96 protein-coding genes, 1 tRNA gene and 4 pseudogenes (1 of these 101 running past the window's edge) are annotated in these 115,343 nt (G+C 56.3%); 50 read left to right on the top strand and 51 right to left on the bottom strand.

Annotated features, from left to right (window positions below; genetic code table 11):
* Window positions 1–291: the final stretch of a tryptophan--tRNA ligase gene (gene trpS / locus GRI39_RS11395; protein WP_160739851.1), read on the top strand. The gene continues 726 nt to the left of window position 1, outside the view; 291 of the gene's 1,017 nt are visible here — the last part of the coding sequence; its start codon lies off the left edge, out of view; it ends in the stop codon at window positions 289–291.
* A gap of 156 nt (window positions 292–447) precedes the next feature.
* A complete protein-coding gene (locus GRI39_RS11390; protein WP_425482339.1) occupies window positions 448–1,134 on the top strand; it encodes a DUF4136 domain-containing protein in 687 nt (228 codons plus the stop codon).
* 78 nt (window positions 1,135–1,212) lie between these two features.
* On the opposite strand, the gene dut is transcribed toward GRI39_RS11390, so the two are convergent.
* Both dut and coaBC read right to left on the bottom strand, forming a co-directional pair.
* Window positions 1,213–1,680 (bottom strand): dUTP diphosphatase, encoded by a 468-nt coding sequence (dut, locus tag GRI39_RS11385; RefSeq protein ID WP_160739850.1) that lies wholly within the window; start codon window positions 1,678–1,680, stop codon window positions 1,213–1,215.
* Complete coding sequence (gene coaBC, locus GRI39_RS11380; RefSeq protein ID WP_160740000.1) at window positions 1,664–2,905, bottom strand: bifunctional phosphopantothenoylcysteine decarboxylase/phosphopantothenate--cysteine ligase CoaBC; 1,242 nt, start codon at window positions 2,903–2,905, stop codon at window positions 1,664–1,666. Before coaBC ends, dut begins: the two co-directional genes overlap by 17 nt.
* A gap of 61 nt (window positions 2,906–2,966) precedes the next feature.
* On the opposite strand from coaBC, the gene GRI39_RS11375 reads away from it, so the two are divergent.
* On the top strand, window positions 2,967–3,446 hold the full coding sequence (locus GRI39_RS11375; protein ID WP_160739849.1) for a DUF4345 family protein: 480 nt from the start codon (window positions 2,967–2,969) through the stop codon (window positions 3,444–3,446).
* A 29-nt stretch (window positions 3,447–3,475) separates the two neighbouring features.
* Here GRI39_RS11375 and ubiB read toward each other — a convergent pair whose 3' ends face one another.
* From ubiB to GRI39_RS11360, 3 genes are read right to left on the bottom strand one after another with little or no spacing between them, the layout of a single operon-like run.
* Complete coding sequence (gene ubiB / locus GRI39_RS11370; protein WP_160739848.1) at window positions 3,476–5,032, bottom strand: 2-polyprenylphenol 6-hydroxylase; 1,557 nt, start codon at window positions 5,030–5,032, stop codon at window positions 3,476–3,478.
* Window positions 5,033–5,039: 7 nt separating this feature from the next.
* Window positions 5,040–5,771, bottom strand: coding sequence for a class I SAM-dependent methyltransferase (locus GRI39_RS11365; RefSeq protein WP_160739847.1), 732 nt, complete (start codon window positions 5,769–5,771; stop codon window positions 5,040–5,042).
* A gap of 9 nt (window positions 5,772–5,780) precedes the next feature.
* Window positions 5,781–6,722, bottom strand: a complete 942-nt coding sequence (locus GRI39_RS11360) for a DMT family transporter (RefSeq protein WP_160739846.1) — start codon at window positions 6,720–6,722, stop codon at window positions 5,781–5,783.
* A gap of 162 nt (window positions 6,723–6,884) precedes the next feature.
* Here GRI39_RS11360 and mutM point away from each other — a divergent pair, with 162 nt between their 5' ends.
* The 5 genes from mutM (at window position 6,885) to GRI39_RS11335 (ending at window position 11,604) form a co-directional block, all read left to right on the top strand.
* Window positions 6,885–7,694, top strand: coding sequence for a bifunctional DNA-formamidopyrimidine glycosylase/DNA-(apurinic or apyrimidinic site) lyase (gene mutM, locus GRI39_RS11355; RefSeq protein ID WP_160739845.1), 810 nt, complete (start codon window positions 6,885–6,887; stop codon window positions 7,692–7,694).
* A 214-nt stretch (window positions 7,695–7,908) separates the two neighbouring features.
* Window positions 7,909–8,169 carry a 30S ribosomal protein S20 gene (gene rpsT, locus GRI39_RS11350; RefSeq protein ID WP_160739844.1) on the top strand — a complete coding sequence of 87 codons (261 nt, stop codon included), beginning with the start codon at window positions 7,909–7,911 and terminating at the stop codon, window positions 8,167–8,169.
* A gap of 497 nt (window positions 8,170–8,666) precedes the next feature.
* Window positions 8,667–10,076 carry a chromosomal replication initiator protein DnaA gene (dnaA, locus tag GRI39_RS11345; RefSeq protein WP_160739999.1) on the top strand — a complete coding sequence of 470 codons (1,410 nt, stop codon included), beginning with the start codon at window positions 8,667–8,669 and terminating at the stop codon, window positions 10,074–10,076.
* Window positions 10,077–10,099: 23 nt separating this feature from the next.
* A complete protein-coding gene (locus tag GRI39_RS11340) occupies window positions 10,100–10,867 on the top strand; it encodes a HesA/MoeB/ThiF family protein (protein WP_160739843.1) in 768 nt (255 codons plus the stop codon).
* A gap of 155 nt (window positions 10,868–11,022) precedes the next feature.
* Window positions 11,023–11,604 carry an LbetaH domain-containing protein gene (locus GRI39_RS11335; RefSeq protein WP_160739842.1) on the top strand — a complete coding sequence of 194 codons (582 nt, stop codon included), beginning with the start codon at window positions 11,023–11,025 and terminating at the stop codon, window positions 11,602–11,604.
* On the opposite strand, the gene GRI39_RS11330 is transcribed toward GRI39_RS11335, so the two are convergent.
* Entirely contained in the window at window positions 11,595–12,821 is a 1,227-nt protein-coding gene (locus tag GRI39_RS11330) for a glycosyltransferase family 4 protein (RefSeq protein WP_160739841.1), read from the bottom strand. The genes GRI39_RS11335 and GRI39_RS11330 overlap by 10 nt on opposite strands.
* A complete protein-coding gene (locus tag GRI39_RS11325; RefSeq protein ID WP_160739840.1) occupies window positions 12,818–14,197 on the bottom strand; it encodes a lipopolysaccharide biosynthesis protein in 1,380 nt (459 codons plus the stop codon). The genes GRI39_RS11330 and GRI39_RS11325 overlap by 4 nt, the downstream gene beginning before the upstream one ends.
* Before the next feature lie 109 nt (window positions 14,198–14,306).
* Between GRI39_RS11325 and GRI39_RS11320 the strand changes: the two genes are divergently transcribed.
* From GRI39_RS11320 to GRI39_RS11310, 3 genes are all read left to right on the top strand, one after another.
* On the top strand, window positions 14,307–15,506 hold the full coding sequence (locus tag GRI39_RS11320; RefSeq protein ID WP_160739839.1) for a glycosyltransferase: 1,200 nt from the start codon (window positions 14,307–14,309) through the stop codon (window positions 15,504–15,506).
* Between the two features lie 94 nt (window positions 15,507–15,600).
* Window positions 15,601–16,029, top strand: a complete 429-nt coding sequence (locus GRI39_RS11315; protein ID WP_160739838.1) for a hypothetical protein — start codon at window positions 15,601–15,603, stop codon at window positions 16,027–16,029.
* Complete coding sequence (locus GRI39_RS11310) at window positions 16,026–17,276, top strand: SGNH/GDSL hydrolase family protein (protein ID WP_160739837.1); 1,251 nt, start codon at window positions 16,026–16,028, stop codon at window positions 17,274–17,276. Before GRI39_RS11315 ends, GRI39_RS11310 begins: the two co-directional genes overlap by 4 nt.
* Here the strand turns inward: GRI39_RS11310 and GRI39_RS11305 are convergent.
* Entirely contained in the window at window positions 17,222–18,664 is a 1,443-nt protein-coding gene (locus GRI39_RS11305) for a hypothetical protein (RefSeq protein ID WP_160739836.1), read from the bottom strand. The genes GRI39_RS11310 and GRI39_RS11305 overlap by 55 nt on opposite strands.
* Window positions 18,661–18,873 (bottom strand): hypothetical protein, encoded by a 213-nt coding sequence (locus GRI39_RS14775; protein WP_343033336.1) that lies wholly within the window; start codon window positions 18,871–18,873, stop codon window positions 18,661–18,663. Before GRI39_RS14775 ends, GRI39_RS11305 begins: the two co-directional genes overlap by 4 nt.
* Here GRI39_RS14775 and GRI39_RS11300 point away from each other — a divergent pair.
* Window positions 18,778–19,641, top strand: a complete 864-nt coding sequence (locus GRI39_RS11300; RefSeq protein WP_343033342.1) for a glycosyltransferase family 2 protein — start codon at window positions 18,778–18,780, stop codon at window positions 19,639–19,641. The genes GRI39_RS14775 and GRI39_RS11300 overlap by 96 nt on opposite strands.
* A gap of 5 nt (window positions 19,642–19,646) precedes the next feature.
* On the opposite strand, the gene GRI39_RS11295 is transcribed toward GRI39_RS11300, so the two are convergent.
* The 4 genes from GRI39_RS11295 to GRI39_RS11280 form a co-directional block, all read right to left on the bottom strand.
* A complete protein-coding gene (locus GRI39_RS11295) occupies window positions 19,647–21,884 on the bottom strand; it encodes a GumC family protein (RefSeq protein ID WP_160739835.1) in 2,238 nt (745 codons plus the stop codon).
* Complete coding sequence (locus GRI39_RS11290) at window positions 21,881–23,230, bottom strand: WcaI family glycosyltransferase (RefSeq protein ID WP_160739834.1); 1,350 nt, start codon at window positions 23,228–23,230, stop codon at window positions 21,881–21,883. Before GRI39_RS11290 ends, GRI39_RS11295 begins: the two co-directional genes overlap by 4 nt.
* Before the next feature lie 237 nt (window positions 23,231–23,467).
* Window positions 23,468–24,856: an exopolysaccharide biosynthesis polyprenyl glycosylphosphotransferase gene (locus GRI39_RS11285; RefSeq protein ID WP_160739833.1), complete on the bottom strand. Its 1,389-nt coding sequence runs from the start codon at window positions 24,854–24,856 to the stop codon at window positions 23,468–23,470.
* A 349-nt stretch (window positions 24,857–25,205) separates the two neighbouring features.
* On the bottom strand, window positions 25,206–27,245 hold the full coding sequence (locus GRI39_RS11280; protein ID WP_246205057.1) for a TonB-dependent receptor: 2,040 nt from the start codon (window positions 27,243–27,245) through the stop codon (window positions 25,206–25,208).
* Between the two features lie 105 nt (window positions 27,246–27,350).
* On the opposite strand from GRI39_RS11280, the gene GRI39_RS11275 reads away from it, so the two are divergent.
* Entirely contained in the window at window positions 27,351–27,893 is a 543-nt protein-coding gene (locus GRI39_RS11275; RefSeq protein WP_246205056.1) for a nuclear transport factor 2 family protein, read from the top strand.
* A 90-nt stretch (window positions 27,894–27,983) separates the two neighbouring features.
* Here GRI39_RS11275 and GRI39_RS11270 read toward each other — a convergent pair whose 3' ends face one another.
* Window positions 27,984–29,453 carry an aldehyde dehydrogenase gene (locus GRI39_RS11270; protein ID WP_160739832.1) on the bottom strand — a complete coding sequence of 490 codons (1,470 nt, stop codon included), beginning with the start codon at window positions 29,451–29,453 and terminating at the stop codon, window positions 27,984–27,986.
* A 137-nt stretch (window positions 29,454–29,590) separates the two neighbouring features.
* Window positions 29,591–30,505, bottom strand: coding sequence for an SDR family oxidoreductase (locus tag GRI39_RS11265; protein ID WP_160739831.1), 915 nt, complete (start codon window positions 30,503–30,505; stop codon window positions 29,591–29,593).
* 96 nt (window positions 30,506–30,601) lie between these two features.
* Here GRI39_RS11265 and GRI39_RS11260 point away from each other — a divergent pair, with 96 nt between their 5' ends.
* Window positions 30,602–31,096 carry a nuclear transport factor 2 family protein gene (locus GRI39_RS11260; RefSeq protein ID WP_160739830.1) on the top strand — a complete coding sequence of 165 codons (495 nt, stop codon included), beginning with the start codon at window positions 30,602–30,604 and terminating at the stop codon, window positions 31,094–31,096.
* Between the two features lie 57 nt (window positions 31,097–31,153).
* Here GRI39_RS11260 and GRI39_RS11255 read toward each other — a convergent pair whose 3' ends face one another.
* From GRI39_RS11255 to GRI39_RS11240, 4 genes are read right to left on the bottom strand one after another with little or no spacing between them, the layout of a single operon-like run.
* Window positions 31,154–31,702, bottom strand: coding sequence for a hypothetical protein (locus tag GRI39_RS11255; RefSeq protein WP_160739829.1), 549 nt, complete (start codon window positions 31,700–31,702; stop codon window positions 31,154–31,156).
* Window positions 31,699–32,121: a c-type cytochrome gene (locus tag GRI39_RS11250; RefSeq protein WP_160739828.1), complete on the bottom strand. Its 423-nt coding sequence runs from the start codon at window positions 32,119–32,121 to the stop codon at window positions 31,699–31,701. Before GRI39_RS11250 ends, GRI39_RS11255 begins: the two co-directional genes overlap by 4 nt.
* Entirely contained in the window at window positions 32,118–33,680 is a 1,563-nt protein-coding gene (locus GRI39_RS11245; RefSeq protein WP_160739827.1) for an FAD-binding oxidoreductase, read from the bottom strand. The genes GRI39_RS11250 and GRI39_RS11245 overlap by 4 nt, the downstream gene beginning before the upstream one ends.
* A 14-nt stretch (window positions 33,681–33,694) precedes the next feature.
* Window positions 33,695–34,459, bottom strand: coding sequence for an SDR family NAD(P)-dependent oxidoreductase (locus GRI39_RS11240; RefSeq protein ID WP_160739826.1), 765 nt, complete (start codon window positions 34,457–34,459; stop codon window positions 33,695–33,697).
* 146 nt (window positions 34,460–34,605) lie between these two features.
* Here GRI39_RS11240 and GRI39_RS11235 point away from each other — a divergent pair, with 146 nt between their 5' ends.
* Window positions 34,606–35,856 carry an MFS transporter gene (locus GRI39_RS11235; RefSeq protein WP_160739825.1) on the top strand — a complete coding sequence of 417 codons (1,251 nt, stop codon included), beginning with the start codon at window positions 34,606–34,608 and terminating at the stop codon, window positions 35,854–35,856.
* Window positions 35,857–35,905: 49 nt separating this feature from the next.
* Here the strand turns inward: GRI39_RS11235 and GRI39_RS11230 are convergent, their stop codons facing one another.
* Together GRI39_RS11230 and GRI39_RS11225 are read right to left on the bottom strand one after the other, a co-directional pair.
* The gene (locus GRI39_RS11230; protein WP_160739824.1) at window positions 35,906–36,337 is read right to left on the bottom strand and encodes a nuclear transport factor 2 family protein; all 432 of its coding nucleotides are present in this window, start codon (window positions 36,335–36,337) and stop codon (window positions 35,906–35,908) included.
* Window positions 36,338–36,364: 27 nt separating this feature from the next.
* The gene (locus GRI39_RS11225) at window positions 36,365–36,913 is read right to left on the bottom strand and encodes a MarR family winged helix-turn-helix transcriptional regulator (RefSeq protein WP_246205055.1); all 549 of its coding nucleotides are present in this window, start codon (window positions 36,911–36,913) and stop codon (window positions 36,365–36,367) included.
* 126 nt (window positions 36,914–37,039) lie between these two features.
* On the opposite strand from GRI39_RS11225, the gene nov2 reads away from it, so the two are divergent.
* Entirely contained in the window at window positions 37,040–38,515 is a 1,476-nt protein-coding gene (gene nov2, locus GRI39_RS11220) for a lignostilbene-alpha,beta-dioxygenase NOV2 (protein ID WP_160739823.1), read from the top strand.
* 133 nt (window positions 38,516–38,648) lie between these two features.
* Window positions 38,649–39,074 carry a hypothetical protein gene (locus tag GRI39_RS11215; RefSeq protein ID WP_211371571.1) on the top strand — a complete coding sequence of 142 codons (426 nt, stop codon included), beginning with the start codon at window positions 38,649–38,651 and terminating at the stop codon, window positions 39,072–39,074.
* A gap of 31 nt (window positions 39,075–39,105) precedes the next feature.
* Here GRI39_RS11215 and GRI39_RS11210 read toward each other — a convergent pair whose 3' ends face one another.
* On the bottom strand, window positions 39,106–39,888 hold the full coding sequence (locus tag GRI39_RS11210; RefSeq protein ID WP_160739822.1) for an enoyl-CoA hydratase-related protein: 783 nt from the start codon (window positions 39,886–39,888) through the stop codon (window positions 39,106–39,108).
* Window positions 39,889–40,033: 145 nt separating this feature from the next.
* On the opposite strand from GRI39_RS11210, the gene GRI39_RS11205 reads away from it, so the two are divergent.
* A complete protein-coding gene (locus tag GRI39_RS11205; RefSeq protein ID WP_160739821.1) occupies window positions 40,034–40,726 on the top strand; it encodes a Crp/Fnr family transcriptional regulator in 693 nt (230 codons plus the stop codon).
* Between the two features lie 6 nt (window positions 40,727–40,732).
* On the opposite strand, the gene GRI39_RS11200 is transcribed toward GRI39_RS11205, so the two are convergent.
* Window positions 40,733–41,422, bottom strand: coding sequence for an OmpW/AlkL family protein (locus GRI39_RS11200; protein ID WP_160739820.1), 690 nt, complete (start codon window positions 41,420–41,422; stop codon window positions 40,733–40,735).
* A gap of 212 nt (window positions 41,423–41,634) precedes the next feature.
* Here GRI39_RS11200 and hemN point away from each other — a divergent pair, with 212 nt between their 5' ends.
* Window positions 41,635–42,948: an oxygen-independent coproporphyrinogen III oxidase gene (gene hemN / locus GRI39_RS11195; RefSeq protein WP_160739994.1), complete on the top strand. Its 1,314-nt coding sequence runs from the start codon at window positions 41,635–41,637 to the stop codon at window positions 42,946–42,948.
* Between the two features lie 179 nt (window positions 42,949–43,127).
* On the opposite strand, the gene GRI39_RS11190 is transcribed toward hemN, so the two are convergent.
* The 5 genes from GRI39_RS11190 to GRI39_RS11170 all read right to left on the bottom strand — a co-directional run bounded on the left by GRI39_RS11190 (window position 43,128) and on the right by GRI39_RS11170 (window position 51,533).
* Window positions 43,128–44,585, bottom strand: coding sequence for a lignostilbene-alpha,beta-dioxygenase (locus GRI39_RS11190; protein ID WP_160739819.1), 1,458 nt, complete (start codon window positions 44,583–44,585; stop codon window positions 43,128–43,130).
* A 102-nt stretch (window positions 44,586–44,687) separates the two neighbouring features.
* Window positions 44,688–45,542 (bottom strand): class III extradiol dioxygenase family protein, encoded by an 855-nt coding sequence (locus GRI39_RS11185; RefSeq protein WP_160739818.1) that lies wholly within the window; start codon window positions 45,540–45,542, stop codon window positions 44,688–44,690.
* Entirely contained in the window at window positions 45,539–45,934 is a 396-nt protein-coding gene (locus GRI39_RS11180; protein WP_160739817.1) for a protocatechuate 4,5-dioxygenase subunit alpha, read from the bottom strand. Before GRI39_RS11180 ends, GRI39_RS11185 begins: the two co-directional genes overlap by 4 nt.
* 535 nt (window positions 45,935–46,469) lie before the next feature.
* Window positions 46,470–47,870 carry an aldehyde dehydrogenase gene (locus tag GRI39_RS11175; RefSeq protein WP_160739816.1) on the bottom strand — a complete coding sequence of 467 codons (1,401 nt, stop codon included), beginning with the start codon at window positions 47,868–47,870 and terminating at the stop codon, window positions 46,470–46,472.
* 135 nt (window positions 47,871–48,005) lie between these two features.
* Window positions 48,006–51,533, bottom strand: a complete 3,528-nt coding sequence (locus GRI39_RS11170; protein WP_160739815.1) for a PAS domain S-box protein — start codon at window positions 51,531–51,533, stop codon at window positions 48,006–48,008.
* 421 nt (window positions 51,534–51,954) lie between these two features.
* Here GRI39_RS11170 and gmd point away from each other — a divergent pair, with 421 nt between their 5' ends.
* From gmd to GRI39_RS11155, 3 genes are all read left to right on the top strand, one after another.
* Window positions 51,955–53,016: a GDP-mannose 4,6-dehydratase gene (gene gmd / locus GRI39_RS11165; RefSeq protein WP_160739814.1), complete on the top strand. Its 1,062-nt coding sequence runs from the start codon at window positions 51,955–51,957 to the stop codon at window positions 53,014–53,016.
* A 4-nt stretch (window positions 53,017–53,020) separates the two neighbouring features.
* Window positions 53,021–53,998 (top strand): GDP-L-fucose synthase family protein, encoded by a 978-nt coding sequence (locus GRI39_RS11160; protein WP_281351879.1) that lies wholly within the window; start codon window positions 53,021–53,023, stop codon window positions 53,996–53,998.
* A gap of 172 nt (window positions 53,999–54,170) precedes the next feature.
* Window positions 54,171–55,799 (top strand): BCCT family transporter, encoded by a 1,629-nt coding sequence (locus tag GRI39_RS11155; RefSeq protein ID WP_160739813.1) that lies wholly within the window; start codon window positions 54,171–54,173, stop codon window positions 55,797–55,799.
* 20 nt (window positions 55,800–55,819) lie between these two features.
* Here GRI39_RS11155 and GRI39_RS11150 read toward each other — a convergent pair whose 3' ends face one another.
* Window positions 55,820–57,382 (bottom strand): carboxylesterase/lipase family protein, encoded by a 1,563-nt coding sequence (locus tag GRI39_RS11150; protein ID WP_211371570.1) that lies wholly within the window; start codon window positions 57,380–57,382, stop codon window positions 55,820–55,822.
* 145 nt (window positions 57,383–57,527) lie between these two features.
* Here GRI39_RS11150 and GRI39_RS11145 point away from each other — a divergent pair, with 145 nt between their 5' ends.
* Together GRI39_RS11145 and GRI39_RS11140 are read left to right on the top strand one after the other, a co-directional pair.
* A complete protein-coding gene (locus GRI39_RS11145; RefSeq protein WP_160739812.1) occupies window positions 57,528–58,583 on the top strand; it encodes a LacI family DNA-binding transcriptional regulator in 1,056 nt (351 codons plus the stop codon).
* Window positions 58,584–58,686: 103 nt separating this feature from the next.
* Window positions 58,687–60,912 carry a beta-glucosidase gene (locus tag GRI39_RS11140; RefSeq protein ID WP_246205054.1) on the top strand — a complete coding sequence of 742 codons (2,226 nt, stop codon included), beginning with the start codon at window positions 58,687–58,689 and terminating at the stop codon, window positions 60,910–60,912.
* A 57-nt stretch (window positions 60,913–60,969) separates the two neighbouring features.
* Here the strand turns inward: GRI39_RS11140 and GRI39_RS11135 are convergent, their stop codons facing one another.
* On the bottom strand, window positions 60,970–61,875 hold the full coding sequence (locus GRI39_RS11135; RefSeq protein WP_425482338.1) for a YihY/virulence factor BrkB family protein: 906 nt from the start codon (window positions 61,873–61,875) through the stop codon (window positions 60,970–60,972).
* A gap of 209 nt (window positions 61,876–62,084) precedes the next feature.
* Between GRI39_RS11135 and GRI39_RS11130 the strand changes: the two genes are divergently transcribed.
* The 3 genes from GRI39_RS11130 to GRI39_RS11120 are packed head-to-tail and all read left to right on the top strand — an operon-like array spanning window position 62,085 to window position 68,940.
* Entirely contained in the window at window positions 62,085–64,445 is a 2,361-nt protein-coding gene (locus GRI39_RS11130; protein WP_160739811.1) for an autotransporter assembly complex protein TamA, read from the top strand.
* Window positions 64,445–68,713, top strand: a complete 4,269-nt coding sequence (locus GRI39_RS11125; protein ID WP_160739810.1) for a translocation/assembly module TamB domain-containing protein — start codon at window positions 64,445–64,447, stop codon at window positions 68,711–68,713. Before GRI39_RS11130 ends, GRI39_RS11125 begins: the two co-directional genes overlap by 1 nt.
* The gene (locus tag GRI39_RS11120) at window positions 68,710–68,940 is read left to right on the top strand and encodes a hypothetical protein (protein ID WP_160739809.1); all 231 of its coding nucleotides are present in this window, start codon (window positions 68,710–68,712) and stop codon (window positions 68,938–68,940) included. Before GRI39_RS11125 ends, GRI39_RS11120 begins: the two co-directional genes overlap by 4 nt.
* 39 nt (window positions 68,941–68,979) lie before the next feature.
* On the opposite strand, the gene GRI39_RS11115 is transcribed toward GRI39_RS11120, so the two are convergent.
* The 7 genes from GRI39_RS11115 to GRI39_RS11085 form a co-directional block, all read right to left on the bottom strand.
* Window positions 68,980–69,609, bottom strand: a complete 630-nt coding sequence (locus GRI39_RS11115) for a flavin reductase family protein (RefSeq protein ID WP_160739808.1) — start codon at window positions 69,607–69,609, stop codon at window positions 68,980–68,982.
* Between the two features lie 68 nt (window positions 69,610–69,677).
* Complete coding sequence (locus GRI39_RS11110; protein WP_160739807.1) at window positions 69,678–70,406, bottom strand: GntR family transcriptional regulator; 729 nt, start codon at window positions 70,404–70,406, stop codon at window positions 69,678–69,680.
* A 5-nt stretch (window positions 70,407–70,411) separates the two neighbouring features.
* Window positions 70,412–71,302 carry an N-acetylmuramic acid 6-phosphate etherase gene (locus tag GRI39_RS11105; protein WP_160739806.1) on the bottom strand — a complete coding sequence of 297 codons (891 nt, stop codon included), beginning with the start codon at window positions 71,300–71,302 and terminating at the stop codon, window positions 70,412–70,414.
* Window positions 71,303–71,323: 21 nt separating this feature from the next.
* Window positions 71,324–72,889 carry a sodium:solute symporter family transporter gene (locus GRI39_RS11100; protein WP_160739805.1) on the bottom strand — a complete coding sequence of 522 codons (1,566 nt, stop codon included), beginning with the start codon at window positions 72,887–72,889 and terminating at the stop codon, window positions 71,324–71,326.
* 109 nt (window positions 72,890–72,998) lie between these two features.
* On the bottom strand, window positions 72,999–75,743 hold the full coding sequence (locus GRI39_RS11095) for a TonB-dependent receptor plug domain-containing protein (protein WP_160739804.1): 2,745 nt from the start codon (window positions 75,741–75,743) through the stop codon (window positions 72,999–73,001).
* 166 nt (window positions 75,744–75,909) lie between these two features.
* Entirely contained in the window at window positions 75,910–77,019 is a 1,110-nt protein-coding gene (locus GRI39_RS11090; protein WP_160739803.1) for an anhydro-N-acetylmuramic acid kinase, read from the bottom strand.
* Window positions 77,019–77,876, bottom strand: coding sequence for a protein phosphatase 2C domain-containing protein (locus GRI39_RS11085; RefSeq protein WP_160739802.1), 858 nt, complete (start codon window positions 77,874–77,876; stop codon window positions 77,019–77,021). Before GRI39_RS11085 ends, GRI39_RS11090 begins: the two co-directional genes overlap by 1 nt.
* A gap of 117 nt (window positions 77,877–77,993) precedes the next feature.
* Here GRI39_RS11085 and GRI39_RS11080 point away from each other — a divergent pair, with 117 nt between their 5' ends.
* The 12 genes from GRI39_RS11080 to GRI39_RS11025 all read left to right on the top strand — a co-directional run bounded on the left by GRI39_RS11080 (window position 77,994) and on the right by GRI39_RS11025 (window position 92,433).
* Entirely contained in the window at window positions 77,994–79,049 is a 1,056-nt protein-coding gene (locus GRI39_RS11080; RefSeq protein ID WP_246205053.1) for an SIS domain-containing protein, read from the top strand.
* Window positions 79,046–80,209, top strand: coding sequence for an N-acetylglucosamine-6-phosphate deacetylase (gene nagA / locus GRI39_RS11075; RefSeq protein ID WP_160739801.1), 1,164 nt, complete (start codon window positions 79,046–79,048; stop codon window positions 80,207–80,209). Before GRI39_RS11080 ends, nagA begins: the two co-directional genes overlap by 4 nt.
* Window positions 80,206–81,270, top strand: a complete 1,065-nt coding sequence (locus tag GRI39_RS11070) for a beta-N-acetylglucosaminidase domain-containing protein (protein WP_160739800.1) — start codon at window positions 80,206–80,208, stop codon at window positions 81,268–81,270. The genes nagA and GRI39_RS11070 overlap by 4 nt, the downstream gene beginning before the upstream one ends.
* Before the next feature lie 31 nt (window positions 81,271–81,301).
* Window positions 81,302–83,020 (top strand): D-lactate dehydrogenase, encoded by a 1,719-nt coding sequence (gene dld, locus GRI39_RS11065; RefSeq protein WP_160739799.1) that lies wholly within the window; start codon window positions 81,302–81,304, stop codon window positions 83,018–83,020.
* Window positions 83,017–83,880, top strand: a complete 864-nt coding sequence (locus GRI39_RS11060) for a glucosamine kinase nucleotide-binding domain-containing protein (protein ID WP_160739798.1) — start codon at window positions 83,017–83,019, stop codon at window positions 83,878–83,880. The genes dld and GRI39_RS11060 overlap by 4 nt, the downstream gene beginning before the upstream one ends.
* Before the next feature lie 409 nt (window positions 83,881–84,289).
* Window positions 84,290–86,683, top strand: coding sequence for a TonB-dependent receptor (locus GRI39_RS11055; protein WP_211371568.1), 2,394 nt, complete (start codon window positions 84,290–84,292; stop codon window positions 86,681–86,683).
* Window positions 86,683–87,651, top strand: a complete 969-nt coding sequence (locus GRI39_RS11050) for an MBL fold metallo-hydrolase (RefSeq protein ID WP_246205052.1) — start codon at window positions 86,683–86,685, stop codon at window positions 87,649–87,651. The genes GRI39_RS11055 and GRI39_RS11050 overlap by 1 nt, the downstream gene beginning before the upstream one ends.
* 2 nt (window positions 87,652–87,653) lie before the next feature.
* A complete protein-coding gene (locus tag GRI39_RS11045; RefSeq protein WP_160739797.1) occupies window positions 87,654–88,769 on the top strand; it encodes an FAD-dependent oxidoreductase in 1,116 nt (371 codons plus the stop codon).
* A gap of 16 nt (window positions 88,770–88,785) precedes the next feature.
* Complete coding sequence (locus GRI39_RS11040) at window positions 88,786–89,688, top strand: VOC family protein (protein ID WP_160739796.1); 903 nt, start codon at window positions 88,786–88,788, stop codon at window positions 89,686–89,688.
* 5 nt (window positions 89,689–89,693) lie between these two features.
* Window positions 89,694–90,851, top strand: a complete 1,158-nt coding sequence (locus tag GRI39_RS11035; RefSeq protein WP_160739795.1) for an alpha/beta hydrolase family protein — start codon at window positions 89,694–89,696, stop codon at window positions 90,849–90,851.
* 53 nt (window positions 90,852–90,904) lie between these two features.
* Window positions 90,905–91,471, top strand: a complete 567-nt coding sequence (locus GRI39_RS11030; protein WP_160739794.1) for a cupin domain-containing protein — start codon at window positions 90,905–90,907, stop codon at window positions 91,469–91,471.
* A complete protein-coding gene (locus GRI39_RS11025; RefSeq protein WP_160739793.1) occupies window positions 91,468–92,433 on the top strand; it encodes a fumarylacetoacetate hydrolase family protein in 966 nt (321 codons plus the stop codon). The genes GRI39_RS11030 and GRI39_RS11025 overlap by 4 nt, the downstream gene beginning before the upstream one ends.
* A gap of 87 nt (window positions 92,434–92,520) precedes the next feature.
* On the opposite strand, the gene GRI39_RS11020 is transcribed toward GRI39_RS11025, so the two are convergent.
* Window positions 92,521–94,473 (bottom strand): glycoside hydrolase family 127 protein, encoded by a 1,953-nt coding sequence (locus GRI39_RS11020; protein WP_160739792.1) that lies wholly within the window; start codon window positions 94,471–94,473, stop codon window positions 92,521–92,523.
* Window positions 94,474–94,763: 290 nt separating this feature from the next.
* On the opposite strand from GRI39_RS11020, the gene GRI39_RS11015 reads away from it, so the two are divergent.
* Window positions 94,764–95,666 carry a LysR family transcriptional regulator gene (locus GRI39_RS11015; protein WP_160739791.1) on the top strand — a complete coding sequence of 301 codons (903 nt, stop codon included), beginning with the start codon at window positions 94,764–94,766 and terminating at the stop codon, window positions 95,664–95,666.
* A gap of 33 nt (window positions 95,667–95,699) precedes the next feature.
* On the opposite strand, the gene GRI39_RS11010 is transcribed toward GRI39_RS11015, so the two are convergent.
* The 4 genes and pseudogenes from GRI39_RS11010 to GRI39_RS11000 all read right to left on the bottom strand — a co-directional run.
* On the bottom strand, window positions 95,700–97,073 hold the full coding sequence (locus tag GRI39_RS11010; protein ID WP_160739790.1) for a mannitol dehydrogenase family protein: 1,374 nt from the start codon (window positions 97,071–97,073) through the stop codon (window positions 95,700–95,702).
* Window positions 97,070–97,303 (bottom strand): annotated as a pseudogene (locus tag GRI39_RS14605) (glucuronate isomerase); the annotation flags it as partial. The pseudogene GRI39_RS14605 and the gene GRI39_RS11010, both read right to left, overlap by 4 nt.
* 294 nt (window positions 97,304–97,597) lie before the next feature.
* Window positions 97,598–97,837: pseudogene (locus GRI39_RS14600) on the bottom strand (DUF4062 domain-containing protein); the annotation flags it as partial.
* 118 nt (window positions 97,838–97,955) lie between these two features.
* Window positions 97,956–98,510: pseudogene (locus GRI39_RS11000) on the bottom strand (DUF932 domain-containing protein); the annotation flags it as partial.
* A gap of 287 nt (window positions 98,511–98,797) precedes the next feature.
* On the opposite strand from GRI39_RS11000, the gene GRI39_RS10995 reads away from it, so the two are divergent.
* Window positions 98,798–99,010, top strand: a complete 213-nt coding sequence (locus GRI39_RS10995; RefSeq protein WP_160739788.1) for a helix-turn-helix transcriptional regulator — start codon at window positions 98,798–98,800, stop codon at window positions 99,008–99,010.
* Here GRI39_RS10995 and GRI39_RS10990 read toward each other — a convergent pair.
* The gene (locus tag GRI39_RS10990) at window positions 99,002–100,237 is read right to left on the bottom strand and encodes a tyrosine-type recombinase/integrase (protein ID WP_160739787.1); all 1,236 of its coding nucleotides are present in this window, start codon (window positions 100,235–100,237) and stop codon (window positions 99,002–99,004) included. The two genes, GRI39_RS10995 and GRI39_RS10990, sit on opposite strands and share 9 nt — an antisense overlap.
* Window positions 100,238–100,398: 161 nt before the next feature.
* Window positions 100,399–100,485: transfer RNA gene (locus GRI39_RS10985), tRNA-Leu, on the bottom strand.
* Window positions 100,486–100,735: 250 nt separating this feature from the next.
* On the opposite strand from GRI39_RS10985, the gene GRI39_RS10980 reads away from it, so the two are divergent.
* Window positions 100,736–101,683, top strand: a complete 948-nt coding sequence (locus GRI39_RS10980) for a complex I NDUFA9 subunit family protein (protein WP_160739786.1) — start codon at window positions 100,736–100,738, stop codon at window positions 101,681–101,683.
* Between the two features lie 11 nt (window positions 101,684–101,694).
* Here the strand turns inward: GRI39_RS10980 and GRI39_RS10975 are convergent, their stop codons facing one another.
* The 5 genes from GRI39_RS10975 to ligK form a co-directional block, all read right to left on the bottom strand.
* The gene (locus GRI39_RS10975; protein WP_160739785.1) at window positions 101,695–102,177 is read right to left on the bottom strand and encodes an NfeD family protein; all 483 of its coding nucleotides are present in this window, start codon (window positions 102,175–102,177) and stop codon (window positions 101,695–101,697) included.
* Window positions 102,177–103,181, bottom strand: a complete 1,005-nt coding sequence (locus tag GRI39_RS10970) for an SPFH domain-containing protein (RefSeq protein ID WP_160739784.1) — start codon at window positions 103,179–103,181, stop codon at window positions 102,177–102,179. The genes GRI39_RS10975 and GRI39_RS10970 overlap by 1 nt, the downstream gene beginning before the upstream one ends.
* A 167-nt stretch (window positions 103,182–103,348) precedes the next feature.
* The gene (locus tag GRI39_RS10965; RefSeq protein WP_160739783.1) at window positions 103,349–104,218 is read right to left on the bottom strand and encodes an amidohydrolase family protein; all 870 of its coding nucleotides are present in this window, start codon (window positions 104,216–104,218) and stop codon (window positions 103,349–103,351) included.
* Window positions 104,219–104,266: 48 nt separating this feature from the next.
* Window positions 104,267–105,325, bottom strand: coding sequence for a 4-oxalomesaconate tautomerase (locus tag GRI39_RS10960; protein WP_160739782.1), 1,059 nt, complete (start codon window positions 105,323–105,325; stop codon window positions 104,267–104,269).
* Window positions 105,326–105,397: 72 nt separating this feature from the next.
* Window positions 105,398–106,072, bottom strand: a complete 675-nt coding sequence (gene ligK / locus GRI39_RS10955) for a 4-carboxy-4-hydroxy-2-oxoadipate aldolase/oxaloacetate decarboxylase (protein WP_160739781.1) — start codon at window positions 106,070–106,072, stop codon at window positions 105,398–105,400.
* A gap of 116 nt (window positions 106,073–106,188) precedes the next feature.
* On the opposite strand from ligK, the gene GRI39_RS10950 reads away from it, so the two are divergent.
* The 7 genes from GRI39_RS10950 (at window position 106,189) to GRI39_RS10920 (ending at window position 112,659) form a co-directional block, all read left to right on the top strand.
* Entirely contained in the window at window positions 106,189–107,355 is a 1,167-nt protein-coding gene (locus GRI39_RS10950; protein ID WP_160739780.1) for a LysR family transcriptional regulator, read from the top strand.
* 82 nt (window positions 107,356–107,437) lie between these two features.
* The gene (locus tag GRI39_RS10945) at window positions 107,438–108,211 is read left to right on the top strand and encodes an NAD(P)-dependent oxidoreductase (protein WP_246205051.1); all 774 of its coding nucleotides are present in this window, start codon (window positions 107,438–107,440) and stop codon (window positions 108,209–108,211) included.
* A 16-nt stretch (window positions 108,212–108,227) separates the two neighbouring features.
* On the top strand, window positions 108,228–109,253 hold the full coding sequence (locus tag GRI39_RS10940; RefSeq protein ID WP_160739778.1) for an amidohydrolase family protein: 1,026 nt from the start codon (window positions 108,228–108,230) through the stop codon (window positions 109,251–109,253).
* A 12-nt stretch (window positions 109,254–109,265) separates the two neighbouring features.
* The gene (gene ligA, locus GRI39_RS10935; protein WP_160739777.1) at window positions 109,266–109,673 is read left to right on the top strand and encodes a protocatechuate 4,5-dioxygenase subunit alpha; all 408 of its coding nucleotides are present in this window, start codon (window positions 109,266–109,268) and stop codon (window positions 109,671–109,673) included.
* Entirely contained in the window at window positions 109,673–110,581 is a 909-nt protein-coding gene (locus GRI39_RS10930; RefSeq protein ID WP_160739776.1) for a class III extradiol dioxygenase subunit beta, read from the top strand. The genes ligA and GRI39_RS10930 overlap by 1 nt, the downstream gene beginning before the upstream one ends.
* A 126-nt stretch (window positions 110,582–110,707) precedes the next feature.
* Window positions 110,708–111,667: a Gfo/Idh/MocA family oxidoreductase gene (locus GRI39_RS10925; protein WP_160739775.1), complete on the top strand. Its 960-nt coding sequence runs from the start codon at window positions 110,708–110,710 to the stop codon at window positions 111,665–111,667.
* The gene (locus GRI39_RS10920) at window positions 111,667–112,659 is read left to right on the top strand and encodes an aldo/keto reductase (RefSeq protein WP_160739774.1); all 993 of its coding nucleotides are present in this window, start codon (window positions 111,667–111,669) and stop codon (window positions 112,657–112,659) included. Before GRI39_RS10925 ends, GRI39_RS10920 begins: the two co-directional genes overlap by 1 nt.
* Before the next feature lie 80 nt (window positions 112,660–112,739).
* Here the strand turns inward: GRI39_RS10920 and GRI39_RS10915 are convergent, their stop codons facing one another.
* Both GRI39_RS10915 and GRI39_RS10910 read right to left on the bottom strand, forming a co-directional pair.
* The gene (locus tag GRI39_RS10915; protein WP_160739773.1) at window positions 112,740–113,618 is read right to left on the bottom strand and encodes a dienelactone hydrolase family protein; all 879 of its coding nucleotides are present in this window, start codon (window positions 113,616–113,618) and stop codon (window positions 112,740–112,742) included.
* A gap of 86 nt (window positions 113,619–113,704) precedes the next feature.
* The gene (locus GRI39_RS10910; RefSeq protein ID WP_343033341.1) at window positions 113,705–114,580 is read right to left on the bottom strand and encodes an SDR family NAD(P)-dependent oxidoreductase; all 876 of its coding nucleotides are present in this window, start codon (window positions 114,578–114,580) and stop codon (window positions 113,705–113,707) included.
* 22 nt (window positions 114,581–114,602) lie between these two features.
* Here GRI39_RS10910 and GRI39_RS14590 point away from each other — a divergent pair.
* Window positions 114,603–115,343, top strand: a pseudogene (locus GRI39_RS14590) (IS5 family transposase); the annotation flags it as partial.

The raw sequence follows: 115,343 nt of genomic DNA, 5'->3' as shown, positions 1-115,343 counted from the left end.
GATCGCGCCGAAGCGCGCAATCTGGTGACCATCTTTGCCACACTGTCCGGCAAATCGGTGCCCGATGTTCTGGCAGAATATGGCGGTCAGGGCTTTGGTCAGTTCAAACCGGCTTTGGCTGATCTGATGGTCGAATCGCTCAGGCCCATCGTGACCAAATTCGTTGAATTGAAGCAGGATCGTGAGGCATTGGACGCCATTCTGGCGCGCGGCGCTTTGAAAGCGCGTGAAATTGGCGTGCCAACACTGGATGCAGCCTATAACGCACTGGGACTGGTTAGAGGGCGATAAATGCTTTATTAACAACGGCTTGAATGCAAAGTCTTTTGGCAGAAGCGTTCAAGGTCCGTTCAGACCGTCTCACTTATATATCACCTCATCCTTGAAGTGATATATGCGGTAGACGAGCTGCCATTGGGCGACTGCCTCCGCGGAAGGAAACGTAAGATGATGTTCAAAAAAGGAAATATCGGACGGAGCCTGAAAATGGCATCCATTCCGCTCCTGCTCGCCAGCCTTGCGGCTTGTGCATCGCCCTTCCAGGCCAATGTCTCCCGCTTTCAGAGCCAGCTTCCAGCCCCTGAAGGCCAGACCTTTGCGGTGGTGGCAGAAGATCCAAGCATGTCTGGCGGCCTCGAATTTTCGATGTATGCCAAATATGTCGATCAGCAGATGGAACGGCTTGGCTACACCCCGGCGCGCCCGGACAACGCCAATCTGATCGTGCGCTTCGATTATGGCGTGGACAATGGGCGTGAACGCATTCGTTCTACCGGCACCGGTGGCGATCCGTTCTGGAACCCATGGTATGGTTATGGCTATGGCCGCTTTGGCGGATATGGCTATTACCCGCGCCGTGCGTGGAGCTATGGCTGGTATGATCCATTCTTCGATAATGGCGGCGTCACCAGCTATACGGTTTACAATAGCGACGTTGAAATGAAGATTGATCGGGCTTCCGATGGCAAGCGTCTGTTTGAAGGCCGTGCGGAAGCCGTTTCAACCTCTGACAGGCTCCAATATCTGGTGCCCAATCTGGTTGAAGCCATGTTCACAGATTTCCCCGGCCATTCGGGTGAAACGGTACGGATCAGCATTGCGCCGGAAAAACAGCCGGTCAAGCGCCAGCGCTAAGCTACCGATCACGATCATAAAAGGCGGGCCTTCCATTGGAAGCGCCCGCCTTTTTCATGCCTTTAAGCAGCGATAGCTTCAGTCGAGGCTCTTGTGGCCGCCGGTAGAGCCGAAACCATCTGTGCCGCGCTCTGTGTCATCCAACTCAGAAACCTCTTCCCACACAGCCCGTGTCACCGGAGCCAGCAGCAATTGAGCAACCCGGTCCCCACGTTTGATTTCAAACGCTTCAGTGCCATGATTGATCATGATGATCTTCAATTCGCCACGATAATCGGAATCGATTGTGCCGGGCGAATTGGGAACGGTGACCGCATTCTTCAGCGCAAGGCCAGAACGCGGGCGGACCTGAATTTCGTACCCTTCAGGAATGGCCAGCGCAAAGCCTGTGGCCACTGCGTGGGTTTTGCCAGATGCGAGGGTCAGATCTTCAGCCGAATGCACATCCATGCCGGCCGCGCCATTGGTGGCATAGGCAGGCATGGCCAACCCCTCGCCATGTTCAAGCCGCTTGATACGTACAGCGACATTAATGGGAGAGGGCATTCGAAATCCTTTCAACGAGTCGGGTAGCCACCCGCTCCTTATCCATCCGCTCCCAATCCTCAACCCCGTCGGCGGTTACCACGTGGACAGTATTGTGATTGCCGCCCATCACATCACCTGAAACATCATTGGCAATGATCCAGTCGGCCCCTTTGCGCTGGCGTTTGCCTTGCGCATAATGAACCACATCATGGGTTTCAGCAGCAAAGCCGATGAGCAGGCGCGGCTTTTGCACACTCGCCCCAAGCCCTGCCAGAATATCGGGATTTTCTGCCAGTTCGAGCGGGGCAATCCCGCCCCCCTCTTTCTTGATCTTCTGACCCGCCTGACGGGTGACATGCCAGTCTGCAACAGCGGCCACCATCACTGCCACATCCACCGGCAGGGTCTGGTTGACTGCTTCTTCCATTTCCCGCGCGGTTTCGACATCGATCCGGTCCACGCCCGGCGGAGTTGGCAAATGCACCGGGCCTGCAACCAGGGTGACTCTGGCGCCGGCCACAGCCGCGGCTTCGGCAATGGCAAAACCCTGCTTGCCCGATGAGCGATTGGCAATGTAGCGCACCGGATCAATCGGTTCATGGGTTGGGCCTGCCGTTACCAGCACATGGCGGCCATAGAGGGGGCGATGAAGCGGGTGGGCATCAAATGCGCCCTGCCCCTGCAAAGGATCAGCTGGGGAGCTGATCGTCAGGAGCTGCTCCACTTCACGCCAGATATCCTCCGGTTCCGGCAGACGGCCAGGGCCAAATTCTCCGCAAGCCATCGGGCCATCATCGGGCTGCATCACATGGACACCGGACTGCTTGAGCATCTGCAAATTGCGCTGGGTCGCCGGGTGGTTCCACATGCGCACATTCATGGCCGGCACCGCCATCACCGGCTTGTCGGTTGCCAGCAGCATGGTGGTCGCCAGATCATCGGCAATACCCGCTGCCATTTTGGCGAGCATATTGGCCGTGGCCGGGCACACCACCACAAGATCTGCCTCCCGGCTCAGTTGAATATGGCCAATGTCCGCTTCATTCTTGAGATTCCACAACGACGTGTGGACCTCATTGCCTGACAGCGCGGCAAGGCTCATCGGAGTGACAAATTGCGCGCCGCTTTCTGTCAGAACGCAGGTCACGCTGCCACCGCCTTTGCGGATAAGACGCACCAACTCGCATGATTTATAGGCCGCAATCCCGCCGCCAATGACCAGCAATATTCGCGGGCCTGATATGTCTGACGTCATAGCCTTCCGACCTTTATCTTCTTGCGCAGTAGCCTAGAAAGACTAGCCCTTGATTGAAACAACCGAATTGGGGCCGAATGGGGCGGAAAGCAATCCCGCCTTCATTACCCCATCATCGGTGGACGAAAGAGAAACTGACATGATCCGCTTACTTCTGACCGCAATTATCCTGCTGGCCGGCATTTTCTTCACTATTGCCGGAATCGGTTTTCTGGTGGACCCGGCAGCCTCTGCGGCAAGCTTGGGCGTACAAAGCAACAATGTCGCTGGCCTTGCTACTTTGCGGGCAGAAACTGCCGCCTTCTTTCTGGTGGCCGGGCTTTGCATGATCTGGGGCGCATGGAAGCGCAATGGCGAGATTCTGCTGGCCCCTGCGGCCATGTGCGCCATCGCCTTTGTCGGCAGGCTGCTCGGCGCTATGATCGACGGCAGCTATGATGCGATGCCATTTTATCTGGCGGGCGATCTGACCCTGGCGATCATCATCTTTGCTGGCAGCAAATTGCTACCGCATGAAACTGTGGGCTAAATAAAACCGGCAGGTGCAAGGTGCAGGCGCTAGGACAACCAGCCTAGCGCCACACCTGCCCAGACCAGAGCGCCACCGCCAATCGCTGTGGCGATATAGCCCCATGGAGAGGAGCCTTTTTTGCGGCTGCGATCCCAGATCAGTTCGACATCGGGAAGCGGCGGCGGTTCGGGCGCAGCGCCCTTTTTCGGATAGCTTTCCTCCACCCGGCGCACCAGCGATGGGATGCCGAACAAGGTCTTCATATCTTCGCGCAAGCGATCGGCGAGAGCGGCTTCCGGGCCAAGCTCATCCCGAATCCAGTCCCGCACGAAGGGCGCTGCCACGTCCCACATATTGATGTCGGGATCGAGCTGTGTTGCGATCCCTTCAACCATCACCATGGTCTTCTGCAACAGCAGCAAATGCGGCTGTGTCTGCATGTCAAAATCGCGTGTGATAGCAAACAGGCCGTCAAGCATTTGGCCGACGGACAATTCACTCACCGGCTTGCCGCGCATCGGTTCACCGACAGCACGAAGAGCCGTCGCGAATTCATCCACCGAATGATAGCTTGGCACATATTGCGCTTCGAAATGGATTTCTGCCACCCGGCGATAATTTCCAGTGGTGAGGCCATAGAGGATCTCGGCCAGCCATTGCCGCGCGCGCGTATTGATCCGGCCCATGATCCCGAAATCAATCGCGACAATATCGCCATCATCACAGACGAACAGATTGCCCTGATGCATATCAGCATGGAAATAGCCCCCGCTGATCGCTTGTGTCAGAAAGGCCAGCACCAGCCGATGCGCCAATTCCGGCATATTATGGCCAGCCGCTTTGAGCGCTTCAATATTGCTGATCTTGATGCCATCGACCCATTCGATCGTCATCACCCGGCCATTGGTTCTATCCCAGTCAATCGCCGGAATCCGGTAGCCGTGAAAGCCCTTCATATTATCAGCCAGCTCACTGGCAGAAGCCGCTTCGCGCCGCAGGTCCAGTTCGCGATTGGTCCAGCGCTTGAAATTGGCAATCGTCAGCCGGGGGCGCAGACGTTTGGCTTCACCGCCCAGAGCTTCCAGATGGGCCGCAGCCCATTCATAAGTGGTGATATCATGCGCGAATTTCTCGCGGATACCGGGGCGCAGAACCTTGACCGCAACCTTGCGGCCATCGGTCGTCACCGCCTGATGCACCTGTGCGATGGACGCCGCGCCCACTGGTACCGGGTCAATCTCGGAATAAAGCGCTTCGATCGGCTGTTCAAAGCTGCGTTCTATCTGCGCCTTGATCAGCTCAAAAGGAACGGGCGGCAGGCTGTCCTGCAAGGAAAGCAGATTTTGCACCGCTTCTTCGCCCACTACATCGGGCCGGGTCGCCAGCGTCTGCCCCAGCTTGATCGCCGCCGGGCCGATTTCACGAAAGGCCTCCGCGTAATCTGGTTCCTTGGGCTGCACAGTGCCAAACCGGGCAATCCGCGTGAGACGGACAACCGCAGGCGGCGTGTTGGGGCTGCGTTCAATTTCACGCAGCACGCCATGACGTGCAAGGGTCCGCCCCCATTTCAGGAGGCGGAAGATATGCGTTGAGGCCCGTGTCACTGGTAAATCAGATCTTCCAGCCGGAATGGATCGCTACAAGGCCGCCCATGATAGGCTCCACCTTGGTGCGAACGAAGCCAGCATCGCGGATCATCTGTTCAAAATCGGGCATGGTTGGGAAGCGGCGGATCGATTCGATCAGATAGCGATAGCTGTCAGCATCGCCTGCGATGGTCTTGCCGATCTGCGGCACCAATTTATGCGAATAGAAATCGTAAGCTTCCTTGAAGCCCGGCCATTCGGTGGTCGAAAATTCAAGGCAGAAAAACCGGCCACCAAATTTCAGCACCCGGTGCGCTTCGGCCAGTGCCTTATCGATATGGGTAACGTTTCGAATGCCAAAGGCAATCGTGTAAGCATCAAAAATCCGGCTGGAGAAAGACAGCTCTTCCGCATTCTGGCGCGACCAGACAAGGCTATCGAGGCCGCGATCCATGGCGCGTTCAATCCCGACATCAAGCATTTCCTGATTGATATCAGACACAGTGACATTGGCCCCGCATTCTTCCATGCGGAAGGCAATATCGCCTGTTCCGCCCGCCATATCGAGGATCTGCTCGCCCGGCTGCGGCTTAACCCGCCGCACGAAACGGTCCTTCCATAAGCGGTGCATACCGCCCGACATGGCATCATTCATGATGTCATATTTGGCAGCGACATTGGAGAAGACATCACCGACACGGCGGGTCTTCTCTTCGGGGCTTACATCTTCGTAGCCGAAGGAAACGCTCTCACTCATATAGCTCCTCTAGCGCCCTGCCTTATCCTGTGCCAGCGGAACATTTGCCGCAGCCGATTGCCTGGCTGACAAAGCCCCGAAAGCGATGCCCGCCAATATACTAGCCATGCCGGCAAAATGGTAGGAATAGAGTTTTTCTCCCAGCAGCAGCGCTGACAGGAATGCACCGAAAATCGGCAATAACGTAATCGCCTGCCCTGCCCTTGCCGGACCGACGACCCCCGCCGCCCAATTATAGATGAAGTAAGCCAGCACCGATGAAAACAAAGCGACATAGAGATAAGCGCCCACAGTGCTGAGCTTCCACTGCACCACCTGGCCCTGGCTCCATTCCCACGCAGCAAAGGGTGCGAGCACAATTACCCCCACGGCAAAGGTGCACACTACGAGATTGATCGGCGCGATGACGGGTTTTTTCCGCAGCAGAACCGTATAAAGCGACCACACCAGAACCGAGGCCAGAATCCACAGATCACCCGTACCCAGATGGAGCCGCAAAGCGGCTGCCGGATCGCCATCAAACACAATGATCGTCACCCCCAGCACCGAAAAGAAAACTCCGGCGAGTTGCAAAGGGTGAGCTCTGGTACGGAAAAGCAAGCGGTCGAGAATCAGCACCAGCGCAGGCACCGCCGATTGCAGCAGCAGGGCGTTGGTGGCGGTGGTGTACCGCAGCCCGGTATAAAGAAGTGTGTTGAAGGCCGCGATGCCGAACAATCCCAGCAGCACAATCATCTTCCAATTCTGCCGGATTAGTGACCGTTCTCGCCGCAGGCTGCTCCATGCAAAGGGCAGCAGCACGATCAGCGCCAGTAGCCACCGCCCGAAGGCAAGGGACGAAGGTGGAATATCGAACCGCACAGCGCGGCCAATGATCGAATTACCGGCCCAGCAGAGCATCACCAGCCCCAGCATGGCAAAGGCGCGAAGCTGATTGGAATTGTTGGACATAAAGCTCCCTAACTCAGCGCAGCACATAAGGGGGCAGCGTCATAATTACGACCCCGCCTGCGCAGGCAGTTTTGCACCAGCGCGTGGAAAACCCTGCGTGCCTGGCAGCGAACCCTGTAAAATCCATACCCAAAATCATGCTTCATGCATTAAAGCCAGACCATGCCTGAACTTCCCGAAGTCGAAACCACTGTGCGCGGACTGGCGCATTTTCTCGATTCTGCCCAAATCACCCGTGCAGTGACTCACCGGGCCGATATGCGCCGCCCCTTCCCGCCCGATCTTGTGCAGACACTGACCGGGGCCACCATCACCGGGCTCAGCCGGAGGGCGAAATATGGCCTGATCCATACAGACCGGGAACGCAGCCTCGTGTTTCACCTTGGCATGAGCGGGCGCTGGAGAATCGACCCGGATGACATTGGCAAACATGACCATCTGGTGCTGGAAACAGCAGGCCATCGTTTTGCCCTGTGCGATCCGCGCCGGTTTGGCTCGGTGGATCTCGTCAATACTCAGCAGCTTGAACAATGGCCGCCCTTTGCCGCCATGGGGCCGGAGCCGTTGGGTCCGGACCTGACAGCCGAGCATTTGCGCGAATCCTTTTCGGTCCGAAAACAGGCTATCAAGCTGATGCTGCTAGATCAGCGAATCGTCGCCGGGCTTGGCAATATATATGTCTGCGAAGCGCTATATCGTGCGCATATCAATCCAACCAAAGCCGCTGGCCGCGTCTCCCTTGCTGCGTTGCAAAGGCTGGTCCCGGCCATCGTCAGCGTTTTGCAGGAAGCCATCGCTGCTGGCGGGTCTTCCTTGCGTGATTATGCCCAGCCCGATGGTGAATTAGGATATTTCTCAAAGAATTTTGACGTTTACGGGCGTGAAGGCGAATCTTGCCCATGCGGCGGTACGATCAGGCGAATCAATCAGGGTGGCCGCAGCACGTGGTATTGCCCCAAATGTCAGCGCTAAATCGGGGCATGGCTTGCTGTTCACGCCAATCAGCGGCATAAGCACGCTTGCAAGCGACAGGATAGCCCGATTACTTGACCTTTTAAGCCACTATGGCTAAGGGCGTCCCTTCGCAGCGGACCGGCCTTGCCGTGGCCGCCGCTTCATACAAGATTCTTTGGAACGAAAGCTTGGACCAGCGCCGTGCCGCGCTGCCGCTAAAGTAAGGACAGACATGGCCAATACGCCGCAAGCCCGCAAGCGCATCCGTCGCAACGAACGTCGCGCTGAAATCAATACTTCGCGCATGAGCCGCATCCGCAGCTTCGTGAAGAAGATCGAAATTGCCCTCGAATCTGGCAATAAAGAAGAAGCCCAGGTTGCCCTGAAGGCTGCTCAGCCAGAACTCGCACGCGGTGTTGCGCGTGGCGTGATCCATAAAAATACTGCTGCACGCAAGTTCAGCCGTCTGACCAAGCGAGTCGCATCTCTGTGATTCGTGCCCTTCGGGGCTTAAAATAGACCCAGATTTGAAAGGGGCCGGTTTATCATAAACCGGCCCCTTTCGTTTGTCATAAGGGCTTCTACGAGGCCGCTCTCAGAAGCTGAGGGAATCCCGCGATTCGCGAAGCTGTAATATAGATTCCCTTTGTTTTCAGAGTCTTAAACCAAGGCCTGCGGGGCCGGGGGGAGTCAAGGCGCTATATTTCAGTTTTTTTACCCTGCCGCTCTTGCCCGAATCCGCAAGAGGCTCATAAATCAATCCACAGGCGGCGCCGACACTGGCGCGCCGGTCAAACAATGATCTTCGCTGGTATGGCGTCAGAAGCTCTGATTCTGACGGACGGCGAAGCTGTGTTCACCCGTAATTCGGCGGGTGAGCCGAAATGGTACAAGGGCCACATTCGGCCAGTCGGGGGGCAAGTCATGATTCGCATCAAACCGCAATCAGCGGACAGCGCTTCGACACAATTGAATAAAAACAGGATCACCATGGAAGATCAGGAAGCGCTGGACCTCGCGGCCGATTGGGCCGACATCAGTCAGGGACTGCGCAAGGATCTCGGTCAGCAAATGCACAGCCAGTGGATCAAGCCGATCCAGCTTGGCAGCTTCTGCAAGCAGAGCGGCACGCTCGACCTGTTCCTGCCAACAGAATTTTCCGCCAATTGGGTTCAGGATCGGTTTCTCGATCGCCTGTCCCTTGCGTGGAAGATTGCCCGCAGTGAAGTAAAAAGCGTAAGGATTCAGGTTCACCCTGGCCGCCGCAAAATGGCCGATCTCAATCTGGGGTCATCCCCAACTCAGCGCCGTGCTGCCAATGATCGGATGCAGTCTGGCGACCCGCTGGGTTCCCTGAGCGATGTCGGCTTCACCTCTTCGGTGGGGCTGGACCCATCGCTGACCTTTGCAGCCTTTGTCACCGGCACCACCAACGTGCTGGCCTTCAATGCGGCTGAACGGATGGCAAAGGTTGAAAAACCGCAGTTTTCCCCGCTCTACCTCAAGGCGGCTACCGGACAGGGCAAAACCCATCTGCTGCACGCTATCGGCCATGCCTATATGCAGGCCCATCCACGGGCGCGGATTTTCTACTGCTCAGCCGAGCGGTTCATGATCGAATTCGTGCAGGCACTGCGCCAGAATGCGATGATTGAATTCAAGGCTCGCCTGCGCGGTTTTGATCTTCTGCTGGTAGACGATATTCAGTTCATCATCGGCAAGGCTTCAGCGCAGGAAGAACTGCTCTACACGATCGACGCCCTCCTTGCGGAAGGCAAGCGCCTGGTCTTTGCCGCTGACCGTGCACCGCAGGCGCTTGATGGCGTGGAGCAGCGTTTGCTTTCACGTCTGTCGATGGGTCTGGTGGCGGATATTCAGCCAGCGGATATTGAATTGCGCCGTGCGATTCTCGAATCCAAGCTGACTCGCTTTGCACCGCTTGAAGTGCCATCGGATGTGATCGAATTTCTCGCTCGCACCATCAATCGCAATGTGCGTGAATTGGTCGGCGGCCTGAACAAGCTGATCGCTTATGCTCAGCTGACAGGTCAGGAAGTATCGCTCCAGCTCGCTGAAGAGCAACTCACCGATATTCTCTCCGCCAACCGCCGGCGTATCACGATCGATGAAATCCAGCGCACAGTCTGCCAGTTCTACCGGGTCGATCGGTCTGAAATGTCGAGCAAGCGCCGCGCGCGTGCCGTGGTTCGTCCACGTCAGGTTGCGATGTATCTCGCCAAGGTGCTGACCCCGCGCAGCTATCCGGAAATCGGGCGCAAGTTCGGTGGCCGCGATCACTCCACTGTCATCCATGCCGTGCGCCTGATCGAAGACCTTCGCCAGCGCGATGCAGATATGGACGGCGATGTGCGTTCGCTGCTGCGCCAACTGGAATCCTAAGCAAAGCACATTAGATTCAGGCGATGGATACCCTTGAACCCCAGCGCCTGAATCGCTTTGCCCGCCACATTATCCTCCCCGAAGTCGGGGGCGCAGGGCAATTGGCCCTCACCAAAGCCCATGTGGTGCTGGTGGGGGTAGGCGGAATCGGCTCCCCTGCCCTGCAATATCTGGCGGGCGCAGGGATCGGCCGCCTCACTTTGATCGACAGTGATACGGTTGATGAGAGCAATCTTCAGCGTCAGACCATTTTCACGCCTGCCGATATCGGCCAGGCCAAAGCCACTGCTGGTGCACAATGGGCGGCAAAGTTTGACCCTCACTTGAAGGTCATTCCCCATGTCACCCGCATCACGGGCGACAATGTCCAGAGCTTGATTTCAGGTGCCGATCTCGTGCTGGATGGCTGCGATAATTTTGCCACCCGCCTGGCCGTCTCCGATGCTTGTGTTGAAGCGCGCGTGCCCTTGCTCAGCGCCGCTTTAGGTCGCTTTCAAGGTCAGGTCGGTGCCTTTGCAGGGCATCTGGATGGGCAACCGTGCTATCGTTGCTACGTCGGCGATGCCTTTGATGGTGATGATTGCGATACTTGCGCGCAAGATGGCGTGCTGGGCGCTATGGTGGGTTGGGTTGGTACATTCGCCGCGATGCAGGCCATCCGCATTTTACTCAAGGAAATCAGCAGCTTTGGTGGTGCTCAATGGGGCACCCTGCACCTACTTGATGGAATGACCCCCGCCATGCGGTCACTCACCATCGCCAAGGACCCAAACTGCCGCACCTGCGGTTAGAACACCCCATTCATTCCACACATCAAGGCGGGCAATGCCTTGCCGCCCCTCGAATTGAGTCGATCTGGCAGCTTGCGCCATTTGAGGACATTGCCCGCAAGGCATCTGGCCGCCTGCCGGTTTCCTCGCCACATCTACGATAGGGGGCAGGCGGTATGAAGGTTGGCACGAAAATCACACCAGATGCATGGCCCCCCTTGGAAGGTGGGGCCAGTTTCCCTTTGAAACACCGCGCCTATCGCGCCCTGTTCCAAATCGTCTGGCTAGCGTTGGCGCGGTGGACTCCGCCTTTTCTCAACCCATGGCGATGTCTGATCCTGAAAGCATTTGGGGCACGGATTGGCAAAGCTGCGATGGTCTATTCATCTGCGCGTATCTGGTATCCGGCGCATCTCAACATGGGACACCGCGCCACGCTTGGCCCCAGAGTGAATTGCTACAATATCGCGCCCATTCATCTCGGCGCATATGCTGTTATTTCCCAGGATGCTGAGCTTGTTACCGGCAGTCACGATGTCGATAATCCCGCACATTCCCTGACCGCCGCACCGATTGTGATCGGGCCGTCATGCTGGGTCGCAGCAGGTGCCTTTGTCGGGCCGGGCGTAGTGATGGAAGCATTTTCCGTTCTAGGTGCAAGATCGGTGTGTTTCAGCGCTTGCAGGAGAGGTGGCATTTACGTCGGAAATCCCGCAAGCTTACTGCGTGAACGCAAGGGATTCGCCGCTCAGGATTGAAGCACAGCCTTCAACGTCTCCACGAAATGAGCCGCCGTATCGCTTTCCTGCAATGCCCTTGCCCGTGCCAAAGCCGCAAGGCTCATCTCCTCCAGAAGGTCGCGATCCATGTGCAACTGCATGAGTGCTTCTGCCAGCCTGTCACTATCCCGGGTCGGCACAATAAAACCTTCCCGCCCATGGGATAGCAATTCCCCGGCCCCCACATTGTCACTGACAATCACAGGCGTACCTTGCGATAGAGCCTCCATCACCACCAATCCGAAAGCGTCGGAAAGGGATGGCAAAACCAGCACATCATGCTCAGCCATCATCGCCCGCACCTGAGTGTTTGGCAAAGATGGGTGCCACTGACTGCCCGCAATCAGGCGTTCCACGGCCGGGCAGCCCTCCACTACTTTTCGGCCAATCACGGTAAGCTTCCCGCCACCGCCAAGCCGCGCCATAGCATCCGCCAGATAAGAGATTCCCTTGCGCTGTGTCAGCGCGCCGGCGAACAGGATGCGCAAAGGGCCGTTACGGGGGACCGGTGAAATCGCCGGTGCAATCCTGGAAATGCCATAGGGGAAACGTATGATTTTCCCATCGCAATGCCCGGGCAGACTCCGCGCGACATAGTGGCTTGGAACGATAATACGGTCAGCCATGTCCAGCATTCGCGCCTGCTCTTCCTCGCCAAAGGGGCCGCTTGCAGTGCGAGACGGCGGAAGTGTAGCAGCCCAATCTGGCTGAATGCGGCGTTCCTGTGCCCATAGAGCTTCATCAAAAGCCCTAAAACAGGTTGTGACTTCCACAAAGCTGGTAAGCCCTGCACGGCTCGCCGCTTCCAGCGAATGTCTGGACGAATCGATATAGCCATAAAACCCCGCTGCACGGGGTTCGCGCTCCAGCGCCTTGGCCATTTTTCTGTCAAACATGCGATTCATGCCACTGCGCCGATAGGATGCCGCAAGATGGAAACGCCGGATCAGGGGTAAGCGCTCCGCCAGCAGCGCTGCAATTTCACGCCGGAGGATCATTCGGACACGCTCACTTGGCAAAACAAAGCTCCGGCGGTGTGCTTCACGCGCCAAGCCTTGCGGCAGATGCCGGATGAGCGGCTCCAACGGGCTGAGATTGAGGCTGGTGTAAAATCTTTTCAGCATTCCACTGTCTGACAGCGCTTCTGCCAATATCCTTGCATGAAGAGCACCAGTGGGGTGCGACAGCACAATCATGCGCCCGGCGCCCTGCGCCACTGCATCCATTTGCCCGCAATCAGGCCAAAGCTCTTCCGGCCGTCAAAGATTATCGCCGCGTAATGCAGTGGGTTCCCTATCAGATACCGCCCGGCGAGATAGGAACAGGCAATCAGCGCCGCCAGTTCGCCTGATACCATGGCGAATGCCACTCCATGCAGGCCCCAGAGCTGCGCCAAGGGAAACGCGATGGCCAGCGCCAGCGACCAGCTTGCCATCATTACGCATCCGGCAAGAGCCACCAGATTGCGGGCAATCAGATAGGTCAGCGATGGACGGCCAAGCTGAACAAATATGGCCGCCGCGCCTAAAACGATGAGGAGCACCGGATCATAGACCACTTCGCCTGAAGTCCACCATGACAGCAATTGCGGCCCCACCATCAGTAAACACGCCAGCCATCCCGCTGCAATCATAAGGCCGCAAAGCACTGAGAGCCCGATCATCGCAATGGCAGTATCTTTCCCTTCCTGCCCCTCTGCCTGGCGCGCCAATTCCAATTGGATGATAGGAAGAACCATATTGGCACAGTGCTCAGACAAGCGCAGCAATGCTGTATAGACAGCCAATGCTGCCACGTCCGCGCTGCCCAACAGTGCTGCCGTGGCCAGACGGAAGCCCTGCACTCCAATTCCATTAATCGCACAGGCAACGCCCAGATTGCCAAAAGTCGGCCCCAGCAGATCACGCAAATTGTGCCACTCGTGAAAGCCGGGGCGAAGCTCCAGATCCGGTGATTGCGCACATGCCAACCGCATTTGCACGGCGTAATCCAGCAGGGTGATAACAGCTATCCAGCAGGCAAGCTCCAACGGATTCACCTTTGCAAGCAACATCACCGCGCTGCCCGAAAACTCCAGCAAGCGCATCATGGAAGAACACAGGGCCGGACGGCCATAGTCGCCCGCAGCATGAGAGATAGCCATTGGAATATTGCGGAGGGAAATCACAATAATCTGCAAAGCCGCCGCAGCGGCGACGCCGATAATCTCCCGCTTCCCCATCACATGAAGTGACAGAATATTTGCCCAATTGGTAAAATACAACAAGCCGAGCAGCATCACAGTGAACAGCGCGCCTACCACAATGAGAGTGGCAACACTTCCGTGGATAATGCCCTGTGCAGCATCACTGTCTCCACGCTTAATGCACCGTATGAGCTTCATCGCGCTGGCAGTGGTGAGGCCCTGTCCTGATACAGCCAGATAGGTGGCAAGCCCCGTCAGGATCAGCCATTCACCATATAGTGACAGACCCCAGTTCGCGATCATCAGCGGGATAATGGCGAGCTGATACACAGCGATCATCGCCCGGCCAGACATTTGCCCCAAAATCCCGCGCATCATTCTGTGCATAGCGGCATCCAACATCTGATCCGCCCGCATTTCCAGACGCACCTCATTTGCGGCCCATTCAGGTACAGCTCTTATTCACCCGATTGAGAGCCGCTACGCCTCGGTTATCATGCAACACGGCAGAGGGAGCGAGCGCATCCGCATTCTTCACATTATTCGCAGCACCCATCCTGCAGGCGGCGGGCCGATTGCCGGCATTTTGCTTCATGATGAAGCCACGCGAAACGGCTCCGATGCAGTCCAGCGCGAAATTGTGACGCTTGATGCACCGCAATCACCATGGCTGCGAACCATTCCTATGAAGGTGCACGCGGTTGGACCAGGCAGCCCCGCATCGCTTCTTCCCCTTGCCAAATTACAGAAATATGGTGCCAGCGGCCCATTGCGCGAATGGCTCAAACAGAATGCCGCACAATTCGATTGCGCCATTATCCATGGGCTTTGGAATGCAGCTAATCTTGCCGCGCGACAGGCCTTTCCTCGGCTTAACCTCCCTTATTTTGTCTTCACCCATGGAATGCTTGACCCATGGTTTTTGCAAACTGCGCACCACAAATATTGGGCCAGAAGGATCTCTTGGAAATATATCGAAGGGCCGCTGCTGAACCGCGCTCATGCCGTTCTTTTTACCAGCGAAGTGGAGATGCAACGCGCTCGTACGGCATTCCACAGCCCTGATTATCACGCTTGTGTGGTCGGATATGGCGCAGCAGATCCGGTCCGCCACCATCGCATCGAACTTGGCAAAAAACGGCAGCCCTATCTGCTGTTTTTGGGGAGATTGCACCGTAAGAAGGGCATTGATTTGCTACTCCAGGCCTTGTCTGAAATGAAGCGCGATGAGAGGCCCCATATCAAGATCGTCGGCCCCGATGAGGAAAAACGGCTCCCGCAATTCATAGCGACAACATACCGATTGGGTTTGAGCGACCATATCACGTGGCTTGGCCCAACCTTTGGCGAGGAAAAATCGACACTATTGCGAGAAGCCGAAGCCTTTATTCTACCGTCACATCAGGAGAATTTCGGCATTGCCGTTGCCGAAGCGCTGGCTGTGGGAACCCCGGTCCTCATTTCCAATCAGGTGGCTATTGGGGAATCGGTTGCCCGAGCAGGGGCTGGAATCGTTGCTCATGATACAGTCAACGGGGTGAAATCGCTTCTCCTGCAATGGCAGTCCATGCCGGAAAATGCGCGCTATACCATGCGTAAGCAGGCCCGGCAGCTCTTCGCTCAGCAATATGATGTCGCCAACAATGCCCCTGCTCTGGTTCGCAAGCTTCAAAGCCTGATGGTTGGAGCCAGATAGGCTTACTGCAAGCACCGCTCATTTTTCATTTTCCTACATATAACCTATTTGGTTATTAGATTCTCTTGACAGAACCTCTCGCAGGAGAATTTACATGGCCAGACCTCCCATTACCAACCCCGCCGCCTATGTATCGCCTATGGCTGTCGCCTTTGGCGATGTGGATAATAAGGCGCTGACTGTCACCGCCGAGACGCCTCTGCCGGTCAGCATTCACGCAGAGGCTGCGACAACTGCCGCCCTCGACGGCACACTGTCGGAAGATGGCTCCAGTGCTGCATTTTCAGCAACATCGGGCCGGGCTGTCTGGCTCACCCTCGCGGGTGAATGGACCGGGCAAGCCAAACTGCAACGCTCCACCGATGGCATCATCTGGCGCGACATAACGCTGGCAGGTGAGCCCTGGGGCCAATTCTCCCGCAACATCTGCGAACAGATCATCACCGAAAGTGAAGGCGGTGCATATTATCGCCTGTCCGCCGAAGTGTTGTCCGGCACAATCGCATTCAGGATCGCCCAATGAGCGCGGGCTTCGATCCAGCCGCAAGAGGCCTCGCCAGCAAAGCGCTTTCTCTCAACCAGCTTGCGCGCGTGAAAGAGGCGGTAGCACGTGCCCCCTGCCGCTTTCCCCGCGTGATGGCAGAGCCGCCCATCATTACCAAGCGTGATGACTTTGCCGCCACCTCCATCGCATCAGCACAATTCATCCCGGTACCTGACCCCCGAATGGGCTGCTTTTTTGGAGAATTGGCGACCGCACGCTTTACCGCTTCGCATGGGGGGCGTGATCTGGACTTTTATGAAGGCCCCGGCCCTTCCCCCCAGCATATGGTGTTCTCTTTTGTGACAGATGCCGATCAGGTGGATCTGCTCTTTTGCCGTAGCCAGCAGGTGCAATTCTGGGTGGATGGCGAGAGGGCATCTCCCTCGCCTGGTGAATGGAATGTTGTCGGTTCCACGCGCTACATCGTCAGCCTGAACTTTGCCGATTCGACCTTGCGTGAAATCAGCTTCAATGTCGGCGGCATGGCAGGCGCCTATATTGGACCGAATTTCACTATGACGCCCGGTCGAGTCAGTGGACAGGGCACTTTGTCGGTCAGCGCTATTACCGACAGCTATGGGTCGCGAATGGGTTCTCAAAGCAAATTTGCAATGCAGGTCGGGATGTTGCTGGGCCTTGCCGGGGTACAGCAAGACACGGTCGGCGGCACAGGATATGCGCAGACCTATCACACAGCGCCATCGCCAGAAGACCACTTCCTCGCCCGCTCCACCCCCGGTGATGATGCACAGCAAAGCTATGCCGAATGGAATAGCGATCTCGATTTCGTGCTGGGCGGTATCAATGATCAGCCAACGCTGAGCGCAAGTGATGTGCGCAAGGTTCTTCTGGCGCGGCGCGCGCTCTTCCCGCATGCGGTAATTGTTGTGGCCGGAAACTGGTGGCCGGACCCTACAGCCACCCGTGTTGCCAGTACCAAATTTCAAACCATTCAGGACGCCATCAACCAAGCCGTATTATCTCTCCCCGGCCCATGGGTATTGATCGACAATATCAACGGGTTTTGGCGCAATTCTTCCGGGCGAAGCGATTCCACAGGTGACGAACCGTGGCAAACCGGTTCGGGCACGCAAAATGCACCCACCGGCATTGGCAATGGGGATCGCTATATCAGTAGCGATGGCACTCACCCGACGATCGAGGGAGTAGACTACCTTTCCATGCGCCTCGCTGAAACTGCCCGCAGCGCCATCCTCGCTCTGTAATCTGGAAGGTGGTCTGGCTTATCGGCCGGGCCACCTGCTTGCGATAGCTTCAGGCAGCACAGCAGCAAGCCGCAACTCAACCAGCCGATCGCCGCAATCTGGTTCTGACCGCTCAGTTGGAACAGAAAGAACAGCGAACCCAGTACACCGATCAAAGCGAAGCTGCCAGCGCTGCCATTATAATGGGCGGCACGGGTAGCTTTTGATAGCGCCCACAAAAGGATGGCCAAGCGGAAAGCGAGCAAAAGCCCCCCAACGACAATACCGCCCTCCTGCAAAACTCGTCGCAGTTCATATTCTGATAGCAGAAAACCGCGAGAACCGCTCGCCAGATATCCGCCAGCATTGGAACCTGCTCCAAGCCCTTCACCAAGAATGCTCAGTGGAACTTCACCATTGTGCATTGGCGATATGATCTGAAACAGCCGGTCAGCGATAGAACCCTCAGAAGCAAAAGCCTCGGCCTGCCGCACCAGCATAGCGTCATACACCTCTGGGAAAAGTGTCAGCACAGCCAGCATCAACATCACGGCAACCACCAGTAGTGCCAAAATCCGGCGTGCCATACGCATCGGCCCTGCAAATAGCAGGCCGCCCATTCCATAGGTCACGCCCACCAGCAACACGCCCAGAAGCACCGCTCTGGAACCTGACAAGATCACGGTCACTCCTAAAGAGGCTGCCCCAATGAGAAGTGTCGGCAAAGGGATGTTCCACACGTTTCGGCGGTCCCAGGCTGCCAATAACAAACCCACCAGCATCAGCGTGAAAGCAGATTGCGGAGTGACGAAAGGAAATGGGCCGTAGGGACGCACAACGCCTGCCACCACCTGGAAAACATAGGCGTCTGGATCATCGTTAACACCCCGGTTGATCCATGCATCAACCGGGGAATAATATTGCCATATCACCAGCAGCGCCAATGGCAGGCATATCCAGCAGCATAAGAGAATGAGCCTGCGCCAGTCTTCTGGCAAAAAAACCTCTGCCATGGCAAAACTGACGGGAATGAAGAGCAAGTGGATACGCAACCCATAAAGCAGCGCAGGAAGGGAGGCACCACCGACAATGACCTGCGACGCACCCAAAAGCAGCAAAACTGCAACAGCCGTCAACCATAAGATCAGCCAGCGCGGAAATTCCGGAAAATGCCACCGCGCATAGGTCACGATGATGGCCAGAGCGACCGGATCACGTATGAGAATGAAGGGTTGCTCAATCGTGTTGAAGAGCCACTTTCTGGCGATCCCTTCAAATGGCAAAAGGATCAGGAAAAGCACAATCAGACGGACAGTCCACCGTCGCCAGATATCTGTGTCCCATTGCGATACCAGCGCCTCCTGCCCACTCGCCAACGTTTCGCGGCGCGCTAGGTTAAGCCCGTTCATATCATGCCACTTAATGCGGCCTGACAGGCGGGAGATGGAATATAGGCAGCACCAAGCCCGATATTTCGGTCATCATTCTGACCCACAATGAACAAGCCCATATCGCGCGCGCGATTGCCAGTGTTCAGGCCATTGCAGAGGCTATTTTCATCGTCGATTCCGGCTCTGACGACAATACACTCGCGATTGCCCGGAGCATGGGAGTGCATGTTGTCAGCCACCCTTTCACCACACAGGCCCGCCAGCTCAATTGGGCGCTTGATACGCTTCCAATCCGCTCGCACTGGATTCTTCGGCTGGATGCTGATGAGATCATCGAAGACGATCTGGCACAAGCAATCATAGAAACGCTTCCCGCGCTTGGTGAGGATATCACAGGGGTAGAATTTGCCCGAAAACACATCTTCATGGGGCGCTGGATACGGCATGGCGGACGCTACCCCCTGTGGATGCTGAGACTGTTCCGAAAGGGTTACGGGCGTTCTGAAGATCGCTGGATGGACGAACATATTGCTCTGACGAAAGGGCAGACCATGCGCCTTCAGGGAGGATTTGCTGACATCAATCTCGGTGATCTCAGCCATTTCACCACCAAGCATAATGGCTATGCGACACGTGAAGCGATCAGCATTCTCATCAATCGCTATGCACTGGTGGCCAACGCCATCCCGACGGACGAGCCCCTTGCCATTGCAGGCAGCGCAGTGACGAGGAGATGGTGCAAACGCCATATTTATGATCGCCTGCCATTCGGCTGTGGTCCGATGGCCTATTTTCTCTATCGTTTTATCGTAAGAGCTGGCTTTCTTGATGGTGTTGAAGGTGTGATTTACCACGGCCTCCAAGGATTCTGGTATCGCTTTCTCGTGGATGCAAAGGTGCTGTATTGGGATCGGGCCTTGAGAAAATTGCCCGATAGGGAGGCAAGACTTGCACGGCTTGAAGAGCTGACCGGATATCGGTTGCAAGAGATATAAACCAGTCATATCCGCATCGCTGGAGCAAGCTCAAATGCACGCGTGCCAACTCCATATCGCAGGTAATCGGCATCACGATACACATAGTTCCGGCCTGCAGATTGGGGCAGAAATTTCGTCAGAATGACGCCAAGCAGCATTCCGTCACTATGAGTGAGGCGCTCAATCGCATCGTCAACTGCTGAATGTCCGGTACGATTGGCTTCCACAACCAGCGCGGTTCCATCTGCCAGACTTGCGATGATGGCTGCATCAGCGAGGCCAACAATCGGAGGCCCGTCAATAATGACACATTCATACAGCAGTCTTGCGCGATCCAGCATCTGCGAGAAACCCGGCCCGCCCAGAAGGTCTGATGGATGGGGTGGCACAGGCCCTGCCGCCAGATAGGACAGGTTCGCATTTGATGAAGCGCGAACCAGCGCGAATGGATCAGAACCCTCTGCCAAAGCCGTTGCCAAGCCGCGATCATTACTATCGCCAAACCAGTGGTGCACCACCGGGCGGCGCATATCCGTATCGATCAGGAGGGTATTGACCCCCAACCGTGCCAGCGCCCTAGCCATGGCATAGCTCGTCAGGCTCTTGCCCTCACCCGCCTGTGAGCTGGTGACAAAAAGAACCGGAGGAAGCCCGTCTGGCAAAGAATGGAACAGGGCCGTACGCAAAGCATCATAGGCCTCTGACAGAGCCGATTTAGAATTGCTCAATTGCTTATGCAATGGAAGCTGTGGGTCATTCGCCGGAATCACGCCAAGAATGGGCAGTGGCACCAATCGCGCAATATCTGCAGGTGACCTCAAGGATTGATCACCCTGCGCACGCCACACAGTCCACACTACAGCAATCGACAATCCAGCCAGCAACGCTATCGCAAGATTAATGGAAAGTCGCGGAGATATTGGGGCAAGCGGAAGCGATGCCTCATCGACCACGGCAATGTTGCCAGCGGCAGAGCCGGACGATGCGTTGAGAGCATTGAAACGCTCCAGCAACCCACGATACTGGCTGCGCTTGGCCGCTGCCTCTCGCGCCAGAATATTGTAAGCCACTGAGGCATCGTTCTCATCGAGACTTTCCCCTCGCAAATTGCGCAACTGAACCAGCAGCGCATTCTCGCGTGCCAGTGCAGCCTGATAACTCTCTCCAATGGATGCACTGATCGTCGCACCAAGACGCGCAATCTGAGCGCTCAGAGCTTTACGCTCACCCTGGAGGCGCAAAATATCAGGGTGGTCAGGCAGATAGACGGTCTCAAGCTTTTGCAATTGTGCATCCACATCCGCTTCACGGCTCAGTAATTGCTGCATCGCTGGGTTACTCAGAACTTCAGGACTGGAAAGCGGATCGGAATCGTTCACAGCCTGCCAGCGGCTCTGTGCTTCGATCCGTGCCGCCTTTGCCTCACCTAAAGCTGTGTTGATTTGCTGTAGCGCTGCGCCGAGGAGCGATTGTTCCGCCGCCCCTTCTTCCCCCATGGCCGTCCCACCCGCTCTCACAAGATCGTTGTCTCTCGCATATTGGTTGAGCGCACGCTCCGCAGTTGCAAGTTCCTGCCTTGTCTCCTGTAATTGCGTCGCCAGAAACTGCTGCGCATATTGAGATGAACGCGACTGGCGCTGCAGGTTGCCGATGATGAAGGCCGCGACATAAGCCTTGGTAATTGCACGCGATAGTTTTGCATCATGGCTATCAAATGAGACTGTAATCAGCCTGGACTTGTCAGATGTCACAACAGAAAGTCGCTGTTGCAAGGCTTCCATCAGACGGTTCAAGCGATGCTCGTCACTGTCACTTGGCGATACGCGCCCGCCTGCCAGCGCCGCCAGTGCCGCATCACTTTTTACCATCTCGAGATCATCAGCCACTTGTGCCGCCAATGTGCGGCTGCGCAGAATTTCAGCCTGAGTCTGCAGGAACCGTTTTTCCGATTCCGTTCCGACCGGTGAGGTTGGACTCTCTTGAGCCTCTGATACGGTGCCTTGCGTAACTTCAATCGTTGCCGAGGATCGGTAATCAGGTGCGATCAACCAGGTTGCAACCAATGCAACAGCACCCGCTAACAGCATAATCGCAACAATCGCCCGTGATTCACGGCGAATATAGATCATCATATCGGATAGAGGCACAGGGTGCTGCCGAGGGGTAAAAGCTCTGTCCTGGTACACCATAGCTGGACGAGTAGCCTTGTCGCTCTGGTTCCATGTCTGCGACATTTCAGCAGATGACGCGTTTCTTTTCATAGTACAGCCAGCGCTTCAGGCGCAGTGAACCATAACGCGTTTGTAAGGCCTGGAATGGTCATTGCGAGAGAGAGCCCGAGGTAACGTGACATTTGTCCCAGCAGACGGCGTTTCGGGAGAGCTTGTGTCATCCTGGCGGTAAACTGCGCCACAAAGGCTGCAAGGATGGCCTGCTTGCCCCAACGCAAAACCGCCCGCTCACGAGCTTTGCTGCCGAGTGCTTCCAATCGGGGAGGATCATCGATCAGGTCCGTGATCGCCTTGACTATGGCGCTGACATTCCCCGGCGCAGTGGCAACACCGACACCGCTCACTTCATCATGCAGATTGGTGCCTTCCGATGCTGTTGCGATAATCGGGCGCCCTGCCGCAAGCATGTTGGGTAGCTTTGATGGCAGGACCAGATCCGCTGCCTCCGCCAATTGCGGCAAAAGGAAAACGTCCGCCGTCGCCAGAAGTTCATCCAAGTGTTCGCGGGGGTGAAGCGGCTTTATCAGGCAATTGGGAAGCAGCGCGGCCTCTCGCTCCAGTGCCTGTTTTTCCGGCCCCTCACCGCAAATGATAAATACGAGATCACGGCGATGCTGTAAGCGTTTGGCAGCTTGCAGAAGGATGCCGATTCCCTGTTTTCTCCCAATATTGCCCGAATAGAGGGCAACATATCGATCCCCCACACCCCATGCCGCCCGCAAGCGGGTGTTTCGATTGTTCAGTACGATACGACTATCATCCGCCCAATTGGGAAACTCCACTATCCGATCTTTACACACGCCCTTCCCAGCCAACCGCTTACACATATTGGATGAAATGGAGCTGACCACATGAGCACTCTTGAACAGGCTCTTTTCACCGGCAGCGAGCAACCGAAGTGCAGGAAATCCTTGACCAAGCAGCCCAGTTGCCTGCGCTGCCTCAAGCTCAAAATCCTGCACATGAAGCCAAAAGCGCGCACCACATAGAAAAGCGATCACCCTCCCCATCAGTGCTGCGATGATGGAAGGTGCCGTTGCCATAATGACATCCGGCCTCTGGGTTATTGCGTAACGCAACAAGGGCCAAGCAGCCGACAGAGCAAAGCTGGCGTGATGGATCAGCCGTTTCAAGCCGGTGGGCGCTGAGGGGGCATAGTGGGCGCAGCGAGTAATCTCGACAGCGTTTTCAACGGCCCTGCGATACAACCCGCCTCGATAGGCCTCAGCCACTTTCCAGTGAGGATAATAAGGCTTCCCGCAGATGACGTGGACTTTATGCCCGGCACCAGCAAGTGCCTCTGCAGTTCCGCGGCTATAGGGCCCAATGCCAATCGGCTCTGGTGCATAATTAAGAGACAGTAGCACGACTTTCATGTCGTCACACCACGAAGGTGTAATACAACATTCTTTGCACAAAGAAATTCAGGCACCACAAACCACCTTTTAAAAATGGCGAATCCCGATTTTCTTTTATCGATCCTATGATGTCTTAATTTTACACAACATCAATCGCACCTGGATTTGATTTTGGAGAAATTAAAAAACCGCCCCATGAAGGGACGGTTTTTATAGAACAAAATAAAGTAGATGGTCTGTTAAACGGGCCAGAAATTAGAAAGCCCGATCATGAACCACCACCGCCAATGTGCGAACAAGAATCAGGAAGTCGCCTGGCAAATTCCAATTGGCGATATATTCAAGATCAGACTTGAGGCGATCTTCAAGATCGCGTTCCTTATCTGTGGCCCCACGAAAACCGCGAACCTGCGCCAAGCCCGTCAGACCCGGCTTCAGCGAATGGCGATGCCAATAAGCAACGTCGACTTCCCAGAACAGCTTCTTGCCAGCTTGTGAACCCAGCGCATGAGGACGCGGGCCCACAATGCTCATATCACCGCGCAATACGTTAAGGAGCTGCGGCAGCTCATCAACACTGGTTTTGCGCAGGATTTTGCCCACACGGGTGATGCGATCATCATCCTTCGCGGCAGAACGCATCCCGTCATGATCGGATTCGGCTGCTCGCATGGAGCGAAATTTGAACATGGAAAAGAAACGATTGCCTCGACCAAGCCGGCGCTGAACGAAAAACACAGGGCCTTCGCTTTCAAGCTTCACTGCAATAGCTGCAGCCAGCATGACAGGCGAGAGTACAAGGATCGCTGGAACAGCAATCGAAAGGTCGAACAAGCGTTTCAGAATACGTGCGCGCAGATCGAGCGGCCCCGCCGCAATCGCAAGCGATGTGAAATGCTCTTCACGGTGCAATCCGATGGCACCCAGTTCATGGAGCGATTCTGAGACCAATTCACCATTCACGCCCGCTGCACGCAAAACGAAGGACCATTCTTCGCGCTGATCCAAGGGGCAACTGACAATCACGCGGTCCATATTCGCGACATATCGCCCGAGCCGATCCAAGGCGCTGGGATTCTGCTTGAATTCCTTGAGCTGATGTTCCTCAGCGCTGATGCGATAGGAGTGGTCCAGCTTAACCTCTGGTCCACCATCTTCAATAACCAGAACATTCAGCACCGTGGGGCCGATAAACTTGTGCAGGAAACTGAAAGTGCAAAAGCGCGCCGCAATCATCAACATCGCGCTGAAGCACAGTCCCAGAGTGAAAACCGCTCTTGAAAAGTCTTCCGCAGATTTTGTGTAAAAGACCACAAAAACAAGTAATGCCGCCGAAAGAGCCAAGCTCCAAAGCAATCGCCTGATTGCAAAATTTCGGCTTTCTAAAGCATCAATTGAATAAACGCGCTGGTAAAAACCCAATGTAAGATAGAGCGGCAGAAAGAGCTGCATTTCAAACAGCGCCATCGAGTAGGGCAAATCGCCATTATACGCGACACCCGCCAAGAGGAAGCCAGCCAAGAGCGCACCGATATCTCCGATCACCATGAACAGATATATCTGGATACGCCGCCGTTCGAATGAGGGCGCCAACGCGCGGGAGGACTGCAGCCCGAGCTTAAAGTTATTAATCGGTGCGTTCATAATCCGTTCAGGCAAGATTTGAGGCTTATACTGCGGTGCAACATTATTCTGCCTTTATACATCAGAAAGCAAGTGCAAACACGTAATCTGTTAAATATGAATGACGGAAAACGCCGCTTCTTAATCCGACAGTCCGGTCCATGAAACGGATAGAACGAAGCCGTAAATACAATTCGTTCGCTGTATCAAAGTGATGCAGTGCAAAATTAAGAACATGAATGGCAGAAGTCTGACAGAACTGAAAACTGCCTTATCCCTTAAAAAATATGCTCACGGGAAAAATGAATGAAAGGGAAAGCAGGTTTTTCAGACTCCAAGCCGATTCGTTTTCCATCACGGCGTCCATATGTCAGAACCCATAACGGACCCCCGCCCAAAATGTCTGGGGAACGCCGAGATCAATAGAGCCTTCCTGGTTGCGCGTTATCACCTTAGTATTGGTCAGGTTTTCTATCCTGGCGATGACTGAAAGTCCTGCTTTGACCGGAACCTTGGCAAAGAAGCCTATCGTTGTGGCAGCAGGTAATGCATCTGTTTGCTGATCATCTTCAAACTGCTTTCCAATATGGCGCAATGTCGCAGCAAAGCGTGCCCCGGAATAAGGCTCCCATGCAACAGTGGCGCTGCCAGCCCATTGAGGCGCCTGCGAGGGCCGGTAGCCACCCAGATTGAGTGCGGCCCCGCTCCCCTTTGATGTGGCATCGGTATAGGCTAGCGAGCCGTTAACATGCACGGTCCCCCAATGCGCAGCCACGCCCAGTTCCAGCCCATGCGCTTCAATCGCACGGATGTTCTCACGCTGGCGTAAATTTGTCTCCAGAGTGACATTGGTGATGGCATTTTTGACTTCATTGTCGAATGCGGTAAGCGACAGTGTCACCCCTGTCATCGCCGCCAAATCAAGCCCCGCCTCAACCCCGTGGAGCCGCTCATTCCGCAATTGCGCATTGGCATTGGTCACCACCGGAAATACCGTAAAGGGACGATAAAGCTCGTTCAGCGTTGGTAAGCGCAAGCCACTATAGGCTGCACTGCGCAGATGAAGCCCCCCGCCCAGATCGAGCACGCCCCCAGCCCGATATGACAGATCCCAACCAGAGCGTTTAGCGAAGTGGTCGTCACCAATCGCCGCTCCGGCACTGTTCCTCTCGCGGAAATAGCCGCCAGAATTGACCCATCGGTCCACTCTCAGGCCACCAGTGAGGATCAAGGCACCCACCATCCAATCATCTTCGATGAAAAACCCCAGATCACTATTTTCACCGCCTGCGAAACGCTGGCCCAGAAGCGCACCACTAAAGCCGCCGTAACGATCTTCCGATAAATCACCTTTGGAACGCCGGTAGTCGCTCCCAATCCGCAGCACGTGGCTATCACCAAGGGGAGGGCGAATTTCCAACTTGCCCCCCAGCCCGGTTGAAGGGGTATCCTTCTGATCCAGCACGCGCGTGTAGCTGCTCGATGAAATCACGACATTGGTGAAATTGCGCCACTGGCCATAAGCGAGCGCATCGACTTGCCACTCCCCTCTGCCCACCAGCCGAAGACTGACATCCTGCCCCTGGCTTGAAGAATCCGCACCATCAAAACGCAAGGTCCGCTTATCATGATAAGCAAGCGCACGTAGCTGGATTTCGAACTCTTCGCCCACTGGCTGCACCAATCGACCGCTCGCAGACCAGCTATCATAAGCCGCTCGTGCTGACGCCGAAACACGCTGATCTTCAGGTGTCGTGTAAAACCCTTTGCCCTTGTCCCACCGGCCGGAAAGCACCGCAAATCCATCACCTATTTTGGGCGCAATACTGCCGCTCAACTCGGTCTCGCCACGATCATTCATAAGTGAAGAGGCGTTGAAAAAACCCGATTCCGATGGATCGGCACTTTCAAGCTCTATCGTGCCTGTCAGCGCCCCTGCACCAAATGGCCCGGAGCCACCGCCCCGTGTCACGCGAATACGCCCCAATCGCTCAGGTGCCACAGCGTTAAATGGAACATAACCAAAGAACGGGTCAGCCAGCGGCACTCCATCGAGCAACACCAAGGCTCTGCTGGTGGCATTGCCGCCCAGGGATCGCAACGTTACCCCTTGCGCCGATGGATTAGATGAGCGGCTATCAGAGCGACGGAATTGCTGGAATCCGGCAATGGAGGACAGCACATCTTCAAGCCGGCCAGATGCGCTCGATACAATGGTATCTCGCTCCAGCGTTACTGTATCATAGGCAGGGGTAGCTGGCGTATCGACAAGCCCCTTGCCAGTCACAATAATGGCTTGCGTATCACGCTCATGATTATCGCTTTGTGTGCTTTGCGCCAAACCTTCTTCTACAGGGAAGAACATTCCGCCCAGCATAACAGGAACGGTAAGCAATAATCTTTTCAGCATAGGGGCTTAGCTATCTCTCAGCGATGTCCGCCTCCCTTCTCTAACGATGCGATCTTGCGGCGTCACCCTGCCTTTGGCACGCTACGCTGCAAACAGAGGAGAGACATGATGAAAAAGACAATTGCCGCCGCCCTGATGCTGGCGGCAGGGAGCATGAGCACAACAGCCTATGCCGAGGAAGCACCCCGCGTAACCCCCACTCCGCCAAGTATCGCCCCCGATCAGGCGGCTTTGCTGCAAAGTGACGACCCGCAGCTCGCAGCTCATAAAAAGCTGGTTTATGACATGTATCGGATCGTGCTGCAGGGTGGCTATGCGGATCGGGCAAAGGAGTTCATCCGCGAAGATTACATTCAGCATAACCCCAATGTCTCAAGTGGGCGGGCAGCACTGGAGGCCTATGTTCGCAGCACAAGGCCTGAACGTCCGTTGAAAGATACGCTGGAATTGCCGGTGGTGAGCATGCTGGCAGAAGGCGATATGGTAACGATTGCCTTTGTGCGCCCTGAAAAAGATGCCAGCGGCGAGACCTATTATTCAACCTGGTTCGATATGTTTCGCATTCAGGATGGCAAGATTGCTGAACATTGGGACCCGATGCTAAAAACCGATCCGCCCATCGATCCGAACGACAAAAAGGTCAAATAGCGTTCATGCAGGAATGCAAACGGCCCTTCCTGCGTTGAGTAGAAAGGGCCGTTTTGAAAGGTATCTGGCTTAATTTGAAAGGTATCTGGCTTAAAGCGCGCTCGGTTCGCCCGTCAGCAACAGGGTCTTGGTTTCAAGATAGGCTTCGATGCCTTCCGGCCCGCCTTCACGTCCAATGCCAGACTGTTTAAAGCCACCAAAAGGCAGGTTGAAATCCATCTGCAACCCATTCTGTCCAAAGCCACCTGCGCGGATACGCCGCCCGATGCGGTAGGCTGTATCAGCATCATTGGTGAGTACCGAACCGTTGAGACCAAAGTCGCTCTGGTTGGCGATCCGGATCGCATCCTCCTCATCTTCTGCTGGGATGAGGCATAGCACCGGGCCGAAAATTTCTTCTTGTGCAATGCGGGACGTATTATCGACATTGGCAAACAGCGTTGGCTCCATGAAGAAGCCCTTGTTCATATGGGTTGGGCGATTACCGCCGGTCACCAGGTCCGCGGTTTTTTTGCCTTCTTCGATGTACATTTCCACACGTTCAAGCTGGCGCTTCATGGCCAGCGGACCAAGCTGGGTGTCAGGGCTGTCACTATGGCCGATGGTAATGCCTTTCATGACGCCTGCGATGGCTTCTGCCAGTTCATCATGCCGGCTCTTGGGGACGATCGCTCGGCTGAGCATGGCGCAAACCTGACCGCTCATGATGGTGATAGTATTGCCCAGCAGACCAGCGGCGGCTTCAATCGGAAAATCATCACTGATAATCGCTGCCGACTTACCACCCAGTTCTAATGTGCAGCGTGCCACACGGCTGGCACAGACTTCACCGATCCGCTTGCCTGCTACGGTGGAGCCGGTGAAAGATACTTTATCGATACCCGGATTCTGCACCAGGTGGTCAGAGGCTTCGCGTTCACCCACAGCGAGGTTCACCGTCCCAGCCGGCATTCCCACAGCTTCGGCAGCTTCGGCCAGAATATAGGCTTCCAGCGGCGTTTCGGGTGATGGCTTCATGATGACCGGGCAGCCAGCAATCAGCGCATAGGCCACTTTGGCCGCCATAATGCCAAACGGTGCATTCCATGGCGCAATCGCTGCCACAACGCCCACAGGCTCTTTGGCAACGATGGCGGTTTTCACCATCGCACTCGGGCGCTGTTCGACAAATTTATAGGTGTTGCCGAGTTCCGCGATCGCTTTGAACTGCATCAGCGCGCCGCCATGCATAATCGGGGCAAAACTGGCCAGGCCACCGACCTGCGCCGTCCAAGCGGCACATAATTCAGGCATCCGCTTTTCGAGATATTCGGCCATCGCCATCAACTTTGCACCGCGCTCTTCCGGTGCCAGTGTCGGCCACGAGCCATTATCAAACGCATCACGGGCCGCAGCAACCGCCTTGTCCATGTCTGCCTTGCTGGCTTCAGCAACGCGGCCGACAATCTCTTCGCTGTTGGGCGAGATAAGTTCGATTTCCCGGCCACTGGTGGCGGCAACCCATTCGCCGCCAATGAACAGCTTATCAGGATGGGCGATATTTACACCTTCAGGCGTCATGGCATTTCTCCTTGGTTCCGCATTTATAAAGCCGCGCGGACGGCGAAACAAAAGTGGGGCAAATCAGGCAGGAATTCCTGCCTCAACAGTTCAAATCAGCGCATGCTGAACGCAAGCTCACCAGCATCATGCAAGCCTCACTGCGGCCACAGATGTTGGTGCGCTTCAAACACTTCGCGCAGAGATTTCGGTGGTTTTCCGGTGATTTTCTCTACCCAATCAGTCACTTCATCGAAGTAACCTTCCCGGATAGACTGACCGAAAGTGACCATGTCATCGCTCGACCATGGAATGGGTCCTTCCGGCACGATGTCCGATGCATGGCGCGGCGCTCCCATGGCGTCGAAATATTCATACATGGCTTCATCATCGACCGGTTGAACCTCGATCGGCTTACCCGTCATCTGGGTGACGATAGCCAGTGCTTCTGGAATCGACAGCGCCTCCGGCCCGGTCAGGGCATAGGCCTTGTTCCCATGGCCTTCCTGCGTCAGCACACCGACCGCCGTCGCCACACAATCATCCCGGCTGACAAAGCCGACCCGGCCATCGCCGCAATTATCTGGCTTCACCCCCATTTGCAGCGAAGGAATGGCCATCGCAGTGGCAATCGCCTCTGCATATTGGCTATCGCGTAAATGCGTCCAGGCAGCACCCGATGCTTCGATAATTTCTTCGGTTGCCCGGTGGTCATCCTTCACAATGGCAGGATTGTCTGCCTTATCGGCATTGATCAGCGAGGTGTAGACAATGTGCTGCACACCCTGCGCCACGGCTGCTTCCACCGCATTCCTGTGCTGGCCAACGCGGGTGCCGACGCGGGCGGTGGAAATCAGCAACATCCGCTCTCCGCCTGCCATGGCTGAGACAAGGCTGGCCGGATCATCAAAATCGGCCGTGCGGCATTCCACACCCAATTCGGCAAATTCAGCGAGCTTGGCTGGCGTGCGAGACAGGAACACCAAATCTTCAGGTGCACATTTCTCCAGCAAGCCACGTGCGGTAGCCCCACCGAAAGAACCTGATGCCCCGGTGACAATGATCTTACCCATCCAAACGCTCTCCTCAATCCATTATGCAGCCTCTGCTGCTTGCCCACAATAATAACGAGTGTTACGGTTGTGGCAAGAAAGGGAGAAGGAATTTCTATGAAGTTGAGCGTTGAAGACCGGTTTGGTCTGCAGGATTTGATCGCGGCCTATAGTTGGGCACTGGATACAGGCGATGTGGACGCACTGGTGGCATGTTTCACCGAAGATGCAATCATGAGCGAAGAGGTTTTTGATGACCCTGACATATGGCACGGTCATGAAGGGATTCGCGGCATTGCGGAGCATTACCGTAATGCTGAAGGTTTTCCGGGCCGCCAGCATCATGTCACGCAGGTTCAATATATGCCGCAGGATGATGGCACTGTGAAAATGCGCAGCTTTGCTTTCGTCACCGAATGTGAAGGTGAACCGCCCTATCTGCTGCGCTTTGCTGGCTGGTATGACGATCACGCCGTGAAAGGCGAAGACGGAAACTGGCGTTTCCAGCGCCGGACCGTGCGCTTGTGGGATGGTGAAGTACTCAAGAACTTCCCCGGTCGCGGACAATGGGTGCCCCGCAAACGCCCAGCCTCACTGATTATTAAAAAGTAAGTTGGCCAAAGCGCCGCGCGGATCACCATTCGCGCGGCGCTTCCTATATTCTGGCGATTAGCCTCGCGGGGTCAGCAACCAGCCCAACACCAGTCCGGCGTCGGGCTTTACACGCAAAGATTGCTGGAGAACGTGATTGAACGATGCTGCTGGTTTGGCGGCAAATTCAGCCAGGGCCTCAACCCATTCGCCATCCGCAGCCTGCGCCACCCGGCCCAAAGCGCTCCAGCCAGAGCGACAATCCTGCCCTGTGCATGACGCAGCGCGCCCCTGCAAAAGAGCAACGCGCTGATAATTGGCCTCATTGGCAATATCTTCAATCATCATGGCATCGGCATAGCGGCTCACGCCCGCAATCATGGCCGGACGATTTTCGAGCAATTGGCGGGTGAAGCGCACCCGATCGCCTTCAATAGCCTGGCTGGCTACGCCATGAGCCTCGCCCGCGGTGGCAAAGCGCTGCCCGGCAGACAGGGAGCCATCATAAAGCAGAACCCGCTCATCCCCGTGCCGCCAACGCCAACCGCCAAGGCTGCTCACGGTGGAGACTGCCGCAACGCCAAGCGCTGCGCCGCCGATCACAGTACGACGGGTTGCACGAATCATGCGCCGTCTCCGGCATGGGGGTTATTACGGGCGAGATATTCACCAATTTCTTTGAGCTGTTCATCGCTCACTTCACCGCGCGGAATCGCGGGCATGTTGCCAATCCCCATCCGTGCAGCCTGCGTCACGAAATCGACCGTCAAATCATCCCTCTCTTCAAGCAGAGGAACATCCGTCCGGCGCGCAAGAAGGCCTGTGCCCATGCCGTTCGGGCCATGACACATCATGCATTTTTCAACATAGAGCTTTTCACCGCCCTTAGCATCAGGTCGATCAGACAGAGTAATCGGAGCCGGCATAGGCGGCGGGCCACCCTTTGCGCCATTAGCACCAGCAGAGGCATCATCTGCCGAACCGCCAGAACAAGCCGCCAGGCTCATCGCCGAAAGAGCTAAGCCAAACAGACCGAACTTTCTCATGCTTCGCGCTCCCCGCTCAGATTGGTGGGCCAGATACCGCTTTTCCCCGGCGCAAGAATACCGTTAGGATCGAGCGCATTCTTCACTTTTTCGTTCAGCCGCCGCATCGCATGATCATTGAAATCATAGGTCTTCGCAACGAGGTCCATATAATCCAGATGGGTCCGATATTCACCATAACCATGTTCAGCCGCATCGGCGACAAGTCGACGGAAGAAGGGATCAATCCCCTTCATCATCTTGGGATCATCCTTGTCAAAAATCATGGCATTCACATTGGTCAGATGTCTTTCGCCAAACGCAAAGCTGCCCTGATAATCCATCCCATATTCTTTATAACGCTCGTAAGTCCGCTTGAACTGGGCAAGCGCCTTGGAGCCATCTTGCGGAATAATGGGTGAAAATCCGATATGCCCACCCCGGCCACCATACCAGTTCACATTTTGCATCGGAAAAGTCATCGGGGTGCCGGTCCAACCGGTATGTTCGAGCGGTTCGCCTTTGACCCAACTGGTCGGCTTGATGCTCATCGGGCTGATATCGTTGATAGCCTTTTCAAGCACTTTATAAGAGGCCTTGTTGACCTCTTCACGGCCATAGAGGCGCAGCGACACCCCCCACCAGCCAATGTTGAAGCGTTTACGGATAGCGCTTATGACATCATCGCTCAAAGCCCCCGGCTTATCGGTCCATTCACCACGAGTGGTAAGAACGGCGGCGGCCCTCAGCCAATTGCCGATGGATGGGCTTTGCTGCAAAATACCTTCGCGGCGCAATGGGCCAATCGTATCAACCATCGCCTTCAAATCATCGGGGGAGTCAAATTCAACATCCATACCCATGAGCGATTCAGGCTCGGGCATCAGCCACAAGCCCATCTTGGTCACGACCCCGAAGTTGGACTGGCAGAACATCTGGTCCCAACTCGGGCCAAAGCCATAGGCATAGGCCTGCCACGTCGGCGCGTCTGAAAATGCCCCCATCCCGGTTCGCACCAGATCACCATCGGGAAGCACAACTTCCATCCCGCAGATCTTCTTGGTGTGCTCCCCATAGGGCGTATAGCCAACACCGCGATCAAGCGCATTGCCCATAACAGACCCCCAGCTATTACCGGGTGTGGAGATCCAATAGGGTAGTTTGTTGGCCTTTATGTAATCGTAAAGGTCATAAAAACCGACCCCCGGTTCGACAACAACAGTGCCCATCTGCTCATCAAATTCGATCTTCTTCATGCGCGACAGGTCCATCACGACACTGCCTGTAAGTTCCGGCGCATTGCCGCCATAGCCGAGGTTTTTGCCCCGACTGATCGGCCAGATCGGAATGCGATATTGGTTGGCAATCCGCATCACCGCCTGCACTTCGTCAACCGTGGTGGGGGCAATCGCGCCTGAGGGGTGATGCAGCGCATCGTCTACTGCGAATTTGTCCGTATAGGTTTCGCGGTCGAGTTCTTCGAAAAACACCTTGTCTGAACCCAATGCGCTTTCAAAAGCGCGACGGGCCTCTGCCAGACGTTGTGCATCGACTCCGGGAGGAAGGGGTAAATCAGCCATTTCTCTCTACTTTCTCAGCTCGCAGACCAGCTTGTGCGGGCCGGTGGGCGGGTCCCTGCATCTAGCCGCATGACATCACCATTGAACATTGGCGAGTGGATAATAAACTTCACCGCGTCGGCAAACTCATCGGGCTTGCCTGCGCGTTTGGGATATTCGCTATCCGCCAGCAATTCCGCCACGAAAGCAGGCGGAAGCCCAGCCACCATGGGGGTAGCAAAGAAACCCGGAGCAATACCAGCGCAGCGGATGTGATACTTCGACAGGTCGCGTGCCCAGACCAGCGTCAGCCCGGCCAAAGCAGCTTTGGACGCCGTATAAGCCCCCATACCTTCCTGCCCTTCGAAACTGGCAATAGAGCAGGCGTTGATAATGACACCGCGTTCTTCATCCGGCCCGCTGGGAGCGTTGGCAATCATCCGATGCGTCACTTCTGCGGTGACATTGGCGGCGCCCATCAGATTGACGTCGATCACCCGGCGGAAATCCGCCATGTCCCCAGGTGCATCACCCGTAGCAATCGGGCCGATCCCGCCGACCCCGGCGCAATTGGCCAGAATAGAAATTTCGCCATATTCATCAGCCACTTGCGCGACTGCAGATTTCACCTCAGCAACATCGCTAACGTTGCAATGGATAAAGGTGCAACCCTCTGGCGCGTTGCCACCGACATCGAAAGTAATGACCTTCGCTCCCGCTTTCACGAGAGTTCTGGCTGTTGCTTCGCCGAGGCCTGAATTGCCACCGGTGACGATGGCCAGTTTGCCGTTCGGTTCCATATCTCTCCCAATCCTCAGCGTCGTTTGAGTCTATAACTTTAACGATCGTTACTTTCTTCTAGCCTTTATTCATGGCAAGTGCCAGCCTGATTCTCAGCGTTTCCATGCCATAAGGAATAAGGGAGCGATCAAAGAGAGAATGGGAGATGACATTTCTGATGGGTAATAGCTTGCGCTTCTTAACCTTGGTGCTGATCGGCGGGGTCATGCTGATTGATGGGTTTGATCTCAACGCCATGCCGCTGGCGCTGCCCTATCTCGCACCGCAATTGCAGCTTGCGCCGGAAGACTTCGGCATCGTATTTTCCGCAGTTTTACTGGGGCTTGGGGCAGGCGCTCTACTGATCGCACCGCTCGGAGACAGGCTCGGACGAAGGCTGGTGATTGTCACTGCCTGCCTGGGCATATCCATCACAACTTTGGGCACCGCTTTTGCCGACACAGTGGTGCATTTTGCGCTCTGGAGACTGGCAACAGGTGTGGCTTTAGGGGCCTGCCTGCCCAATGTCAGTGCCCTTTCGGCAGAACTCGCCCCAGATGGAAAACGCGCCTTAATCATGTCGCTGGTCTCTGCCGGAATCGCAGTGGGCGCGATGGGAGCGGGCCTGCTGGCGCCGGAACTTGTCCGCTGGGGTGGCTGGCAAATGCTGTTCTTTGCGCCTGCCATTTTCGCGCTGGGGCTTGCGATTGCGCTCTTCTTTTGCCTCGAAAAAGGACTACCCCAAAAGAACACAGCGGAACACAGCAGCACCACAAAGGCACATAACAGCGCGACAAGCGCCCATAAAGCACGCTCACCACTGATGACGCTGGTGTCCCGCCCCTATGTGATGCCCTTCATCCTCTTTGCGACGATTTATGCCGTCAATTCCATTGCGCTCTATATGATGACGAGCTGGATGCCGACCTTGCTCCCCAAGGCTGGTTTCACGCTCGACCTGTCATCGCGCCTTGCCGGATTGCTTCAAGGTGGCGGACTGGTGTTCGGGATCGCGATTTCCTGGCTGCTCGACAAATGGAAACCAAGCCTTGCTATCATTACCGGCTATGTGATGGTGGCGCTTGCACTTTTGGGAATCTGGTTGCTGCCAGCCGCACCGACGCAATGGGGTACCTTGCTGCTGATCGCCGGCGGCGGGATTACCGGCATTCATATGGCGCTGATGGCACTGACACCTTCACTCTTCCCATCGCATATTCTGTCATCGGCCATCGGGGCTGGCGTAGCGATTGCCCGGATTGGTGCGATCACGGGGCCGATGCTGGGGGAATGGCTGATCCGGGGCGGTGTATCTCCGGCGAATTTCTTCCTCGCCCTTATCGTGCCGGTGGCGCTGTGCGCGATGCTGGCTTTGGTGATCCCGAAAGCGCAGCGGGTGACAAGCACCGCCATCTAAAATCACTTTGCCAGCGGGTCAGCCCATGCCGCCCCGCTGGCATTGAATGTCAGGGCCGGAAATCCAGCCCGCCGATCCGTTCCGCAAACCGCCAGCCATCAGCCGTACGGACCAATTTATCCGTAAACGTGCCGACCAGCGGGCTTTTAGCGCTCATCGCTGGCAATTCACCTGGTTCGGCTGCTTCCCCCAGATACAGCACGATCACGCTAAAGGCGGTCGCATGATCGGCATCCACCACACCTACCACCGTATTGGCAATGACATGGCGCTGCGCCCTCGCCGGGCGTGCGGTGAAGCCTTCGAGAATAGCCGCACGGCCTTCCACGAATTCATCCGGCTTGCTGGGCCGCGCAAAACGCGCATCTGGCGTATAAAGCGCCACCAGCTCTTCCCATTTCTGAGCATCACTGAGGTTCACATAAAGATTGATCAACCTCTGGCAGTCAGCCTCAATCGCCCGGCGTTCATCGTCAGTCACGCTATCTCCCTTTCCAGCCCTTCAGGCCTATTCTGGTTTGGTGCGCTCAAGGAACAGCGAATTGCCGTCCTCATCTTTGGCTTCCAGCGTATCGATCACCGTGTTCATAATCCGGTGCAGCGCTTCCACATCGTCGTTGGACAAGCCGCTGACCAGAAAATCGGCAACCTTCTCTGTTTGCGGCTTCATCACTTCAAACAGGCGCTGCCCTTCTTCTGTCAGGCTCAGCGATTTACGGCGGCGATTGCGCGGATCGGGCGTCACCGTAATACGGCCATGGCGTTCGAGTGCGGCCACTGCGCGGCTCACGCTCATCACATTGACGCCGGTGTGATCGGCCAGTTCATGACTGGCACTTTCACCCAAGCGGCCAATCGCCATCAGCAGACGAAATTCATTGAGGCTAATCTTATACTGGCTGGCAAGATGCGTGGAGAATGGCGCCATCAGACGGTTGGTCATCTTCAGCAAACCATGCAGAACAGCCGTCGGCTGCTGCTTCAGTTCATTACTTACCGCGTCATTTTCCGGCTGCATTACAGCTCCATCCCATTGGTCTGACTGCCCCTTTGCCAAATCATCCCCCTTTATTCACCTTATTTCTTACCGAGCACACAATACGCATTTAGCACGCTTCGCGCTTGGCTTAGATCATAACAGGCGTTACTGTTGTAAGCGAGGAAACAAATGGGAGAGTTGGCGATGGGAGCCTTTCCGAAGAGCATCCACTTTATCGGCACCAATACGCCGAGGCGGGTCGAAATGTCGGTCCGCAATCTTGAGGTCGAAGGTGAGATCCCGGCTGAAATCGACGGCGCTTTTTTCCGCGCTGTGCCAGACAATGCCAATGCACCGATGTTTGAAGATGACATTGCCCTCAATGCCGATGGCATGGTGGCGCGTTTTAACATCACGGGCAATCAGGTCGATTATGACATCAAATATGTCGAGACCGAACGCTATCTGGCTGAAAAGGAAGCGCGCCGCGCATTGTTCGGCCAATATCGCAACCCCTTTACCGATGATCCATCGGTAAAAGGCAAAGACCGCACTCTCGCCAATACCACCCCGGTGTGGCACGGCGGCCGCCTGTTTATGACCAAGGAAGATGGCCGGGGCTATGAGGTTAATCCGCATACGCTCGAAACCATTGGTGCCTGGGATTATTTCGGCGCGTTGAAATCTGAAACCTTCACCGCGCACCCGCGAATCGACGATGAAACGGGTGAAATGTTCTTCTTTGGTTACGAAGCCGATGGATTATGTTCGCTCGAAGTCGCTTACGGCATTGCCGATAAAGACGGCAAGCTGACATCGGAACAATGGTTCAAACAGCCTTATTGCTCCACCATCCACGATTTCTGCATCACTGAGAAATACGCTATTTTCCCGATCTATCCGACCACGGCTGATATTGATCGCCTGAAGGAAGGCGGGGCCCATTGGGCGCATCAGCAGGATCTGGAATGCTGGGTCGGTATCATGCCGCGCTATGGCAAGGTGGAGGAAATGCGCTGGTTCAAGGGCCCTAAGGGCGTTTCGGCCTTCCATTTCATCAATGCCTTTGATGATGGCGAACTGGTCCATATGGATGTCTGCCTGTCTGACACCAACGCCTTCCAGTTCATGCGTGAAGCCGGCGGTGTGGAACGCCATCAGATGGATGTGAAAGGCGCGCTGACCCGCTGGACCTTCGACATGTCCAAGCCCGGAGACAGCTTTGAAAGCCGCGATCTTGGCCCTCCGGGAGATTTGCCGCGCCTGCCCGATGCGGATCAGGGCCGCCCCTATCGCCGTGCATGGTACCTCAGCATGAACCCGGAAGGCGGGCCGCCCATGCCCGGTGGCCCGGTGGGGGCCAATTTCAACGCCATCATCCGGATTGAGCCGGGCAATGGCCGAATCTCCATGATGGGCGTGCCCCCCGGCGCAGGGGTGAGCGAACCGGCCTTTGTGCCCTCAGCCGACCCTGAAAACGGTGGCTGGCTCCTGTCGGTGGTCGATCAACCCAATGGACCAGATCCTTCCAATTATCTGTCCGAATTGTGGGTGATGGAAGCCGATAATGTGGAAAAGGGGCCGATTGCCAAGGTGAAGCTCAACATGCCCTTGCGCTCCCAAGTGCATGGCACATGGGTCGCACGGGCCAAGCTCGACACCAGCGTTCAGAAGGCTTGAGGTAAACATCAGGGAACTGCAATAAACAAAGGGGCCGCTCGCACAGATCGGCCCCTTCACTTTTGAAATCAGCCGATCAGAGCTGATTCATATGGGAAGGCTTCCTTGAAGCAGGGAAGCAAAGGGGGATATTTTGGGGAAATTCATCTATCATTTCAGCAGGATCGTGTTTGGCGGCTGGTGGCTCTATTCGGGCCTGATGCACTTTCTGGTCGAAGACTGGCAGCCCTTGGGGCAACAACAGCCCGCCATCGATTTCACCCTGGCACTGATCGCCAGCGGATTATTCACCTGGATCAAAGTGATCGAAGTGGTGCTGGGCGTTACATTGCTGATGAATCGCTGGATGCCTTTCAGCCTGATCGCGCTGACGCCGATCAACATCGTCATCATCTATTGGAATTTCGTGCTCGACTTTGGCACGCTCGAATGGATTTTCGGCGGATTGTCGATTGTTTTCAACATCATCCTAATGTGGGCATGGCGCGCCTATTTCTGGCCGCTGCTCGTCTATAAGGGCGAAGCGGATTATTCACTCGACCCAAAATATCCGGGCTGACGATCAGATTTCACATTAAGGAAGGGGGCGCTCACCGCCCCTTCCATTCAGGGTCACGCTTTCCAATAAAGGCAGCCATGCCCTCGGCCTTATCCTCCGTCGCGGTGAGGATTTGGAACAGGCGGCGTTCGTGCAGGATGCCCTGGCTCAGGGTCATCTCATAGGCCGCATTGACCAGTTCCTTATTCGCCATAGCGCCCAAAGGCGGCATAGAAGCGATGAGCGTGGCACTTTTCATCGCTTCATCGAGCAAGTCTGCCTGTGGCACTACCCGTGCGACAAGGCCGGCTTTCTCCGCTTCTTCGGCGCCCATCAGCCGGCCAGTGAGGATCATTTCCATCGCCTTGGCCTTGCCAATGGCATGAGTGAGGCGCTGCGTTCCGCCCATTCCGGGGGCAACGCCAAGCTTGATTTCCGGCTGGCCGAATTTCGCATTGTCCGAAGCGATGATAAAATCGGCCATCATTGCCACTTCGCAGCCGCCACCCAGCGCAAAGCCATTTACCGCTGCAATCCAGGGTTTGCGAATGGCGCTGGTGAAGTGGCTGTACCATTTGGAAAGATAATCTTCACGGTAGAAATCCGCCATGGGCTTTTCAGCCATTTCCTTAATGTCTGCCCCGGCGGCAAAGGCTTTTTCGCCGCTACCGGTCAGCACCGCGCAGCGCTGCGTATCGTCTGCCTCAAAGGCTGCAAAGGCCGCAATCAGATCATCAAGAACCGCCGCATTCAGCGCGTTCAGGGCCTTGGGCCGGTTCAGCGTCACCAGCGTGACCGCGCCGCGCTGTTCCACAAGGATGTTGTCATAGCTCATGCGGCAGTTCCTTTAATCGAGGCAGAAATCTGGCTGCAAGATGGCTATCACCTTCGCGCTCGGCAAGTCCTCGTAAGTAAAGCCTCTGAATAGGTTGTGCATCAGCAGATTGCACAGAGTTAGGCTTGCTGATAGGCGAATTGTTATGAGTTATTGTGATACCTGTGTCATCCGCAATCAGGCGATCTGTTCAGCCCTCACGACTGAAGAATTGAGTGCGCTCAATGCAATAGGCCGTCGTCGCGATCTGGAACCCGGCGAATCTCTGATGTGGGAAGGGGACGATTCACTGCTCGTTGCCAATGTCATCGATGGTGTGCTCAAACTCTCCACCGGAACCGAAGATGGGCGCGAACAGATTGTCGGCGTGGTCTATCCGTCAGACTTTATCGGGCGACCCTTTGGCGCGACCAGCAGCCAGAATGTCACGGCACTTACCAATTCGCGCGTGTGCATATTCTCGCGCACGGATTTTGATGCTTTTGCCTCTGAACACCCCGCGCTGGAACACAAGCTGTTGAAGCGCACCCTGTCGGAACTGGATCGGACGCGGCGCTGGCTGCTGTTGCTAGGCCGCAAGAATGCTGAGGAAAAAATCGCCACATTCCTGCTCGAAATGGCAGAACGGCTGGGTGCTGGCGGATCGGATGAATGGGAAAGCCCGATTTCCTTCGACCTGCCTTTTTCACGTCAGCAAGTGGGCGATATTCTGGGGCTGACGATTGAAACGGTCAGCCGCCAGATGACCAAGCTCAAGAAAGAAGGCGTGATTGACCTTCCCTCCCGCCGTGCGGTCGTGATCCTCGACCGCCAATCGCTCGAGGATCACGCCGGTTAAGGCTGCTTAGAAAGCGTAGCTGATGCCAGCGCTCAGGAGCCATGGATCAAGGTCATGCTTGGTCTTGAGAACCAGCGTGTCATTGGCATCATAGAAGCTGGCTGTCCGGTCGATGAAATATTTCTTCGCATCGAAGGTCAGGCCGAACTTTTCGTTCAATGGCACATCAAAACCGGCCTGAAGCACGGCACCAAAGCCATCCTTGATGTCGGTATCAGCAACACCAAGAGCCTTTGCGGTTGAGCCGGGCTTTTCGTTGAACACGAACCAATAGGTCGCACCGGCACCGATATAGGGCTTGATCGGCAGGCCGAGTGGCAGGTGGTATTTCGCGGTCAAAGTGGCCGGAATAATTCTGGCATCATCTACCAGTTTTGCTCCGTCAAGGCCGCCGGTGCCTTCAACATTATGCTGCGTCACACAGCAGATCGTTTCAACCGACAGGTCATTGGTCAGGAAATATTCCACTGCCAGAGTCGGAACGTAATTGTTGTCCGCCTTGGTGTTGAACTCAGCCGGAAGCGCAGCAGCAATGTCGTCAGAGACGAACTTCACTTCTTTCAGATTGCCATCCGGCAGAACGGCAGTGCCCATCACTTTGACTTGCACTTTACCAGCCATATCCTGTGCTTGCGCTGGAGCGTTGAAAGCAAAAGCGGCGGCGGTGAAAGCCACCAGAGCGGCTGTCTTGCGCATGGGTTATTCCTTCTCAATTCGCAGCGGGCGGCCCCTTGCAACCCGAAACATAACTGCGATGCCCACGCCGTTTCGTCCCATTACCGATATGAAACATTGATCCTTCGCAAAATTCGCACGGTCTAATTTTTCATCTGAAAAGAAACGTCGCGACCTGCCTAGTTTGACGAAGCGCAATGAACGGATAGCACCCTTACGCTTTATCTATGCGCATGTGGCCTTATCATTCTGATCTCCTCGCAACGCCTGTGCCGCGTTACACAAGCTTCCCCACGGCAGCGGAATTCCGCCCCGGTATTGGCCCGGAGGATTTCTCCGCCGCGCTGGCCAATACGCATGGCGATGTTTCGCTGTATGTGCATATTCCGTTTTGCGAAAAGATATGCTGGTATTGCGGCTGCAACACCGGCGCTGCCAATCGCAAACAGCGGCTGACATCCTATCTCGATTCGCTTCATCGCGAAATTGAACTGGTCGCTGCCCGCCTGCCTTCTGATGCGCATATCACTCGTCTGGCCTTTGGCGGGGGGAGTCCCAACGCCATTGCACCTTATGATTTCGTGCGGTTGATGGATCAGCTCACGCTTAACTTCCGACTCGAAGATCCAACCATCTCGATTGAACTGGACCCGCGCACTCTGTCTTCGGACTGGAGCGAAGTGGTCAGCGGTGTAGGCGCAACCCATGCCAGCCTTGGTGTGCAGACCTTCACCCCCCGCTTGCAGGAAGCGATTGGCCGCATCCAGCCGCTGTGTATGATCGAGAAGAGCACGCGCATGTTGCGCGAAGCGGGCATAACATCGATGAATTATGATTTCATGTATGGCCTTCCGGGTCAGACAATGGATGACATCAAGGAATCGCTGGAACTGGCCGCATCCTTCGGTGCAGACCGGGTCGCTTACTTTGGCTATGCCCATGTGCCGCATATGATTCCGCGCCAGCGCAAGATCGATGACAGTGCCCTGCCCGATCAATATGAGCGCTTCCGTATGGCCGCCTTTGGCCATCACTATCTCACCCAGGCAGGCTATGTGCCGGTGGGGTTCGATCATTTTGCATTGCCCGGCGATCCACTGGCCCAGGCCGTGACGGCAGGGACGCTCAATCGCAATTTTCAGGGCTTTACCGACGATCAGGCACCCGTCCTGATCGGCCTTGGTGCATCCTCGATCAGTTCCTTCCCCGGTCTGCTGGTGCAGAATGAAAAGAATTCAGGGCGCTATCGGATGCTGCTCTCGCAAAAAATCCTGCCAGCCGCATTGGGTGTGAAACGCAGCGCAGATGATCAACAGCGTGGAGCAATCATCAAGCAATTGCTGTGTCAGGGTGCAGCCCGCATCAGCCCTGAAATGCTGGACACGGCGCTGGATCGGCTGATGCCCTATCTTGAGAACAATTGCTGCCATATCGACGATGGAATGCTCACCATTGCCCCCGGCGGCCTTCCCTATGCACGCAGCATTGCGGCCGCCTTCGATCCTTATCGCCAGCAATCTCCGCGCCGTTTCAGCTCGGCAGTGTAAGCTCCCACCCAAGCCCTTTCGGCTCCATGCCGGAAGGGCTTTTCCATATCCAGAATCCCCCGAAACGCGATCGGGGCAGAGCATCGCCGAGCAGCACCATAAGCGCATCGGACAAAGAAAAAGGCGCCTGCCTCTTTTCGGCAGACGCCTTTTGTATGGGCGGTAATTTTCCTTGAAGATCAAGCCGCCAATTTATCCCCATCGGCCCAATTACCATGCAGACCCTGCCGCAGACGAAGCGGCAATTTGATGCGCGCTATCGGGCCTTTGGCAACGTCCATTGCTTCGAAGATGCACAGGTCTGAATAGTTGGTGATGTGGTTATCAACCAGCGCCACCAGCCAGCCATCGCCTTCATCGGCATCTTTGGAGCGTGGAACAAAGCAGGGTTCCTGAAGGGCGCCATCAGGCCCGCACCACCAGCTCTTTTCCTCACCCGTTGCATGGTCATAATGGGTGAGAGAATTGATGACGCCGACAAAGGGGCCTTGCGGGCCATGATAGGGCTTGTCGAAATCATAGGTAATCATCCAGCCATGGCGATAAGGCTTGCCCGCCATCCGGTCATCAATCCGGGGAAATTCGCCCGGCATCTGGCCGATCTTTTCCATCCCGCCGATTTCATTCGAATTGGACGCCAGATCGACCTTGAAACGGTTGAGGAAGGTTGTGGCTTCCACTGGATCAAACGGCGTGCCGCCTTTTTCCGGGAAAAACGGCAGACTGCCTGTTTTCGACACCGGCAGATCAAAATAGATCTGTGTGCCATCCTGATAGGCATTCATCACATGGCATCCGCAAACGCTGGGCTCCTGCTTGAACCAGCGGATATCCGAGCCATCGCCATCGCGGCGCATCACGCCCAGATAGAAGGGCAGACTGCGATCATACCAGAAATGCGGACGGTTCTGTCTGAGCGTCTCCCAATCCGAAGAATAGGGTGAGACATTGAACACCGCATAATCCCCCGCGATCGCGAAATCATGCAGCATAGTGTAATAAGGCACCTGAAAATCGGCCCGGCGCACCACTTTGCCTTCCGGGCTAATTTCGAAATAGCTCGCATCACGGGTGAGATCACCCTTGGTGGCATAACCAAAGCCGCAGAAATTGCCCGTGTCGTGATCGATCTTCGGGTGGGCTGAGAAGGTCGGGATTTCCAGGTCACCGTCAAAATCGGTGTAACCGTCCGTTTCCAGCGTATCCTTGTCCATAATCAGGCAGGGGCTGTCTTCCTTCATAGCGAAGAGCTTGCCAGCATGGACCAGCACATTGGTGTTGGCCGTGCCGCGCGGCACGCCTTTGACACTGGGATCGTCGGTCAGTGGGTTGCGATAGGCACCGAACAGCGCGTGGCCGGCTTCATTTTCGCGCTTCCACTTTTCGGTTTTCGCATAACGCTGGCGGAAGCTGACCTTGCCTTCCTTGAAGCGGAACATGGACACCATGCCATCGCCATTGAAGAACTGGTCATTATCATATTTCGGCGCGAATTGTGGATCGGGATGGACGCGATAGAAGGCTCCGTCCAGTTCCGTTGGAATGCTCCCTTCAATCTCCAGATCGGCAATATCGCCTTCCAGCCGGATCAATCGCAGAACATCCTGATACAATGGTGAATTTGGAAAATGAACCAACTTAACTCTCCCCAGAGCCAGCCTTGCCACACAAGACTTTGTTTTTAATGATGTAAGAAAGGCCGAACATGGTTGTCCGGCCTTGTCTTATCCATTTTATGGTCAGGCCATCACGGTTGCGTGATTTTCCAGCAGCATTGTTGCCGTGGCCGTATTGGAAATCGGAATGTGGTAATTGCGCGAATATTCGGTGACTGAACCGCGCATTGCCCCACGTGCGGCAATCCAGTTGAGAATTTCCACACCCTGACTGCCTGCCAGATCCACAATATCGAGCGAGCTATGCTGCAACAGAGCTTCCGGATCGCGTGAGAGATGATCCATGCAGAACATGTCATATTCGATATTGATATGCCCTGCCCGCTCACCTTCAAGCTGATGCGACAGACCGCCAGTGCCCATCACCACGATCTTTTCATCACCCTGCCAGCTTTCCAGCGCCCGACCAACCGAACGGCCAAATTCGAAGCAACGCTTGGGGCTTGGCAGCGGGAATTGCACCGTGTTGATCGCGATGGGGACCAGCTTGAAAGGCCAGCTTTTCGCATCAGGCCATGCCAGTTCCACCGGAATGGCCAGCGCGTGATCAACCAGCATTTTCTGGCACATGGTCGGGTCAAATTCATCACCCACCACCTGATTGATGATGTGCCAGGACAATTCCGGCATCCCCGAATAGGGCTTGTAACCCGAAATGCCCCAGCCCTCATCTTCATGCGAATAGCCTTCAGCGGCGCCAATGGCGAAAGTGGGCATGGCATCGAGGAAGAAATTGAGCCCGTGGTCATTATAGAAGCACACGAGCACATCGGGCTTTTCGCGCGCCAGCCATTCATGGACCGGGTGGAAACCATCGAAGAACGGTTTCCAATAGGGGTCTTGCTGAAGGCCCTTGTCGATCGCCTGCCCAATGCCGGGGACGTGGCTGGTGAAAATGCCGCCTGCTACTGTGCTCATGCTGCTTCTCCATGTTTGGTCATCTCTTTGAGACGTGCCCCATGGGCGAGCAGTGCAGCCTTAAATTCTTCCACTGTGGTTCCGGTTTGCAGCGCGCCGATGTCCTGCACGCCAAGCCCCAGAATCCCTGCCAGTTTGGCGAGGTAATAGATATTTCCGCCGGCATTCAGCATTCCGATCACGTCACGGTTGCGGATCGCCTGTTTATGCGCATCGCTGAGGCCGAAGCGCTCCATATAAGCCTCTTCATCCGCCGCAAACGCCGCGCGATTTTCGGCCTTGTTGAAGGAAAAGCACATCTCGTTAATGGCAAAGCCCCGCCGGGCCGCATCGCCATCAAAAACATAAGTACCCGGAATATCGCGCCGAGCGCCACCCGTTACCTCAGTCATCACAATTGATCCTCTTCACCGTCCAATTTGCTGGACCAAGTTGCAGAATCAGGGGCAGCCTTGCCTTGCGCTGGATCAAAAATGTGAAATTTTGCGAAGGATTTCGGATATGTGAATACCTGTCTTTGGCGTGAGCGTATTATTTCGAACCTCGCTCTCGCTGGATTCCCGCCTTCGCGGGAATGACAGCTGAGTGGTTGGTTTTGATAGTAGGCGGTAGTGAGTGTTTACTTGACCCCGCCAATGCGGGGGCTGCTGTTGCGTGGCACCCGCGCTACCTTCACCCTCGTCATTCCCGCGCAGGCGGGAATCCAGCCAGTGCAAGGCTGGCTAAAGGAACGCGTCGGCCGGGAAATGACAGGCCCCAGGAAGCCCGCTCCCAATACCCGCCTCATTGCAAAGCCGGAAACTGGATTCCCGCCTTCGTGGGAATGACAAGGGATGTTCGGGCCTGTGACCAACAAAATGGCGGTGCGATGCGGACCGAAGAACGCATCGCACCGCCATTGGCAGACCTGTCAGAGCAACAAACGAATTAGATCGGGAAGTGGCCGGGTTCTGTTTCCATCGTGATCCAGCGCAATTCGGTGAAGCTGTCGATCCCGGCCTTGCCGCCGAAACGGCCATAGCCCGACGCGCCTACGCCGCCGAAGGGCATTTGCGCTTCATCATGAACGGTTGCGCCGTTGACGTGGCAAATGCCGGACTGGATGCGGCGAGCAACACGAAGGCCGCGCGCGCCATCTCCGGTGAAGACCGCAGCGGACAGGCCGTATTCGGTATCATTGGCCAGTTCGATGGCGTGTTCTTCATCCCGTGCGCGGGCAATGCCGACCACCGGGCCAAAGCTTTCATCACGGAACAGCTTCATGTCAGGTGTCACCTTATCGATCACATGGGCTGGCATCAGCACATTCTGCGTGGTGTCACCGCCGGTAAGCTGCTCTGCCCCATGGCTGAGGGCATCTTCGACGAGGCTCATGCAATGGGCAACCGTAGCCTTGTCCACCACCGCGCCGAGCGGGGTGTTGCCATCACGTGGATCGCCGACGGGCATGGATTCAACCTTGGCCTTGAAGCGCTTGGCAAATTCATCCGCAACCTCTTCCACCACGATAATCCGTTCGGTGGACATGCAGATCTGGCCCTGATTCATGAAGGCCCCGAAGGCCGCGGCTTTCACCGCTTCATCAAGGTCTGCATCTTCGAGGATAACCAGCGGAGCCTTGCCGCCCAGTTCCAGCAGAACCGGCTTCAGATGTTCAGCCGCACGCTTGGCGATGATCTTGCCAACCTTGGTCGAGCCAGTGAAATTGATCCGCTTGACTTCGGGCGCATCGATCAGCGCACCCACCACATCGCCGGCATCTTCAGGCGCATTGGTGACATAATTCACCGTGCCTTCGGGGAAGCCAGCTTCAGCCAAGGCTTCGATAATCAGCGAATGCGTGCGCGGGCAGTTTTCGCTAGCCTTCAGGATCACGGCATTGCCGCAAGCCAACGGTGCCGCCACAGCGCGCACGCCGAGGATGATCGGTGCATTCCACGGAGCCATGCCGAGCAGCACACCAACCGGTTCGCGCACGCCCATGGCAAGGCAACCGGGCTTGTCAGACGGGATCACTTCGCCTGAAATCTGGGTAGTGAGCGCACCTGCTTCGCGCAGCATGGAGGCCGCAAGGCCGAGGTTGAACATGGCCCAGCCAGCAGTCGCGCCGATTTCGCCCATCATGGCGGAAACGAAATCATCCTTGCGTGCTTCGAGAGCATCGGCGGCTTTGACCAGCACGGCGCGGCGTGCGTTTGGCCCCATCTTGGACCATGCTTCAAAGCCCTTCTGAGCCTTGGCGGCAATGGCGGGAATGTCGCTCGCCTGCATCGCTTCAGCGGTGGAAGCCACTTCACCTGTCAGGGGGTTTTTGCGTTCAAACTGCAACGGGTCTCTCCTTCATGACTGTCCTACACTTGCTGCAACACGAGAAAGTGCGACTTGGCGCCACCTATAACGTGCAATATTGTTCTAGACGATAGCAAATATGCACATGCGATGAAGTCTGAGTGAATGGACCGGTCAGGCAGCACCCAGCATGGCCTCCGCACGGTTGCGGAACACGTCCAGCCGCTCATCTTCTGATGAACGCCGCAATTCACTCTCCAGTTCGCGCGCCTGTTCGCCCAACTCATATTCGCCGAACAATCCTGCTGTACCAGCCAGCTTGTGAAGCTGATCCACCAGATCGGCAGTGGCTTCATCAGACAGGAAGTCCGACTGCATGAGGTTGTTGACCTTGGAGAGAACAATGGCACGCCGCTCGCGATATTGCTCCTTCAAGGCAGGCGGAAGTTCCTCTGAACCTTCAGCGAAAACGGGCACCTCAGCGTGTTTTTGCGGGCCGATCCATTTGTGCAGCATCCGGGCCAGCGCTTCGGATGACACGGGCTTGGACAAATGGTCCTGCATCCCGGCCTTGTGGGAAATGATGATATCTTCGCGAAAGGCATTGGCGGTGAGCGCGATAATCGGCAATTCGGCAGGCGTCAGCCCACCGGCCCTCAAGATGCGTGTCGCGCGCAAACCATCCACATTGGGCATTTGGATGTCCATCAACACCAGATCGAAGCGCTCGGATGCATCGGGTGCTTGACCCAATATTTCGAGAGCCACGGCCCCGTCTGGCGCCAGTTCCACAGTATAACCAAGCTGCTTCAGCATTGCCATGATGAGCTGTTGGTTGATATCATGATCTTCCACCAGCAGAATATGGCCTTGCCCTTCCGCTACGAAATCTAGGGGCACATCAGGCAGCGCATGGCGGCGCACTTCAACATCTCCATTGTCAGACACTTCCAAAGGAAGGGAGAGGGTAAATGTGCTACCTTGCCCCTCTTCACTGTGCACGACCAGTGAACCGCCCATCATTTCAGCCAATTGCAAGCTGATCGGCAGGCCCAACCCGGTTCCGCCATATTTGCGCTCAGTGGAATCATCAGCCTGTTCAAACGGGCGGAAAATAGCGTCCATGCGTGTGCTCGAAATACCAAGCCCGGTATCTTCCACGCTAATCGCAATATCGCGCTGCTTTTCGCCGCCCAATACCAATTGAGCACGGATCGTGATGTATCCCTCGGCGGTGAATTTCAGCGCATTGCCTACCAAGTTGAGGATAATCTGCCGCAGGCGCAATGAATCCGACAAGATGACCTGCGGCACCGCATCATCCACTTCCAGCGTGAGTTCCAGGCCCTTCTTATCGGCTTCGGCATTCATCAATTTACAGCAGCTACCCAGCAGATGGCGGATATCCGTGGGCTGACTGGCAATCACGACACGGCCTGCTTCGATCTTGGAAATATCCAGAATATCGTTCAGCAACTGCATCATAGCGTGGCCACTTTCGGCAACGAGTTGAGCGTATTTGCGCTGTTCGTCATCCAGATCACTGTTGAGCAATAGATCCGTAAATCCCAGCACACCATTCATCGGTGTGCGAATTTCGTGGCTCATATTGGCAAGGAAATTGGCCTTGGCGCGGGCAGCCCCTTCCGCCACCTTTTTCGCCTGGGTCAATTCATGTTCCAGCAGTTTACGATCGGAAATATCGATATTCACACCGACAAAGCCAACGATTTCATCTTTTTCGTTGAGCTCAGGTGCTGCCAAAGCGTCCACCCAGGCCACCTCACCATTGGCGCGCAGGAAGCGGAAATCGGTGCGGAATACGCGCTTGATCTTTACGGCAGCGTGCCACTCCTCCCACACCCGATCCCGATCATCAGGGTGTATCGCTTTTGACCAGCCGCCATCCATCGCATCTTCCAGCGACATGCTCGCCAATTTGCACCACGCCGGGTTTACATAGGTCAGCGAACCATCGCCAGTGGTGCGGAAAATCCCCCCCGGAGACAGATTCGCCAAGGTTTCAAGAGTGCGTTTGGCATCGTGAATGGCTTGCTTGGCAGCCTCTTCTCGCGTGATATCGCGCAGCACGCAGATAATCCCCGATATCGCCCCTTGTTCGTCAAGTTCCTTCACCGCAGCAAGGGACGTTTTCAAATGGCTACCATCAGGCAGGCTGAAATTGACATTCCATCGGAAGGGCTTGTCTTCCCCGCCAATACCAGACCATTCATCATCAGGTGGCCAGGACTGAGAAGAGTCAATCCGGCGCTTCCAAGCACCGCCGCGTAATTGCTCCTTATTCAGCTTGAGGAGAGCAGCAAAGAAATCATTGCAATAGGAAAGGTTGCCCAGCGCATCGATGCGACAGATTCCCAGAGGGGCACTGTCAGACAGGCGACGGAACCGCTCTTCACTCTGCTCCAATGCAATGCGAGAACGCCGCTCACTTGTCAGATCATACATTGACCCGACAAAACCCAGATATTGACCGTCTTCATAGAGGCCCGTCAGCCCGACTTCGACATAACGAATGGTGCAATCTTCATGCAGCAAGCGAATGCGCATGGTGATGTTGCGCTCAACCCCCTGCTGTATTTGCTCAACCTTCTGTTCCACCTCGGACAAATCTTCCGGATAGACACTATCCATCAGACATCCGCCCACACAGTCTTTGGGTGCCAGGCCTGAGACATTCTCCCACGCTGGATTGACATAAATCCAGCGATTGTCTCTGTCGGCGCGGAAGATGACCTGCCGGGTGTTCTCCATAATCGAACTGCCGATATCACGGTTGCGCCGTAATTCGTCCTCCACCCGTCGCTTGGCGACCAGAATGGCGGCAACCGGCAGACCCATCATAAAACTGCTAGCCAGAAATATCTGCAACACCAGCAGCTTCTCAGACAGTCCGCCTTGCACGAGATGGATCGGTCCGTGCCCCAATGATGTGGCAACAGAGGCAATGATCGCGATGTTGAGAATGCCAATCGCCGCCCCGGGAGCGCCCAGTCGAAAGACGTAGAACAACACGACCAGCGCATCGAGGAACAGGAAAGGATAGGATGTCTGCCAGAAGACATAGGTGCTGACTAAAGTTCCAATCAGCAATATCAGCGCAGTTTCAATTACTTGCTTCTGATTAACATGTGAACGATCGCGCCATACCTGAAACAATATGGTGATCGAAGGCACGACCAGAACAAGGCTCAGCGCATCAGCCCGAACCCATTCCCACCACAGCATTGCAGCCTCTGCCACCCCCGTCGGCCACATCACCAGCAAAGCGACCAGCCCGGATGCCACCGACCCCATCAGCACCGCACCGCCAAAGCTCAACAAGTCGCGATTACTGGAAGGGCTGAATGGCACCGCACCGGCAAAAACCATGCAGCGCCATACCAGAAGCATCTCCACCAGATTGGCAAGGCTGAGACCCAGCGCCCGCACAATTGGATCGCCGATAATCAGATTAGCCGCAACATTGGCGACATAGACTGCGGGAAAATAGAGGATGTCCTCTTTCCGGTCGCGGCGCAAAAGTACAGAAAGCACAACCGCATTGGCCGCCCATATCGCAGCGATCCTGTCTTCCCCGCGCGTGAATGACAGGCCGAGAAACGCCAGCAGGCCAAACAGCGCGGCCATGCCGAGAATCTGTGCAAGGTGAATCGGGCGAATCGTCCAACTGCCGATAGTCATATCGTATCTGCGCCCCCCGGAATTTCTTTCCAGTACCGGCACTTCGAAATTCTACGTCCACACACACCCCGATCTCCGACCGAATATATGCGCGCCATGTGCATCCCCTTTTCTTTCCCGACGTCAACCAGGGATCATCAGGATAGAACTAAGTAATGCCACTTAATAAATCATTTCGAAACTAATTTCCGTAGCTTTCAGAATGATAGAAATCATCCTTGATACCTGTTTCGCAGCCGCAGCATAAGCTTATCAAGCACTGAATTGAGAACTATTATCAATTCTTTTAGCTGGACCGAGGCAAATCATTTATTGCAATAGCAGTGACCCAAAACGGGAGTATGGTTAATTACCAGTTCTAGTAACGACCGCTCTGTGTCTCTTTTTGCTTCATGATTGAGACGTAACCGAGGGGGCAACTATGGGTAACAAGCGAGCGCTTATTACGGGCATTACCGGTCAGGACGGCGCCTATCTCACGCGCTTTCTCCTCGATCAGGGTTATGAAGTGCATGGGGTTAAACGCCATTCGTCATGCAATAACACGCAGCGGATTGATGGGCTGTATGGTCAACCGCATGAACAGGATGCGCAGGTTCATCTGCATTATGGCGACCTCGCTGATTCTCTTAGCATGGTCCGTCTGGTGAAGGAGATTCAACCGACTGAAATCTATAATCTGGCAGCACAAAGCCATGTGGCAGTAAGCTTTGAGACGCCCGAATATACCGCTGATATCGATGCGCTGGGTCCCCTGCGCTTGCTGGAAGCGATCCGCATTCTGGGAATGGAGAAAGAGACGCGCTTTTATCAGGCCGCAACCAGCGAATTATACGGGATGGTTCAGGAAGTACCGCAACGCGAATCCACTCCCTTCTATCCCCGCTCCCCTTATGCAGCGGCCAAACTCTACGCATATTGGATCACAGTGAATTACCGCGAAGCCTATGGCTTACACGCGAGCAATGGCATTTTGTTCAACCATGAAAGCCCTTTAAGGGGGGAGAGTTTCATTACGCGCAAGATCACGCGGGCGGCAGCCGCTATTGCGATGGGAGAGCAGGAGCGCCTCTATCTCGGCAATCTCGATGCCAAACGTGATTGGGGCCATGCGCGTGAATATGTTCGGGGAATGTGGCTGATGCTGCAACAGGATGAACCCGATGATTATGTATTGGCAACGGGCGAAACAACGAAGGTCAGGCAATTCGTTCAATGGGCTTTTGAAGATGCGGGCCTTCCACTTGAATTTGATGGTCAGGGCATTGCTGAGAAAGGTTATTGCCGCCGCACCGGCAAATGCCTTGTGGCGGTGGACCCAACCTATTTCCGCCCGTCAGAAGTGGATTTGCTGATCGGCAATGCCGGCAAGGCCCATCAGAGGCTGGGATGGCGGCACGAAATATCCGTGCGCGATCTGGCGCGGGAAATGGTGGCGGCAGATCTTCAGTCCCTGCAGCTGAAACGCGCAACACGGCATTGATGTTTTGGCTTATGATCTGAAAGGCAAGCGGGTCTATGTCGCAGGGCATAGGGGCATGGTCGGAAGTGCTTTGCTGCGACGCCTGAAGAGGGAGGGCTGCCCCCTCCTCACCACCGACCGCACGCTTGACCTGCGCGAACAGGCAGCCGTGCGTGAATGGTTTGCTATGGCACGGCCTGAGGTCGTCATTCTCGCAGCAGCCAAAGTCGGCGGCATTCTCGCCAATCGCGATGCACCAGCCCTGTTCCTGCACGATAATCTGATGATTGCGGCCAATGTAATTGAAGCAGCGCGGGTCTCGGGTGTGGAAAAGCTGCTATTTCTTGGCTCTTCCTGCATATATCCGCGCGATACGGCCCAGCCGATTGGCGAAGAAGCACTCCTCAGCGGCCCGCTGGAAAGCACCAATGAAGCCTATGCCATCGCCAAGATCGCCGGGGTAAAACTGTGTCAGAGCTACCGCCGGCAATATGGCTGCGACTTTATCAGCGCCATGCCCTGCAACCTCTATGGGCCGGGAGACAATTTTGATGCTCTGACAGCACATGTCCTGCCCGCACTTATCCGCAAGGCTGTAGAAGCGCGAGACAGTGGTGCTCCTGCCATCCATCTCTGGGGTAGTGGAACACCCAGACGCGAATTCTGCCATGTGGATGATTGCACCGATGGGTTGGTGTTTATCCTGCGCCATTACTCCGGTGATGCGCCCATTAATTTGGGGCCGGGTAAGGATATTGCGATTAGCGATCTGGCGCAGATGATCTGTGCTGAAGTCGGCTTTACCGGCCCGATTGAGTGGGACCGCTCGATGCCCGACGGCACGATGCGCAAAGTGATGGATTGCAGCCGCCTCCACTCTCTCGGCTGGCAGCCTCGCATCTCTCTGAGCGAAGGCATTGCTGCGACATGCCAGTGGTTTCAGGAGAATTACCGGGAGCCAGACCAGATACGCCATGCAGTGGATATCTTCGTCAAAGCATGATAAGAAATCTATGTCGGCCCGGAACATAATCCAAGCCTGCTTGTCTTGTTACTACCAATTAAATATTCAAAACAGTACAGGGGTAATTCAACTTGATCTTATACATTAAGATTTTCAGTAGTCTTTTCTATAAATCAAGTCATTCCCTTCTCTCCAATTAAGGAATTTCCCTGTGGAAAGTCAATCTGGCGATCCGGGAAGTCCCGAATCCTATTTTAAACCTCCGGTGTTCTTCGGTGCTATTGGGCTGATCGCTTTACTGATCGCCTTTGCCGTGTTCGATACGCATGAAGCAGAAGCTCGTTTTGGTGCGGTACAGTCTTTCGCCACACATAATTTCGGCTGGCTCTTCGTCCTGACGGTGGACATTCTACTGGTGTGCTGTGGCTATTTCGCCTTCACACGCGCGGGAACCTTACGATTGGGCGGCCCAAGAGCGCGGCCGAAATATTCGGTGCTGAGCTGGTTTGCGATGCTCTTCAGCGCGGGCATGGGGATTGGCCTGCTGTTCTATGGCGTGGCCGAGCCGGTAATGCATTTTTCCAACCCGCCATCTTCCGCCTTTTCCAACCCTGATGCAGTATTGCCGCGCGGTTTGGCTGGAAATGCGCAACATGCCATGGGGCTCACCTTCCTTCACTGGGGCCTGCACGCCTGGGCAATTTATGCAATCATCGGGCTGGCGCTGGCTTATGCCGCCTATAACCGCAAATTACCCCTCTCGATTGGTGCCTTTGTGAAGGATGCGTTCCCGCATATGCCGCATGCGCTGGTCAATTTGATCGATATTCTGGCCATCACCGCCACCGTCTGCGGCGTGGCGGCATCGCTTGGTCTGGGCGCATCGCAGATTAATGCTGGCCTTAACCTGCTCATGGGCGCGCCCGACACCGGGTTGGCCAAAGCAATCACTATCGCGGTTGTAACAGGCCTTGCCACTTTATCCGTGGCGTTGGGCCTTGATGCGGGCATTCGCCGTCTGTCTGAAGTCAACATGGCACTGGCGGTGACGCTTGCCGCCTTCGTCTTCATCCTGGGCCCGACAGTGTTTCTGCTCGACGGTTTCGTGCAAAATATCGGCTATTACTTCCAGCGCTTCATCTACCTTTCCACCTGGACCGAAACCTATAGCCCAGGCGATTGGCGGAGCAATTGGACGATCTTCTATTACGCCTGGTGGATCAGCTGGTCCCCCTTTGTCGGCATCTTCATTGCGCGCATTTCCTATGGCCGGACTATCCGCGAATTTATCGGCGGCGTTTTGCTGGTGCCCAGCCTCTTCACCTTCGCGTGGATGACAATCTTTGGTGACAGCGCGCTCCATATCGAAATGTTTGGCGCGGGCGGCCTTTCTTCTGCTGTGAATGCCAGTATGCCGGATGCCCTGTTCGCCTTCCTCAGCCACTATCCCTTGAGTCAGATCGCCTCTGGCCTGGCCGTAATTATCGTGGCGACATTCTTTGTCACATCAGCCGATTCCGGCGCCTTGGTGACAGCGATGATTGCCTCCGGCGGGCATAGCAATGCCGGCCTTGCCCATCGGGTGACATGGGCGGTGGCGATTGGCGCTTTGGCCGGGGCGCTTTTGTGGTCTGGCGGGCTCAATGCTCTGCAAACCGCCGCCATTGTGACGGGCCTGCCCTTCTCCATCGTGCTGCTGCTGATGGCCATCGGGCTCATCCGCATGGTCGCCCATGAATTGCGCAAGCGGGATGAAGCCGAGCTTGAACGGATGGAGCGTGAAGCCGCCGAAGCTACAACAGCCGCCGCCGAAGCTGCGGCCATTGCTCAGGCAGAATAAGCGGGCTTCACACGCTCACTTCAATCTTGGGCTTCAGCCCGTTTTTGCGTCACGTCCAACCGGGCACGCCATGGATCTGCGCCACCCTTTTGCCCATCCATGCCCATCAGCATCACCGGGCGGGTGGCGTCATCATAAACCGGCCATTGCGCCAAGCCCTTGCCATTGGGATTGCCGCTCCTGGCAAAATTGACGAAGTAAGCGCTCATATTGGCAGCGGCTGCGCGATCTTGCGGCGTTACGGCTCCCGGATAGCGTGCATCCAGCGTTTGAAAGAACAGCGGGATTTCGGTGGCGTGGGGCAGGCCCGTCCATTGCGGCCGCATCGCGCTTGGCACATAGCCCGCCCGGTAATACCATGCAGGCTCCCCCGAGAGCGCCATTTGCTGCACCATGAAGCGAGCTGGTTCCACCATACGCTGATCGGAGGAAATTGCTGCCGCCAATTGCTGCGGTTGTTTGGCAAAATCGCGATAGGCGATGCGAGCCTCCGCCGCCAAGTCACCAAAATGCTGCGCAACAACATCGCCATCAGCGGATAGGCCGAAGCCAAGATCAGCCGTATTGGCACCGGCCATAAAGGGCACGGCGGCAGCATCGCCTGCCGCATAAATTTCGTCCGATGGCGCGGTGACAGCCATCCCATCAATCATCGGGCCAGACGATGGGGCAACGGGTGCCTGCCCCAGCCCTACCCCCGCAGCCAGCTTATCAGCCGGAAGCGCACGCAGCTCTTCCAGCGCCTCTGGCCCTTCGCCTGATATTCCAGCCCATTTGGCAAATCCAACGCCATCATCTTCAGCATCCGGCCCATAATCGGCATGGATCGGCAACAAAGGCTCTGTCGTTCGGCCAGAGCCGGACATGACAATCGCCTTGGCAAACATTCCCCGTGCCATCGGGCTGGTCATCAGCATGTTGATTGACCGGCCACCGGCGCTCTCGCCAAAAATGGTGACATTGTTGGGGTCCCCGCCAAAGGACTGAATGTTCTTCTGCACCCAGCGCAGAGCCGCGATCTGATCAAGAAAGCCATAATTGCCAAGCAGCCCATTGTCTTCATTGGCAGCGGTCAAAGATGGATGAGCAAAGAAGCCAAACCGGCCAAGGCGATAGTTGAAGCTGACAAGAATAACGCCCTGCCGCGCCAGTTCAGACCCATCATAGACGGCGGGCGACGCCCCGCCATTCACCAGCCCGCCGCCATAGATCCAGAACATCACCGGCAAGCGGTCTGATGCTGTGGTGCCTTCAGGCCGCCAGACATTCACATAAAGGCAGTCTTCCGCAGGCGGAGTGCCAAGTGGGGCGGCATCTTGTGCAAAGGGGATCTGCATACAGTCATGGGCAAAGCTGTCTGCCTTTCTCACACCCTTCCATGGGGTGACAGGCTGTGGTGCTCGCCAGCGCCAAGCGCCTTCTGGCGGCGCAGCATAGGGAATGCCTTTCCATGAAGAAATGCCATCTTGCGTCACGCCTTCCACTTGCCCGGTGTCGATCGAAACCGTCTGCGCCATCGCGCTTTGGGCGAAGAATGCAGCGGTTATCGCCAGCATTGCCTGAGTGATTTTTGCTTTCATCATGCCTCTTCCATCCTGCTGCTCATGGCGGGCCTTGGTGCAGAACCATTTGCGTGCTGCTGCATCCCGCGCCACCATGGCCAGATAGCGATTGTACCTATTTGCTGACGCAGCACTGGCACATCGCCTAGGCTGTGAAAATTGATAAATGAAAAGGACAACAGGCATGGGCCGGGTCACCATCCGCGATATTGCTGCACATGCAGGCACGTCATTCAAGACGGTTTCGCGAGTTGTGAATGGCGAAGACAGTGTCAGCCCCGCATTACGCCAAAAAGTTCAGGAAGCGATGAAGGCGCTGGGTTACCGTCCGTCTCGCGCCGCCCAGACTTTGCGCAGTGGCCGCCATTTTGCCTTATGTGTGTTGAGCGCTGTGGCGCTTGAGGAAAGTTTTGCCGGTGACGAAGTCCCCTCTTTCCTCAACGAATTAATCGCCGGGCTTATGCGTGCATGTCGGGCGCAAAATTATCAGCTTGTGCTGGAAAACCTCGCTGGAACGGACAGTTCGCCAGAAACGATTCAGGCGCGTATTGCCTCCCTGCGCGCAGATGGTGTGATCCTTTATCCACCACAAACAGATATGATCTGGCTGCTCGACGCGCTTGAACTTGCAGGAATTCCCTATGCCAGAATTGCGCCGGGTAGCGCGCCTGAGCGGGCTGATTGCTACCTGGTCGATGATTTTAACGCTGCCCGCGAAGTGGGGGAATTGCTGCTATCGCAAGGCCATAGCCGCATTGCGTTCATTTCCGGCCCGGAAAATCATCTGGCCGCAGCGCATCGGCGCGAAGGTTTGCAGGCAGCGCTGGCAGGGCGTCCAAATGTTGAACTACAATGTGAAGTGGGGACGTTCCATTTCCCTTCAGGCCTCGCGATCGGCAAAAAGCTACTGATACAACAGACCCGACCGACAGCCATTTTTGCCGCGAATGACATGATGGCACTGGGTGTTATGGCAGCGGCTAGTGAACTGGGCATTGTCGTGCCCGAACAGCTTTCAGTGGTGGGGTTTGACGATGCTCCACAAGCCCGGTTCATCCGCCCCGAACTCACCAGCATCAATCAGAACGTCAGGGAAATGGGTGAAATGGCTGGCAAGATGTTGATCGAGACTTCGCGTGAGAAAGCTGCCGTAGCCCCTCGGCAACACCACATTCCCTATACGCTGGAAATCCGCCAGAGCGTCGGCAGAGCGCCCGATTAATCCGCACCTCATTAAAGTGTGCAAGGTAAACTTGACAAATCGAACAGTCGATTCCACCCCATTAGACAACGTTGTCATAACGGGAACAGGTGGGAGAGACAGTTTGAGCAATATCCGTAAGAACAGGCCGCATATCAGAAATTGCGCTCTGATGCTGCTATCGACGATGACATTGGCAAGCGTGGGTGCTGGAGCCTTGCCAGCCGCTGCAAAGACGAACAGCGACCAGCTTGATCCGGACAAAAAGGCCGCACAAGTGATCGCCGAAATGACGCAGGATGAACGCTACGCCCTGCTTCATAGCATCATGCCCATCGCCTTTGGGCCTGAGCCGCTTCCCGAAGCTGTGCAAGGGCAGCCCGCCATGGCTGGCTATGTCCCGCCGATCAGCCGCCTTGGTATTCCGGCCATTACGCAAACTGATGCGAGCCTTGGCGTAACCAACCCTTTCCAGGCACGCAAAGGTGATGTTGCCACGGCATTGCCATCAGGCCTTGCTCTCGCCTCCAGCTTCAACCCTGAGCTGGCCTATGAAAGCGGCAAGATGGTGGGCAATGAAGCGCGCGCCAAGGGCTTCAATGTTCTGCTGGGCGGAGGGATGAACCTCGCCCGCGATCCACGCAATGGCCGCAATTTTGAATATCTGGGTGAAGACCCGCTCCTGGCTGGCACGCTGGGCGGCAATGCCGTGCGCGGCACCCAGTCAGAAGGCGTCGTCTCCACGGTCAAACATTTCGCGATCAACGATCAGGAAACCAACCGCAACACGCTCAATTCCGTGATCGATGAAGCCGCCTTGCGCATGTCAGACTTGCTGGCATTCGAAATCGGCATTGAAATCGGCCAACCCGGCTCTGTGATGTGCGCCTATAACCGCGTGAACGGCCCATGGGCCTGCGGGAGCGACATGCTGCTCAATCAGGTTCTGAAAAAGGACTGGGGCTATAAGGGCTGGGTCATGTCTGACTGGGGCGCGGTGCATGATGTGGATTATGCCATCATGGGCCTCGATCAGCAGGCGGGTGCGCAGCTCGATAAGGAAATCTGGTTTGATGGTCCTCTGAAAACGAAAGTCGCCAAGGGCGAAATTTCTCAGGATCGCATTAGCGACATGTCGCAGCGCATTCTGCGTTCGCTCTACGCCGTAGGGGCTGACCGTCCACTCACCAGGACTGACATCGATTATGATGCCCATGGCAAAGTTGCGCTGAAGACCGCTGAACAGGGTATTGTTCTGCTCAAGAACAATGGCATTCTGCCGCTGGCAGCCAGTGCCAGGAACATCCTTGTGGTGGGCGGCCATGCTGATGCCGGTGTGATGTCGGGGGGCGGTTCGTCGCAAGTGACCCCCGTAGGCGGTCCCGCGGCGATGATCCCGGTCGGCGGCGAAGGCTTTCTCGCCTCCTTTGGCAAGATGCTCATCATGCCATCCTCTCCGCTGGCGGCACTGAAAGAGCAATTGCCTGAAGCCAATATCCAGTTTGACAGCGGCTATTTCCCCAACGCCACTGCGCAGGCGGCGAAACATGCCGATATGGTCATCATCTTTGCAACGCAGTGGCAGATCGAAGCGCTGGATGCAGGCTCCATGGCTTTGCCGCAGGGGCAGGATGATCTGATCGCTGCTGTGGCCGCCGCCAATCCCAATTCCGTGGTGGTGCTGGAAACCGGCAACCCGGTCCATATGCCATGGGCCAATGATGTCGGCGCGATTATGGAAGCCTGGTATCCGGGCCAGCGCGGGGGCGAAGCGATTGCCAATGTGCTGACCGGCAAGGTCAATCCATCAGGCCGCTTGCCGATTTCCTTCCCCGTGGATGAAAGCCAGCTTCCCCGGCCCGAAATTCCCGGACTTGGCGGCCCGAGTGATGCAAAATTCGATGTGGATTACAACATTGAAGGCGCGGACGTGGGCTATCGCTGGTATGCGCGGGAGGGCATCACACCCGCCTACCCTTTCGGCTATGGCCTTAGCTACACCAGCTTTACGCATGACAATTTCAAAGTCGCCGCCAAGGGCGATGGGTTGAACGCCAGCTTCACTGTGCGCAACACGGGCAAAATCGCCGGTGCCGACGTGCCGCAAATCTATCTCGCCGATGCGGCAGGCACACCCATGCGCCGCCTTGCCGCTTTTGACCGGGTAGAACTCGCCCCGGGCGAAGCGCGCACTGTCACTGTTCCACTGGAATGGCGGGTGATTGCCGATTGGGCCAATGATGGCTGGGAAGTGGCTCCGGGCACTTACCGCTTCGTGCTGGCCACTGATGCACTGGCCAATGGGGTGAGCGCCAGCGTCAAGCTGAAGGCACACCACATCGCAAAATAAGCCACCACACAGGCTGAACCTTCAAGCCCCTCCGCCCCACCGGGTTGGAGGGGCTTGTTATTTCAACCGCAGTCTGGACCGTTTGAGCGCCCGCTTGATCGAGCGTTTCTCGCTCTTTTGCAGCCATTGTTCGATGGTGAGATCACCTTCCGCCAGATCCGCCAGCACAGCGCCACGCTCACCGCGTGGCATATCTGGCCCGCGTGTGGTGTCCACTTCGGTCTGACGTTCAATTTCGGCATTAAGCAAGGCCCCGGCCAAAACGCCGTAAGCCGACAGAAACAGCCACATCAAAAACACGACAATGGCCGACATCGACCCATAAGTTGCATTATAGCTGCTGACGTAGGCGACATAATAGGAAAAGCCGAAAGATATGGCGATCCACAGCACCGTGGCGAGCATGGAGCCGGGGATCAGCCAGCGCCATTTGGCCGGGCGGCGGTCTGGCCCATAACGCATGATCAGGGCAAAGCCCCCAGTGCCAAGAGCAATCGCCACCAGCCAGGTCAGCACTTTGAATAACAGGCCGGTCAATGGCCCCAGCAAAAATTGCGCCTGCGATTGTAGCCATACAAAGGCTCCGCTGGTAATTAGTCCGGTGATTGCAATCGCTATTGCAGCCACTGTAAGTGCAGCGGCCCGCAAGGTCAGCGGCACGATTCCGCGCGTTTCATGCTCTTCATTGATGACATTGAGTGCGCCTATGAGCCCGGTCGCGGCACGCATCCCGCCATAAATGGCAAAGAACAGCGCCACGATAAGGGCAAATCCAGTGACCCCGGAGTTAGTAGTCACCACACTCAAAAGCTGATCTTCTATCAGTCGCGCCGCATCATGGGGGACAATGCTGAACACCCAATGCATCTGGCTTTGCACCGTATCGACATCACCAATCAGCCCGTAAATCATCACGACAGCCGCGATCAGTGGTGTGATGGAAAGAAAGGTGAAAAATGCCACACCCGCGCCCAAAAGCGATAGATTGTGAAAACCCCACATCGTGTAAACCCGCTTAAGCGCTTGTATCCACCCGGTTTTTGGAATTTTCCAAGGTGTTTCTGCCATTGCGCCGGGCACAATCTCGCTTATTGTTGATTGAGCGTTCGAACGCTTAGACACGGTTGCTTTCAGCCCGTCGGCGTTTGCATGATCAGGGGTAGTGTCGTTTAATGCCAAAATCGGGTCTTCTTTTTCATCAGGCTGGCGATACTTCGCATTTTGTCCCAACGATCAGACTATTAAATGGTGCCGCAAGCCGTATTTCTCTGGCGGCAGGCCTCGCGCTGATTATTCTGCCTTGGAATTCAGCGGCGGCTCAGGCTGTTTCTGCACAGGATGCTGCACCTCAGCAGGCACAAAGCACCACCAGCCAGCCCAGCACGGATACCCCATCCGACACAGCGAGCGATGACAGCGGCTTTGATGTGCCCGCTCCGCCCGCCAATGCGCAATTGCCGGAAGTGGAAACGGTGGTTCCAAATGCGGAATTTAACGATGCTATTCCCAAGCTCGCCCCGGAAGACGACCCTGAACTGACCGGATCGCTGGAATCAATCGAGGATTTCGAACGCCGCATTGCCCAGCAACAGGCCGATGCGAAGCCGGAAGAAGGCCAGTCTCCGCCCGCCAATGATCCGGCGCTGGCCGATGGTGATGCGGTCGAAGAAATTGGTGATGCACCGATTCAGGATGCCGAACTCACCGCCCCGCTCCCTCCACTGGATGCTTTCAACGTGGAGCCGGTCGAATTTGCCGAAGCCGACAATAGCGACGATAAAACGGTGAAGGTTCCTTACACTGTGAAGGTCAATGGCCTGGCCAGTGCAGATGACGAAGCCAAAACAGATATGGCTGGCATGTTCAAGGACTTGTCTGCCCTTGAAGAAAGTGACGATGCAGCCAATACTGCGCAGGTCGCCGCAAGGCTCACCGAAGACAGCGCCTTGATCAAGCGCATTCTCGCTTCGCAAGGCTGGTATGGAGCGCAGACCAACACACGGATTGAACGGTCCACCAGTGATAATGGCCTGCCGCTGACCGCCGTGATCGATGTCACGCCTGGCAAGCGCTACAGCTTCTCCGATATTGTCATTAAGGCAGACCCCACTATTCCGCCTGATCTCATCCAGAAGAATTTTGCCCTGAAGGTTGGCGAACCCATTATCGCTGACCGGGTGCAAGGGGCAGAAGCGAAGATCGCTGTGACCTTGCCGCAGGAAGGCTATCCTTTTGCCACAGTGGGCCAGCGCGACATTCTGCTCGATCAGGATACGGGCGATGGCGTCTATACACTGCCGGTCGACATTGGCCCGCGCTCACGCTTTGGCGGGATAGAGACCACCGGAAACCTCGCCTTTGATGCAGAGCATGTGGATGTGCTGACACGCTTCAAGCGGGGCGATTTGTATGACAGCCGCGAGGTGGACGATCTGCGCAAGGCGCTGGTGGCCACCGGCCTGTTCAACACCGTCGCCGTCAGCCCCAAGCGCAGTGGCGAAACGGCGGATGATGGCACCGAATATACCACCATCCTTGTTCAACAAGACGCTGGCCCGCCGCGCACTTTGGCAGGCAGCGCTGGTTTTGGCACGGGGCAAGGCTTCCGCGTGGAAGGAAGCTGGACCAACCGCAATATGTTCCCGCCCGAAGGCGCGCTGATTTTCACAGGCGTTGCAGGGACGCAGGAACAGGGCGCCAGCGCCACTTTCCGCCGCTCTAACGCAGGGCGGCGCGATCGCACCTTCCAGATGGGCGCAGAGGCGCTGCATAGCAATTACGATGCTTATGAAGCCTTCACCGGGCGGCTTTCGACCTTGTGGAGTTATGATTCCTCGCCCATCTGGCAGAAGAAGCTGACCTATGCCTATGGTGCGCAGCTCATCGCCACCAATGAACAGGACTATGATTTCGCTGCGGGCAAGTTGCGCCGCCGGACCTTCTTCATCGGCGGGTTGACCGGTCAATTGGGGATCGATCACAGCAATGATCTCCTCAATCCGACACGGGGCTACAAACTGACCACGCTGATCGAGCCTGAAGGCTCTTTGCAGGGCGGCTTTACTCCCTATGTCCGCGCGCGGATTGATGGCTCAGCCTATTATCCGATCGGCAACAGCATCGTTCTGGCCGGGCGGGTTCGCTTTGGTACCATTCAAGGCATCGATCGCTATGATCTTGCCCCTTCCCGGCGCTTCTATGCAGGCGGCGGCGGATCGGTGCGCGGCTATGGCTATCAGCAATTGGGACCTAAAGACCCTGACAATGATCCCATTGGTGGCCGCAGCCTTAATGAAGCGGCAGGCGAAGTGCGCTACCGCTTCGGCAATTTCGGTGTGGTCGGCTTTGTCGATGCCGGTCAGGTCTATGAAGAGAGCTTACCGCAATTTTCGGACATTCGTTTCGGTGCCGGTATTGGTGGGCGTTTTTACACAAACTTCGGGCCATTGCGGCTTGATGTCGCCACACCGCTGGGCAGAAAACCCGGTGAAAGCAAGATCAGCGTTTATGTCTCTATCGGGCAGGCATTCTGATGGCGAACGAAGAGAATAATCCGATGGATCGCCCCGCAACCGATGTCGAACAGATAGACTCTGTAGAGGCTGAACAGTCCACCTCCCGCCGTCATATCGGCAAACGCATTGTGAAATGGGTACTGATCCTTCTTGCCGCCCTTGTGGTGCTGTTAGGTGCCGCTCTGGTGTTCCTTAATACCACCCCCGGTAAGCGTTTTATCGTCTCCCAGATCGAAGGCCTGCAGTTCGAAAACGGCATGAAAATCGGGATCGGGGAAATTGATGGCTCGATCTATAGCGAAATGACTATCCATGACCTTGTGGTGTCGGACCCCAAGGGCAGTTTCCTCACATCCCCCGAAATCCGCATAGATTGGCGCCCCCTCGCCTTCATCAACAGCCATGCCGACATTCGCTCCGCCACGGCCAGGCTGATCACCTTGCAGCGCCTGCCAGAGTTTAATGAAACCCCGCCCAGTGATGCCCCATTGTTGCCCAATTTTGATATTGATGTGGGCAGATTGCAGGTCGATCAATTCGTCGCTGAAGCCCCGGTTAGCGGGGAACGACGCGTTGCGAAGCTGGCCGGTAAAGCGCATATTTCAGACGGTCGTGCCCAAGTCACCTTCAATGGCAACACCATCACCGGCCCCGATATGGCAGGCGGCGACACTGTGGCACTGGTGCTTGATGCCGTGCCCGAACAGAACAAGCTCGATGTAAATCTGACGCTCAATGCCCCGGCCAATGGCATGATTGCCGCGATGGCCGGACTGACCGAGCCAGCCTCGCTCACCCTCAAGGGCAAGGGTGACTGGACCAGCTGGAACGGGCAATTGAATGCCGATTTCGCAGGTGAAGAATTTGCCCGGCTGCAACTCACCGCGCGCGATGGCAGCTTTGCCATCAAGGGCCCGACACGCGTCGCTCGCCTGTTTGAAGGCCCGACGGCGAACCTCCTTGGCCCGATCACGAATATTGAGCTTGCCGCCGCTGTTGCAGAACGGCGCGTAGATCTTTCCGGCAACATCTCCAGCGATGCTTTTCGCCTCAACACCAATGGGCTTGTTGATCTTTCCAACAACAGTTTTGAAGATTTCAAACTGGGCTTTGTGCTGCTCAAGCCCTCCGCCCTTGCAGAGAATCTATCGGGCAGTGGCCTGCGCGGTAATCTGACGCTGAATGGCGAATTTGCGACACCTGAGGTGGCCTATACCCTCAATGCAAACCGCCTTTCGATGAACGATATGGGACTGGTTAATCTCAAAGCTGCAGGGGCTGCGACGGTCAACTCCGATCAGATCCTTATTCCTATAAAGGCCAGTGTTTCACGGATCACCGGTCTTGATACAGTGGCGGGCGGAAAGCTCGAAAATGTGCGACTTGATGGCGATCTTGCGATCAAGGGACCGCGCATTTTGTCGGATAATATTCGCATCCATTCGGATCGGCTTGATGCGACCGCCATCATCGTCGCGGATATGTCCACCGGGCTTTACACCGGCGGCATTGATGGCCGGATCGATAATTATCGCCTTGAGAGCGTCGGCATACTCAACATTGAGGCCGACATGGATCTCAAGACCACGAAAAGGGGCGGTTATGCTCTTGCTGGCAGGGTTCGGGTTCGTACGACGCAATTGTTCAATGACAGCGTCCGCAATGTGCTGGGCGGCAACGCTGTAGCAGCAGCCGATATCAATTATGGCGATGACGGACGGTTGCGTTTCAGCGACCTCACGCTGAACGCTCCTTCGGCGCGGATTACTGGCGGCAGTGGCAGCTATTCGCCTGACGGTCAGATCGCCTTCAACGCCAATGCGCTGACCGATCAATATGGCCCGATTGCCGTGCGCGTTACGGGCACCATCAGCAATCCTGACGCCCAGATTATCGCAGAAAAACCGGGCCTCGGTATCGGCCTTGCCAATCTGCGTGCCCATGTGACGGGCGCTCCCGGAGGCTACCGCCTGCAAGCGACAGGTGATAGCGATTATGGCCCGATCAGCGGGGATGTCGTGCTGGGTATGGGCGATGTTCTGACGCTCGATATCACCAAAGCCAATTTTGCCGGGATCGACCTCGCCGGGTCATTGCGCCAGACAAAAGCCGGGCCATTTGCAGGCGAACTCACCGCCAATGGTCAGGGTATGGGCGGTGTGATCCGTCTTGATGCTCAAGGCAAATATCAGGAAGCCTTGGTCAATTTGCGCGCCAAGAACACGGTCCTGCCCGGCCCTGCCAACGTCACCATCGGCTCTGCAATCGTGGACGCACGGATCGTGATGTATGAAAAGCCCTATGTGGTGGCGGATGCGCAGCTTTCCGAAACCACCTTCGGCTCGCTCAATCTGGCCGTGGCACGGGTTAAGGTCGATTATCGCGACGGCACAGGTAAGGCGCAAATGCTTGCTGAAGGCTTCAGCGGTGTGCCCTTCCGCATCGCCGCCAATGCTGATCTTGAACCTGAATTGTGGCGTGTTGCCCTGACTGGCAAAGCCCGCGGGATCGATTTTTCTACCACCACTCCTGCCCGCATCATACTGGGCAAGGGTGAATATAAGCTGCTGCCAACCACAGTGGATTTCGGCAAGGGCAATGTCCGTCTCGCAGGCACCTATGGTGATGGAATGAAGGTACAAAGTCGCTTGGATTCGCTGGACCTCAGCATTGTGAATGCCTTTGCGCCGGGCCTTGGAATTGGTGGCAGCGCCAATGGCAGTCTGGATTTCGAACAAACTAGTCCTTCTGCCTTCCCACGCGCCGATGCACGGCTCCAGATCAATGGCTTCAGCCGGACTACGGCCGCTTCGGTCAGCCAACCGATTGACATCAATTTTGTCGGAAAATTGCTGCCAAGTGGCGGAGAAGCCCGCGCGGTCATGCGGCGCAGAGGCAGTGTGATCGGCCGAATGGTGGCATCACTCAGCCCTCTCCCCCCCGGTTCTGGCCCATGGATGGAACGCCTGCTTGGCGCGCCTTTGAGTGGTGGAATCCGCTATAATGGTCCGGCCGACACGCTGTTCTCCTTTGCTGGCCAACCCGATCAGCGCCTGAGCGGACCGATTGGTGTGGCAGCGGACTTCTCGGGCAAAGTGGAAGCACCGCAGCTCAAAGGCATCATCAAGGCTGACAAGCTGGTCTATGAAAACCAGACTTACGGCACGCGCCTCAGCAATATGGCCATTTCCGGGCGCTTCAGCGGTGACCGTCTGGAGCTGGAGAAATTACAAGCCACTGCCGGTGACGGTTCTCTTAGCGCTAAGGGTTATGTCAGCCTGGCAGCGGCCAGTGGCTATCCGATGGACGTGTCCGTCACGCTCAACAATGCAAGGCTGGCACGCAGTGATGCTCTGTCCACCACCGCGACGGGCAAGTTGAATCTCACCAAAACTGCAGGCCAGACAGCCCTGCTCTCAGGCCAGATCAAGCTTCCTGAAACCCGCTATCAGATCATCCGTCAGGGCTCGGCAGAAGTGCCTGAACTGACCGGCGTTCGCTTCAAACCGCCACGGGGGCCACGGCGCGTTACTGGCGATGAGCCGGTGGAATCTCAGCCAGGCCTGCTCGATCTGGTTCGACTCAACGTCACACTCACCGCGCCTGAACAACTCTATGTTTCCGGTATGGGGCTGGAATCGGAATGGAGCGCCAACCTCACGCTCGCTGGCACCAGCGCTGCACCGCGCCTCTCTGGTAATGTACAATTGGTACGCGGCACGTTGGGCTTCGCAGGGCGTTCGTTCCAGATTGAAGAAGGCCGGGTGAACTTTACCGGCGGCAACACCATCGACCCGACGATCGCCATTACAGCAACGGATGACATTGATGATGTGACGGTCAATGTCAGTGTCAGCGGTCGGGCGATGGACCCGCAGATTTCCTTCTCCAGCACACCTGGTCTGCCGCAGGATGAAATCGTCTCGCGTATCCTGTTTGGTAGTTCAGTCGGCAATCTATCTGCCATTCAGGCCGTCCAATTGGCCTCTTCGCTGAACTCGCTGCGCGGCTCTGGCGGCGGGCTCAACCCCTTGGGCAAATTGCGGTCAGCCACCGGGATTGACCGCCTTCGGGTGCTTGGTGCGGATGATACCACCGGACGCGGCACGGCGCTGGCTGCCGGGCAATATCTGACCGATGATATTTATGTCGAATTCATCACCGATGCGCGTGGTTTCACCGCCACACAGCTTGAAGTGAGCCTGACACCGGCCCTGTCCGTTCTCAGCCAGGCAGGTGGATCAGGCTCCACTAATGTCAGCGTCCGCTACAAGAAGAACTATTGATGCGGCGCTGGCTTATTACAGGGCTAACGCTGCTAATGCCGCTGACTGCGTGCAAAAAGGAACCTGATTTCAACGAGCGTTATGAGGTGCTTGAAGGCAAGCTACAGGAAAAGGCCAAGGCCATTGATGCCCAGATTTCCAGGGCGCAACAGGCTGCGTGCGCCAAGGAAGCCGATCCCAAAGCCTGCGAACAAGCTGCTGCGGAAAAATCGCAAAAGAATCAGTGAGACGCGCGCCGATGGATATTCCTCCGGCGCGCGTGAAGCTTACTTTTGGTCTTTCAACCAATCCGCATAGGTTGGACGGGCCATCTGGAAACGGTCGGTAGAGCGGGTATACCACCCAGCCCCATGCATACGCGCGACAAGCTGCATCGCCACCGCATCGACATGGAGATTGTCCGTGTCAATGAAAGGCTCGGCAATATGAAGCCGGACCACTTCGCCCAGCACAATGGTGCTCACTCCAGCTTCGACTTTCTTGTAAAGTCGGCACTCCATCGACACCGGAGCTGACGCAATACGCGGTGCGGCGACATCGACCGATGGGACAGTCGCAATATTACCTTGCTCCAGCTCATCAAATTCCGGCGGCGCGTCAATGCAGCTGAAGTTCATCGCTTCGGCATCTTCCTCGGACACCAAATTCACGACGAATTCCCCGGTATCGAGAATATTTTGCGCGCTGTCTTTATAACTTCCATCAGGCCGTTGCATCATACCCAGCACCAGTAATGGCGGGTCCGCGCTCATCATATTGAAGAAGCTATAAGGTGCTGCATTACGTACGCCTTCGCTTGAAAGCGTTGATACCCAAGCAATCGGGCGCGGAGTGATGGAAGCGGCCATCAGCTTGTAGCGATCAGCCACTTCCATTTGAGAAAGTTCAAATTCCATGTGCGGGTTCGCTTCCTTTGGATGTCACTGGCTTTTGTTCTGCCCTAACGTGCAAAAGAGTAAACGGATCAAACTTCCTTGAGTTCGGTCACAAATTCATAGCGATCACCACGATAGACTGAACGGGTAAATTCGACGATCCGGCCATCAGGAGCCTGTGTCACACGTTCAATCCGCAGCACTTCGGAATTTTGCTCCACACACAGAATGCCTGCTTCTGTGGGCGTAGCGAGAGAGGCGCGGACTCGCTGCTGGCCGGACACAGGGCGGAAGCCGTGTTTTTCCAGCGCGTGATAGAGCGAGTCCTCCAAACTTTCGAGATCGGGCATAAACTCCGCCGGAATCACCGCATGTTCAATCGCCAGCGGCTCTCCACCAGCAAGGCGCACTCGGCTCAGGCGCGCAACCTTCGTCGATCCGGAGATCTGAAGTGTTTCAGCCTCTTCTTCCGTGGGCTGGGCATAGCTCTTGTTGATCCATACAACGCCGGGATCTTCCCCGCGTGAACGGGCTTCATCACTAAAACTGCTAAGCCGTGTGCCGGCAGTTTCAATCCGCCGCGCAACGAAGGTGCCAGACCCCTGCTTGCGGATCAGCACGCCTTCTTCGATCAGCTGCTTGATGCCCTTGCGCACAGTAACGCGCGACATTCCAGCAAGCTCGCTCAAATCACGTTCAGAGGGCAGCGCACTTCCGGGATGAAGCGCGCCGCTTTTGATGTGTTCGCGCAGGCTGTGCGCAAGCTGAAGATACAGAGGCGTGCCTTCATCACGTCGTGTCCAGACAAAGTCACGCATTGATTTTAGCCCCGTTTTTCAACTTCTCTCATCACCTGACGCATGTTGCCACCATGACGTTCCAGCAATTCACGCGCATCTTCCAATTGCACACCGGATGCGATGACAACGCCGAGACGAATGTCATTTTCAGCCAGTTCCAAAGCCCTGGCAGCCGCATCTGCATCGACCCCAGCAATATCTTGCACCATCTGGCAGCCCCGCTGCTGAAGTTTGGCGTTGGAAATGCGCATCGCCACCATGCGCCCTTCATACACCAGACCCAGACGGATCATGATAGCGGTAGAAATAAGATTGAGTATGATTTTTTGCGCAGTGCCCGCTTTCATGCGGGTAGAACCGCCCACAATCTCGCTACCGGTCACCGCAACGATGGAATGGTCAGCCGCTTCACTCAGCCGCGCTCCGGCATTGTTGGAAATGCCAATAGTGAGCGCGCCTGCCGCTTTGGCCTGCTCGATCGCTGCCACGGTGTACGGCGTGCGCCCGCTTGCCGCTACGCCAATCACCACATCATGTGCGCCGATGGAATGGCGATCAATGTCAGCGCGGGCAGCGTTCACATCATCTTCTGCCCCTTCATAGGCTTCGGTCAATGCATCCATTCCGCCTGCCATGAGGAACACCATCCGTTCCATCGGCCAGCCGAAAGTCGGATAAAGCTCCGTGCCATCCTGAACCCCGAGCCGGCCTGAGGTTCCGGCACCGACATAGACAAGGCGGCCCTCGCTCCCAAGGCGCAATGCCGCTTCTTCAGCAGCACGGGCAATGCCAGCGCTTTGTGACTGGATCGATGCGACGGCAGCCATCTGGCCTTCCAGCATCGCGTCAACGGCAAGCTCGGTTGGCCACAGATCGAGGTCGATGTAGCGTGCGTCGAGCGTTTCGGTCTTCATTCTAAATATCCTGTTCGAGCATTACTGCGCGGGGGCGGCTACTGGCTTCCCCCGGCCTGCTGGGGCAACGCAGACTACAAAAGCCACGGCGGTTGCGATGCAAAGCTGGAAAGGGAAGGATAGCGTGTCGAGCGGCGCAGGTATGCCGATTACGTGAGCAATTTCGGGTTGCAGCATTAGCACGGTGGTAAAGCCGATAAACAAGGATGCGATGACCGAACCCGTGTTGCCACGATTGGTGAAAAGAGCGGTGAAATAAACGCCCAGCAAGCCTGCATAGGTGAACACCATGACCTGCAGGGCAAATTCGAGCAGGCCCATATTGCTGTAACGCTGCCAATAGAAAGAGAACACCGCCATCACGAACATGGCAAAGCCAATCAGCCCCATGCCCGCACGTCCGGCATTCACATAATGATGTTCTGCGACTGCTCCACGGTTTTCACGCCACGGGCGGTAGAAATCCTGAATCAGCACTGAGGACATGGCGTTCAATGCTGAATTCGTGGTGGCGACCGCTGCGGCACAAATCCCCACCGTTACCAGACCGCGCAGGCCACCGGGCAATTCTGTAAGGATATAGTGCATAAAGATGCTGATCTTCTCGCCGCCAAATTGGCTTCCGGCAACCGATGCAGCACCGCCCATCAGGTCAGGCCGGCCATAGAAGATATAAAGCAGCAGACCGATCACAATGAACATGCCGACCACCGGCACTGTCACCAGCACGGAGAGATAAAGGCTCCGCGCACCGGTTTTGGCATCTTTGCAGGAGAGCAGACGCTGGGTGGTGTCCTGATCCATCCCGGCATTGGCGATGTAGAGCAAGGACAGCCCGGTCACGACAGCCAGCAATGAGAATGGGTGCGACAGATCGGTCGAAAAGTCGAAGAATTGCAACTTGTTCACGCCTTCTGGCGTATGCATCAGCCCGTCAATGATCTGGCTGGTCGATGCAGGGATCGACATGCGCAGGAACACCAGAACGGCAATCGCAGAGCCGAGATAGACAATGAACTGGATGAGATCGTTCCACAGGACCGACTTCAACCCGCCAACGAAGGTGAACAAGACGCTTGCCACAATCAGAACGGCGGCTGCGATCATGATACTATGCGCGCTCACACTACCCGCGATCACAATCGCCAGCGCAATGGCCGCAAGATAAACCCGCGCACCGCCCGCGAAGACACGCCCCACAAGGAACATGCCGCCAGCCCAACGGGTCGCGGCTTCACTGAAGCGCAAGGTCAGGAGCTCATAGGCCGTGGTGGCCTTCATCGCGTAGAAACGGGGGATCATCACATGCGAGACGAACACCGCCCCGATCAGCCCGCCAATATTGCCGCTGAGATAGGTCAGATCGCCATGATAGCCATAATCCGGCCCACCAAGGAAGGTCGCCGCAGATTGTGTTGCTGAAAGAACCGATATGGCCGCAAGCCATGCAGGCACATTGCCACCAGCGAGAAAGTAATCATGGGCCGAGGCGGTTTTGCGTGGCGTGAAGATCCATCCTCCCGCCAGGAGCAAAAGAACATAGCCTGCCATAACCAGCCAGTCAGCTGTCGAGAAGGGCAGCGTCATGGGCAAAGAACTCCATATCGGATGCGCAAGGAAAGCCTTGCAAAAATGTCAGGAAAGATGACGCCCGCCCCCGATGGTCAGGGCCGGGCGTCTCGTTTTACCAAAATGCTTAGAGCTTACCCGTCAGCGACAGGCCGAAGGTGCGGCCCAGAATGTCGTAAGTGTCGGGGAAGGTATTGAACACACCGCCGGTTGAAACCATCGGCGGCTTCTTGTCGAACATGTTGTAGACGCCAGCCGTGAAAGTGATGGCATCGCTCAGATCATAAGAAGCCGACAGGTCAAAGGTGTTCTGCGCCGCCAGTGTTTCATCCGAACCAGCACTGCTGGAATGGACCTTGCCAATCCGCTGCCAGTCAAATTGAACCACACCATGTGGGAGCAGCCACGAAACACCCGCCGTGTGGCGATAGTCTGGCTGAACCAGTGTGGTGCCATCGCTCGAACAGGTCGCACCAAAGGTGCCCTTGCACTGCACCGGATCAACGGTGGAGTTCGCCTGAATGAGATAGGATGTGACGATGTTGCCTTGATAGCTCAGACGCACCCCGTCACCCGGCAGCCACTCCGGACGAATGGTGTAATTGGCAGAAATGTCAAACCCGCGCTGCAACAAGCGGCCCAGATTCTGATTGTTGACATAGGCGTCTTTGAAGCTGCCATCTGAATTGCGTGTCACCAACTGGCAGAGCGGATTACCCTCTGTCGGGTTGGTGATGTAGCAGCTTGTGATCGCCGCAATCGGCTGGATCACACCAACTGCACCGCGAAGGTCCAGTTCATACCAATCCACTGTCAGGTTGAAACCGGGCAGGAAACTGGGCGTGAACACACCGCCAATTGTCGTAGTGTAACCCGTTTCAGGCTTGATGTCGGGATTGCCACCGTAATAATAATTGCCGGTCAGATAGCTGGCCGAAGTGGAGTCGACAGAGCCCACAGCTGGCGCACCAAAGCGGGCGCATTGTGCCGCATCACCTGTACCCAGCACGCAAGGGTCGCCGCCATACCGTGGCTTCAAACGATCAACCGTAACAAGCGCACTGAAGGGCAGTGACGATGTGCTGGCGGCAAATTCGCCGAAGTTAGGCGTGCGCAAAACGCGCTGATAGGTGCCACGGAACCGCAGGCTTGGATCAACCTTCCAGTTCGCTTCTACTTTCCAGGTGCCATGCGTGCCGAACAGATCATAATCTGACAGACGATAGGCACCGCCGACATCGAACTTTTCAATCAGCGGCAGATCATGAAGCACAGGGACCAGGATTTCGCCATACAGCTCTTTCACATCGAAAGAGCCGCTATAGGCACCCTGCACACCTTCACGGTAGGTGTTACCGGTGAGGAGCGACGTGTCCTGATTGATGCTGGCGGTTTCGCGGCGATATTCCACACCCAAAGCAAAGCCGATGGGGCCAGCCGGGAGTGAGAACAGATCTTCCAGCGTACCACTGAGGTTGGCGGCCGTTACAAATTGGTCGCGATCACGCTTGAAGCCGTTGATCGTGGTACCCAAAGCGTCAGCCAGACCAGGTGCATTCGGACCGAATATATCGACTTTGTTGACGATGGAAGCAAAGTTATTGGCCCCGCTCGGGCTCGTCACCAAGCCGTCACCGGTGATCTTTGAACTTTCGCTGGAGCGGCCATACTGGGCGTAAATATTCCAGTCGATTGACGGTGTCAGCGGGCCACGCAGCCCGCCCTGGACTTGGAACGTATCACGTTCGGTGTTGTACGTAATAAGCCCCAGTTCGCCCAGAGAGCGCGCCACGTTAACCTGCGCAGCACCATCTACAAATGTAAGCTGATTGCGGATGTCATCTGTCAGGAACGGATTATCCTGATTGATCGAAACGACCTGATTGACAGAAGCTGGCGTAGCACCCGGCGTACCAGTTTCCCGCGTGCGGACGTTGGTATACATCGCCCGGCCATAAGCTTCGACTGCTGGTGTAATCTCATATTTCATCAACGTGGTGACGTTGATGCGCTTGAGCGGCGATACCAACGGATAGCTGCCGCTGATATTCGACGTGGCAGAAGGTGTCGTGGTGAAATCACCATTGTCGGTGAAGCCGAAAGTGTTGCCGCTGGCCACATCAGTGAAAACACCACCGAGGCTACGGATAGTCTGATTGGGGGTTGCTGCCCAATCGCGGTCTTTCGCCCGGATCAGATCGCGCTGAGTATAGTCCGCAGCCACCACGATATTACCGCGATCGCCGATCTTGCCGCCAACCGTGACCGAACCACCATATTGCGCGCCGCCATGTTCAGAAAGACGCGTGGTCGCCGTGCCTTTGATACCCTGAAAATCATCGTCGAGAATGAAATTGACCACACCAGCCACAGCGTCTGCGCCGTAAACCGCGGCAGCGCCGCCGGTCAGCACGTCCACACGCTTGATCAGCGATGATGGGATAGAGTTCACATCGACCGAGTTACGAAAGCCGAATGGCGTCGCCCGCGTGCCGTTGATCAAAACCAGTGAACGGCTCTGGCCAAAATTGCGCAATTCCAGCACCTGTGCGCCGAAAGCATCGCTGCCTTGCGAACCCTGCCGGACGCCACCAGAAAGCTGCGGCAGTTTAGTGGAGAAATCCTCAATGGTAAGTGCCGATTGCAACCGGATCTGCTCTTCATTGGTGGATACAACCGGGCTGCTGGACGTCAGCCCCGGAACCTTGATGCGCGTACCAGTAACCACAATCGGCTCATTCGCGCTTGCGTCTGCCTGCGCTGTGGCGGACGATGCTGTATCAGTCGATTGTGCGAAAGCCGCGCTGGGCATTTGTGCGATCCCAGCAGCCAGAGCTGCTATGGCCACTGCATATCTTGGTATTTGTACCATTTGGATTTCCCTCTTACGTCCCCGGATTCAGACCTTTTGATGGCCTGTCGCGACCCAAAGGCTCGAAAGTTATGCCATGTTGACAGTACCAGAATGCATACCTGTAACACATATGTAAAGAGGTGGTATGCAATTGGTTATATTTTTCTGAAAATTCAATGTGTTTTCAGCACATATTTTCGCTCAGTGGCGAATTGGGGCGCCACAAACGGCCTCCGGTAAGCGCTTCACCGATTCCCGTCGTCCCGGGAAATGTCAGCGGCAGACCTTTAACACTGCGCGCTGCCAGAAAGCCCATAGCTTCAGCCTCAATAAAATCGCCGCGCAAACCCAAGCTATCCGCCGCACGACAATCTCCAAGCCGATCACCGAGCGCGCGCATTAGCGTCGAATTATGGCTCCCGCCACCACATATGATCCATATTTCAGGAGCCTGTGGCAGAGACGACACAGCCATTGCCACGGCATCTGCGGTAAATGCCGTCAAAGTGGCCGCAGCGTCCTCCAGAGACAGAGGCACCGCCCAATCCAGAGGGAAGTCATAACGGTCGAGCGATTTAGGACCATGGCCGCTGAAATGCTCATGCTGGAGGAGCTTTTCCAGAATATCGGGCTGGACTTTGCCAGCACCAGCAAAGCGCCCGTCATCATCATAATTCCCGGCTCCGCGGGCCTGGACCAATTGATCGATCAAGCCATTTCCGGGGCCGGTATCAAAGGCAACCAGCTCTCCACCCATGCCAATGAAAGTGAGGTTAGCTACCCCACCGACGTTCAAGAATGCCACCGGGCGCGGCAGGTCCAGATATTCAACCAGGGCAGAATGATAGGCAGGCACCAGTGGGGCACCCTGCCCACCACCAGCAAGATCTGCTTGCCGCATGTCAGCCACAACCGCGACACCCAACGCGTCTGCCAACACTTGCGGGTCTCCGATCTGAAGTGACAATTTGCGTTCTGGACGATGCAGTAATGTTTGCCCGTGAAAGCCCAGAAGGTCCGGCCTTTCGCCCGAGATTTCCATCAGCTTGCGGGCAGCACGGCAATGGATCGACTCAATCACAGCTGCTGCCGACGCGATGGACGGCGGAACTTCACCATAGCCATTCCAGTGCAGCGCATCTTGTGTCGCCTGCTCTAGCGCAGCACGCTCCTGCGCGCTGTAGCCCTCAAACAAAGTCAGCCCAAAACCGTTGATCCGCGAACCATCCGTATCGAGCAGTGCCGCATCCACTCCATCAAGCGAAGTGCCACTCATAAAGCCCATGACCAGCATTATATCTCGCCCTCCCATTCGCAGATAATCAGGCTGGCATCATCCTCCGGCTTGACGCGAGGAAAGCTGAGGCGAGACTCTTCTTTTCGCTCCAACAGGCGCAATTCAGCCAGCCAGCGGCTCCATTCCAACTCACTCGAAATGGCCAGCAAATCGGCAGCACTGGCCGCCCCAAACAATTCAATCAGGCGAAGGAACCCGTCACTTGCGATGGCGAAGCGCCGGCCAGCAGAAAGGGGGATACGCTGTTGCCACAAATGGTCTGCCGCAGCAGGATCAGTTCCCAGCACCCAATAGCCATGCGGCTGATTCATCAAGCCACGGTTGCCCTGCAGATGCGGCAAAAGCTGTGCCTTCAAATCCTGCGTCGAGATAGAAGGATTTCCGCGAAGAAGCTTTGCAGCCAGCTCGATCGTGCGCCCTTCGATCGCATCCAGCGCGGAAGAACCGAGCAATTGCGCTTCACCCGCCTCATTGTGAGCGACAACGCGACAATCAGCGAGCGTCGTCAATTCGGCGTAACCATCCATGATGCGAACCATCGCAAAAGCAGCAGACGGCAAATGATCATCCGGCCCGACCGGCCTGATGCTTTGTCGATACAACTCGCTCCGGCACCGCGCCATCACTTCACGCAGCACATCGCGGGTTGAACTCTCCGGCTGCTGCGACAGCACAATCGTCAACGCATCACTGGCAGCTTGCGCGAGCCACGCAGCATCACTCGGCTCGGGAAGCAGGCCAGCACCCACCCCGGTCGCTCCATCAATTACCCAGGCAGCATTGCCGCAAAAACCAACCTTATCCTCGTTGATTTCTCCCGGACCATCACTGGCAGCAAGCACGATTTTTAACACAGCATCTCCCTCGACCATTGGGCAGCACAATGGAGCATACTGGTATCATCAAAGCTAATTTAACAAAACCACTTTAATGCCACTTGTTCTAAAACAGCAAAATGGTATCTGTCCCCTATGACTGAAAACACCCCCCGCACTGAAACCCTGATGTCCAAGGAAGCGCATGAGGCCCCCACCCGCTGCGCTGAGCAACTGCGACTCAATTCCGATCTGGTCCGCGATGCAGGCGCACGCCTGCGCGAACTGGCACCGCCTTTCGCTGCGACATTGGCGCGTGGCAGCTCGGATCAGGCGGCGGCCTTTGGCAAGTTTCTGCTGGAAATCTACGGCCACACTCCCACCCTCAGCCATGCCCCCTCCACCGGTTCACTCTACCATGCGACCTCCCCAAACTTTCGCAATGTGCCACTGATCGCCATTTCCCAATCGGGCAAAAGCCCGGATCTTCTGGCTGCGGCTGAGGAAGCCGGCGCAAAAGGCGCGCTCATTATTGCCATCGTCAACGACGCCAATTCCCCATTGGCAGAGCTGGCCGACATCGTAATCCCGGTTTATGCTGGCCCGGAAAACAGCGTCGCGGCAACGAAGAGTTTTGTCTGCACATTGATAGCCTTGATGCATCTGGTGGCTGAATGGTCGCAGGATGGCGCTTTGCTTGCCGCACTAGGGCAAGTGGAAGAGGTCCTGACCAAGGCCGCCAATACCGATTGGACCGGCGTCACCGACATGCTGACCTCCGCCGGTGACATGTTCGTGCTCGGTCGCGGGCCGACTCTTGCCATTGCCGGGGAAGCCGCACTCAAACTCAAGGAAACCTGCGGTCTTCACGCAGAAGCCTTCAGCAGTGCGGAATTTGCCCATGGGCCGATGACACTCGTGGGGGAAGGCGATCCGGTGCTTGCCCTTGCCCCGCTGGATGAAGCCAGCACTGGCCTCAACGAAAGGCTGGAAGATTTCGCCGCACGCGGCGCCAAAGTGATCGCAGCCGGGCGCGCACAGGATGTCAGTTCTGCCGAATGCACCCTCCCCACAGCCACGGATTGCCATCCCGCGCTCGGAGCGATTGCCCAGATCCAGAGCTTTTATGCTTTGGCAAACGCCGTGTCCCTCGCGCGGGGGCACAATCCTGATAGCCCTCCCCATCTCAACAAGGTAACTCGCACCCTATGACACTTCAGGCTCTTTCAGGTGCGCAGATCGTTTTACCAGACGCCATTCTGGACGGTCAGGCGCTGCTTATCGATGGCGAGCCGGGCGATGTGCGTATCGTCGGCCTCGCACCGACTGGTAACATACCCACTGATTGCGAAGTGCAGGAGCTGGACGGCGGATGGCTGATGCCCGGCTTCATTGACGTGCAGGTCAATGGCGGTGGAGATGTCTTGTTCAATGATATGCCGAATGTTGAAGGCCTGAGACGGATTGCCGAAGCCCATCGCCGCTTTGGCACCACTGGCATCATGCCCACCCTCATCAGTGACTTCCCCGGCATTGTGGATGAAGCCATTGCGGCTGGTGAAGAGGCCTTACACCAGAAGGTGCCCGGCATATTGGGGGTGCATATTGAAGGCCCCCACCTCAATACTGCCAAGAAGGGCATTCATGATGACACGCGCTTTGCCACTGTCGATGCCGATGTCATCGCGCGCCTGTCTGTGCCCACGACCGGTCGGCGGATCATCACTCTCGCCCCGGAGCTCGCCCCGCAAGGTAGTGTAAAAGCGCTGACAGAAGCAGGAGTGCTGGTCTGCGCCGGGCATAGTATGGCCGATTATGATCAGTCTCGCGCAGCGCTCGAAGAAGGGCTGGCAGGCTTCACTCATCTGTTCAATGCGATGACGCAGTTTCTCAGCCGAGAGCCCGGCATGGTTGGCGCAGCACTGGAAGATCGCCGTACTCATTTCGGGATTATTGCTGACGGGCTGCATGTCCATCCAGCAGCCTTGCGCGTGGCGATCGCTGCGCGCGGGCTGGAAGGTGCCATGCTTGTCACCGATGCCATGCCGCCGGTAGGCGGGATGAAGGACCAATTCACATTGATGGGCACCGAAGTTCAGGTAATTGACGGCACATGCCGGGGGCCGGATGGCACTTTAGGCGGTTCAGCCCTGACCATGGCACAGGCCCTGCGCAATGCGATGGAGATGCTCGGCCATGACATTGTGGAAGCATCGCAAATGGCCAGCGGCAACCCTGCCAAATTCCTGAAGCTTGATGATGTGACCGGCGCGATTGCTCCGGGCCTTCGTGCTGATCTTGTCCATCTTGATAGCGAATATAAAGTCCGCACAACATGGATTGGTGGTGCGCGAAAGGACGATCCTGAATGATGCCGCCCCTTGGCCTTATAGAAGGGCGTTTTGGTCCATCATGGTCTGCGCAGGAACGCAGCTATGTGGTGCAGACATTGGCGGCTGCGGGCTATAGCTTCTACCATTACGGCCCCAAGGCAGACCGGTGTTTGCGACGCGATTGGCGGGTATCACACAGCGCGGAAGACAGCGCCTATCTGGAAACATTGTCCGGTGAATGCCGCCATGTCGGAATGCGTTTCGGCATGGCGCTGACCCCAGTGGACTCCACGCACCCCTTCGATGAGGCGGTGCGCAGCGATCTTTTGCGCAGGCTGGAAGATTTTGACCGGATCGGTGTAGACGATCTGGCAATCCTGTTCGATGACCTTCGCGGTGATATGCCCCAACTTGCCGAACGGCAGGCAGAGGTCGTGAATTTCTGCGCCCAGAACACACGTGCGACACAGATCTACACCTGCCCCACCTATTATTCCGATGATCCGGTGCTCGATCTCGTCTTTGCTGATCGACCAGAGGATTATCTGAGTGAACTGGGCCGCAGGCTCGATCCCGCAATCCAGGTCTATTGGACGGGGGAAGAAGTATGCTCGCGTGAAATTGGCCCCGCCCATCTCGAAAAGGTGGCCGGGCAATTGGGCCGCCCGGTGTGCCTGTGGGACAATTACCCGGTGAATGATGGCGCGCGCATGTCGCGTTTTCTGCACCTGAGGGCCTTCACCGGTCGCTCGGCCGCCATCTCAGAGCATGTTTCCGGCCATGCAATCAATCCGGCGATACAAGCGCATCTGGGTTGTGTGCCTGCCCTCACACTCCCCATGGTCTATGAGCAGGGCGAGCGGTACGCTTATGGCGCGGCCTTCCGCAGGGCGGCCCATGCGCTGCTAGGGGAAGAATTCGCAGAACTTCTGGCGCAGGATATTCTGGCCTTCCAGGATGTCGGCTTTGAACGGCTGGGGGAACGTGCTGACCGTTTACGGGCGCGCTATAAAAATATCGACCATCCCGCGGCTCGTGAAATCCTCCAATGGCTTGATGGCCAGAGCCTGATGACGGATAATGAAGTCCAGACTCAGTGATGTTTCTGTACACAGCACAAAGGGCGCAATAATGGCAGAGCGGGCAAGCCAACTGATCGCTCAATTGCGCAGCATCGTGGGCAGGCGGCATGTGCTGACATCCGCTGCCAGCACAGCACGCTACCGCAAAGGCTATCGCACGGGCGATGGGCCTGCTGTTGCCGTGGTGCGCCCTGGTAGTCTTGTCGATATGTGGCGTGCGGCACAGGCCTGTGTTGCAGCGGATATGTCGATCATCCTGCAAGCCTCCAACACTGGCCTGACCGGCGGTTCCACGCCCGATGGTGCAGACTATCCCGGCGGGTTGGTGATCATCAGCACGACCCGGCTGGAAAAATTGCAAGTCATTCAGGGTGGAGAGCAGGTGGTCTGCCTACCCGGGACCACACTCTATAGCCTCGAACGGGCCTTGCGCCCCTATGGCCGTGAACCCCATTCGGTGATCGGATCATCCTGCCTCGGCGCATCAGTGGTGGGCGGTGTTTGCAACAATTCGGGCGGATCGCTCATCCGGCGCGGGCCAGCCTATACGCAGCTCGCCCTGTTTGCGCAGGTGCAGAATGATGGGACGCTGCGGCTGGTGAACCACCTTGGTATTGCGCTGGGGGATGATCCTGAAACGATGCTGGTCCGGCTCGAAAAGGGCGATTTTTCCCCGCAGGATATCAACCCCGCTGCTGATAGCTGGGCACATGACCATAGCTATGCTGAGCATGTTCGCGATATTGAAAGCGCTACACCCGCGCGCTTCAACGCCGATCCACGCTGCCTGTTCGAAGCCGCAGGCAGTGCGGGCAAGCTGATTGTCTTTGCTGTCCGGCTCGACACATTCCCGGCAGAAGCGGACACGACCACCTTCTATATCGGCACATCGCAGCCTGACCGGCTGACCGAATTACGCCGCTCCATCCTGCGTGATTTCGATGAACTGCCCATTGCCGGCGAATATATGCATCGCACCTGCTTTGACGTGGCAGACACTTATGGCCGGGACATGTTCTTTGCGATTGAAAGGCTCGGTACAGACCGGCTGCCTGCGCTCTTTGCCGCCAAGGCCCGGTTTGATGCCATGGCAGAACGCATCCCCTTCACCACTGCCGCTTTGAGCGACCGGATCATGCAATGGTCCAGCCGCCTGATCCCCGACCATCTGCCACCTTCGATGCGGCGCTATCGGGATCGGTTTGAGCATCATCTGATCCTCAAAGTACCGGCCCATATGGCCAATGCCACACGCGCCTTGCTGGACCAGATTGTCCCGCAAAGCACCGATAGCGGCTATTTTGAATGCACACCCAAGGAAGCCGCCAAGGCCTTCCTCCATCGCTTTGTCGCAGCCGGAGCCGCCATCCGCTATCGCGCTGTTCATGCAGATAGCGTGGAAGACATTGTTGCGCTGGACGTCGCCCTGCCGCGCAACAATCGCGAATGGGTGGAACAATTGCCGCCCGAGCTTGAAGAAGCGACCATCCACCGGCTCTATTACGGCCACTTTTTCTGTCAGGTGTTCCATCAGGATTATATCGTGAAAAAGGGTGTGGACCCGATCGCGTTTGAACATGCCTTGTGGGATTTGCTCGATCAGCGCGATGCACAATATCCGGCCGAACATAATGTCGGCCATCTTTATGTGGCCCGTCCCGAGCTTGAAAAATTCTATCGCCATATTGACCCTCGCAATCAGTTAAACCCCGGCATCGGACAGACCTCGCGGCAGCGTGGCTGGGCAGATGGAGAATCTCGCGCATGACCTATTACCTTGGGATAGACGCTGGTGGCAGTAATTGCCGCGCCCGGCTGATAGATGCAGAAGGGGCCATTATCGGCACGGGCAAATCCGGTTCTGCCAATGCCGGGATCGGTGTCGAAGCTCTCTATGAAACGCTGAGCAACACTGTCGATCAGGCGATTGCCGAAGCCGGGCTGTCGATCGTGCAACGCGCGCAAATTCGCGCAGGCATGGGGATTGCCGGAAGCACGAGACCCGGCATGGCCGAGGCATTAGCGCAGCTCGATTTCGGCTTTGCCTCAGTCCATTATGCCACGGATGCACAGGTTGCGAACCTCGGTGCTCATGGCGGGAAGGATGGCGCAATCCTCATCATCGGCACCGGCAGCGCGGCGCAATTGCGTGTAAATGGCGAAGATTTTACGATCGGCGGTTATGGCTTCCCCATTTCGGACGAAGGCAGCGGCGCAGCCTTGGGCCTCAGTGCCATGCGCCATGCACTGCGGGCACTGGACGGCCGTACGCGCACCACGAAACTCAGCCTCGCCGTGGCAGAACGGTTCAATCATGATACTGCGCAGGCGATTGCCTGGATGGATCACGCCACGCCGCGCGACTATGGTTCTTTTGCGCCAGTGGTCATGGATTACGCCGAAGCAGATGATGAAATCGCCCGCTCGATCGTGGAACATGCCGCGGGTCATATCGAACGCTTTATAGAGACTATCTTCGAACGCGGTGCCACCCGCTGCACATTGGTCGGCGGCCTCGCCCCTAGAATGAGCCAATGGCTGCGTTCGCGCACAGTCCAATTGCTGAGTGATCCTATCGGGGACCCGCTTGATGGGGCGCTTTATCTGGCAGGCTTCCGCAAGAGATAAGGAGCAAACAGCTTCGGGCTTGCGCGAAATGCAAAATGGGCGCGCCTTTCAGCAAGCTGGATTTTAATTTCCCCTATGCCTGACATGATCTGACCCAGCCAGCCAGAACAGGCGCTTCTATGAGGCCGGGGCAAGTCCTGCTCCTCCGCGCAATCTGGACCTTGCGCGTAATCTTCTTGGATATGCGCTTATCGTAGGTTGAGTAGCATGGGTACGCTCCACCTTACGGGTAGCAGGGCATTCGGTCATCCGCAGGTCGAATGACGCCAATAGGCTTGACCAAAACCACTAAAGTCTATCCATCATATTTATTGATGAAAAACTATCGATAGTAATAGTTAGACTAATACCTCTACTCATGACACTCATCCCACCAAGGCTCAAAAAGGGGCTGTTGGGAGATATGGATATGAGGCGTTCACCCCTGATGCTTGGCACAGCCATAGCATTGCTTTTACCCGTAACCGTGGCTGCACAAACCGATACTGGTGACAGCACGCAAACTGAAGCGACCAGCACTAATGCAGGCTTGGCTGAAATTGTCGTGACCGCTCAGAGACGGGAAGAATCAGCGCAAAGGGCAGGCGTAGCAATCGACGTCGTGGGCGGGAATAGCCTCGTCGATGCGGGCATCAGCCAACCGTCAGATCTGGGTCAGATCGTTCCGGCACTCAATGTTCAGGAAGCAGGCGGCGCGAATAAGACATTCTTCCTGCGGGGTGTCGGCAATTTCACGGTAAACGGCTATTCCGATCCAGCAATCGCAGTCAATTATGACGGGGTTTATATTGCCCGACCGACCTCAACGTCAGGTCTGTTTTACGATCTGGAGCGAATTGAAGTTCTCAAAGGTCCGCAAGGCACTTTGTATGGTCGCAATGCAACCGCTGGTGCGATCAACATTATTCCAGCAAAGCCTAAAATCGGTGAAAATTCCGGTTCCGCCACGCTGAGCTATGGCAATTACAATGCCCTCAATGCCCAGGCATCACTCAATCTTGGTCTGTCAGACAATGCCGCATTTCGCATCGCAGGTAACGTCATTGATCGCGACGGCTATTTGAGTGACGGCACCAATGATGAGAAGATGCAGGCAGTACGTGCGCAACTGCTGTTTCAGCCAACTCCTGAATTGAATGTGCGTTTTGCAGGTGATTATTCCCACGTCGGCGGAGCCGGATCGGGATCGTCTTACGCTGGCCAATATGCGCTGGATTTCAGTACAGGTGCTTACAATTTCGTACCATCCGGCCTTGATTTGAAGACCGGCCTGTTTGACCCCGCTTCACAAGAATATCGCAAGACGATTTTCCTCGGCCTGTCCGGCCGCAATGCGGACGTGTTGGACGATGATATCTATCAGGATAATGATTCTTACGGCCTCAATGCAGAGGTTAATCTGGAAACAGGGATCGGCACTTTCACGGTCATTCCGGCATGGCGTAAAACCAAACTGGACTACAAGTTCGGCACACCGGCCTTCATTGGCTGGATCCAGGAGGAAGACGAGCAATTCAGCCTTGAAGCACGCTTAAATGGCAATCCTGTCGGAATGTTCGACTACATTCTGGGCGCATTCTATTTCGATGAAACCAATGACGGCAATTACACATTCGCTCAGCAAGCCCTGAATACCTATCAGGAATTTAACGCCAAAACGAAAAGCTGGGCCGTTTTCGGAAGGTTGACAGCCAACCTCACCGACCGTTTCCGTCTGATTGGTGGCCTGCGCTATACGAAGGACCGCAAGAGCTTCGACGGTGTGGCTGATGTTGTGCTCGACATCTGCACGCAAAGAAATGCCTATGGCGTGCCCAACTGCCCCGATGTTCCATTGCTTCCCGTAACCGACAGCCTGGATGAACTACAGGCCCCTTTCATCGTGCCCCCAGTCGGTCAGGCACGGCCAATTGGCACCACAGGCGCAATCCTGTCACGCGTGCAAACTAGAGTAGACTCATCGCTCAAGGCAGGCGAAGTAACCTGGCGGTTGGCGGCAGAATATGATCTGGCGGCCCGTTCACTCCTCTATGCCAGTGTCGAACGCGGCTATCGTTCCGGTGGTTTTTCACTGGCGGCAGGATATGAAACCTTCGCTCCGGAATATATCACGGCTTACACAATTGGCGTTAAGAACCGCCTGCTGAACAATCGCCTTCAGCTCAATGTTGAAGCCTTTTGGTGGGATTATAAGGATCAGCAAATTGGCAGAATCGGGATTGATGCCAATGGCAATCAAGGCCAGTTCAGCCAGAATGTCGGCCAGTCCTCAATCAAAGGTGTGGAGGCAGGGGCGCAGTTCCAGCCGACCCAGAACACGCTGCTGGCCGCCAATGTTCAATATGTGGACAGCAAATATGATAGCTTCGTCTATACGGAGCCTGTCGGCCAGACACCCCCGCTCAATGGCTGTGCGAACAGCATCGCCAATGGCACTGTCACCGTAGATTGCTCCGGCTTCCCTGCCTTCAATGCTCCCAAATGGACGATCAATCTTAGCGCTCAGCACACATTCGCTATCGGCAGCCTGATGATGACGCCGAGTGTCGACACGCAATTCCGTTCCAAGCGCTATGTTCAGGCCGAATTCCTGCCCGAGCAACTGGCTGGCAGCTATTGGCAGAGCAATGCGCAACTGGCTTTCAGCCGTGATAATGCCAAGTGGGAGCTGGCAGCCTACGTTCGCAATATTGAAGGCAACCGGCAGGTTGGCAATGCGCCGATCTATGGTCTTGGTTCAAGCCTGCAATATGTGTCCTCCGCTCCTCGCACCTATGGCGTGCGGGCATCGGTGAAATTCTGATGCTGAAAGCGTTAATGTCACCACTTCTGGTTCTGGCTGCTGCGGCAGGGTCATTGCCTGCCCAGGCACAAGACAATGATGCCTCTTGGGTGACATTAGGAACACGTGGAGGACCGCTCGCCATTGGCGAGCGGTCCCAGCCAGCCAATGCCCTGTTGTATGAAGGAGCAACCTATCTCGTCGATGCGGGCGATGGAACGGTAGAGCAAATGGCCAAAGCAGATATACCGCTGGCCTCGATACATGCCGTGTTCCTCAGCCATCTCCACTTCGATCACACAGGCGGGCTGCCCGCGCTGCTTGGTTTACGCTGGCAGACCAACATCTTCTCCCCCCTCACCATTTATGGTCCTCCTGGAACAGCGGAAACAGTGCAGGGAATATGGGCTTACATGGGGCCGGCAACGCGCTCCGCCTTTGGCCAACCCGGGGTGAAATCCATGCCCGCTGATACGGGTATCACCGTGGTAGAGTTAAGCGACGAAGCCGAACTGATGGTGGATGACATCAAAGTTCAAGCCCGCAAGAACACGCATTACAGCTTTGCTCCGGGGAGTCCTGAGGATCAGGCCTATCAATCGCTGGCTTTCCGGTTTGACACCCCTGAGCGCTCAATCACCTACACTGGCGATACTGGTCCCAGCAAAGCTGTTGAAGAACTCGCCAAGGGGACAGATCTGCTGGTGGCAGAAATGATGGACGTCGATCGCACGATCTCCGACGTTCGCAAGAACGCCCCCAACCCCAACCCGCAAATGCTGGCGGGTCTGGAAGCCCACTTGCGCGCCCATCATCTGACACCTTCTGACGTTGGTACCATGGCCGCTGCGGCCAATGCCAAACGATTGGTTATAACCCATTTCGTCGCACCGGCGGCGGATGGCCGGGATATGATGGGCTATCTCGAAGAAATCGGTGAAAATTACACTCACCCCACAGTCATCGCTACCGATCTAAGCAGGTATTGAGCATGAAAAAACTGAACATTTTAATAGTCGGCGGCGGCATTGGCGGGTTGACCTCCGCCATCGCCTTGCGCCGTGATGACCATCAGGTGACGGTTATAGAGAAAGACCCTGAATGGTCCGTCTATGGCGTCGGCATCATCCAGCAAGGCAATGTGTTGCGCGCCATGGCACAGCTCGATTTGCTGGACGATTACATCAGCTCTGCCAAAGGCTTCGACTTTGTGGCTGTTCACGCCCCAGATGGGACACAGGTTGCAAAAGTGCCCTCGCCCCGTTTGGTGCCGGGATATCCGGCCAATGTCGGCATCTCTCGTCCGGCTTTGCATAAGCTGCTCGGCGAACGCACTATCGAAAGTGGCGCCGAGATCCGGCTGGGTGTGACATTCACCGAATTGGAGGATCTGGGAGATTGCGTCCGCGTGGTCTTCTCGGATGGCCGAGAAGAAACCTATGATCTCGTGATCGGGGCAGATGGGGTCTATTCCCAGACCCGCGAATGGCTTTTCCCAGATGCACCCGGCCCTGAATATACCGGCCAGGCAGTATGGCGATACAATCTGCCCTGCCCTCCAGATCTGGATGCTTTGCACGCCTACAACGGCCCAACGGGTATTGGGCTTGTCCCGATGGCCGATGACCTGATGTATATGTTTGTGACAACACCAGAACCAGACAAGCCGTGGTATGAAACCAAAGGCCTTGCCAAAACGATGCGGGACAAGCTTGCGCATTGCGCTCCGCAAATCCGTGAACTCGCCGAAAATATCACCGATGATGAAGGGGTCGTTTATCGGCCACTCGAAGGTATGATGCTGGAAGGGCCATGGCATCGCGGACGGGTGACGCTGCTGGGCGATGCCATCCACGCAACAACCCCTCATCTGGGGCAGGGTGCCGGAATGGCGATCGAAGATTCTATCGTGCTGGCAAAAGAACTCGCCAAGGCTGACACCATCGAAGACGCACTGAGCGCCTATCGCGAACGTCGCTTCGAGAGATGCAAATATATCGTCGATAGTTCGCTGGCCATTTGCTTTGGGCAATTGGGCAAAGGACCGGCTGTCGATAACGCTCGCGCGACCGCCGAAATGTTTGAAAAAACTGCAGAACCTATTTGAAATGGAAGGTACTAAAATGAGCCGCGTTACTGAAATACGCTATGTCGGTTACGGGGTGGAAGACTTCGAAACTGAGCGCAAATTTTACCAGGATGATTGGGGACTTGTTGAGGTAGAGGCAAATGCCGACACTGCATGGCTGAAGACACATGGACATGATGAACATCATGTCGTTCGCTTGCACAAGAACGACACCAATTGCGTAGAAGTTATCGCCCTCGCCGCCGACAGCCAGGCCGATGTTGACGCTCTTTTTGCCAAGGTGAGCGAAGCTGGCTGCAAGATCATTCACGGACCACGTGAAATCGATAGCCCCGGCGGCGGTTATGCTTTTCGTTTCTTCTCTCCCGATGGTTTACCCTTTGAAGTATCCAGCGGCGTAAAGCGCCTCGACAAGCGCGCTATGGAACGCTGGGAAGGCACACCGGTGAAGATCAGCCATATCGTGCTGCATTCCCCAGACCATCATGCGGCCGTGAAATTCTTCACCGATGTTCTGGGCTTTCGCGTTTCAGACTGGCTGGGTGATTTCATGTGCTTCCTGCGTTGCAATTCAGCGCATCACCGCATTGCCATCCTGCCCGGACCGCCATGCCTCAATCATGTGGCCTATGATGTCATGAGCATCGACGATATGATGCGCGGGATTAATCGCCTGCGCAAACGCGGCACGGATATTCGCTGGGGCCCAGGTCGGCACACTGCCGGTAACAACACATTCAGCTATTTCTGCACCCCCGGTGGCTTCGCAGTGGAATATACTTCCGAGCTGGAAGAAGTCGATTTTGAAAATCATGAAGGCAAGGTTCATGAACCCAGTCCGATGGTCATGGATCAGTGGGGGATCGGAACAGGTGGCCCGCAAACCATGCCAAAGCCCCACCCCGACCCCCGTCTTTTCCAACCGGCTAAGGTATAATTCTCATGGCGCTGTTTTCTTATTTTCCCAATTATATCTGGAACCTCTCCGTCGCGATTGCGATGGAAAGCGGAGGCCGGATCGGCGAAATCGTCGATATGTGCCAACCTATCAAAGATGCCGCCGATAGCGGCGCGGATACGGGCACACCGCAGTTCATGGCACAATGGGCCAAGATGGGCCACAAGCTGCTTGAACTGGCGGCTGAAGACGAAGCCAAAGGCCGCGCTTTCTCTGCTTCCAATAAGCTGGAACGTGCATCCCTCTATCTCCTGGTGGCTGAGCGGATGCAGGCCCATGGGTCTGACGGGCGCAAAGAAACCTACGCCCAGGCACGCGAAGCTTTCGATCGCTCAACCAGTCTCGGCAAAATCAATCGCAAGCGTGTCGAAATTCCGCTGACCCATGGCACCATGAGCGCACTTTTTTCTCAAGGGATCGGCGATGGAGACCGGCCTTGTGTCGTGTTCTGCAATGGTCTCGATAGCTGCAAAGAAATGCTCTACTGGACCAAATTGCCGGAAGAACTGGCCCGGCGCGGGATCTCCACTCTGTGCGTCGATCAGCCCGGGACAGGTGAAGCTTTGCGGCTTCAGAATTTGCCGGTCGATCCCCATTCAGAAAACTGGGCTTCAAAAGCGGTCGACTGGCTGGAAACGCAGAACGGTGTTGATAGCAAGCGCATCGGCATGACCGGCATTTCACTAGGTGGGCATTTTGCTCCTCGCGCAGTGGCTTATGAACCGCGATTTGCCAGTGGCGCGGTATGGGGTGCCAACCACAATTGGCGTGAAGTGCAAGACAAGCGCATCGCGCGCGAAGGTGAAAACCCTGTCCCCCATTATTGGGAGCATGTTTTCTGGACCTTTGGTGCAAAAGACATGGAAGACTTCCTTGAGAAGTCGAATGACATGAACCTCAACGGCCACATGGGCAGCATCAAAGTGCCCTTCCTCGTTACACATGGTGCCCATGATCGCCAGATCAGCGTCGGCTATGCCGATGATCTTTACGATCAACTGGTCAATTCTCCCAAGCGTGAGAAATTCATCTTCACCGAGCGTGAAGGCGGCGTGGAACACGTCGGCGCAGACAATATGTCTTATGCCCGTGATCTTCTTGCAGATTGGTTCGCAGAAACACTGGGCGGTGCAACAGCCTGACCGGAACGATATCTGCCCAATTTATCTCAGAGCTATAAGCAAGGACACTGAGCATGACCATAAAGCCAATCAGGCGCATTGTTACCGGGCACGACCTTCAAGGTCGTGCCATTATCCAGGAAGATGGCCCGGCTCCACGGATGCAGCGTATCGGTGGAGAAACAGGGCCGATGTTCCACGAAATCTGGAATACTAGGGCAACGCCTTGCCCGATTGATGCAGCCTCAGGCGAGCCTGAGGAAGAGGGTATCCGCCTTGCACCGCCCACCAACGGCACCCGGATTCGTATTCTCGATATCCCGCCGGATGCACCATCGCTGGCTAATCAAAGCGTTGAAGAAGCCCGTGCGCATTTTGCTGAAGTTGGCGCTGCGGATGCCTCGTCCTTTGGTGAAGGCGCGCGCCATGCCCATATGCATCGCACAGAAACCATCGATTACGGGATTGTCCTTGAAGGGGAGCTTGTCCTGATTGTCGATGAAGGCGAAACTGTCGTTCGGGCTGGAGATATCGTAGTTCAAAGAGGCACCAATCACGGCTGGGCCAACCGCACAGATCGCAATTGCCGCATTGCCTTCATCCTGATCGATGGCAAATTTGATGAGAGCCTGGCAAAATGAAGCTTGCAACCCGTGCCAATGGAACGGCTGATGGCGAGTTGGTCGCTATCTCAGAGGATGGCGAGCGCTGCTTGCCAGTTGGGTCTCGCTGGCCCAATCTGCTCGCCGCCATCGAAGATTGGCCTAATGCCGAAGCTGAATGCCGCGCAGCGGCTGAGCGTCTGGCAAGCGGCGCTGGCGACGCAATCGATCCAACAGATATGCGCGCGCCCTTGCCGCGCTCCTGGCAATGGCTGGATGGCTCGGCTTTCGACACACATGCACGCCTGATGCAGGTGGCATTTGACACCAAGCCAATCGCCCATGACAAGCCCCTGATGTACCAGGGAATGTCAGACCGGTTCTACGGGCCTCTGGAAGAGGTTCCATTTGTGACACAAGCAAATGGCATCGATTTTGAAGGTGAATTTGGCGTCATTGTCGACACTGTGCCCATGGGCACTTCCGCAGAAGATGCCATGGCGCATATCAAGCTCATTGTGCAGATCAATGATTGGTCTTTGCGTGCTCTGGCTGTGCCTGAAATGAACACCGGCTTTGGCTGGGTTCAGGCCAAACCTGCTTGCTCAATGGCACCCTTCTGCGTGACACCTGATGAACTTGGCGATGCCTGGCAAGATGGCCGCGTATGCCTCGATCTGTTGATTGATCGCAATGGTGAGCGTGTTGGTGCTGCGAATGGCCGGGAAATGAGCGTCGGCTTTCATGAGCTCGTCGCCCATGCGGCAGCAACCAGAGAGCTTGTGGCCGGCACCATCATCGGTTCAGGCACGGTTGCCAATGAAGCCTATGCCAAGGTTGGTTCAAGCTGTATCTCTGAGCGTCGTGCGATCGAAATGATCGAGGAGGGTGCACCGCAAACACCCTTCCTGCAATTTGGTGAGCATATCCGGATGAGCGCCATCACCTCAGACGGCACCATGCCTTTTGGCGTGATCGAACAGAAAGTCGTTCAGGCCTAAAGCCTCTGATAGGTCCAGTTCCTGTTCCCCCATCGGCACACTCTTTGCCGATGGGGGAACAAGGTGATCTGCAACAACGAACGGAATTCAAGTGACAGTCGCGCCAACCTGCCAATAGGTCGCATAACGTTCATGCGCGATTGTGTGATAAGGGATCAGGCGAAGAGCTGTCCCATCGCTTGCAGGAATAGTGAATTCCAGCGGACGCTCAGTAAGACGCACGGCGCTTGAAAGCTCATCCGTCTCGCCAGCCAGCATCGGTGCAGTGAATGGCGTATTGTTATATTCGCCATATTTGCGCTCATTCACGATTATGTCAGTGCCCGGCTGCAAGCCATCGCTGCCCAATGCGCCAGCCAGAACCAATGGACCATAAGTGAAGGCAATGATGTCTGGCGCAGCCGGTGCGCTGCTGACGCTCACTTCCATTGCCAGTTGCAAGTCGACCTGATCACCATCGCGCCAGTTGCGCGCCAGTTCAACATATGTCCCCGGCATGTCTGAACGGGCCGCCTCCACACCGTTGACCAATACAATCGCCCTGTCGCTCCAATGCGGGTGCCGCAGCTTCAGACTAGCATGAAACGGCTTTTTTGAAGCCCAACGCAGTGTTGTTGTGGGAGACTGCGGGAAGCTGGTCACTTGGGTGATGGTTGCCCCCTTGCCCTTCCATTCAACCGATGAAGGCACGAACAGGTTCACATAGAGCGCATCATCATCGTGGAAATAGATCGTGTCCCGATATTTGACATGGTTCTCCATCCCCGTGCCAGTGCAGCACCAGAAGGAATCTTCAGGCGTGTGATAAAGCTTCATATAGCCGGGTCTTGCGCCCTGAAAATATGTTGCCATCCCACTATCCGGATCTTGCGATGCAAGGATACCATTATAGAGCGTGCGCTCGTAATAATCCATATAGGCAGCCTGTGGGTCATGCTGAAACAGGCCTCGCGTCAGCTTCAGCATATTGTGCTGGCAGCATGTTTCCGAGCCTTTTGCTGAAAAGACATGATCCGCAAAATCAGCCATCGGGAAGAAGTGCTCATTATCGCCATGCCCGCCTGTAGCAAAGGAGCGGGTCAGCGCCACCGTCCGCCAGAAAAACAGGGAAGCGTCCCGATATTCCGGCTTGCCAGTCATCTCCCAAACGCGATGATAACCTATGATCTTCGGCAATTGCGTGTTCGCATGGAGACCATCAAGATAATCATGGCCTTGCGCCAGCGGTTTCATGATCGCTTTCTGCGCGAAACGTTCAGCCACTGTTTTATAGTCTGCATTGCCGGTCATATCATAGAGATCGGCAAAGACTTCACTCATGCCGCCATGCTCAGTCTCCAACATGGTTTCAAACTGCGCATCGCTCAAAGGGCGCGTGGCGACCACGGCCCAATCAGCAAACCGCAGCAACACAGCACGGGCCATAGCGCTGTCCGTCAGCAATGCCCCATCGCGAAGCCCGGCAAAAATCTTGTGTAACGTGTACCATGGCACCCCTGTGATCGGCTCACCACGCAGATGCCTTGCGACTAAGGCAGGCCCATCCGGAAAGGCGCACACTAGGCCGCTATTGGCGCCCTTCTGACATGCCGCCAGTTCGCTGGCGATATAGTCAATTCGCTTCCGATATTCATTTTTGCCAGTCGAACGGTAGGCCAGCGCGCAAGCAGACAGATAATGGCCCAGTGTGTGGCCGTGGCAGTTGATATCAGCCCATGTTGCTTCGGACTCCCAGCCCCCATAGACAGGTGCCTTGGGTGTCAACCCGGCATTCACGCGGAAATTATGCAACATGCGATCAGGTTGCAGGGATAAGAGATAGGCTTCAGTCTTGTTTTGAGCATGCAGGAATGGACTGTCATGCAAGGTCACATCAGCAAGGTCGAACGGCTGCAACTTGGGCTCGTTCTGCGTGGCAGAAGCGGCTTGTGCCTGGGATGGCCAAGTTGCCGAAAACAGCGGACCAGCAATTAACGCCCCCTTCCCCGAGCTCACCAAAAATTCTCTGCGGGATGCACCTGTGAAATATCGCTTAGCCATCTCAATCCTCAAACCAGATCATTATATTTTGTATGAGTTAATATAGCACGTGAAACAGGGCACATCCAGTTTCTGCGCTCACTTGACGCTTTTTTCCCGGAGCCATTCATCTCATCACGCGCCTACCCGTCACGATGACTTGCCTTCTGTTTCTGATATTGGCGAAGTAGACTGAGATCAGCCGAGCGGATGGCCCCTTCTCAGCTTGGTGGGATGCCCCCATCCCCTGAATAATTGCAGATACCAATTTTTTTATTTCGGTCCGTTATCATGAATGATATCGATCATTTATGCGGCTCGACAATTTTGATCTCAACTTGCTCGTCGCGTTCGATGTGCTCATGCAGGAACAAAGCGTCACGAAAGCAGCCAACAGGCTGAACGTCACGCAATCGGCGATGAGCGCTTCACTGAAACGGCTCCGTGAGAGCTTTCAGGACGACATTCTGGCACAGCACGGCAAGAAGCTGTTACCCACCCCTTTCGCGATGGCATTACAGCCTGAGATTGCGGAAAAGATATTTCAACTTCGCGTATTAATCGCGCGGCAGGGCCGCTTCGATCCCCAGCATTCCGAACGGCATTTCCGGATTGCAGCATCCGATTATATCACGACGGTACTGCTTGCCCCGCTGGTGAATGCACTTGGCCAGGAAGCGCCGGGTATTGCATTCACCTTCGAGCTTCCCGGCCCAACATCTCAAGTCTCGCTGGCGAATGGAGAGCTGGACCTGCTGCTGACGCCTGAGATGTTCGTCCACCCGGATCATCCTTGCGAGCTGGTTCTCGAGGAACAACACGTGACGGTCGGCTGGACCGGGAACCCCCTCCTCACTGCGCCAATATCTCGAAAGGACTTCACGGATGCGGGACATGTGGGCGTCAGTGTTGGACGCAAGTTCACATTTGCAGAGGAATGGTTCAAAAGTCAGGGCATAGAACGGCGCATAGAAGTACGGGCACCGTCATTCATCCAGGCCCCGTTCCTCGTGCCGGGCACCATGCGCTTTTGTGTGATGCACGAAAGTCTGGCGCGGCTAATGGCAGAACGTTTGCCACTGCGAATTCTGGGGATTCCCTTCCCTATTCCGCCCATGCGCGAGATGATGCAGTTCCACGCCACGCGTGAGGCTGACCCCGGCCTGTTGTGGCTCCGTAAACGGATCACACAGGCAGCCTCATCGCAAAAATAGGCTGCTTCCGCTACAGAATGGCGCTCTTAAAACTTACGAAAAGAGCGCCTGCAGTTTTTCTTCGGAAACCTGCCAAATTCTCGGCATCATCCCACCTTCGCCAAATAATGCCACAGCGCATTGCGCATCACTCGTACGGCTCGCGATTTCGGTCAGACGATCGGCCATTGGGTCTTCAACAGGGCCATTATCTCCGCGCAGATGCGCAAACCATGCTTTCATCGCAGCAATGATCGCCGGGCACTGCCGCCCGGCAGTGCGATTGGCTTCGAGTGTCTCCAGCCAACGCTGAGGAATCTTCTGGCTACCGTCCATTCCGATCTGAATGAGCTTATGCTGCAAAGCAGGATTAGCGAACCGGGCGATCAAAGCCTCTGCGTAAGAAGGCAGGCTCTGCCCATCCGCAGTGGCAACAGTCGGCGCTGCTTCCTCGCGCATTAACTGTTCGACCAATGATCGCAATGCCGGGTCGCCAATCGCTTCATGAACAAAGGTATATCCTGCCTTCAGGCCGAGATAGGCCAAAGCAGAATGTGCGCCATTGAGCATTCTGAGCTTTGCAGTCTCATAAGGCGCAACATCAGACACGATTTCTGCGCCGACCTGTTCCCAAGCTGGACGAGGGCCGGCAAATTTGTCCTCAATCACCCATTGGGTGAAAGACTCTGTCACCACAGCGGCTTCATCCTGAACTTGCAGTATTTCCATAATGTCTGTTCGGTCAGCATCGGTTGTCGCGGGAACGATCCGGTCGACCATAGTGCATGGGAAGGTACAATTGGTTGCGATCCACTCGCCAAGTTGTGCATCATTTTCTGCACAATATGCCTTCAAGAGCCGTTCTAGCTGGCGCCCATTGTCAGCCAAATTGTCACATGAAAGAAGCGTGAGCCCAGAAAGACCGCGCTCTTTGCGCAAGGCCAGTCCGCGGGTGAGATAGTCATAGATGGAGCCCGCCCCGGCGCGGTCAGGGTCAAGAGATCCATCTGCGCTGCGGCAATACCCTTTTTCCGTAACTGTGAAGCTGGCGATATGCGTATCAGGTGATGACAAGCGTTCAATAATAGCATTGCAGTCGCGCGGATGAACGAGAACTTCCTGAACTGCGCCGACGACACACAAATGGGTGCCCCGTTCAGAGCGTTCCGCTACCGTATAAAGACCGTCTTGCGGAGTGAGTTGATCGGCGACATTTTTGCTTCGCAAAGAAACCCCGCAAGTCGCCCAATTCCTGTCGCCCGCATCCATGGCGCGATCCGTGTACCAAGCCTGATGTGCGCGGTGAAAAGCCCCAATTCCAAAGTGGACAATACCGATCGCCTGTTGTGTGCGGTTATAAGAAAACCGGCTGCCCGCTGACACTTGAGCTAGCCGTTCAGAAGACAAGCGATTTTGCGTAAACGTCACAGTCGGTAAGCCTTTTTGGCGAGATTATAGGCAAGGTCCTGAGCAAGATCCGCAGCTTCCCAATCTTCAAGGCTGTGTTGCGCAACAAGTTCAGCGAGAAAACCGCAATCGATCCGCCGGGCCAGATCATGTCGAGCCGGAATGGAGAGAAATGCACGCGTGTCGTCGTTAAAGCCCACAGTATTATAAAAGCCCGCGGTCTCCGTGATTGCACGGCGATAGCGGCGCATAACCAATTCAAGCATAGCAGGCGTTGCCTGATTCTGACTTTCAGCTGGAAGCATAGCCGAAGCGCGAGCTGTCATTTCCTGCTCATCGACAGGCCCCGTCGCGTTAGCCAATGTCACATCGTGGAGCGCGCGCGTCACGCCGTCTTGAAGGTCATCGGCGTTCACAAAGCTGCCGCGGAACAGTCCTCCCTCCCAAGCCTGCACCTCGGCAATAAGAGCGGCCTGTTCGGGGCTTGGAGAAATGCCCTCTTGAATAAAAGCGAAAACCGGCTTGGTTTCGCGCGCCTCGCGGTATTCCTGATGGGTCGCCGATAGGGTAGAGTTCGGGGGCACAAAACCATAGTGCTCGCCAAGGACCAGAACCACTGCATCGCTCGCTCGCAAACCCTGCAGGCAAGCGATCTGGGGTGAGTTTAGCTGAGCGCCAAAGTCCTCTGCCATCACTGGCTCGTGCCGGAGCGTGGTGACGGCCCTACGTGCAGCTGTCCGCTGAGCTTCGAAGCCAGTGATGAGCGAGCTGATAAAAATCCGCATCGGGCAAATTTAAGGTGGGATCACGCTTTGTCTACCGAGAGACCGTCTGAACAAACGGCAGTTACCAAGATGCCATGTGAGGGATTCGAATGGCGGCAATGTCGGCGGGTGCTGACGTCACCTTCCAACGCGTATCGCCGGTACCGTTGCCCGCAATGCGCTGCACGGCGGCGACCAGTTCATGATCATAGATGCGGCCATAGTCGGGGCCGGTGACCGCGCGCAGCTTGGTGCGACCATCCTCGGTTTCCAGCGTCTTGACCTGCTCGGCGCGGTGATTGGTGAGACCGTATTGCAGGTTGATCGCGGCGAGCGGCGCGGGGAGCTGGCGCATGTATGATGCCGGTGCGCCAACCAGGCTCGCAAGCTGGCCGAAGCTCCAGTGGGTCGGCGCCAGCGGCTTGTCCGCATCCGGAAGAACCAAAGCGAGCCGCTCGGGATCGTCACGATGGGCTTCGACCTGGATCGCCGCGCTCTCCACCGTGCGCGTCCGGCTGCGTTCCGCCCGGCCCTTCACCGCCGCCATCAGTTCATTGAGCGACAGATAGCGTTGATCCGCCGGACGGCTGAACCATTCGGATGAGACCCGCCCGATCCGCTGGCCGCGACCGACATCCACCTTGTAGCCGCCGCTCCTGTCGGGGCTCGCGTCGAGAACCTGAACTTGTGTCATAACATATCTCCGCGACGGCCCGGCCGGGAGCCTCTCTCCCGACACTCGAACCATCACGGCGACAGCCGCCGCCCTCTTACTCTCCTGGAGGGCGAAGCGAGGCACCAACTTCCGACTTTAGCCGCCGCGAAGCAGCTTAGGCCGCGAGGGACCGCCATGGTTCAGTATCTGCCGACATGTCCACGCGCGGCTACGATGGCAGCGAAATACGGGTTGCGCTTGGCCGCCAGCCCGTCAATTTGATCTCAGGGAGCGCCGCCAACTCGCAGGAGATGGAAGGACATCCCATGTCGAAAACTGACCGAATTATTCGCCTCAAGACCGTCCTCGACCGGACCGGTCTTTCTCGTTCGACGCTATACCGCAAAATCGATGAAGGCTCGTTCCCTCGCCAAATCCCGATCAGCGCGCGCGGAACAGGGTGGCGCGAATCCGCGGTAGAACGCTGGATCGCCGACCCGATGGGGTATGATACTGACGACCTTGATGGACTAGCTTGAATTCGTCGCTCGCTGACCGAAGTCACCTTTCAAAACCTTTGCCCCGTCGCGAAGTTGATCCAGATAGTCGGACCAGTGCTGCATCATGCGGACACGCTCTTCCCAAAACTCTCCGCGCGCGTAGGCGCGACGAACGGCATTGCTGTCCTGATGCGCGAGTTGCCGCTCAATAGCGTCGGGGTTCCAAAGGCCCATCTCGTTGAGGAGCGTGGCCGCCATGGCGCGGAAGCCGTGGCCGGTCATCTCCTCCTGGGCGTAACCCATGCGCCGGAGGGCGGCGTTTACAGTGTTCTCCGACATGGGTCGCTGAACCGAACGCAGCGAGGGAAACAAGTAGCGACTGTAGTCTGCATTGTGCTCGATTGATCCAATGATTTCGAGCGCTTGTCGCGACAGCGGGATGGCATGCGGGCGGCGCATTTTCGTTTTCTCCGCCGGGATCTTCCATACGTTAGCGTCCAGGTCGAATTCCGTCCATTCGGCGTGGCGCAACTCTCCCGGTCGGACGAAGACGTGCGGAATCAGCTTTAGCGCAATCTGTGTGGTGCGATGCCCATCGAACGATTCTATTGCGCACAGCAAGCCGCCGACTTCGGACGCATCGGTGATGGCCGGTCGATGGACCGCTTTCGGTACGATCAAAGCTCCTCTGAGATCGACGGTCACGTCACGTTCTGCGCGACCTGTAGCGATCGCGTACCGGAAGATCTGGCTACAGGTGCTGCGGAGCCGCCTCGCGGTTTCATACTTCCCCTTCTTTTCCATCTTGCACAGGGTGAGTAGCAGCTCCGGGGCCGAAATTGCGCTGATCGGCCGCTTGCCGATGGACTTGTCGATAAAGCCGATCAGCCATCGCTTTTTCTTCATGGTGACGGGGGAGCGGCCTTCTTTCTCGATCTTTGCGAGATATTCGTCAGCCACGGCCTCGAAGCTGTTTGCGGACGCGACGCTTGCAGCGATCCGTTCAAGCTTCGCCAGCTCGCCCGGGTCTTCTCCACGGGCGAGGACCTGACGCGCAGCATCGCACTTTTTTCGTGCGTCAGCGAGGCCGACCGCCGGCCACTGCCCGAACGTTAGTGTCTTCTGCTTGCCGAGATAGCGGTAATTCATTTTCCAGCTGCGGGCGCCGGTGGGCCAAATTACGAGATAAAGACCATCTCGATCGGTGAGCTTGTATGACTTTTCGCGACTCTTGGCGGCTTTGATCGCAACCACTGACAGCGCCATGATGGTCTCTCCTCAATCACCTCCGCCGAGACCATCAAATCGACCATCAACTTGATGGTTAGTGATGGTTTCGAGTGGTTTTCGATGAGAAACCTATACCACAAAAAACGTCGGAAAACAGCCACTTATGGGACGTTTTGAGCTGTCCTGAGAAGGGTAAATGGTGCCCAGAAGAGGACTCGAACCTCCACGACCTTGCGATCGCCAGCACCTGAAGCTGGTGCGTCTACCAATTCCGCCATCTGGGCACCCGTAGCAGACGATCATCGAAGTTCGTCGCTGGGTAGGAGCGCGCCGATAACGAAGGTATGGGAGTCTTGTCAACGGCAATCGCACATTTAAACAATTTAATCCTTATCGGCCACGGTGCACCACCATACTTGCGAGGAGCGTGCGCTTGCGGCATGGCAGGCGTGGCTGCAGCCATTGCACGGATATATTCGCGTGATATGGGCTGACTGCATTCATTTTGCTGCGACAGATCTGGACTTGAATCTTATGCCCCAATCATCCGCTCTCGATGGAAAGCTCGTCGTCCTTATTGGCGGCAGCGGCTATGTCGGAACTCATATTGCACAGGATTTGCTAAACCGTGGCGCGCGCCTGCGTGTGGCCAGCCGCAATCCTGAAAAGGCTTATACGCTGAAGCCGCTGGCGAATCTGGGCCAGCTTCAATTCGCGCGCTGCAATGTGACACATGAAAAGAGCCTTGAAGCAGCGATGCATGGTGCAGATGCCGTCGTCTATCTGGTCGGCGCATTTTCCGGCAAGCTCGATGCAATCCAGGCTGAAGGGGCCGGAAAGGCCGCACAGATTGCCAAGCAGGCCGGAGCCAGCAGCTTTGTTTATGTCTCGGCCATCGGCGCTGATGCTAATTCTTCAAGCGATTACGCCCGCACCAAGGCTCTGGGTGAACAGGCCGTGCTCGGTGCGTTCCCGCAAGCGACAGTGATGCGCCCGTCCGTCCTGTTCGGTGAGGATGATAATTTCCTCAACATGTTTGGCTCGGTGATTTCTTCCTTCCCGGTTGTGCCGGTGTTTGGGTCTGATTCGCAGCTTCAGCCCTTATGGGTGGATGATGCAGCAGAAGCGATTGGCAATGCTTTAGCTGACCCGGCGACCCATGGCGGCAAGACTTACGAACTGGCTGGCCCTGATGTGATGACCATGGGTGCGATCAATGAAAAAATCGCCGCCGCTCAGGAACGCAAGCGCCATTTCATTGCCGTACCTGATTCGCTCACCGGATTGTTTGCTGCCCTGCCCGGCACGCCGATGAACAAGGATCAGTGGACCATGCTGAAAGACGGCAGCACGGCCAGCGGCACCCTGCCCGGCATCAAGGAACTGGGCGTGACGCCTAAACCGATGAGCCTGTTTCTCAACCGCTGGATGACCCGCTATCGCCGCAATGGCCGTTTTGCCATGCAGCCAGCCAATCAGTAATTATAATCAGCCTACCCCTGGCTGGCAGCTTCGCTTGCCGGGGGTAACAGATTGAGCGGCTCTACCAGCAAAACCGTTCCATTGGCGCCCGTGATGCGCATTTTGGTGCCCACCGCTGCATCCGGCCCACTGGCGAGCCATTCGCTGTCCCCCAGCCGCACCCGGCCTTCCCCATTTTCAATCGCTTGAGTCACCTCAACCATCTTGCCCGCCATCCGCTGCGCTGGATGGTTGAGCATCGGGTCTGAACTTTCGATGGGGCTATCGCGGAGGTAGCGGCGCGCGGAATAGACGGCGATCAGCGCCAGAAATACGAAATCAATCACCTGCATCGGCAAGCTCGGTTCAATCGCAAGGGTCAAAAGCCCGGTGATGATCGCCGCTATCGCCAGCCAGATGAGATAGACGCCCGGCACCAGCATTTCTAGGCCTGCCAGCACCACACCAAGGGTCAGCCAGACCCAATGCGCGTCAACCCCGTCGAACCAGTCCATCAGCGGCCGCCACCAATCGGAACGCCAGAGGAAGAGCGCGGCATCGGCCGTTCAGTCCGCGCACCATCACCTGATTTGCCCCCGGCGTTCTGCGCCTTGTTTTCCGATAAGGCTTCCTTGGCCAGTTCCCCGATACCGCCCAGTGTTCCGATCAATTGCGTGGCCTCCACCGGGAAGAGGATGGTCTTGGCATTGGGGGACTCAGCAAATTTTGCCACGGCCTTGGTATATTCCTGCGCGATGAAATAATTGATCGCCTGACTGCCGGATTGCGCGATCGCATCAGACACCATCTGCGTCGCCTTGGCTTCGGCTTCTGCCTGACGTTCACGCGCTTCGGCCTGACGGAAAGCAGACTCGCGCTTGCCTTCTGCAGAGAGGATAGCCGACTGCTTTTCACCTTCAGCGCGCAAAATAGCAGAGGCACGATCGCCTTCCGCTTCGAGGATCTCAGCGCGTTTCAGACGTTCAGCTTTCATCTGGCGGGCCATCGCTTCCGAAATATCGAGCGGTGGACGGATGTCCTTGATCTCGACGCGGGTGATCTTGATGCCCCATGGTGAGGTCGCATGATCGACAACCGAGAGCAGACGAGCGTTGATTTCATCACGCTTGGAAAGGGTTTCATCCAAATCCATCGAGCCCATCACTGTGCGCAAATTGGTGGTGGTGAGCGCCATGATCGCATTGTTGAGGCCAGAAACCTCATAAGCCGCCTTGCCCGCATCCAGCACCTGAAAGAACACCACCGCGTCCACACCGACCATGGCGTTATCGCGGGTGATGATTTCCTGCCCCGGAATATCGAGCACTTGCTCCATCACATTGATCTTGCGCCCCACCCGGTCAACGAAAGGGACAATCAGATGGAGGCCGGGCTCCGCCGCCTTGGTGAATTTGCCGAGCCGTTCAATCGTATAGATATAACCTTGATTGACGACCCGCACAGCCATCAGGAGGAAAATCACCAGCAGCGCCAGCAATGCAATCAGGAAATAGCCCATATCTTGTAACTCCCAACAAGGCAGAAGCCCTTAGGAAGCATAGTAGCCTGTGGGGACATAAGGGCCAAGCGAAACCGGAAAATGGCACGGGTGAACCTGCCTGTTCGCAATCCCGATCCGCATTGAGAAAAGGCCGGCGCGGGGTTCCCGGCCGGCCTGTCTGTAAATCAATCTGCCCAATAGAGGCGGTCTGGATTGGTCACCAGCAGCTTCTGCTGCAATTCGGCTGTGGGTGCGATCCGGGGGATCATATCCACCAGATGCCCGTCATCGGGCAGCACGTTTTGCTGATTGGGGTGCGGCCAGTCAGTACCCCAAATGCAGCGATCTGAATAATCGGCCACCAGCGGCGCAACCGCTTCGGCAAACTGGTTCCACGGATCACCCGAAGGGTCGAGGCGGTCCGGGCAGGTCGGCTTGAACCAGACATCATCGCGGCTTTCCAGCAAGGCGCGGAAGGCCTTCATATCGGCCCCATCCGGCCCTTGGGTAACATCAGGGCGGCCCATATGATCGACCACCACCGGCACCGGAATCGCAGCCAGGAAGGGGAGCAATTCTTCAAGGATATCCGCCTCGAAATAGATCACCACATGCCAGCCCTTTGGCAGCCGGCCTGCCACTTCAAGAAATTTGTCCTTGGGGGCATTGTCGACCAGCCGCTTGAGGAAGTTGAAACGCACACCGCGCATTCCGCCTTCATGCAGCGCCTGCAATTCCGCATCGGAAATATCAGGATCGACCACGGCCACGCCGCGCGCTTTGCCCTCTGATTTGGCGATAGCGTCCAGCGTCGCGGCATTATCGGTGCCATGACAGCTCGCCTGCACGATGACATTGCGCGAAAAACCCAAATGGTCGCGCAGAGCGAAGAGCTTGTCCGGCCCGGCATCTTCAGGATGATATTTGGCCTTGGGGCTGAAGGGAAAATCCGCTTCCGGCCCGAACACATGGCAATGCGCGTCCACTGCGCCCGGCGGGGGCGTAAACTTGGGTTTGGACGGGCTGGAATGCCAGGAAGTAATGCGGTTGCTCATTTCTCGGTCTCTTTTACAGGCCTTCACTTCGGCGAAGCCGGGAGGCGATCAGACAAAAACGGTGCCATCCATCAGCTTGCGGGCGGTGCGCAGCAAGGCAGCACTGCCCACTTCACCCGATCCGTTCACAGTAAGGATGCAAGTCATTTCACCGCTAGGATGTTCGATACTGAGGGTCTTTTTCGGGCCATCAGGAATAGTGGCAACTTCCGCTGCGGGCGAACCTTCCACGAGGCAGGCCGTGGCCGCTGTCACAGCGCCGAGCACACCAATGGAAGCATGGGCACGATGCGGGATGAAAACCCGCGTGGTGACAGCGCCGCCATGTTTGGGCGGGGCCACCAATGTCATCTTGGGCACGGATTTATCCGTCACATCGCCCAGATTCATCATCGGCCCTGCCTTCAGGCGGATCTTCTCGATCTTTTCACGGATCGCGGCAAAGTCATCGCTTTCCATTTCTTCGCGCGTTTCATAGCCGGTGGCGCCGACATCTTCTGCTTTGAAAACAATGCAGGGCATTCCATTGTCGATCAGCGTACAGGCGACGCCTTCAATCTCGTCAAACGCATTGCCGGTGGGAAGTAGCGAACCACAGGAGGACCCTGCCGTATCGCGAAATTCCAGCGGGATGGGAGCATGAGTTCCGGGCACGCCATCAATGCTGGCATCGCCCCGGTAATTCACGACACCACCCGGCGTTTCCACCGTAGCGACAGCACTTTGCCCGGTGTTTTCCATAAATATAGCAACGCGTGTTTCGTCACCTTTGGCGGCAACCAGCCCGCGTTCAATCGCAAAGGGGCCAACCCCTGCCAGCATGTTGCCGCAATTTTGTTGGTCGGACACCAGCGCCTTGTCGACGAAGACCTGCAGGAACAGATAATCGACATCAATGCCATCCCGGTCGGATTTCCTGACCACCGCGACCTTGCTGGTCAGCGGGTCAGCACCGCCCATCCCGTCAATCTGGCGGTTGTCGGGGGAACCCATGACTTTGAGCAGAAACGCATCGCGTTCCTGGGGGTCAGCAGGCAAATCTTCGGAGAGGAAAAAGCCGCCTTTCGACGTGCCGCCCCGCATCCACATTACACGTGTTTCATCCATATCTGATCCTTTCAGCCTGTCACACATTGGAAGCCATGGGACGAGCCAACCTGCCCCATGGCTATCAGCCGATCAGATCCATTTCAGGCCCATATCAGTGAGCTTCTGACGGAAGCCATACATGTCGAGGCCGAGCACGCCATCAGCCAGCTTCACGCGCTTTTCTTCTTCATTGGCTTCGCGGGCCTGTGCTTTCTTGAGCACTTCTTCGGCATTTTCACGCTTTACCACGCACACGCCATCGTCATCGGCCACGATAATATCGCCGGGGCGGATATAGGCATTGGCGCAGACAACATCGATGTTCACGCTACCGAGTGAGGCCTTGATCGTGCCTTGGGCAAATACGCGCTTGGACCAGACGGGAAAGTCCATTTCCTTAAGGTCACGAATATCACGCACGCCTGCATCAATGATAAGGCCCTTCACCCCGCGCGCCTGTGCGCTGGTGGCAAGGAGGTCGCCAAAATAGCCATCTTCGCAGGGGGAGGTTGGCGCGATCACGAGGATATCACCATCCTGGCATTGTTCGATCGCCGCATGAACCATGTAATTGTCCCCCGGCGGCACAGAGATGGTAACAGCCGAAGCGCCGATGCGCGCACCGGAATAAATCGGGCGCATATAGGATGCGAGCAGACCGGTGCGGCCTTGCGATTCATGAACCGTGGCAACACCGCATTTGCCGAGAGCTTCAACAATTTCCTTGTCCGCACGTTCGATATTCTGGACGACAACACCGCTCATAATCACTCTCCTTGAAATTCGAAAATCAGGCGCTTTGTGCCAGATGGGGCCTCCCCCCCGCTAGTCGCCAATCCGAAGCATGGCGCAGGGCATAAGGAAATGCTAAATGTAGCCCCATGACTTCGCGCAGCTTCAATGTCCGTCACTATGTCGCTCTGGCGGCCGTGGTGCACCATGGCAGTGTGACGCGGGCCGCACGTGCGATCAACCTCACCCAGCCCGCGCTGACACAGGCGATTGCCCGGCTGGAAGGGGAGCTGGAATGCCTGCTGTTTGAGCGTGGACCATCGGGTATGACCCCCACTGAACCTGCCTTACTGCTCGCCCCGCGTGCAGAAGCGGCCATTGCCCATATCGGCTCTTCACGGGTGACAGGCACCCAATTGCGCGCCTTTCTGGCGCTGGCGCGCGCGGGAAGCTATGCCGCCGCGGCCGAGGCGACCGGCCTGTCAGCGGCATCGCTCCACCGCGCGGTGGGCGATCTCTCGCTCGCTCTGGGTCAGCGGCTGGTGGACCGGCGCGGGCGCAGCGTCATTCTGACACAAGCAGGCCAGCGCCGGGTGCGCGGGTTTGGGCTGGCGATGGCGGAATTGCGTGCGGGCCTTGCGGAAGTATCCGCATGGCAGGGTAAGGCCGCCGGGCGGATTGTGATCGGGGCGATGCCACTGTCACGTGCGCGCTGGCTTCCTGAAGCGATTGCACATTTCGTGATCGCCCATCCCGGCGTTGATGTGGCGGTTGTGGAAGGCAGCCATGCTGAACTTTCCGGCCCTCTGCGCGATGGCGAAATCGACCTGATGCTGGGCGCCTTGCGTGAAGCGGCGCTGGTGGATGATATGGTGCAGGATGCCGTATTTGAAGACCGCCCGGCACTGGTAATGCGCGCAGATCATCCCTTGTTGTCGGTGGATCACCCCAGCGCTGCCCATCTGCTCGATTACCCCTGGATCATGCCGGGGCGCGACACGCCGTTGCGCCATTATTGGGAAGAAATGCTCAGGAACTGCGGGGAAGAACCGCCGCATGTCGGGATTGAATGCGGCTCTGTCCTCGCCATTCGTGAACTGCTCTTATCCAGCGATGCTTTAACCCTCCTTTCCCCTGATCAATTGCGGGTGGAGCTGGAAAGCAGGGTTCTGGCCATTCTTCCCCCGCCCGCCCCCGTCTCGCGGACCATCGGGATTGTCACCCGCGCAGGCTGGCGGCCAACACCTGCGCAGGCCGCTTTCATCACTTTGCTGAAACATGCAGCAGGCCCGGTGAGTGAAGAGCTGTCTTCGTAAAAAATTATAGCCGGGGCAATCTATCCATTTGCGCAATGGTGCCCGCAAACACACATCCACTGCCATGGAGAGCACAATAGCCTTGATAGGCTTCGGAGAAGCCGGTTTCACCTTTGCCCGCGCCGCATCATGGCCGTCGGGCACATTTGCTTTCGATATTGATGCGTCCCGCGTGCCCATGATCACAGATTGCGGGATTACACCGGCGGCAAGCGCGGAAGAAGCATTAGCGGATGCGGACATTGTGCTCTCGCTCGTCACGGCAGACAGCGCCCCGCTGGTTGCCGCAGACTATGCGCCGTTCCTGAAAAGCGGCGCGCTGTTTTGCGACATGAATTCCATCGCCCCCCAGACCAAGCAAGCCAATGCAAAGGCCGTGAATGCTACCGGTGCGCGCTATGTCGATGTGGCGGTGATGGCGCCGGTCGATCCTGCTGCGCTCAATGTCCCGCTGCTGATTGCCGGGCCGGATGCTGCCGAGGCAGAAACCGCACTCAACGCCATGGGCTTTGCTAAAACCCGGGTGGTAGGAGATGCTATCGGGCGCGCTTCGGCCATCAAGATGATCCGTTCGGTCATGGTGAAAGGCCTGGAAGCGCTCACATGGGAATGCGCCGCTGCGGCCGATGAAGCGGGCGTGTTCGATGAAGTGATGGCATCACTCGATGCCAGCGAAAAGCACCAGCCATGGGCGACCCGCATCGCCTATAATCGTGAAAGAATGGAAACCCACGGCATCCGCCGCGCCGCCGAGATGGAAGAATCGGCCAAGACGCTGAGCGGCTTCGGGGTGGAACCTGTTATGACCCGCGGCACTGTCATTCGGCAGCGGCAAGCGGCCAAGCCCAGAATTTGAAGAGAGGACCAGTCCAATGACTTTGGTAATTGATTGCCACGGCCACTACACCACGGCTCCCGCCCAGCATGATGAATGGCGCGCAGCGCAGGTGGAAGCCTATAAGAATGGCACTAAGGCTCCGGCCTACCCCACTATTACTGACGATGAAATCCGCGAAACGATCGAGAGCAACCAGCTCAAGCTGATCAAGGAACGCGGTGCAGATCTCACGATTTTTTCCCCCCGCGCCAGCCGGATGGCGCCGCATGTGGGTGATCAGGCCGTCAGCGAAGCATGGTCGCAGCATTGCAATAATCTGATCTACCGCGTGACGCAGCTCTATCCCGAAACATTCATCGGCGTGTGCCAACTTCCGCAAAGCCCCAAAGCCGATATGAGCGCCTCCATCAAGGAATTGCGCCGCTGCGTGGAAGAGCTTGGCTTTGTCGGCTGCAACCTCAATCCTGATCCTGCCGGTGGCCATTTCACCCACCCGCCGCTGACGGATGAATATTGGTTTCCGTTCTACGAAGCGATGTGCGAACTCGACGTGCCCGCGATGATCCACGTCTCGGGGTCCTGCAACAAGGCGATGCACGCCACGGGCGGTTATTATCTCGCCGCTGACACGATTGCTTTCATGCAATTGATGGAAGGCGATCTGTTCAGCCGTTTCCCCAATCTGCGGATGATCATTCCGCACGGCGGCGGCGCAGTGCCGTTCCATTGGGGCCGTTATCGCGGACTGGCTGACATGCTCAAGAAGCCTGCGCTCGACGAATATATCATGACCAATGTTTATTTTGACACCTGCGTCTATCACCAGCCCGGCATCAATCTGCTGGCCGATGTGATCGACAATAAGAACATCCTGTTCGGCAGTGAAATGGTTGGCGCCGTGCGCGGCATCGACCCCACCACCGGGCAATATTTCGACGACACCAAGCGTTATGTGGACGCGCTCGATATTACCGATGAAGAACGCCATGCGATCTTTGAAGGCAATGCCCGCCGCGTCTATCCGCGCCTCGACGCTAAGTTAAAGGCCCAGGGCCTCTAAGGGAGAGAGAATGTGAGCAAACAAGACATTCACAGCTACCTTGCCGAGTTTGACGATATCCCCGGTACACGGGTCTATACTGCCAAACGCGCACGCAAGGGCTATCAGCTTAATCAGTTCGCGATGAGCCTGATGAAGGAAGAAAATCGCAAGCGCTTCAAGGAAAATGAAGAAGCCTATCTGGACGAGTGGGACATCACCCCCGAACAGCGCAAGGCTCTCTTGGCACGCGATTATAACACGCTGCTCGATCTGGGCGGCAATATCTATTTTCTCGCCAAGGTGTTCTCCACCGATGGGCTCAGCTTCGTGCAGGCGGTTTCGACCATGACCGGCATGAGTGTTGAAGAATATCAGGCGATGATGAACGCTGGTGGCCGCTCGCCCGTTGGCCTCCGCTCGATCAAGGAGAAAAATTGATGGCACGCATTCAGGCCGGTATCGGCTGCAGCCACATCCCCGTGCTCGGCTTCGCGCATGACACGGATAAGGAACAGACCGACTATTTCAAGCCAGCCTTTGACGGGTTCAACTGGACCCGCAAATGGATGAAGGAAGAAGCCAAGCCCGATGTGATCGTGCTGGTTTACAATGATCACGCATCGGCTTTCGACATGTCGATCATTCCCACCTTCGCCATCGGCACGGCGGAAAAGTTCAACCCCGCCGATGAAGGCTTTGGCCCGCGCCCGGTCCCGGTTGTTGAAGGCCATCCCGATCTTGCCTGGCACATCGCCCAGAGCCTGATCCTCGACGAATTCGATATGACCATGATCGGTGAGATGGATGTCGATCACGGCCTTACCGTTCCGCTCACCATGATGTATGGCGATGTGGAAAAATGGCCGGTGAAGGTCATCCCATTGGCGGTCAATGTTGTCACCTATCCACCGCCGTCGGGCAACCGTTGCTGGGCGCTGGGTGAAGCCATTGCCCGTGCGGTAGAGAGCTTCCCTGAAGATCTCAACGTACAGGTCTGGGGCACCGGCGGCCTTAGCCATCAGCTTCAAGGCCCACGCGCTGGCCTGATCAACAAGGAATGGGACAACGCCTTCCTCGACAAGCTGATCGGTGACACGCAGGAATTGCGCAAGGTTCCGCATATTGAATATCTGCGCGAAACTGGCAGCGAAGGCATTGAAATGGTCATGTGGCTGATCATGCGCGGCGCCTTGGGCAAGAGCACCAAGGCGCTCCACCGCCACTACCATGTGCCGGTCAGCAACACGGCGCTTGGCCATATTGTGCTGGAGCCTGTGGATAACTCCGTTCCTCCCAGCCCGACGCTGGAAGGGAACAATGACGCTGCTCAGGCGATGATTGACTGAAGATGCTGCCTGCTTCTCAGCGTTGGGGAGCAGGCTCATCAGCTGTTCTGGTCTGGTCTTTCCCGGCCCCAATGTATAAGCCCGCTACCCGGCGGGCCAATTTCCTGACGAAGGAGAACCCCTCTTATGAAAATCGCACTCGCTGGCGGCGGCGCCTTTGGTGAAAAGCATCTTGATGGCCTCAAGAATATTGACGGCGTAGAAGTCGTTTGCCTGGTCGGTCGGACGCTCGATAAGACGCAGGAAATGGCCGACAAATATGGCGTTCCCAAAGCCACCACCGATTATGATGAAATGCTGAAAGATGACTCGATTGACGCAGTCATCCTCTGCACCCCAACGCAGATGCATGCCGAACAGGCCATCAAGGCGATGGATGCAGGCAAGCATGTCGAAGTAGAAATTCCGATGGCCGATAGCTGGGCTGATGCACAGGCTGTGCTCGCCAAGCAGAAAGAAACCGGCCTTGTGTGCATGGCTGGCCACACCCGCCGCTTCAATCCTTCGCACCAATGGGTGAAGAAGCAGATTGATGCTGGCGAATTGAACATCCTCTCGATGGATGTGGAAACCTATTTCTTCCGCCGCGAAAACAAGAACGCCAAGGGCGAAGCGCGCAGCTGGACAGACCACCTGCTGTGGCACCACTCGGCCCACACGATCGACATTTTCCAATATATGACCGGCGCCAAAGTGGTGAAAGCCAATATTCTGCAAGGCCCCAAGCACCCCAAGCTTGGCATTGCAATGGATCAGTCAATCCAGATGAAGACCGATAAGGGCCAGATTCTGACTCTGTCCCTCTCCTTCAACAATGATGGGCCTTTCGGCACTTTCTTCCGCTATATTGGCGATAACGGCACCTATCTCGCCCGTTATGACGATCTCTTCACCGGCAAGGATGAACAGATCGACGTGTCTGACGTAGCCGTGTCGATGAATGGTATCGAATTGCAGGACCGTGAATTCATCTCCGCCATTCAGGAAGGCCGCGAACCGAACAGTTCCGTTCAGTCCGTCATTGAATGCTACCGCGTGATCGGTGAACTGGCCGCCAGCCTTGAAGAACAGGATGGCTGGTCCTGATGAAACGGACAATTGCCGGAACGCACGTCCATCCGATAGGCCTTGGCTGCATGAATGTAGCCTGGGCCTACGGGTCTCCGCCGTCTGAGGAGGACAGCGTCAAGCTGTTCCATGAAGCGCTCGATCTGGGATATAACCATTTCGACACGGCGAATATCTACGGCAAGGGCAAGAGCGAAGAACTGGTCGGCCAGGTTTTGAAGACCCGCCGCAAGGAAGTCTTCCTCGCCTCCAAGACCGGGATCATCGTCGATGGCCCCAAGCGCGGGATTGATTGCAGCCCCGAAGCGATGACCCAGTCGATTGAGGACAGCCTGAAGCGTCTGCAAACCGATCATATCGATCTGTTCTACATGCACCGCTTCGACCCCAAAGTGCCGATTGCCGACAGTGTGGGCGCGTTGAAAGACGCGATTGATGCCGGAAAAATCGGTTCCTACGGTGTGTCCGAATGGAACTCACAGCATATCCGCGAAGCCCATGGGGTGCATCCGATGGCGGCTGTGCAGACCGAATATTCGCTCTGGACCCGCAATGTAGAACTCGGCGTGCTCGACACGACGAAGGAACTCGGCATTGCACTGGTGGCCTTCTCCCCTGTCGCACGTGGCGCAATCTGCGGCGTGATGACGGACCCAACCAAGCTGGAAGAAAAAGACCTTCGCCGGTCCCACCCACGCTTTAGCGAGGACAATTGGCCGAAAAATCTCAGCCTGATTGAAAAGTTTGTTGATCTGGCGCAGCAGGCGGGTGTCACCCCGGCACAATTGGCACTGCAATGGGTTATTTCGCGCGGCGATCATCTCCACGCGATCCCCGGCACCACCAAGGTGCAGCACATGAAAGACAACTTCCATGCGCTCGACAAAAAGCTGGGTGACGATGTGCTGGCCCGTGCTGGCGATCTGATCAACCAACAGACCGTATCCGGCCATCGCTATCCCGAAGTGATGCGCAACACGATCGATACGGAAGATTTCGTGGCCGCCTGATAGACACGGCATTTACAATGAAGAGGGCCGGGACGCTATGCAACGTTCCGGCCCTTTTCATGTTCACACTACAGAACTTGTCAAAGCGCTTCGTGATAAAGTGCCAACATGCGCTTCCACGCCCGTTCGGCCTGCACTTTGTCATAAGAAGGGGAATCCGCGACCGTCCAGCCATGGTCTGCCGGATAGACTTCGATCTCGGCTGCAAGTCCTGCTGCATGGGCGAACTCTTCCAACCGGGTTTTGACCACCGGATCGCGTTTATCGTCATTTTGCGCAATGGCGAAAAGGTAGCTTGCCTGTGTCTTTTCCAGCAAGCGATGCGGGCTCATCGGGTCATCTGTCACCAAGCCACCACCATGGAAAGACGCGCCCCCTCGCACCCGCGCCGGCACAGCCGCGGCTGTGAACACCGTAAACGGCCCGCCCATGCAGAAACCCATTGTGCCAATACCAGCTGTTGTATCGACGCCATCCTGCGCATCAAGCCACGGCACAATCGCCTTGGCATCACGCATGATGGCTTCCGGCGCCAAAGCCTCCCGCATGGGCTCGGTCTTCGCCCGTCCTTCGGGCGTCAACCATTCGGCAAACTCTTCAAAGATCGGAGCCTTGGCATTGCGGTAATAGGGATTGACCGCAAGAACCGCGTATCCTTCCTTGGCCAGTCGCTGCGCCATCATTTGAAACACCGGGCGCAAACCGGCCACATCGGGCCATAGGATGATGGCCGGGTGATCGCCCTCGCCCGGATGGACGAAGAAAGCATCCATAGTGCCATCAGGCGTGGTGATAGTGGCATCGCTCGACACCAGCGGCTGGTCTAACACCTTAGACTCGTCAGTTTCCGCGCCACTGGGAGAGCAGGCCGCCAGCGCTGCCATAGCGCCAGCGACTGTAAACTCGCGCCGGTTCCAGCCAGACCTGGCCCATCGCGCGAGATCTTTTTCGTCACACATGCATCGCTCCTCAGCTTTGCCTAACGGTCAAGAGCTAAGTGTATCACCATCACGATAATCGTCCAGCGCCTCGCTAAGGTTTGCGCTTAGGTGAGATCACCGAGTGACATAGCCACTCCCTGCTCCGCCTTGCGCATCGCTTCACGGCGCAATTCTTCAATCTTCAGGCGCTCTGGTGGCGCTTCTTCATCAGGGAGAGCGGCAAGGCTTGCTTCATAAATTTCGGCAAAATCCGGCCCATGTTCGGGATGTGTCAGGATCAGAGCTTTTTGCGCGGTCATGCCTGCCAGAATCTTGTCCCCCACTTCACGCGGGTCCATCCCGGCATCAAATGCCGTGCCAAATTGCGCGAGTTCATCCGCATCCGCTTCACCAAAGCCGCTTTGGCCAAAGCCATCCGGCCGCTTTAAGGCGCTGGTCCAGGCATTGGTGCGGGTAAGTGCCGGACAGCAAAGTGAACAGCCAATCCCATGCGGTGCGAGATTATAGCGCAAGCTCTCTGTCAGCCCACGCACAGCAAATTTGCTCGCCGTATAAATACCCGCCTGCGGGCCGGGAAGAAAGGCCGCCATGCTCGCGATATTGACGACATGGCGGCGACCTTGCGAGGCCTTGAGCTTGGGCAGAAAGCTCACAATCCCGTTCACTACACCGCCAAAATTGACGCCCATGATCCAGTCGAAATCGTCGTAAGTCGCTTCATCGGTTGGCCCGAAAACCGAAACCCCTGCATTGTTCACCAACACATGCACTTCACCGAAGTGATCGAATGCCTCTTGCGCCACTGCAGCGAATCGCGCCCGGTCAGTGACATCGAGCTTCAAAAAAAGTGGCTGCTCACGCCCCTGCTCAGCGAACCATTGTGCCACCTGCTCTTTGTCTTTTTCGTTCCTGTAAGACAGCGCCAAACGCATACCGGCATCGCTGAAAGCCTGCGCAACACCTAGGCGGCGTGGACAAATTGGTTGACGTTGCGATGGCGGGTTGATTCAAGGCTGCCTTTTGGAGGCGGGCTTGAGTCGGGGTGATCTTACCGAAGCAGAATGGCGTGTTTTGAAGGGGTTGCTTCCGATTGATGCGTCGAACCGTGGGCGCGGACGACGTCCTGAAGAGAACCGTGCGATCATCAACGGCATTCTCTGGCGACTTCGCTGCGGCACACCCTGGCGCGACGTTCCGCCAAAATACGGCAACTGGAACACGATCTATCGGCGGTTCAGGCGATGGAGCGATGCCGGGGTTTGGGAGGCCGTGTCGGTTACACTGGCCGAGATCATGGCGGACAGCGGCCACTACAGCATCGACAGCACTACGGTTCGCGCCCATGTTTCGGCGGCGGGCGGAAAAGGGGGACTCGTCGAAGAGCTCTTGGCCGCTCGCGGGGCGGGTTCACCAGTAAACTTCACTGTCTGGCTGATGGACGAGGGCGACCGCTCGCCCTCCACCTGACAGTCGGCGAAGCCGCTGATTGCAAGGCCTATGACGCCCTGATCGCTATGGCAGACCAAACACCCAAGGCGCTACTGGCTGATAAGGGATACGATGCCGACGCCATTCGCGCCGATCTTGCCGAACGCGGTATCGAGGCCGTCATTCCCGGACGATCAAACCGCCGTGTGCCGATCGAGCACGACAGGAAACTCTACAAGCAGCGCAACCAGATCGAGCGCTTCTTCGGACGCCTCAAGATCAACCGCGCCATCGCGACACGCTATGATCAACTCG

Origin of the sequence: Altericroceibacterium indicum (assembly GCF_009828105.1) — a bacterium.
GTDB lineage: Bacteria > Pseudomonadota > Alphaproteobacteria > Sphingomonadales > Sphingomonadaceae > Altericroceibacterium > Altericroceibacterium indicum.
The sequence above is the reverse complement of the archived record's forward strand: the minus strand, read 5'-3'. Positions and strand labels throughout refer to the sequence as shown.

What these genes read in the sequence shown, in the direction of transcription:
- GRI39_RS11235 (WP_160739825.1), top strand. Translation starts at nt 34,606, where the DNA reads ATGACATTTCTGATGGGTAATAGCTTGCGCTTCTTAACCTTGGTGCTG.
- GRI39_RS11205 (WP_160739821.1), top strand. Translation starts at nt 40,034, where the DNA reads ATGAGTTATTGTGATACCTGTGTCATCCGCAATCAGGCGATCTGTTCA.
- GRI39_RS11080 (WP_246205053.1), top strand. Translation starts at nt 77,994, where the DNA reads ATGACTGAAAACACCCCCCGCACTGAAACCCTGATGTCCAAGGAAGCG.
- GRI39_RS11060 (WP_160739798.1), top strand. Translation starts at nt 83,017, where the DNA reads ATGACCTATTACCTTGGGATAGACGCTGGTGGCAGTAATTGCCGCGCC.
- GRI39_RS11390 (WP_425482339.1), top strand. Translation starts at nt 448, where the DNA reads ATGATGTTCAAAAAAGGAAATATCGGACGGAGCCTGAAAATGGCATCC.
- GRI39_RS11110 (WP_160739807.1), bottom strand. Translation starts at nt 70,406, where the DNA reads ATGCGTGACTTTGTCTGGACACGACGTGATGAAGGCACGCCTCTGTAT.
- GRI39_RS11290 (WP_160739834.1), bottom strand. Translation starts at nt 23,230, where the DNA reads ATGAAAGTCGTGCTACTGTCTCTTAATTATGCACCAGAGCCGATTGGC.
- GRI39_RS11335 (WP_160739842.1), top strand. Translation starts at nt 11,023, where the DNA reads ATGAAGGTTGGCACGAAAATCACACCAGATGCATGGCCCCCCTTGGAA.
- GRI39_RS11170 (WP_160739815.1), bottom strand. Translation starts at nt 51,533, where the DNA reads ATGACTATCGGCAGTTGGACGATTCGCCCGATTCACCTTGCACAGATT.
- dnaA (WP_160739999.1), top strand. Translation starts at nt 8,667, where the DNA reads ATGGAAGATCAGGAAGCGCTGGACCTCGCGGCCGATTGGGCCGACATC.
- GRI39_RS11030 (WP_160739794.1), top strand. Translation starts at nt 90,905, where the DNA reads ATGACCATAAAGCCAATCAGGCGCATTGTTACCGGGCACGACCTTCAA.
- GRI39_RS11200 (WP_160739820.1), bottom strand. Translation starts at nt 41,422, where the DNA reads ATGCGCAAGACAGCCGCTCTGGTGGCTTTCACCGCCGCCGCTTTTGCT.
- GRI39_RS11040 (WP_160739796.1), top strand. Translation starts at nt 88,786, where the DNA reads ATGAGCCGCGTTACTGAAATACGCTATGTCGGTTACGGGGTGGAAGAC.
- GRI39_RS10970 (WP_160739784.1), bottom strand. Translation starts at nt 103,181, where the DNA reads ATGGGCTATTTCCTGATTGCATTGCTGGCGCTGCTGGTGATTTTCCTC.
- GRI39_RS11115 (WP_160739808.1), bottom strand. Translation starts at nt 69,609, where the DNA reads ATGGAATTTGAACTTTCTCAAATGGAAGTGGCTGATCGCTACAAGCTG.
- GRI39_RS11035 (WP_160739795.1), top strand. Translation starts at nt 89,694, where the DNA reads ATGGCGCTGTTTTCTTATTTTCCCAATTATATCTGGAACCTCTCCGTC.
- GRI39_RS10940 (WP_160739778.1), top strand. Translation starts at nt 108,228, where the DNA reads ATGACTTTGGTAATTGATTGCCACGGCCACTACACCACGGCTCCCGCC.
- GRI39_RS11090 (WP_160739803.1), bottom strand. Translation starts at nt 77,019, where the DNA reads ATGCTGGTCATGGGCTTTATGAGTGGCACTTCGCTTGATGGAGTGGAT.
- dld (WP_160739799.1), top strand. Translation starts at nt 81,302, where the DNA reads ATGGCAGAGCGGGCAAGCCAACTGATCGCTCAATTGCGCAGCATCGTG.
- GRI39_RS11045 (WP_160739797.1), top strand. Translation starts at nt 87,654, where the DNA reads ATGAAAAAACTGAACATTTTAATAGTCGGCGGCGGCATTGGCGGGTTG.
- GRI39_RS10995 (WP_160739788.1), top strand. Translation starts at nt 98,798, where the DNA reads ATGTCGAAAACTGACCGAATTATTCGCCTCAAGACCGTCCTCGACCGG.
- GRI39_RS11330 (WP_160739841.1), bottom strand. Translation starts at nt 12,821, where the DNA reads ATGATTGTGCTGTCGCACCCCACTGGTGCTCTTCATGCAAGGATATTG.
- GRI39_RS11325 (WP_160739840.1), bottom strand. Translation starts at nt 14,197, where the DNA reads ATGCACAGAATGATGCGCGGGATTTTGGGGCAAATGTCTGGCCGGGCG.
- GRI39_RS10965 (WP_160739783.1), bottom strand. Translation starts at nt 104,218, where the DNA reads ATGAGCAACCGCATTACTTCCTGGCATTCCAGCCCGTCCAAACCCAAG.
- GRI39_RS11310 (WP_160739837.1), top strand. Translation starts at nt 16,026, where the DNA reads ATGAGCGCGGGCTTCGATCCAGCCGCAAGAGGCCTCGCCAGCAAAGCG.
- GRI39_RS11055 (WP_211371568.1), top strand. Translation starts at nt 84,290, where the DNA reads ATGAGGCGTTCACCCCTGATGCTTGGCACAGCCATAGCATTGCTTTTA.
- GRI39_RS11360 (WP_160739846.1), bottom strand. Translation starts at nt 6,722, where the DNA reads ATGTCCAACAATTCCAATCAGCTTCGCGCCTTTGCCATGCTGGGGCTG.
- GRI39_RS11100 (WP_160739805.1), bottom strand. Translation starts at nt 72,889, where the DNA reads ATGACGCTGCCCTTCTCGACAGCTGACTGGCTGGTTATGGCAGGCTAT.
- GRI39_RS14775 (WP_343033336.1), bottom strand. Translation starts at nt 18,873, where the DNA reads ATGCACTCCCATGCTCCGGGCAATCGCGAGTGTATTGTCGTCAGAGCC.
- GRI39_RS11150 (WP_211371570.1), bottom strand. Translation starts at nt 57,382, where the DNA reads ATGATGAAAGCAAAAATCACTCAGGCAATGCTGGCGATAACCGCTGCA.
- GRI39_RS11015 (WP_160739791.1), top strand. Translation starts at nt 94,764, where the DNA reads ATGCGGCTCGACAATTTTGATCTCAACTTGCTCGTCGCGTTCGATGTG.
- GRI39_RS10950 (WP_160739780.1), top strand. Translation starts at nt 106,189, where the DNA reads ATGACTTCGCGCAGCTTCAATGTCCGTCACTATGTCGCTCTGGCGGCC.
- mutM (WP_160739845.1), top strand. Translation starts at nt 6,885, where the DNA reads ATGCCTGAACTTCCCGAAGTCGAAACCACTGTGCGCGGACTGGCGCAT.
- GRI39_RS11245 (WP_160739827.1), bottom strand. Translation starts at nt 33,680, where the DNA reads ATGGCTGATTTACCCCTTCCTCCCGGAGTCGATGCACAACGTCTGGCA.
- GRI39_RS11280 (WP_246205057.1), bottom strand. Translation starts at nt 27,245, where the DNA reads ATGCTGAAAAGATTATTGCTTACCGTTCCTGTTATGCTGGGCGGAATG.
- GRI39_RS11285 (WP_160739833.1), bottom strand. Translation starts at nt 24,856, where the DNA reads ATGAACGCACCGATTAATAACTTTAAGCTCGGGCTGCAGTCCTCCCGC.
- GRI39_RS11105 (WP_160739806.1), bottom strand. Translation starts at nt 71,302, where the DNA reads ATGAAGACCGAAACGCTCGACGCACGCTACATCGACCTCGATCTGTGG.
- GRI39_RS11180 (WP_160739817.1), bottom strand. Translation starts at nt 45,934, where the DNA reads ATGACTGAGGTAACGGGTGGCGCTCGGCGCGATATTCCGGGTACTTAT.
- GRI39_RS11025 (WP_160739793.1), top strand. Translation starts at nt 91,468, where the DNA reads ATGAAGCTTGCAACCCGTGCCAATGGAACGGCTGATGGCGAGTTGGTC.
- GRI39_RS10960 (WP_160739782.1), bottom strand. Translation starts at nt 105,325, where the DNA reads ATGGATGAAACACGTGTAATGTGGATGCGGGGCGGCACGTCGAAAGGC.
- GRI39_RS11145 (WP_160739812.1), top strand. Translation starts at nt 57,528, where the DNA reads ATGAAAAGGACAACAGGCATGGGCCGGGTCACCATCCGCGATATTGCT.
- GRI39_RS11125 (WP_160739810.1), top strand. Translation starts at nt 64,445, where the DNA reads ATGGCGAACGAAGAGAATAATCCGATGGATCGCCCCGCAACCGATGTC.
- GRI39_RS10980 (WP_160739786.1), top strand. Translation starts at nt 100,736, where the DNA reads ATGCCCCAATCATCCGCTCTCGATGGAAAGCTCGTCGTCCTTATTGGC.
- GRI39_RS11265 (WP_160739831.1), bottom strand. Translation starts at nt 30,505, where the DNA reads ATGGGTAAGATCATTGTCACCGGGGCATCAGGTTCTTTCGGTGGGGCT.
- GRI39_RS10975 (WP_160739785.1), bottom strand. Translation starts at nt 102,177, where the DNA reads ATGGACTGGTTCGACGGGGTTGACGCGCATTGGGTCTGGCTGACCCTT.
- GRI39_RS11250 (WP_160739828.1), bottom strand. Translation starts at nt 32,121, where the DNA reads ATGAGAAAGTTCGGTCTGTTTGGCTTAGCTCTTTCGGCGATGAGCCTG.
- GRI39_RS11185 (WP_160739818.1), bottom strand. Translation starts at nt 45,542, where the DNA reads ATGAGCACAGTAGCAGGCGGCATTTTCACCAGCCACGTCCCCGGCATT.
- GRI39_RS10920 (WP_160739774.1), top strand. Translation starts at nt 111,667, where the DNA reads ATGAAACGGACAATTGCCGGAACGCACGTCCATCCGATAGGCCTTGGC.
- GRI39_RS11320 (WP_160739839.1), top strand. Translation starts at nt 14,307, where the DNA reads ATGCAACACGGCAGAGGGAGCGAGCGCATCCGCATTCTTCACATTATT.
- dut (WP_160739850.1), bottom strand. Translation starts at nt 1,680, where the DNA reads ATGCCCTCTCCCATTAATGTCGCTGTACGTATCAAGCGGCTTGAACAT.
- GRI39_RS11095 (WP_160739804.1), bottom strand. Translation starts at nt 75,743, where the DNA reads ATGGTACAAATACCAAGATATGCAGTGGCCATAGCAGCTCTGGCTGCT.
- GRI39_RS11270 (WP_160739832.1), bottom strand. Translation starts at nt 29,453, where the DNA reads ATGACGCCTGAAGGTGTAAATATCGCCCATCCTGATAAGCTGTTCATT.
- GRI39_RS11130 (WP_160739811.1), top strand. Translation starts at nt 62,085, where the DNA reads ATGCCAAAATCGGGTCTTCTTTTTCATCAGGCTGGCGATACTTCGCAT.
- GRI39_RS11020 (WP_160739792.1), bottom strand. Translation starts at nt 94,473, where the DNA reads ATGGCTAAGCGATATTTCACAGGTGCATCCCGCAGAGAATTTTTGGTG.
- GRI39_RS11050 (WP_246205052.1), top strand. Translation starts at nt 86,683, where the DNA reads ATGCTGAAAGCGTTAATGTCACCACTTCTGGTTCTGGCTGCTGCGGCA.
- gmd (WP_160739814.1), top strand. Translation starts at nt 51,955, where the DNA reads ATGGGTAACAAGCGAGCGCTTATTACGGGCATTACCGGTCAGGACGGC.
- GRI39_RS11070 (WP_160739800.1), top strand. Translation starts at nt 80,206, where the DNA reads ATGATGCCGCCCCTTGGCCTTATAGAAGGGCGTTTTGGTCCATCATGG.
- rpsT (WP_160739844.1), top strand. Translation starts at nt 7,909, where the DNA reads ATGGCCAATACGCCGCAAGCCCGCAAGCGCATCCGTCGCAACGAACGT.
- GRI39_RS10915 (WP_160739773.1), bottom strand. Translation starts at nt 113,618, where the DNA reads ATGTGTGACGAAAAAGATCTCGCGCGATGGGCCAGGTCTGGCTGGAAC.
- GRI39_RS11240 (WP_160739826.1), bottom strand. Translation starts at nt 34,459, where the DNA reads ATGGAACCGAACGGCAAACTGGCCATCGTCACCGGTGGCAATTCAGGC.
- nagA (WP_160739801.1), top strand. Translation starts at nt 79,046, where the DNA reads ATGACACTTCAGGCTCTTTCAGGTGCGCAGATCGTTTTACCAGACGCC.
- GRI39_RS11260 (WP_160739830.1), top strand. Translation starts at nt 30,602, where the DNA reads ATGAAGTTGAGCGTTGAAGACCGGTTTGGTCTGCAGGATTTGATCGCG.
- ligK (WP_160739781.1), bottom strand. Translation starts at nt 106,072, where the DNA reads ATGAGCGGTGTTGTCGTCCAGAATATCGAACGTGCGGACAAGGAAATT.
- GRI39_RS11305 (WP_160739836.1), bottom strand. Translation starts at nt 18,664, where the DNA reads ATGAACGGGCTTAACCTAGCGCGCCGCGAAACGTTGGCGAGTGGGCAG.
- GRI39_RS11275 (WP_246205056.1), top strand. Translation starts at nt 27,351, where the DNA reads ATGATGAAAAAGACAATTGCCGCCGCCCTGATGCTGGCGGCAGGGAGC.
- GRI39_RS10990 (WP_160739787.1), bottom strand. Translation starts at nt 100,237, where the DNA reads ATGGCGCTGTCAGTGGTTGCGATCAAAGCCGCCAAGAGTCGCGAAAAG.
- GRI39_RS11365 (WP_160739847.1), bottom strand. Translation starts at nt 5,771, where the DNA reads ATGAGTGAGAGCGTTTCCTTCGGCTACGAAGATGTAAGCCCCGAAGAG.
- GRI39_RS11315 (WP_160739838.1), top strand. Translation starts at nt 15,601, where the DNA reads ATGGCCAGACCTCCCATTACCAACCCCGCCGCCTATGTATCGCCTATG.
- GRI39_RS11210 (WP_160739822.1), bottom strand. Translation starts at nt 39,888, where the DNA reads ATGAGCTATGACAACATCCTTGTGGAACAGCGCGGCGCGGTCACGCTG.
- GRI39_RS10930 (WP_160739776.1), top strand. Translation starts at nt 109,673, where the DNA reads ATGGCACGCATTCAGGCCGGTATCGGCTGCAGCCACATCCCCGTGCTC.
- GRI39_RS10925 (WP_160739775.1), top strand. Translation starts at nt 110,708, where the DNA reads ATGAAAATCGCACTCGCTGGCGGCGGCGCCTTTGGTGAAAAGCATCTT.
- GRI39_RS11295 (WP_160739835.1), bottom strand. Translation starts at nt 21,884, where the DNA reads ATGAAAAGAAACGCGTCATCTGCTGAAATGTCGCAGACATGGAACCAG.
- hemN (WP_160739994.1), top strand. Translation starts at nt 41,635, where the DNA reads ATGTGGCCTTATCATTCTGATCTCCTCGCAACGCCTGTGCCGCGTTAC.
- nov2 (WP_160739823.1), top strand. Translation starts at nt 37,040, where the DNA reads ATGGGAGCCTTTCCGAAGAGCATCCACTTTATCGGCACCAATACGCCG.
- GRI39_RS11340 (WP_160739843.1), top strand. Translation starts at nt 10,100, where the DNA reads ATGGATACCCTTGAACCCCAGCGCCTGAATCGCTTTGCCCGCCACATT.
- GRI39_RS11255 (WP_160739829.1), bottom strand. Translation starts at nt 31,702, where the DNA reads ATGATTCGTGCAACCCGTCGTACTGTGATCGGCGGCGCAGCGCTTGGC.